Genomic DNA, 108,991 nt, shown 5'->3' with positions numbered 1-108,991 from the left:
AACTCAGCTTCCAGAAGGGCTGGTTCGAAGTGCAGGACGAGGGCTCCCAGATCGTTGCCGATCTCGTCGATCCCCGCGAGGGAGATCAGGTGCTCGACTTCTGCGCCGGCGGCGGTGGCAAGACGCTCGCCATGGCGGCGGCCATGCACAACAAGGGTCAGGTTCACGCCTATGATGCCGACCGCAAGCGTCTCGCGCCGATCATCGAACGGCTGAAGCGCGCCGGCACCCATAACGTTCAGGTTCATGACAGCCTGAAGGCGCTCGGCGGCCTCACGGGCCGGTTCGACCGCGTTCTCGTCGATGCGCCCTGCACCGGCACCGGCACATGGCGCAGACGACCCGACACCAAATGGCGTCTGACGGCGCGCAATCTGCAGGAGCGCGTCAGCCAGCAGCAGGAGGCGCTGACCGAGGCGGCGGATTATGTCCGCCCCGGCGGCCAGCTTATCTATGTGACCTGCTCGCTGCTGCCGGAGGAAAACGACGCGCAGGTCACGGCCTTTTGCGAAAACAATCCGGAATTCGAGATCGCGCCCGCGCTCGAAACCTGGGACAAGCTGTTTGGCGACGCCGCGCCGCGCCCCCTGTCGTTTAACGGTCGCACCATCACGCTCAGTCCCGCCTCGACAGATACCGATGGTTTCTTCTTCTGCCGGATGACACGCAAGACCTGAGAAAACAACCGCTCCCGGGCCCATGGTTGACAAACGTCAGAAACAGCGCCACGCGCTGTTTCTAGACTATTTGACACCAGTTTATTTTTCCGCCAAGACAGGCTCGTTCGTTTCAAGGGATTGGCGCCGAAGCGTCAAAGGAGAGACCATGACCCGGAAAACTGTGATCGGCGCTTCGCTTGCGCTGCTGGTTGCCTCGGCAGCCTTCGTCGCCGGCCCGGCAGCCGCCGCGACCGACGAAGCCGCCGTTCTGAAGCATTATGCCGAACTGGCGCATGCGAAATACGAGGATTCGCTCACCACCGCGAAGGCGCTGGACACGGCCATCGACGCCCTTATCGCCACGCCGAGCGAAGACACGCTGAAGGCGGCCCGCGCCGCCTGGATCAAGGCCCGCGTTCCCTACCAGCAGTCGGAAGTCTACCGCTTCGGCAATCCAATTGTCGATGACTGGGAAGGCAAGGTCAACGCCTGGCCGCTGGACGAAGGCCTGATCGACTATGTCGACGCTGCCTATGGCACCGAAAGCGATGAAAACTCGCTCTACGTCGCCAACGTGATCGCCAACAAGCACATCAAGATCGGCGGCAAGGACGTCGACGCGACCAATATCACGCCCGAACTCCTCTCCGAGACGCTGCATGAAGCAGGCGAGATCGAAGCCAACGTCGCGACCGGCTATCACGCCATCGAATTCCTGCTCTGGGGCCAAGACCTGAACGGTACGGGTCCCGGCGCCGGCAACCGCCCCTACACGGACTACGACACCAAGAACTGCACCGGCGGCAATTGCGATCGCCGCGCCGCCTATCTCAAGGCCGCCTCCACCCTGCTCGTCTCCGACCTGCAGGAGATGGTGACCGCCTGGGCGCCGGACGGCGAGGCCACCAAGCATGTCGAAGCCGATCCGAAGGCTGGCATCACCGCCATCCTGACCGGCATGGGCTCCCTCTCCTACGGCGAGCTTGCCGGCGAGCGCATGAAGCTCGGCGTGCTGCTGCACGATCCGGAAGAGGAGCATGATTGCTTCTCGGACAACACGCACAACTCGCATCTCAACGATGCGATCGGCATCGCATCCGCCTATACCGGCGAATACACCCGCGCCGACGGCACCAAGATGACAGGTCCGTCGCTTTCGGAACTCGTCGCGGCGAAGGATCCGGCGCTCGATACGGAAATGAAGGCGAAGCTTACCAAGACGCTCGACGCCATGCATGCCATGGCCAAGCGCGCCGAGACCGTCGAAACCTATGACCAGATGATCGGGGAAGGCAATGCGGAAGGCAACGCCACCGTACAGGCCGCCATCGATGGCCTGATCGACCAGACGAAAACCATCGAGCGCGTCATTACGTCGCTGGATCTTGGCACAGTTGAGCTTGAAGGTTCCGACAGCCTCGATAATCCTAACGCCGTGTTCCAATAAGACAAAGGCGGGCCATCGGACAGCATCCGGTGGCCCGGTCACATTGCCGATGCCCGGTTCCTTGCTTCGCGCCATGACGCGCGCCCTGCTCACAGGCTTCTGCGCGATTGTGCTCACCGCCCCGGTGACCGGCGAGGAAGCGTCCCCGCAACGAACCGACCTTTCGGCCAAGGACCTGAAACGGGTTCTCAAGGTCACCGAACCGACCACCGACTTCTCCATGCCGGAACAGTTCGAGCCGATGCAGGGCGGGGCCGGCACCTCGACCCAGCCGATCAATGGCGACGCCTTCTCGCATTCTTCCGCAAACATCACCTTCGCCGAGGAAGAGACCTTCAAACTCGGCAATGCGCTGTTTCGCAAGTTCTGGGTTTCATCCCCCTCGTCCACGCAGGCTTCCGATGGGCTCGGCCCGCTGTTCAACGCCCGCGCCTGCCAGAACTGCCATCTGAAGGATGGGCGCGGCCGGCCGCCGGAAGGCAATGCCGACGCGACATCGATGTTCCTGCGACTTGCCCGCCCGGCCCGTACCGACGAGGAGCGTCAGGCGGTTGCCGATCTCAAGGTGGTCAATTTTCCCGACACGACCTACGGCGCGCAGTTACAGGACATGGCCGTGCCCGGCATTGCCGCCGAGGGCCGGATGGTCATCACATACACGGAAGCGCCGGTGACGCTTGCCGGCGGCGAGACCGTGATGCTGCGCAGGCCCGCCTACCGCATTGCGGACCTGAACTACGGGCCACTCGAAGCCGATACAACCCTTTCCCCCCGCATCGCCAACCAGATGCCGGGTCTCGGTCTGATCGAGGCCATCGCCGATGCCGACATCCTGGCGAAGGCCGATCCCGACGACAGCGATGGCGACGGCATTTCCGGCCGCGCCGCACGCGCCCGCGATCACCGGACCGGCGAGATGACGCTCGGCCGCTTCGGCTGGAAGGCGCAGAACGCCTCGGTTCGCGATCAGAGTTCGAGCGCCTTTGCCGGCGATATCGGCATTTCGACGCCCGATGCGCCCCGCCACTATGGGGACTGCACCGAAGCGCAGGAAAAATGCCGCTCCATGCCGAACGGCGTGCAGGCGCGGCTTGGCGATACGGAAGCGCCGGACCCGGTGCTCGACCTCGTGACCTTCTATTCGGAAAATCTCGCCGTGCCGGCGCGCCGCAATGTCGGCGATGCCGCCGTGCTCAAGGGCAAGTCGCTGTTTTACGGGGCTGGCTGCACCTCCTGCCACACGCCGAAATACGTGACCCGCCGGGACGCTGCGAACAAAGCGCAGTCGTTCCAGCTGATATGGCCCTATTCGGACTTTCTGCTTCATGATATGGGCGATGGTCTGGCGGATGGCCAGCAGGTCGGCGACGCCTCCGGCCGGGAATGGCGGACACCTCCTCTCTGGGGTATCGGCCTGACCGAGGCGGTGAACGGCCATACCTTCTTCCTGCATGACGGGCGGGCCCGCAACCTCACGGAAGCGATCCTCTGGCATGGGGGAGAGGCAGAGCCTGCCCGCGATCGTTTTGCCAGCCTGACACCCGAAGAACGCAAGGCGCTCGTCACCTTTCTGGAGTCCCTATGAAGCGGAATGTCCTTCTTCTCCTCGCTGCGATGTTCGTGACACCCGCCCTGGCGCAGGACGCGACGCTTGCCGCGCCGCGACTGCATGAGGAGGCCATTGCCACGGTGCTGGAAAAGGCCGTCGACGGCTTCATCCGCCCCGGATACCGCAACTTCCGTGACCATGCCGATGCGTTGGGCGCCAGCATGCAGACGCTCTGCTCCGCGCCTTCGCAGCAAAACCTCGAAGCCGCCAAGGCCACCTTTGGCGAAACGGTCTCGGCCTGGTCCCATATCGAGATCGTGCGCGTCGGCCCGGTGATCGAGGAAAACCGCTTCGAGCGCATCCTGTTTTATCCCGACCGCAAGAGCACCGGCCTGAAGCAGGTGCAGGCGGTTCTCGCGAAGCCTGACGAAACGGCAACCAGCGTCGACACGCTGAAGGACAAGAGCGTCGCCATGCAGGGGCTGGGGGCGCTGGAATTCGTGCTCTATGGCACCGGCTCGGAGATTCTTACGACCGAGAAGGACGGCTTCCGCTGCCGTTATGGCGCGGCAATCGCCGGCAATGTCGAACGGCTCGGTGGCGAACTCGTCGACATCTGGGACAAGCCGGACGGCATTCAGGATGCGTGGAAGCATCCGGGTCCCGATAATCCGGTCTTCCGCGACGGCAGGGAGGCGATCACCGCCCTTCTCGGCATTCTGGTGCATGGCGCCGAAACCGTGCGCGACCAGCGTCTCGAAACCTTCTACAAGGGTGAAGCGAACAATACCTTCCCGAAACAGGCGATCTACTGGCGCTCGCAAAACACCTTCAAATCGATTGCCGACAATGTCGACGGCATCCGGACGCTGCTCGACAGCTCCGATATGGTCGAGCTACTGAACGAGGACGTCCGCTCCACCGTTTCGTCGATCGATTTCGTCGCCAAGTCGCTGGAACGCGTGGCGATGAACATCAATCCCGACGTCGAGGTCGCGGTCACCGATCTTGCCGAGCGTGCGAAACTCGACTTCCTGCTGCTGAACGGCAAGGATCTCATTCTTCGCCTCAACAACGACTATGGCGGCGCGATTGGGCTCGGCGCGGGCTTTTCCTTCTCCGACGGGGACTGAAATGGCCCGGAGCGCGCTGATCGACCGACGTTTCTTCGTCAAGGCCGCCGGCATTGCCTTCCTGCAATCGCTGACGCCACGCGCGGCCTTTGCGCTGGAGCGAACGGATGCCGTCTTCGCTTCCGGATTTCGGGCTCCGGATGGCCACTACGGCATTGGCCTCGTCAGCGAAGACGGCACCTTCATCGACGAGATCCGGCTGCCGGATCGCATCCATGGTCTCGGCCACAATGCCGAAACGGGCCTGACCGTCGCGTTTGCGCGACGTCCCGGCACCTTCGCCGTCATCTTAGACAGCCTGAGGCGCTCCGAACCCGTCGTCATCTCCGCGCCGGAGAACCGACATTTCTTCGGGCATGGCAGCTTTTCGCCGGATGGCCGCCTGCTTTATGCCAGCGAGAACGATTTCGACGCCAATCGCGGCATGATCGGCGTCTACGATGCCCGCGCCGGTTTCCGCCGCATCGGAGAATTTCCCGCACACGGCATCGGCACCCATGACATGACGGTCAGCGACGACGGCCGGTTTCTCCTCATCGCCAATGGCGGCATCGAAACCCATCCCGATTTCGGCCGCACCAAACTCAATCTCGATCACATGGAGCCGTCGCTGGTCATCGCGGATGCGAAAACCGGCGAACTCATCGAGAAGCATGCAATGCCGGATAGGCTCCGCCAGCTCTCCACCCGCCATCTCGACATTGCGGCGGACGGGCGTATCTGGTTCGCCTGCCAATACGAAGGCCCGCGCAACGACCTGCCGCCGCTCGTCGGCCATTTCGCCCGTGGGGAGGATATCTCCTTCATCGATCTTCCCGAGGAGACGACGACGGGGCTTGGGAATTACGTCGGGGCCATCGCCGTCAACCGCGACAAGGGCCTGGTCGGCCTGACATCGCCCCAGGGCGGCTTTGCGGTAACGCTCGATGCAAAGACCGGCAAGGTGTTATCGCAGGCCAAAGTGGCGGATGCCGCAGGCATCGCCGCCGGCAGGGACGGTTTTGCCGTTTCTTCCTACGACGGCCGTTTCGAGAAAACCCGCAGCCCGGTCGCCTGGGACCAGCATATCGTGCGCATCGCCGGCTGATATCTTGGCGGTGGGAAACACCGCCCTATTTCTTCGACATGCGCAAATTTCTCATCCATTTGGTGTTCATCGTCGTCGTGGTCGGCTTCGGCGTCCTTTCCGGCCTCTTCAACCTGCCGGGCGGCTGGTATCAGTCGCTGGCAAAGCCCTTCTTCAATCCACCATCATGGATCTTCGCGCCGGTCTGGACCGTGCTTTACGTGATGATCGCAATCGCCGGCGCGCGGATCTGGGAACGAGCCCCGGCATCGGCCGCCATGCAGATCTGGTTCGCCCAGATGATCCTCAACTTCACCTGGTCCCCGATCTTCTTCGGCCTGCAGGCGCCGGGGCTGGCGCTGATCGTCATCATCGTGATGTTCCTCGCTATACTCGGCTTCATGAAACAGGCGGAACCGATCGATCGCCCGGCACGCCTTCTGTTCGTCCCCTATGCCCTGTGGGTTGCCTTCGCAACGCTGCTCAATGCGTCGATCTTCCTGATGAACTGATTTTGGATTTCGCCCGGTCTGCGGCTTGCCGAAGCGCATGCGCCATGCCAATTTCGCGGCTGCGAGAGGGGCTGACTCATGAGTGAAATCAACAGCGATGCGGTGAGCGAGCGGATAAGCCAGAGCTTTGCCCGCCAGGGGGCCATGCGCACGCTCGGTGCGGAACTCACCCGCATCAGCCAGGGTGTGGTCGAGATCGAGTTGCCCTTCGACGAGAAACTGACGCAACAGCACGGTATCTTGCATGCTGGCGTGATTTCGGCGGCGCTCGACAGCGCGTGCAACTATGCGGCCTATACGGTGATCGATGCCGAGGCCGCCATGCTGACCATCGAATTCAAGGTGAACCTGATGTCACCGGGACGCGGCGAACGTTTCCTGTTCCGCGGAGAGATCACCAAGCCCGGCTCGACGATCATCGTCGCGGACGGCCGCGGCTACGCGCTCAGCGACGGTCCCGCCAAACTGATAGCCTCGATGACCAGCACGATGATGGTCGTCAGGGGCCGAGAAGGTATTTCCGGATGACATTCGAACTCAAGTCGGTTTCAGGCAAGTCGATCCTCTTCGTCATGGCGGTGGATGCGGAATACGGGCCTTTCCTGCGTTCGCGCATCGATCCGCTGATGACCGGCGTCGGTCCGGTGGAGGCGGCGATCGCGCTGACCCGGACGCTGGCGAAACTGGAGGAGGAGGACGAACGCCCCGATCTTATCGTTTCGCTCGGCTCCGCCGGCTCCAACAAGCTGGAGCAGACCGAGGTCTATCAGGTCTCATCGGTTGCCTACCGCGACATGGACGCCTCCCCGCTCGGTTTCGAGAAAGGCCGCACGCCCTTTCTCGACCTGCCGGCGGAGGTCGAACTGCCGCTGCGTATCCCCGGCATTCCGACGGCGAGCCTATCCACCGGGGCGAACATCGTATCCGGTCCGGCCTACCAATCGATCGGGGCCGACATGGTCGACATGGAGACCTTTGCTGTGCTTCGCGCCTGCCATGCCTTCAACCTGCCGCTGATCGGGCTGAGAGGGATTTCCGACGGTCGCGAGGATCTTAGCCATATCGATGACTGGAAGCAGTATCTGCACGTCGTGGACCGCAAGCTGGCGCTTGCCGTCGACGGCCTGTTCGACGCGCTGGAGGATGGCGTCTTCTGGTTCTGACCCATGGAAAAGAGCGCCGATGCGCCCGAATTGCGGACAATCGGCACAATTCTCCGATTGAAAGAACCGTCGCTTTTCTTTAAAGGCTCGCCATGACCCAGACAGTACATCCCGACAGCGTTCTCATCATCGATTTCGGCAGCCAGGTGACGCAGCTCATCGCCCGGCGCGTCCGCGAAGCGGGCGTCTATTGCGAGATCGTTCCCTTCCAGTCCGCGGAGGAAGGCTTCGCCCGGCTGAAACCCAAGGCGATCATCCTGTCCGGCAGCCCGGCATCGACCCTCGACGAGGGAAGCCCGCGCGCACCGCAGGTGATCTTCGACAGCGGCCTGCCGATCTTCGGCATCTGCTACGGCCAGCAGACGATGTGCATGCAGCTCGGCGGCAAGGTCGAGGGTGGCCATCACCGCGAATTCGGCCGCGCCTTCCTCGAGATCGACAAGGAATGCGCGCTGTTCGAGGGGCTCTGGTCCTCCGGTTCGCGCCATCAGGTATGGATGTCCCACGGCGACCGTGTCACCGCGATCCCGCCGGGCTTCGAGGTGGTCGCCACTTCCTCCAACGCGCCCTTCGCCTTCATTGCCGACGAGAAGCGCAAGTATTATGCCGTGCAGTTCCATCCGGAAGTGGTGCACACGCCGGATGGCGCCAAGCTGATCGGCAATTTCGTGCACAACATCGCCGGAATCAAGGGCGACTGGACGATGTCGGCCTATCGCGCCAAGGCGGTCCAGCAGATCCGCGACCAGGTCGGCGACAAGCGCGTCATCTGCGCCTTGTCAGGTGGCGTCGACTCTTCCGTCGCCGCGCTTTTGATCCACGAGGCCGTCGGCGATCAGCTCACCTGTATTCTCGTCGACCACGGCCTGATGCGCAAGGACGAGGCGGCCAGTGTCGTCGCCATGTTCAAGGAACATTACAACCTGCACCTCATCCACGTCGATGCGGTCGACCGCTTCGTCGGCGAACTGGAAGGTGTCAGCGACCCCGAAACCAAGCGCAAGATCATCGGGCGCCTGTTCATCGAGACCTTCGAGGAGGAAGCCAAGAAGCTCGGCGGCGCGGAATTCCTTGGCCAGGGCACGCTCTATCCCGATGTGATCGAGAGCGTCTCCTTCACCGGCGGTCCGTCGGTGACGATCAAGTCGCACCACAATGTCGGGGGCCTGCCCGAGCGCATGAACATGAAGCTGGTCGAGCCGTTGCGCGAACTGTTCAAGGACGAGGTCCGCGTACTCGGCAAGGAGCTCGGCCTGCCCGATAGCTTCATCGGCCGCCATCCCTTTCCGGGACCGGGGCTTGCCATCCGCTGCCCGGGCGGCGTGACCCGCGAAAAGCTCGACATCCTGCGCGAAGCCGACGCCATCTATCTCGACGAGATCCGTAAGGCCGGCCTCTACGACGCGATCTGGCAGGCCTTCGCCGTGCTGCTGCCGGTCCAGACCGTCGGTGTCATGGGCGATGGCCGAACTTACGAATTCGTCTGCGCGCTGCGGGCCGTGACCTCCGTCGACGGCATGACGGCGGATTTCTATCACTACGACATGGAATTCCTCGGCCGTGCGGCAACCCGCATCATCAACGAGGTCCGCGGCATCAACCGCGTCGTCTACGACGTGACCTCGAAGCCGCCGGGCACCATCGAGTGGGAATGATTTTTGCCCCTCCGGGCGTATCCAGAACTACGCCAGGGCACGATCTAACCTGCCAATAAGGATAGATATTTTCTTCGGCGCCTAGCGATGCCTGTTGATGGGCAAGGGTCGCGACCGTCGGACGGTGACGGGCACCGCCCATATTGGTCGTAGCGAGGCTTGAAAATACCGTCAGGACAGATGAGGCTCCTGACGGTACTTTTTTACGCTAAGCTGCTGACAATATGCAGTCGAGGCTTCCGGCGGCAAGGCAAAAAGCTACCATGATCTGCGGCCGCTATAGCGTAGCGAAGATGGCGAAGTCGAACATGAAGCGGCAGCGGCCGAGATCTCCTTCCCGACATCTTTGGACCGGATGCTACGGTTAAGCAGCGCGAGATGGGCTCGTATGAGCTTCGTTGAGCGCTTCGATCACCGTCTCGGCCAGTTTCGAGGAGGATTGCGGATTCTGGCCGGTCATCAGGTTGCCGTCCGTGACCACGAAGACGCCCCAGTTCGGACCTTGCTCGAAGCGGCCTCCCTTCTTGCGCAGCGTGTCCGCGAGCAGCCAGGGCGCGTTGTCGGCGGTTCCGAACTCGATCTCTTCTTCGTCGCTGAGCGCGGTCATCCGGCGGCCGGCAAAGGGCCATTGCCCATCCGCGTCCGTCGCGGCGAGGAGCGCGGCCGGGCCGTGGCAGACCGCGGCGATGACCTTGGATTGTTTGTCGGCCTCGACGAGAACACGGCCCATATCAGGATCCTTGTAGAGATCCTCGACAGGACCATGTCCACCGGGCACCACGACCGCGTCGTAGATACCGGTGTCGATGTCGGCGAGGACCAGGGGGTGCTCGATCCGCTCCGAATTCTGGGCGAGATAGCTTCGCATCTGTCCCGCGATCTCCTTGCCCACGATCTTGGGGTCGAGGCTTTTCTTGTCCATGGTCGGAACGACACCACCAGGGCTCGCCAGATCGACCTGATAGCCGGCTTTTACAAACGCCTCGTCGAGATCGACGAATTCCTGGGCCCAGATACCCGACTCGTAGATGGAGCCGTCAGCGCGGGTCCATTTGTCCGCGGCGGAAAGAACAATCAGAACTTTGGTCATCACTCATCTCCTACTTGCTGGATGCTTCACGGGATGTGGGGCTCAGGCAAGGGCCACTCGGGGCCCTGCCTGTTCGCATGGCCGGATCAGGCCCGGCCGGCCCGAAGGTCGATCACGAAACGATAGCGGACCGACTTGTCCTTCACGCGGTCCATCGCCTCGTTGATCTGGTCGGGGCGGATCAGCTCGATCTCGGGCTTGATGTTTCGCGCAGCGCAATAGTCGATCGTCTGCTGGGTCTCGGCGAGGCCGCCAATCAGCGAAGAGCCAATGTTCTTGCGGCCGGACACGAGCATTGCGCCGTTGACGTCATCGAGGTTCATCATGTTGCCGATGTTGACGAGCGTGCCGGCGACCCTGAGCACCCCGAGATAGGGGTTGACCGAGTAGCTTTGCGGGATCGTTACCAGCAGAATGTCCAGTTGACCAGCCAGCCGCTGCATCGCCGCCGCGTCGGTCGACAGCACTGCATCGGCCGCGCCGAGGCGCTTGGCCTCCGAGATCTTCGCCGGGGTGGTCGTGAATACGGTCACTTCCGCACCGCGCGACACCGCGAGCTTGACGGCGATATGGCCGAGGCCCCCCAGGCCGACGACTCCAACCTTGGTGCCTGCCTCGATGTCCCAGCGCCGGATTGGCGAGAAGGTGGTAACACCGGCACACAGCAGCGGTGCGAACGCCGCCTGGTCGACCGTCCGGGGCACCTTGAGCACAAACCTCTCGGGGACCACGATCTGCTCAGACCAGCCGCCATAGGTATGGCCGCCGAGCACCGGGTCGGGCGAATTGTAGGTGAAGACCTGCTTCGACGGCGTGAGGCAGTGCTGCTCGAGACCAGCCTTGCAGTTTGCGCACTCGCCGCACGAATTCACCATGCAGCCGACGCCGCAGGTATCGCCCACCTGGAAGCGGGTGACGTTCGCGCCGACCGCACGCACGACGCCGGTCATCTCATGGCCGGGCACGCTCGGCCACTGCGTCGTCATGATGCCGTACCACTCGTCGCGAACCTGGTGGATGTCAGAGTGGCAGATGCCGCAATAATGGACGTCGATGAGCACGTCGTTCGGGCCGACCGCGCGGCGCTTGATCGAAAGCGGACGAACTGGAGACGTCTTGCTCGCCGCACCATAGGCGCGGGTCTCGAAGGGGGCCGTGGGCGTGGGCGCCGGGCTGGGCTGCTGCGCATCCGCAGCGGTCGCGGGAGCGGCGAGGAACGGCGCGACCGCGAGACCGGCTCCGGCCAAGATCAGGTTGCGCCGGCTCCAGTCCGCAACGTCGGGCACATGGGTGGGGTCATTGCAGTTCTGGCACATGGAAAAGCCTTTCTCTTTCCTGGTTGCAGATCGTCGAGCCCCGGCGTGGTGCCCAGGTTGGGGTTTTGTCGGGAAGCTTCTGTTTTCCCGGGCCGCCTCTGGTCCCGTCTGCCTTTGTCCGCAGACTAGACTTGGTGGCCGCTAAGGGAATTGAGGCCGCGCTTATATCGGCCGATACCGCAGGTATGAGCCTCGACCATGCGGGTCAGTCCGGTGGCATCCGGTCGCCGGTCCGCGAAGCCCAATAGGCAGGCGCGTAAGCGCAGTCGCGTGAGCCGAGGCCGGTCGCGGCGGCCTCATCGAACACGGAGAGCGCCCGGGAGGCGAGAGGCAGCGAGACGCCAAGGGCTACCGCCTCGCTGCGCATCATCCGAAGATCCTTGCGCATCGCGTCGATATCGAAGGTCGCGACCACATCGGGGTTTCCCCCCAGCGCAGCCGCCACTGCCGATGCCTTGACCTTCAGCACGTTCGCGCCGCCCGCGGTCTCGGTGAACAGCTGGACCATCCACTCTGGGTCCTTTTCCAGCGGCCTTGCGAGCGCAAAAGCCTCACCGAGGGCCTGCCAAAAAACGAGGAGCGGGAGATTGATCGCCAGCTTGGCGAGTGCGCCGCTACCGACCGGTCCCATATGCTCAATACGACGGCACAACTTTTCAAGTACCGGCCGGGCGCGCGCCAAATCCGCGATATCACCGCCCGCCAGCCCGATCAGTTGTCCCGCCCGCGCCGGACCCGTGGTGCCGCCAACCGGGCACTCGATGAAGGCGCCACCAGAATTTTCGACAGCGCTGGCAAGCGAGCGCTGTACCTCCGGGCGCAGCGTACTCATCTCGATGAACAGCTTGCCATCGGCTCCATGCAAGAGACCGTCGTCCCCATGATAGACGGTGTTCGCGGCAGCCTCGTCGAACAGGCAGGAGAGGACAATGTCGCTCTGTCTGGCGAGTTGTTCCGGACTATCGGCAACCGGCAGCCCGATAGCGGTCGCCTTCTCAGGGGAGCGATTCCAGACGACAACGTCGCTGCCCGTCTCTTGCAGCCGGGCCACGATGGCGGCGCCCATTTTGCCGATGCCGGCTACACCCACACGCATGGCTAAATCCTCCTATATTGGTGGCGAGCGGCCCCTTCCGGGCGCCGGACCAGTCAGATAGATGGTGCGTCGAGGGGTGTTGCCCTGAGCGCAGCGAGATCGGGGTTACTTCCGAAGATGCCCCAGTTCGCCTCGGCGATTTCCTGGATGACGATGTAGACCGGCACTCGCTCGGCGATGCCCAGGTGGCGGCCGATGATCTCGGTAACGCCTGGGATGAGCCGTTTCTTCGCGTCGGCGTCGAGGCCGCCTTCAATGACAAAGATCTGGATGCTGACAACAGGCATCGTCGCCGATGCAGCGCCCATGAAGACGGCGTCGTCGTTACAGGCATTGAAATAGGTCCAGACTGTGCTCTTCACGAAGGGCGACTTAGGCAGCTTTTCGCAATCGAGCGCAAAATCGGTCAGTTCCGCAGCAATCGCCTGGCGGGTGGTCGCGTCAAAGGCGGTGGCCGGGGCATGGACGATAATCTTCGGCATGGTCGCAACTCCCGTGGAAAAGAATGAGGCCGCCGCGTCTCGCGCGCGTGAGCGGCGGCCTCGCTCCGGCCCGGCTCGGTGGAATTTTCCGGGCTGCTCGTCAGGGATCAGATATTCTGACCACCCGACACTTCGATGCGCTGCGCGGTCACCCACCGGTTATCCGGGCCGAGCAGGCTGGCGACCGCCGGACCGATATCGTCGGGGACGCCGACGCGGCCGAGCGCGATCATCGCGGCGAACGCCTCGTTATAGGCCGGCGTGTCGCGGACGGCGCCGCCGAGGAAGTCGGTCTCAATCGCACCCGGCGCGATCGTGTTGGCGGTGATGCCACGAGCACCGAATTCCTTCGCCATGTAGAGGGTCAGGATCTCGACCGCGCCCTTGGCCGCCGAATAGGCCGAAAAGCCGGGGAACGACACGCGGGTCAGACCCGACGAGAAGTTCACGATGCGCCCGCCATCGGCCATCAGCGGAAGCAGCGCCTGAGTGAGGAAGAACACGCCCTTCACATGCACGTTGAACAGATGGTCGAACTGCGCCTCGGTGGTCTCGGTGAAGGCAGCCATCTCGCCGTGACCCGCATTGTTGACCAGATGGTCGAACGTTTCGCGGCCCCACGACTTGAGTGTCTCGCGGACCTTCTCCGCGAAGCCGGCGAATGCCGAAATGTCGGAAACGTCGAGTTGGATCGCGACCGCCCTGCGGCCGAGCGCCTCGATCTCGGAGACGACGGCCTGCGCCTGGTCGGCGCCGTTGCGATAGGTGAAGATCACGTCGCCGCCGTGGCGGGCAATGCTGACGGCGGTGTTGCGGCCAAGGCCGCGATTGGCGCCGGTAACGATCGAAATAGTGGTCATGGAAAGCTCCGTTGGTTGGTGGTGTTGGGGTATGCGCACTATGGTCGACCGATCCGGAGCGGTGTTGCCGGTTCCTCGGCCATTCTTGCCTATTTCTACGATGACGAGGCGTGGCCGGGGTTGAGGACGCGATCGACCATCTCCCCCGCCGAGCCCAGATAATTGGCAGGGTCCGTCAGCGATCGCAGCCGATCGGGCCCCAGCGGTCCGGCGACGTCGGGCATCTTGGCCAGCACCTCATAGAGCGACTTGCCGGTCTCGCTCGCCTCACGGCAGCCGGCGTATACGAGGTCATGCGCCGACTGCCGGCCCGTGATCGGCGCCAAGCCCATCATGACCGCTTCGGCAACGATGAGGCCGCGCGATGCGCCGAGATTGTCCCGCATCCGGTCGGAATGCACCTCAAGTCCCGAGAGAAGGAAACTGGCCTGGGCGAGTGCGCCTGAGGTCAGCGCGAAGCTTTCGGGGACTGCCGCCCATTCGATGTGCCACGGCCCGGTGGCGCGCTCGAAATCGTGCGCCATCGCGTCGAGCATGAGCCCTGCATGTTGGCGAACCATCTTCGCAGCGGCGATGATGAGTTCGCAGGAGATCGGATTGCGCTTCTGCGGCATCGTGCTCGACGCCCCGCGGTGCCGCACGAACGGCTCTGCAACCTCTCCGATCTCGGTGGTCATCATGATGGAGACATCGACGGCGATTTTGGCAAGGCTGCCGGTGATTAAGCCGAGAAGCTGGACGGCTTCCGCCAGCCCGTCGCGCGAGGAATGCCAAGTGATCGCTGGCACGCCGAGGCCAAGCACCTTGGCGAGCTCAGCCTGAACCGACAACCCCCTGTCGCCGAGAGAGGCCAGGGTGCCAGACGCACCTGAAAATTCGACGACGAGGACGCGGGGCTTCAGCTGCATAAGCCGTTCGCGATGGCGCTCGAGCGCCGAGAGCCAGACTGCGGCCTTGTAGCCAAAGGTGATGGGCAACGCATGCTGGAGATGGGTGCGTCCCGCCATCGGAGTGTCGCGATGCTGCGTTGCCAGCCGCCGAAGCGCATCGACCGCATCCTCAAGCACCGCCTCAATGCCCTCGATCCCACTGCGAACCTGCAGGATGGTCGCGGTGTCCATAATGTCCTGGGTCGTTGCGCCCCAATGGAGATATCGCCCGGCCTCGCCCGCGGCCTCGGCAAACTGCTCGACCAGCGGCAGGATCGGATAGCCGACGATCTCGGTATCGCGGCGCAGTCGATCCAGGTCGAAACTGAAGCGCTGCGCGGTCGCCGTGATCCCGTCGGCGGCTTCCCGCGGGATGACGCCGAGGCGAGACTGCGCCCGGGCCAGTGCGACTTCGCACTCGACACAGCGTTGCACGAAACTCCGGAAGTTGAAGACCTCGCGCATACCCGCATCGACCAGGCTCGCGCCGAACAGCGGAGAATCGATGAGCGTGAGTGGATGAATTGGTTCAGTCGGCATGGCCGGCGCTCCGTGCGATTTCTTCCGCGACGGGCTCGCCCAGGTCGCGATGCAGCACGAGCAGGGCTCGGCCGCATGCGCCTTCGCGGAAGAAGGTGATCGTCGCGGCGAGAAGAAGGAAAAGCGCTATACCGCTGGCGACCAGCATGACGACGTTCACCGGCATCGCGGACAGGATCAGCGCCTGGACGAGGAACGCCCCACTCACGCCCATTACTGTCGTCGCGGCAAACAAGGCGACCGCGGCGTTGAGCAGGCCAAGGCCGTGAAGCTGCAAACGCACCCGCGTTTCGGCGAACCCAAGCGCTGCCTGGGTGTCGATATATTGCTGCGAGAGGCGCTCGTCGCGCGCGACCAGCGAGGCCCGGAAGTCGCGCCACTGGGTGATGGCGAGATTGTACCGGACGGTCGCCCCGTTCTGCATGATGGCGCACGCGTTCGTCAGGATCGCGGAACCCGCAACGAACGAGAGCGGAGAGGAAGGATCGTCGAACATTGCCGGCCCCCTCGCGCTACGCGATGCTGACGTATTTGGTGCGCAGGTACGGATCGAGGATCTCGATACCGCCCTCGGTATCGATGCCGCTCTCCTTCCAGCCGCCGAGCGGCGCTTCGGGATAGTGCATGACCATGCCGTTGACGCCGACCACGCCATATTCGAGTGCCGCGGTAAGCCGCCGCTCTCGATGGACGTCATTGGTGACGATGTAGGAGGCGAGCCCGAACTCCAGGCCGTTGGCCCGGGCCAGCATGTCCGCCTCGTCGGTGAATGGCAGGATGGGCACTACCGGGCCGAACGGTTCCTCGTGCAGGATCGCCGCCTCGTCGGGTACGTCAACGAGTACCGTCGGTTCGTAAAAGAAGCCCCGGTCGCCGTGACGTTTGCCGCCGGTCAGCACCGTCGCACCGCCCATGCGGGCGTTCTCGACCAGGCCGCTGATCGCCTCGAGCCGCCGCGCATTTGCGAGGGGTCCCATCTGCGTCTCGGGGTCGGTGCCGTCGCCGAGGCGCAGCGCGCTTGCCAACTCCACGAAGCGCGCGGTGAAGCGCTCGACAATCGGTTCCTCAACGAAGAAGCGGGTGGGGCACAGGCAGATCTGGCCCGCATTCATGAACTTGGCGCGCACGAGCATCTCGGCGGCCCGGTCGGGGTCTGCGTCGGCACAGACGATCACCGGCGCGTGTCCGCCCAGTTCCATCGTGACGGGCTTGATGCGGGAGGCGGCGGCGGCCGCCAGGCGCTTCCCGATGGGGATCGACCCGGTGAAGGTGATCTTGGCAATCTCGGGAGCAGCGATGAGATAGTCGGAGATCTGGCCGGCATCGCCGAAGACGACCGCCAGCGCGCCGGGCGTGACGCCAGCCTCAAGCAGTGCCTTGGCCATCACCAGCACCGAGCCCGGCGTCTCCTGCGAAGGCTTGCAGATGATGCCGCAGCCGGCACCGAGCGCGCCTGCAAACTTCTTGGCGGCGAGCGCCATCGGGAAGTTCCACGGGGTGAAAGCGGCGACGACCCCAATCGGGTGGCTCTGGACCTCGATCCGGCTATCCGGGGTGCGACCCGCCAGGACCCGGTCGGCGATTCGGCGCGCCTGCTCACCACCCCATTCGAGGAAATCGGCCGAGCGTTCGACCTCGATCCGGGCCTCGGCAAGCGGTTTTCCCTGCTCGACAGTCATCGTGAGCGCCGCGGCTTCGCTGTCGCGGCGCAAGATCTCTGCCGCCCGCTTCAGGATGCGGCCGCGCTCCCAAGGCACGACGGCCTGCCAGTCGCGCATGCCGCGGACTGCAATCGCGACAACCTCCTCGAGATCTGTCTCAGAGGCATAGGCGACACGGCAGACCGTCTCACCTGTCGCCGGATTGACGACGGCTTCGCTTTGTCCGGTTGATCCTTCGCAATCCCTGCCGTCGATGAGAAGTTTGAAATCGGCCTTCATGGCGAAACTCCTGGATGGTGCCTGGCCACATGGCCGGACACGAGTTGGTCTAGGCTCGCCGGCAGGTTGGAACTTGCCGGAAGCTGGGAAATTATTGCCTGTTCCTGGGAAACGTGGCCGCCTCACGCAGCCTGCGTCGGGGCGCCTCAGTTCTCGATGAACCCTTGAAGATCGGCGTTGAAGCGCTCGGCATCGACCTGGGCGAGACCATGCGAGCCGCCCTGGTAGATCTTGAGGGTCGCACCCCGCACGAGCTTGGCGGATAATTCGCCGGACACCTTGATCGGCACGATCTGGTCGTCAGCGCCGTGGATAATCACGGTCGGCTTGTCGATCGCCTTGAGATCGGGGGGGGTGGTCAGCCTCCGAAAGCTCGTGGACGTAGTCATATTGGCCCTTCGTAATCGGGCGGCTGTTGCCGTCCTCTGGAATGGTATGTCGGGGTCATTGTCGGCCTCCGCATCGTTGATCTTGATGAAAAGTTACGCCGTGCGCGGGTGACACAGAACTGAGCTCGATCTTATATCCGACGATACCGATGGTATGAGCTTGACCCTTCAGTGGTGGCTGGAATGGCTTCCGCCGCGCGCCCTCAGTTGGCACGCGCGTAAGTGTCCCTGCCGATCCTGATAGCTGCAAGATCGACCGGTCGTTGATACCTAGGGTGTCTCAATCTGCGATGCGCATCTCGGGATCGGTCTGGAACGACCGGACGAGGAAATCGATCACCGCGCGGGTGCGATGCGGAAGACGCCGCCGCGATGCATAGGTGATGTAAATTGGGTGACGCCGAAGTGGCTGTTCCGGAATGAGCTGGCATAGTCGACCGGCGGCAATGTCTTCCAAAACGAGCACGGCAGGCAGGCAGGCAATACCCAGTCCACCGAGTGCGGCACGATAGGCCGCAGCGGCATTGTCGGCGCTAAACCTGCCGCGAGGAGCGACATTGCAGCCCATGCCATTCGGGCCGTCCAGGAATTGCCAGCTCCGTCCCGAGCCGGAGCGGGAATGGACGATGCAATCGTGGCCTTCGAGATCCGCTGGTCGGACCGGAGCAGGCTTGCGCCCGAGGTAGGCTGGCGAGGCGACGAGCATTTCGGCCATCGAGCCGACCCGCCGGCAGATGAGATAGGCGTCCTGCGGCTCGCCGATACAGACCTCGAGATCGAGGCCGTCTTCGATCAGGTTGCCACAGCGGTCGCGGAGCACGAGATCGACCGAGAGCTCGTCGAACTCGCTCAGCAACGCGGTAATCCGGTCGCTGAGGTAAAGGCCGAGCGAGACCGGCAGCGCGAGGCGCACCGATCCGACCGGCTGACGCGACCAGCGTCCGGTCAATTGACGGATGCCGTCCGCGGCGTCGATCAACTCCTGGGCCGGGAGCAAAAGGTTGCGCCCTTCCTCCGTCAGCGTGACCGCCTGGGTGCTACGTTGCACGAGCCGCGCGCACAGATAGTCCTCAAGCGCGGTCACTTGGCGCGAGATTGCGGGTTGGGTGACGCCGCGCTCGGCGGCAACAGCCGAGAAGGAGCCCGTCTCCGCGACCCGTACAAAAGATTGGAGGCTGCTGATGAGGTCCATTGCGATCAACCTCCTTTTCGCAATCAGTGCGTCAGCACTTCAATACACTCGACCAGGTCGGGGTCGAATGCGACATGATCCTCGATCTCGCAGACCGCCCAATGCGGCATGTCATAGATCCAGGCACCATCGGGTGTCTCGGCGTCATCGGCGGCAATACTGAAATAGGAAGCCTCACCCTTGTAAGGGCAGTAACGGGACGTCGGGGATCGCTTCAGAACAGCCATGTCAACATCGCGACGCGGGATATAGAGCACGGATGGCAGGTTCGCTTCGCGCAGGTTCAGCGCGCGAAGCGTATCGGCGACGACCTTGCCACCGGCAACGACGACCACATGGCCCCCGATTGGCTCGACGATGATCGGATGACTTCCATCCGGTACGCGCATGATGCCCTGCTGCATGTCTCGTCTCCAGTCTTCCTTATATCGCTCCGGCACTGTCGGCCGAGATACGTCCCTATCCTTGCGAAGAAACCAGTTCAGTCACGGTGCGTGCGATCTCGGAAGGCCGAGCCGCGCGAGCATCGCCCGCGGCGCACGGCGGTGTGCCACCGGGACACTCGCCCGCCACACGCGCCAGGTTTGCCGGGATCACCGAGTCGACCTGGATACCGCGCGACGCGAGCACCGGGGACAGCTGGCCGACCAGACCTTCGAGCCCACCCTGAACGGAGGAGGATGCAGGCGTCATCTCGGGCGGCAACGACGGTTCGAGTGTGACGACGAATCGCGAGCCCCTGTTCATCACCGGGAGCAGCTGCTGGATGAGAAAAAGCGGCGCCCGGACGTTGGCTGCGAACTCCGCGTCGAACGCCTTGATAGTCGCGTCCTGCAGTTTTCCCGATTTCGAGAGCCTGGCATTGAAGACCAGGATGTCCAGCCGATCCCCAACAATTGCGCGTGTCCGCGAGGCGAGTTCCTGCGGCCCATCAGGGCTCGCCAGATCGACAGCCAGCGCGATAGCCTTTCCTCCATTCGCGCGAATGCCGCTCACGATCTGCTCGGCCGCCGCGGGCGAACGGGAATGATGAACGACGACCTGCGCGCCTGCCTTGGCGAGAGCCATCGCCACTGCGCGGCCCGCGCCAGCGGATGCGCTCGTCACAAGGGCGGTCTTCCCGGTACACGGGTGCACGGCTATCCTCCACGATCTTGATGTGCCGCCGGCTAACGCTGGCCCCTACGGTCGCGCAAACACTCTCACTGAGCGGCTATGCTTCTGCGGTAAGCACTCTCAGCCGACATCTCTTTAATAACAGCTATTTTCATGGAGAGAATTACTTTGTATATGTTCTAGATATACCTTGGAGGCATATCGGCAAAATGGAACTGCGACATCTCAGATATTTTGTGGCAGTAGCTGAGGAAGGGAGCCTCAAGATGGCGGCCGAGAAGCGGCTTCACACCGCGCAGCCATCGCTAAGCCGCCAACTACGCGATCTGGAACTCGAGGTCGGCACAGATCTCCTAGCACGCAGTTCGCGAGGCGTAGAGCTTACGCCGGCAGGGCGTGCATTTCTCGATCATGCCCGGCTTGCTCTGAGCCAGGCTGCCGAGGCTGTTGCCGCTGCGCGGCGTGCCGTCCGGCCGCCCAAGACGAGCTTTTCAGTGGGCTTTCTGACGGGCCAAGAGGTAGAGTGGCTGCCGCATGTCACGAACGTGCTGAGCAGCCAGTTGAAGAATATCGACTTCAGGGTGTCGAGCGACTTCTCCCCGGATGTCGCGGAAGCGGTCCAGCGCGGCGAGCTCGACCTCGGCTTCTCGCGCATCGAGCCACAGCCCGATGTCAGTTACAAGATCATCGCGCATGAGCCGATCGTGGTGATCCTGCCGAGCGATCACCCCCTGGCAGCAAGGTCCGAAATCGACCCGCGGGATATCGATCCGGAATCGTTCATTGGATATTCCGAGACGCCGCACGTCCTGCGGGGGATCGTGGAGCGGTACCTGCGTGAGCGCGGCCTGTTCGTCTCGCCCAGTCACTTCCTCGACGGGTTTGCCACCGGTATCTCGCTTGTGGCGTCGACCCGGGGCGTTACGCTTCTTCCAGCCTATGTCGAACCTCTACTGCCTTGGTCCGTGGTGAGTAGACCACTCACCGGCAACCCTCCGGTCATCGAGATTGCAGCAGGCTATCGGACCGACAATCCATCGCCGGTGCTCCATAGCTTCCTGGAGAAAATCGACGAACTCATAGCCTCCCACGCCGCGACGCCAAGGCTGATGCGTCCACAACATTAGCCCGGCCAAGTCCCGCCAAAACAGATCGATACAGCGCTTGTCCGCATGCGCTGGCGGCAGACTCATCCGATCGAACGTAGAGCCCTTCTGCCCTGCTGGTCGGCCAGTTGCGCATCGAAGCTAAGGCGGGCGCGCTCCACTGCATCGAGATGATCGAGCGTCCACTTGTAAAGCGCCTTGAATGGCGGTTGCAACGAACGACCTAGCGGCGTGATCTCGTACTCAACAGCAACCGGAGAGAGCGGAAGAACCCGTCGAACGACAAGGCCGTTGCGCTCCAGGCGGCGCAGACATTGAGTGAGCGCCTTCTGCGTGACACCTTCGAGGTGTCGCTTGATCCCGTTGAAGCGCATGGGTCCGTCGTCCAGGACTGTAAGCACCATCATCGACCATTTGTCGGCGATCTGGTCGAACAGCAACCGGCTGGGGCAATTCACAGAGAAGCTGAAGCGGTCGGCAGGGGGCATGGTTTCCTCCAATATACCTGGGCGAAATAAAGTGCGTAATTGATCCTAGGTTTCCACTGTATACTTTGGTTGCTCTGCCTCAACAACGGAGCTACCATGTCTGCGCTTTCCCCTGATATTCTGTTCCAGCCCTTCTCGGTCGGCTCTCTGACCCTGCCCAACCGAATTGTCATGCCGGCGATGACCCGACTTTTCGCGCCCGACGGCGTGCCCGGGCCAACCAACGCGGCCTATTATCGCCGGCGGGCGGAGGGCGGTGCGGGTCTGATCCTGTCCGAGGGGACGGTGATCGACCGACCGGCCTCGCGCAATGAGCCCAGCATTCCCTTTTTTCACGGCGAGGCTGCCCTGGCGGGCTGGAAGCAGGTGATCGACGCCGTGCATGCTGCCGGCGGTCGCATGGGTCCGCAGATCTGGCACACCGGCTCGACCCCGGGAATGAGCGGATGGGAACCGGCGATCCCGGTCGAAAGCCCCTCGGGCCTTGCCGGTCCCGACACACCACGCGGCGTCGCCATGAGTGATGGCGACATTGCAGACACAATCGCCGCATTCGCGCGTGCAGCCGGCAATGCCAAGCGGCTCGGCTTCGATGTGGTCGAGATCCATGGCGCCCACGGTTATTTGATCGACCAGTTCTTCTGGTCGGCCACCAACCGCCGTGAAGATCGCTATGGCGGTGCGACAATCGCCGAACGGTCGCGGTTCGCAGCCGAGGTCGTCGCTGCCGTGCGTGCCGCCGTGGGGCCGGACTTCCCGATCATTCTCCGCCTCAGCCAGTGGAAACCGCAGGACTATGGCGCGCGCCTTGCCGCTTCACCTGACGAGATGGCCCAATGGCTCGAGCCTCTGGTCGGCGCGGGCGCCGACATCCTCCATTGCTCGCAGCGGCGCTTCTGGGAACCGGAATTCCCTGAAATCGATGGCCAGACGGGCCTCAACTTCGCCGGTTGGGCGAAGAAGCTGACCGGCGCAGCGACGATCAGCGTCGGTTCGGTCGGCCTGTCCGGCGAATTCCTTGGCGCTTTCGGCGGCGAGAATTCTAACGCCGTCGGCCTTGAACGGCTTATCGAGCGGATGGAACGGGACGAGTTCGATCTGATCGCCGTCGGCCGTGCACAGCTTGCCGATCCGCAATGGACAAGGAAAATCCGCTCAGGCGACACGGCCACCCTCCGCGGGTTCGAAGCTTCGGCGCTCGCCGCTCTGGATTGACATTGGCTGCCGAGAGCGTTGACGCTCTCGGCGAGGCCGTAACTATTCCGGGAATTCGGTTTCTTACCATCGACGGCCGTGGTAACATTTTGGCCGTTGTCCGAAGAGCGCTGCGGAGCCGATTAGAACCTGGGGCGCCCGTCGAATTTAGGATTGGCTGGAATGGCGGACGGGCACCCTTTGGAGAAATTGGCGCGTGAGCCGATGCATCCGCGCCAAATCGTGGCGATCGCCATCCTGACAGCCTGCACGGCCATCGAAGGGTTCGACGTATATGCGATTTCGTTTGCAGCTCCAGGGATCGCAGAAGCTTGGGGGATCGACCGTGCCACCTTGGGAATTGTCCTGGCAATGGACCTCGTCGGCATGGCCATCGGCTCCATCCTGCTCGGGCTCGTATCCGACCGCTTGGGCCGCAAGCCGATTATCGTTTCCTGCCTTGTCATTATGGCAACCGGCATGTGGCTCGCCTCCTGGGCGCCGACGATATTCGATCTTTCCGCCGCCCGTTTCTATACCGGGCTCGGCGTTGGCGGGCTGCTCGCGTCAAGCAGCGCAATTGCCGCCGAACTCGCCAATGACCGGAGGCGCAGCCTCGCCATCGCACTGATGATTGGCGGCTTCTCACTCGGAGCGATTGCCGGCGGAACCTTGATCTCGGAATTACTCGCCCGAACCGATCGATGGGAAGCCGTATTCGAAGTTGGCGCGTTGGCAACCACGATCCTCATTGTTCCAGCGCTGCTATTCGTTCCCGAGTCTCTCGTCTTTCTATGCCAGTATCAGCCGAGAAACGCCCTCGCCCGACTGAACCGCATATTGTTGCAGCAGGGACGGTCGCCGATTGACGCGCTGCCTTCCCGGCCGTTGCAAAACACACGGTGCTTGGGTCGCTCGGCGAGAGACGTTCGCCGGACCGCATTTTTCCTCACTCTTGCATTCTTCGCCTATATGGTCTCGCTATACTTCCTCATGAAGTGGATTCCGAAGTTGGTCGCGGACATGGGGTATTCGCCTTCATCAGCCGGCGGTGTCCTCGTTTGGGCTCATATCGGGGGTCTTTTGGGCACAATCACCATAAGTCTCCTCTCGCAAATCTGGAACGTACGACTGCTCGTCGTTAGTGCGCTGATATGCGGCGCGGCGGCGGTCGCCGCATTCGGACGATTTTCGCAGGAGCTTTCGGCACTTACCGTCATTGCTTCAGCGGCCGGTTTCTTCATCATCGGCGCCAATTCCGGCTTCTATTCGATCGTAGCCCAATCCTTCTCTTCCCAGTTCAGGGCAGCAGGCACCGGCTTCGTCATAGGCGTCGGTCGTGCTGGATCCGCTACGGGTCCGATCATCGCAGGTCTGCTGTTCCAGATAGGGTGGTCGCTGGACGCTGTTTCTATCGTGATGGCGCTTGGCTGCCTGATCGCGTCCCTCTCCGTCGCCCTCTTGGCATGGCCGACGGAACGATCTGCACTGGACGCCGACTCTTTGGGCCTCGCTGAGGGCTCCAATGTCCTTGAGCTCGAGACCAAATAAGAGGCTTGCTCATACCTGCGGTATGCTTGCCTATTCCTCCTCCGGCATTGCCTGCCCTGGCGGCGGGAATTATGCTAAGTTCATGATGCACACATTGCTCGAGACTGTCAGGCGCTATGCGGAGGCCCATGCGAACACCGACGGTGTCGCCGTTACGCCATTTTCAGGTGTAGCGGTTGTCCGACAAACCTCTCCCAGCGCACTGCAATACGCAATCTCAAAGCCGCTTGTCGCCCTGGTACTGCAGGGCGCCAAACGTGTGACGATGGGAAGTGACACGTTCGACTTTGGCGCGGGCGAGTCGCTCCTGATCACGGCCGATGTGCCCACCGTCAGCCAAATCACGCGGGCGAACGTCAGTTCGCCTTATCTCTCGCTGGTGTTCGATCTCGATCCCGCGGTGATCGAGAGCTTGGTGGTGGAGATGGGAGCGACCCCTTTCCTCGCCGGCAACCCTGTTCGCGTGGATCCGACCGAGGCGGAAGTCGCCGATGCTGCGTTGCGCCTGCTGCGTCTTCTCGACCGCCCTGCTTCCGTTCCGATCCTGGAGAAGCAAGTGATCCGCGAGTTGCATTTCTGGCTGCTATCGGGCCGTCACGGAGGGGCGATCCGCAACTTGGGCGTTCCGGAAAGTCATGTTCAGCGGGTGAGCCGGGCTGTCGCGCTCATTCGAGACAATTTGGCCAAACCGCTCAGAGTTGAGCAGCTCGCGGCCGCCGCCGGAATGAGCCAGTCGTCGTTCCACGAGCATTTCCGCGCTGTCACCTCGCTCTCGCCCCTGCAGTTCCAAAAGCAACTCAGGCTTATTGAGGCACGCCGGCTGATGCTTTCGGAGGGGCAGATTATCAGCAATGCGGCCTACGCGGTGGGATACGAGAGCGTCCCGCAATTCACCCGCGAATACGGCCGGATGTTCGGATTGCCTCCGGCGCGCGACATGAAGGCCGCCAAGACACGCCTTCAGACGGCGGCATGAGCCGACCCTTCCACACACAGCTTCTCGCCCTGCATCGCCAGTAACACGATGAGCGAGGCCTCGGTTCTTGCGGCCAACCAACCTGGTTTCCGCACCATCGCCGTCCGAGCGCCGGGCATCTGAGGGCTAAGGAGCGGCGTTCGGCCGCATGAACAGGTGCGGATTGATGCTGCCTCGCGGCCTTGCAGAAGGATAAAGTGGACCAATCCCAACAGATGCGGGAACCGGTTTTGAAGCCGGCATTGCAGGAAAACAAAGAGATAGGGCATTGAAAGCGGCTCCGTTTTCGCCGGCAATGTTCCAGGAAGTCCGGTTGCGTTCCGGCCACGGCAACCGGGTTGAGGCTGACGACACAGGCAAGGACCAGTCACGGTGACGACTATCGCATCCATCGGCACGCCACCGCTTTCCGTAAGCGACGACCTTTTCCGCAAGATCGTGACGAAGATGGAAGACGGGATCATCGCCCTCGATAGCCGGGGCATCATCCGATACTGCAATCCTTCGGTGGAAGGCCTGTTCCTGCGGCCCCCCGAAAGCCTCGTGGGCCAGCCGCTGGACGTCATTCTTCCTCCACGCTATCGCAGGAACCATCACCGTCATCTCTCGGATTTCGGCCGTGGTCCGGCGGATGCGCGTTACATGGGAAGCCGCAACTCCTTCATCGTCGGCTACCGGGCCGACGGGACGGAAGTCAATCTCGGCGCAACCATCCTTCGCATGCGAACCGAAAACGACATGGTCTTCGTCGCGGTACTGCGGGATCTCACCGAGCGTCACGGCTATCAGCGCGAACTGGAGCAGCTGGCAAACACCGACCCGCTCTCGGGCCTCAACAATCGTCGGGCCTTCACCAATCTCGCGACACGGCACATCGCCCATTGCCGGGAAACTCATGCGCCCGTTTCCATCGCGCTGTTCGACGTCGACCACTTCAAGTCGATCAACGACCGATATGGCCACGATGTCGGCGACACGGTGATCTGCGAATTCGCCAATCTCCTGAAATCGGTGACCCAGGCCGACGATCTGCTCGCCCGCTGGGGCGGAGAGGAATTCATCCTGCTGATGCCGGAAACCGGCCTCGTCCGCTCCGGGGCGATTGCGGAGATGGTCCGGCGCAATATTCAGGTTCTGGAATTCGGGCAGCCCAATGGCCTCAGCCTGCGCATTACGGTAAGCGCCGGCGTCGTATGTTCCACGGAAGCGGATGAAACGCTCGACAATATGATCCGCCGCTCGGATCACGCGCTCTATGCCGCCAAGGAGGGCGGCCGGAACCGCGTGACGCTGGCCGGTCCCCGGGAAGCTCTTGCGGCCCTCGCCTGATCCGACACTTGTCCGGAGAAACGGAGAGCCTACGTGTCAGTTCATGAAGCTGATCGGGCAACGATTGCGCAAGCAGACACTTTCATCGCAGACGCGGCAGACGACGTTCTGGTCGTCGCCGAGATCGGCAAGGGCCGGCAACACCTTTTCGGCAAGATGGCCGAGCTGGTGGATTTCCTCCTCGCTCAATGCGGCAAAGGCGCGGTCGGTCACGCTTCGGCGCGCCTGAACGCTGCGCTCGTAGAGTTCGCGGCCGCGCTCCGTGAGCGTTAGCGTCTTGGCGCGGCGGTCACCCTCCAGCGGCTCGCCCCGACGGACAAGACCATCGCCTTCCAGCTGGTCGATCAGCCTGACAGTCGCGGAATGGGAGAGGCCGATGATCCGGCGAAGAGCCTCCACCGTATGACCGGACCCAAGACCGATCTGTATGATCGCGGCGACAGCACTCGGCCCAAGCCCTGTCTCGACAGAAAAAGCCCGCTCCATCTTGTCGACGAGCGCAAGGCTCATCGCTCCAAAGATATTTTCAAACCTGAATTTTTCTTTCTCGTCGATCACTCGGCACCTCTATATGTATATTGCATATATTTGGCGCGAATGACAGTCATAAGCGCCGGAAAGGTTTGAACCGGCCTCATTTTCCTTCATCCTCCGCCATGCTATCTGGAGCCGACTGCAAATCAGGGATCACGCCGAACCATGCCCACCACGATCTACGGCATCAAGAATTGCGACACCATGAAGAAGGCCCGGCTCTTTCTCGACGGGCGCGGGGTGGACTATGCCTTCCACGACTACAAGGCATCCGGCATCGACCGGACGCATCTCGAGCGCTGGTGCCGCGAGGCGGGGTGGGAAACCGTTCTCAACCGCGCTGGCACGACCTTTCGCAAGCTGCCGGATGCGGCGCGCGAGAATCTGGACGAAGCCCGTGCCATCGACCTCATGCTGGAGCAGCCGTCGATGATAAAGCGGCCGGTTCTGGAACGGGATGGCCGGCTGCTGATCGGCTTCAACCCGGAAACTTACGAACGCTTCCTTGCAGAGTGAGGACTGGCATGTCGAAGACCACCCGCGCCACGCAGGCGCTTGCCAAGGAAGGCATCGCCTTCACCGTTCACACCTATGAATACGACCCCGACGCCGAGCGAATCGGCATGCAGGCGGCGGAGGCGATCGGCGAGGAACCCCGCCGCGTTTTGAAGACGCTGATGGCCGAACTCGACGGCAAGCCGGTCTGCGTCGTCGTTCCCTCCGACAAGGAGGTCAGCATGAAGAAGCTCGCCTCCGCCCTTGGCGGCAAATCGGCAGCGATGATGAAGCCCGCCATGGCGGAAAGGCTCACCGGCTATGTCGTGGGCGGCATCAGCCCCTTCGGCCAGAAGAAGAAGGTGCCGACCGCAATCGAGATCGCCGCGCTCGACGAACCGCATGTCTTCATCAACGGTGGCCAGCGCGGGCTGCAGGTGAAGCTCGATCCGAAAGACGTGCAACGCGCATTAGGGGCCGTTGCGGCTCCGGTCGTCGCCTGAGATTTCGTAAGGTGCGCCTTACTTCCAAGTCGCTGCCCAGTCCCTGAGAACAGCCTTAGCAATGGCGGGCCATTCCTTGACCTCCGGCCGGACGATGATCTTCTCGTCCTGCGGCTTCCATGCGAGATAAACCTGTTTCGTCCCGGGATCGGCCGCCACCAGCGCCTCAACACCGCCACAGTTATGCGGCTTGCAGGCGGTGCCGATATAGAAGCCGTTCTTCATCTCGCCGCTGCCGACGCCGGTGATGATCTGCTTGTAGTCTTCGGCATCCTTGCCGAGCAAGCCTTCCATCTGCGCGGCGATCTCGGCGTATCCGAAAAGATCACCGGGATGACCGGGAGCGGTGGCTGCAAGTTCACGCCACCCCTTGGCTGCATCCGGCACGAAGGCAACGGCATCCAGCGTCTTGAAACCAGCGGCCGGGTCCCAGCTCCAGCGCTCACCGTCCCGTCCCGGCAGCGGCTGGATCGCGAAGACCAGCCTGCCCTCCCCCTCCGTCGCAGTTACGGGCATGCAGGTGTCGAGCGGGGCGTCCAGGCTGGGCAAGCCGTCCTTCGGCAGCCGGAGGACAAAGGGCGAGCCGGCACAGGCATTGCCGCCAGCGGAGGAATCGCCGATCACCACCGGCATGCCGGCCACGAGTGCGACCTGGGTAACCGAGACATAAATGTTGGAGTGAAGCACGGCGCCATCGACCTTGAGCGTCTCGCCATCGTCGTTGCTGTCGATCGTCACCTCATGGCCGAAGATCGTCATGCGGAACTCGCTCGCCGAGGCCGCTCCCATGAAGGCGGGCGCCGCGGCCAGCAGCAGTGAAAAGGCTGCTCCGGCCAGCGACCGGACCGCTGCAACCGTTCCCGTTCCTGTGATCCTGTCTTCCGTCATTTTTCCGCCCCGCGCTTCAATTTCGCCTCAAAGCAATCTACGTTGAGATCTTCAATGCAAACAACCATCAGGCCTAATTCCATGACATTCCTGCCCGAATTTGAAACTGCCGTCGACCCGGCCCGCCTCGATAAACTTGCCGAAGTCGCGGTCAAGGTCGGCCTGCAGTTGCAGCGGGATCAGGATCTCGTCATCACCGCACCGCTTGCAGCCCTGCCGCTTGTGCGCCTCATCACCAGGCATGCCTACCAGGCCGGCGCCGGCCTCGTCTCCACCTTCTACGCCGATGAAGCGGCGACGCTCGCGCGCTACGAACACGCGCCCGATGCGAGCTTCGACCGCGCATCCGACTGGCTCTACGAGGGCATGGCCAGGGCCTATGAAAAAGGCGCTGCCCGGCTCGCGGTGGCCGGCGACAACCCGATGCTGCTGTCGGCTCAGGACCCGGCCAAGGTCGCGCGCGCCAACAAGGCAAACTCGATCGCCTACAAGCCGGCTTTGGAGCATATCTCCAATTTCGACATCAACTGGAACATCTGCTCCTATCCGAACCCGTCCTGGGCAAAGCTCGTCTTCCCCGACCTGCCGATCGCGGAAGCCGTCGCCAAGCTCGCTGAGGCAATTTTCGCCGCTTCGCGCGTAAACGAAGCCGATCCCATCGCCGCCTGGGCCACCCACAATGCGAACCTTCGCAAGCGTTCCAGCTGGCTGAACGGCGAGCGGTTCGCCGCGCTGCATTTCACCGGTCCCGGCACCGATCTGACGGTCGGCCTTGCGGACGGCCATGAATGGCATGGCGGCGCGTCGACCGCCAAGAACGGCGTGACCTGCAATCCGAACATCCCGACCGAAGAAGTCTTCACCACGCCGCACGCGCTGAAGGTCGAGGGAACGGTATCGAGCACCAAGCCGCTTTCCCACCAGGGTACGCTGATCGACAATATCCAGGTTCGCTTCGAGGGAGGCCGGATCGTCGAGGCGAAGGCTTCCAAGGGGGCCGAAGTGCTGAACAAGGTGCTCGATACCGACGAGGGCGCCCGCCGTCTCGGCGAGGTGGCACTGGTGCCGCATTCATCGCCGATCTCGGCATCCGGCATCCTGTTCTACAACACACTGTTCGACGAGAACGCCTCGTGCCACATCGCACTCGGCCAGTGCTATTCGAAATGCTTCCTCGACGGTGCTTCGCTCAGCCCCGAACAGATCAAGGCGCAGGGCGGCAATTCCAGCCTGATCCACATCGACTGGATGATCGGTTCCGACAAGGTGGATATCGACGGCATCAGCGCCGATGGTGCGCGCGTGCCTGTCATGCGCAGGGGCGAATGGGCCTGACATCACAAGCACGACCGAGGCAAAATCACACTCGGGCGGCGCCTGCGGGCGCCGTTTCCTTTCCTTGACTTCGTTTCGCGTCCGTCGAAGCATGAAGGGCATCGGGGCTCACGGGCCGTCATAGGCGGTCGCTTCCGGTATTTTCAGGAAAGGACATCGATCATGCAATCACTTTTCAAGACGCTCATCTTGACGACCGCTTTGGCGGTCGCTGGCCTTGCTGCTCCCGGACATGCAGAGGAACCCGGTCTCTGGAAGGCCTATAACCAGGTCTTCAAGGGCGCCAAATATGTAGACCTTACCCATACCATCAAACCCAACATCCCCGTCTGGGCCGGGTTCGGGCCATCGGCCTTCGCGCCCGCAAAGGCCGGTGTCGACATCGAAGGCTACGCCAAAAAGGGCGATACCTATACCTATGAGAAGCACGGCTTCGAGGCGACGACCTACAATCTCGCGACAGATCAGCTCGGCACGCAGCTCGATCCACCGGCCCATTGGGCGCCGGAATATGCTGCAATCGACGAGCTGCCGGCGACTTATGCGATCCGTCCGTTGGTGGTGATCTCGATCGAAGAGAAGGTAAAGACCGATCCGGGCTATCACCTGCAGGTTTCCGACATCGCCGACTTCGAGGCCAGACATGGAAGGATCCCCGAGGGATCGGTGGTCTTCGTCCGCTCCGGCTGGTCGAAGAAATGGCCGGACCCGGCGCTGTCGACGACCACACCCTTTCCCGGCGTCGGGCTCGATGCTCTGAAGTTCCTGCATCTGGAACGCAAGATCCTGTTCCACGGCCACGAGCCGCTCGACACGGACACGACGCCGACGCTGGAAGGCGAACACTGGCTGATGCACAACGGCTTTGCCCAGGCGGAAGGCGTGGCCAATCTCGATCAGGTGCCGGAAACCGGCGCGCTGGTCGCCATCGGCTATCCAAAATTCGGCGGCGGTCTCGGTGGATATGCCCGCTATATCGCGATTTGCCCGCCGGACTGGCCACATGGCGTGACCATTGGTTCTGTGCCGGAGGCACCGCTGACCAAGTATGACAAGCCGTTGCATTACGACGAGGCAGCCGGCATGCGCATCCGCTGAGAGCGGCAGGCCGCGGCCGGACGGTCGCGGCCATCCCCTGTTGTTACGTCTGCATGGACACCCGCTGGGCGAGCCACACACTGCCGATCACGAGTAGGAAGCCGACGATCTGCAAGGGTCCCAAGGCCTGCCCGAGCAGCAGCCAGCCGAGAACGGTAGCGACCAGCGGGCTTAGGAAACCGAGCGAGGCGACCGCCGATGGTTCGATCCGGGCAAGCCCCCGGAACCACAGGATATAGGTGAAAGCTCCGCCGATCAGGCCGAGATAGGCGAAACCCGCGATATTGGTGAGCGAAAGCGGCGGCAGCGGCGGTTCGAGCAGCAGCGCTAACGGTACAAGCAGAATACCGCCCGCCGTAAGCTGCCACGCCGTAAACGTCAGACTCGAGACCGGCGGACGCCAGTGGCGCGTCAGTACCGTTCCGGCCGCCATGGAGCAGGCGCCGGCAAGGCCGGCCATGATGCCGACCGGGTCCAGCGCCGCCTTCGGTGTTAACACCAGAAGCGCCACGCCGCAAAGGCCTGCGATCCCTGCCGCCACCGCCAGCGGGCGAATCCGGCTGTTCATCACGATACGGGCAAGCACGATGACGATCAGAGGCTGCACGGCACCGACCGTTGCTGCGACGCCGCCCGGCAGACGGTAAGCCGATACGAACAGCATGGCCCAGAAGAATGTGAAGTTGAGCGCACCCAGAAGCAGCACACGCATCCACCAGATCCCCTGCGGCAATTGCCTGACGATGGCAAGCAGGATCAACCCGGCGGGCAGCGCCCGCAATAGCGAGGCCGTCAACGGATAACCGGGAGGCAGCATGGCAGTGGTGACGATATAAGTGCTTCCCCAGACCATGGGGGCAAGCGCCGTCAGCAGAATGGCTCCGATGGGGATCGAATTTGTCTTCATATCGATATTCTTGATTTCAAGATAATTCAACATAACCTGGATTATCTTGACGTCAAGATTTTTCGACCTTAACCAGAAGACATGAGCGAAAAGACCGACAAGGTGGATGCCATTCTCGCCCAATGGGCAAGGGAAAGGCCGGATCTCGATACGCGCGCCATGGGCCTGTTCGGCCGGCTGGCTCGGCTCAGAACCCATGTTGGACGGGAGATCGAGGAGGTCCTCCGTCGGCATGGCTTGACATCGTCGAGCTTCGACGTTCTGGCGACGCTCCGCCGCTCAGGCGCGCCCTACCGGCTCTCCCCGGGGGAACTGCTGGATACGCTGATGGTCACGTCGGGCACGATGACCAACCGGATCGACCAGCTTGAGAAGCAGCAATTCGTGGAGCGTATCGTCAATCCGGACGACCGGCGCAGCGTGTTGATCGGCCTGACCCAAACAGGGCTTGCACTGGTCGACGAAGCTGTGACCGATCACGTCGCCAACCAGAACAAGCTGATCTCGACGCTCAGCGACGAGGAACGGACGACGTTCGACCGGCTGCTGCGGACCTATCTGGCGTCTTTTGAATAACCGACAGGTCCGCAGGTCGATCGTCAGGCGGGTGGGCTGAAACCCGCCTCGGATCTGCTTCTAATAATAATAGATGATCTTGCCGCCGTTCATGGCAGTCTGCACCCAGGCGACATTGTGAATGCCGATGTTGCGGCGGCTGAGCGCATCCAGAAGAGCCGGATCACGCGCGACCATGGCCTGGGCCTGTCGCATGCGGGCGGGCGTCGCATAGAGGACCGCCTGCGGCAGGCTGTCGCCGGCATGGCTCGGGCGATGCACGATCTGGACTGCGGTCACGCCGTCATTGTAGCTCCTGCCGAACAGGATGGAGGAAAGACCGTCGCCGGCAAAAGCGGGAAGCGCGCCTGAAGTCAGCAGCGCAAGGCCGGCAAAAAGGGCGATAGAGGTTTTCTTCATAATGTGTTTCTCCTTGGCGCATGGTCGGGGATCTGCGACACCCTGCGCCGCCTCATTAAACCTATCGTCATCCAAAATAGTGAACGAAACGACGAAATTAAACACCGGCCACCTCACGCCGCTGCAAATAGTCGTGTGCGATGAAATACGGTTACGGTGCATGCTCGCAGGGGCCGAAGTTCAAAGCCGCGAAAGCGCCTGCCGGACCTTCCCGATGAACCGCCCGCATCGTTCCTCGGTAACGCGATCCATATCATGCAGCGAGAACATGCGAAAATCGAGACCGCGCGAGCAGAACGCCGCCACGCCGCGCTTCAGGATACGCTTCATCGGGTTGCCCATGTAGAAATGCACGACCCACCAGGGCGAGCCCGTGGTAGTGACGATCCAGAACGAACGGATATTGCCGAGCTTCGGCACCAGCCGGCCCCCTTGCGGATCGTGATCGAAGGCCACGCCCGGCACGAAGACACGGTCGATGAAGCCCTTGAGGATTGCCGGCAGGTTGAACCACCATTGCGGAAAGACGAAGATCAGGCCATCGGCCGCGCGAAGCCGCTCGACCAGCGTCTCGACGGCGGACAAATCGTAGGGCGGCTGCATGTAGCTTGCCCGTTCGGCTGCGGTGAGCCGCGGATCGAAATCCTCGGCATAGAGGTCGAGCAAATCGACGCTGTGCCCCTTCGCCTCCAGCGTTTCCCGGATCTCGCCTGCCATCGCGGCGGCAAAGCTCTCCGCCAGGGGATGAGCGAGAACCACGAGAAAGCGTCGCCCGGTCATCAGAAGAGGCTTCCCTGCCCGCCCGACGGTTCGTTTTTCCTTGCCGCCCGGGCCGCAGGCACCGGCCTCGGCTGCGCGGGGCCGGATGGCATGGGAGCGGGCGGCGTTCCGTCACCCTCGCCTGTTACGGCTGCCATGCGCCCGTCGGCGAACTCGATCGAGATCGCCTCCCCCGCCGATAGTGCGGCGGTACGAGAAACGGGCCGGTCGTCGCTGTCGCGGATGACCGCATAACCACGCATCAGCACGTTCTTGTAGGAAAGCGATTGCAGCATGCGCTCGTGACCGGTCAGCGCCGCGCGCTGCACTTTCAGATCATTGCGGATGGCGCTATCCGCCCTGAGCATCAGGCTTGCGAGCCGGTCACGGCTGCGATCCGTATGTCCCTTGAGACGCGCCGGAACCGCCGTCAGAGCGGCATCGGCGCGGCCGATCCTGGTCCTCAGGCGGTCTATCGTCCGCTCGATGATGCGTTCGGCGAGAGCAGCCCGCTCCAGAACCTTCTGGCGACGTTCCTGGAGACGACGCGCCAACATGTCCGGCCGAAGCGCGCTTCCCACCCGCTCGAAGCTCCGGCGCTTGGCCATGATGTTGAGTTCGAGGCTCCGGCCGAGAGCCGTCGCCGCCTCGTCGAAACGCCGGCGCGGCAGGGCCAGCAACTGATCGAGCGAGGGCAGCGCGCGGGCAAGCGCACGCAGGCTCTGCCGCCGCTGCTCCATCTGCCGCGCGGAAGCGCCGGCGTGCCGGGCTGCGAGATTGGCCACCTGCGCCACCAGCTCCGCCTTGACCGGCACCGCCATTTCGGCGGCACCCGTCGGCGTCGGCGCGCGCACGTCGGCGGCATGGTCAATCAGCGTCCAGTCGGTTTCGTGACCGACGGCGGAAATCAGCGGAATGTCGCTTGCGGCGGCGGCCCTGACCACTATCTCGTCGTTGAAGCTCCAGAGGTCCTCGAGACTGCCGCCGCCGCGCGCGACGATCAGCACATCCGGCCGTGGAATTGCATCGCCGGGCTGAAGCGCGTTAAAGCCGTTGATGGCGTTAGCCACCTCCTCGCCCGAGCCTTCGCCCTGCACCTTTACCGGCCAGACGACGACATGCACCGGAAAGCGGTCCGAGATGCGGTGAAGGATATCCCTGATAACCGCGCCGGTCGGAGAGGTCACGACGCCGATTACGCTCGGCATGAAGGGCAATGGCTTCTTGCGCGCCACATCGAAGAGCCCCTCCGCGGCGAGCTTGCGCTTGCGCTCCTCGATCAGCGCCATCAGCGCACCGGCTCCAGCCGGCTCCATCTGCTCGATGACGATCTGGTATTTCGAGGAACCGGGGAACGTCGTGATGCGCCCGGTCGCAATGACCTCCATGCCCTCTTCCGGCCGATATTTCAGTTTGGAGAAGGCCCCCTTCCAGATCACGGCGTCGATGCGCGCCTTGTCGTCCTTCAGGCTGAAATAGGCATGGCCCGAGGAATGAGGGCCGCGGTAACCGGAGATTTCGCCGCGCACCCGCACGTGGTCGAAGGCCGTCTCGATCGTGCGCTTGATCGAGCCCGACAGTTCCGAGACCGTGAACTCGGCGAGGTTGCTGCGCGAATCGTCGTTGAAGAAACCGTTCATCACTCTTCCCTAGCGCAAATCGCGGGGAAGTTCAGCACCCCGCTTTTCCAGTCCCCCGTTTGCGACACATAGGAAAACTCTCTTCTTATCATGTCCTTGACCGAAAAACCGGTTGCTGCTCACCGTTCCGGCCGGTTGGAGGGGCGCGAGATCGTCCCCATAGGCCCGGAGGATGCGACAATGGTGCATCGACAATCCAAGAAGGAGCACCATATGACAGACCAATTCTCCAGCCTTCACCCCTCGCTTTCCGGCCCCGCCGCGACCGGCTTCGGCATCATTCCCGACGATGACGTCGATCTGCAGGAGGCTACCCGCGGCCTCTATGTCGGTTCCGGCGGCGATCTCGCTGTCGTGATACTCTCGGGCGCAAGCCTCGTTCTGACCAATGTGCCAGGCGGAGCGATCCTGCCGCTGCGTGTGACGCGGGTGCTTGAAACCGGCACCACGGCGGCGGATATCGTCGGCCTCGCCTGACCGTCCCGCAAACGGGAATCCGGGCAAGAGGCATAGAGGCTCTTCCCCGGATCATCCGGACTACCCCCGGGAAACCGGTTCTTAGCTTTTATCGGTTAAGACCAGTCGCGAAGATACCGGTGGAACTCGGAAAACATGGGCGTTTTCCGACTGGAATTCCGCTAAGGTTCTTTGATGTGGATCAGGGTGATTTCCGGCCGGTCGTGCTAGAGATCAGTCTGGTCAAGGGGTAGGGACAGCCGTGATATTTCTCTCGACAATGGCGATCGGGATCGCCGCTGGCATGACGCGTTCGGCCTTCGCCATCGCATTGGTCGCGCTTCTCATTCCGCTCGTCTTCGTGATGGCTCTCATCCTGCCGCCCGCGCCGGCCTCGCTGCTGCCGCTTGCCACCGCGGTGATCGGCTTCAACATCGGGCTCGTGGATCTGCTGCTCGTTCTTTTCGCCTGCCGAAAAGCGCATGTCCTGTGAAGCCATCGGGCTTTCCGCCCAAGGATCGGGCACCTGAGAATCAGGGGATCACTCGATAGAGGACGAAGCCGGAAGTCGGGTCCTTCGGCATGACCTGCAGATAGGCAGGTATCTCGCCTTTCGCCAGCAGGGCATAGAGCCCGTCAGGCTCCATCGAGGCGACCATCTTTGCCTGGGGATCTGTCCTGCAATAGGCGATCACCGTCGCACCCGCATTTCGCAGCAGCGGCAACGCCTCCGCGGGTTTCGCCATGCCGATATGCAATTCGGCAAGCATTCCGGCCTGATCGCGATGATAGGGTGCGGTCAGCACACGATGCGGCGTGTAGCGCAGGATCTTCACGCCGGCTTCTGATCCCGAAACGACGGTCGCCGGCTCCAGTCCGGCAAGCTGCGACAGGGCGCGCCTGCTGGAGCAATCCTCTCCCGGCTTGCCGCTTTCGGACGTCTGCTGACGAAGACGATTGACCACGCCCGCCGAGCCTTCGGTGAAGAATGTGCCACCCAGCATCCAGACGCTCGGCACGACGAGGAGGGTGGCGACGGCAAAGGTGAAGCCCATCCCCATATGCTCGGGATTACGGTTGGCGTTGCGCCGCAACTCGGCGACCAGCACCGAAAGAGGCAGGATCGACAGGAGATTGGCAAAGGCCGCCCCTCGCACCTGAACGAGGGCGATGGCCCAGCTGGCGAGAATGAGCGACAGCAGCACCGCATGCGCCTCGATACGGTCCCTGAGCAGAATGCGGGAGGCGCAGACGGCGGCGGCGAAAAAGCCGACGGCATAATAGCCTCCGAAGGTGCCTGGCTCGCGATACAATTGCGCCCATGCGGACTGCGCCTCAGTCACCCCGTCGAGCCACATCGTCACCAGGAGCGGGTCGAGGTCGTTCAGCGGATTCTGCAGACATTCCGGCGCAAGCAGCAGCGCCACAGCCAGAACCGCCACGCCATCGACTGCGAGCACGGCGAAGCGCTTTGTGCGCGCACCCTCGCCGAAGAAGGTCGAGAGGAAAAGCGCGACACCACCGACTGTGGCGATGCCGTAATAGCCCAGCGAAAGGCTGTCGCAGGTGACTTGCCCGTAAAGACGCGGCGGCACCGTCACAAAGAAGAAGGCGGAGATCGAAAGCGTCAGCGCAAGCGAAAAGGCGCGGGCGGCGAGTGCGTAGGCGCTGCCCTGCAAGGCCCAGACCACCGCAACCGAAAGGCAGGCGACGGCCACGAGCGGCGTGGTTTCCGCACCGATGGCAATCGCCAGCGCACAGGCAATACCGGCCAGCGCGAAATTCGCGGCCCGATGCCGCGTATCCGTCAGCGTGGCCGCAATGGTCGCAATCAGCACGAGCTGGACGTTGTGATGGTCGATTGCGCCGGGCAGGAAGCGGTTCGAGGCCACGACGAAAAGGCAGGCCAGCCCGAGCGCGACATGCATGGCCGGCGCACCGCCGAGACGCCACGCACCGATACCGATCGCCGCCAGCAGCGGAAGGATCAGGAAGAGCGGCCAGACGAGCAACGCCGCGGCCTCAGCCCGTTCCGGCGCCATGAGCTGGCCGAAGAGGAGGATCAGGGCGGCGATCGGCAGATCGACAAGCCGCGACCAGTGCATCAGCGTGCCGCCGTCGAGGCCGAGGCGATACTGGGTCAGGTCGAACCAGCCCTGCCCGCCCAGCAGATCCCGGACCTCGACGAGGCGCATCCAGTCGTCGTTGTCCGCGCCGACATAGTCGCGGGCGCCCGGCGAATGAACCAGAACGACGGCCAGGACCACAACCAGATAATAGATCGGTAGAACCAGCCTGAGGCGTGTCCAGAACGGCTCGGTCGTTCCGACGGAAATGGCATGATCGGCCATGGGCATTCATTCCCCGCGAACCGGCTTCCTGTGAGAAATGGCCGGCGAGATCACAGACAGCATCGATACGTGAAACCTAGCTTTAACGTTCTCAAGAAATAGTAAAGCGCCGGCGACGCCATGATGGCCGCCCCCTTTACACGAGAGCTTGCGATGCGCGGAATATGGCCTGACGATCTGGATGTGGCTGTTCTCCTGCCCTGCTACAATGAAGCCGCAACCATCGGCAACGTGGTGCGCAGCTTTCGCGAGGCGCTGCCTGCGGCACGCATCTATGTCTACGACAACAATTCGACCGACGGCACCGCGTTGACGGCTATGCTGGCAGGCGCGACCGTGGTGCGCGAGCGCCGGCAGGGCAAGGGCCATGTGGTGCGCCGCATGTTCTGCGACATCGAAGCGGACGTCTATGTCATGGCTGATGGCGACGGGACCTATGCGCCCGAAGACGCCGAGGAACTCATTCGCACGCTCATCACCGAACGGTCCGACATGGTGGTCGGCACGCGGCGCGGCGTGCATGCCGATGCCGGCCGCCAGGGCCATGCTTTCGGCAACCGCATGTTCAACGTGCTCTACCGCTTTCTCTTCGGCAATGATTTCACGGATATCCTCTCCGGCTACCGGGCATTTTCACGCCGGTTCGTGAAGAGCTTCCCCGCCGTTTCCGGCGGCTTCGAGATCGAGACGGAAATGTCGGTGCATGCGACCCGGCTGAAACTGCCGGTCTGCGAGCTGGAACTCGATTACGGAAGGCGTCCGGAGGGGTCCCATTCCAAGCTTTCGACCTTCCGCGACGGCGCGAAGATCCTCTGGATGTTCGCGATGCTGATGAAGGAAATCCGACCCTTTGCCTTCTTCGGCACAATCAGTGCGGCCCTGCTGGCGCTGAGCATCGGTTTCATGGCGCCGGTGCTCTTCGAATTCTTCGCCACCGGTTACGTCAGCCGCGTACCGAGCTGGATTCTCGCCACAGTCCTGTTGATGATGTCGTTCCTGTCGCTAACGGCCGCGCTGATCCTGGATTCGCTCGCCCGTTCACGCGCCGAACACTTGAGGATCCACTACATGAACCTGCCTGCCCTGCACCCCGCACTTTCGGAAAAGACGGCAAGCGGCAACCACGAAAACAATGCCGTCCGCAGCGGCAAGGCGGATGCCGCATGAAAAAGCTGCTGCGCTTCGGCATTGTCGGCACGGCGGGCTTCCTGATCGATGCGGCGGTGCTGACGCTGTTGCTCAAGGCGACGCCGCTCGGACCTTTTCTCGCGCGCCTCGTCGCAATAACCGTCGCCCTCGTCTGGACATGGTTTCTCAACCGCAGCTTCACCTTCGGGGCGTCGCGCCATTCGATTGCGGTCGAGGGCTTCCGCTACGGTTCGGTGGGTATCACGTCTGCCGTGGTAAACTACCTGCTCTATTCGGCACTGCTGATCTCGGCCCCGATGCTCACGCCGTTTGCGGCGCTTGTCTTCGCCTCCATCGCCGCCATGGCCTTCAGCTTCTTCGGCTATTCCCGCTTCGTCTTCCGGCGCTGAGGACAGTTTATACTGCCTCCCAGCCATCCTTTTCGCCGGCGCGATAGATCGCGTCGATGAAAAGCTGGTTGGCGCGGGAATTTTCGAGACTCACGACCTCGCTGTGGTCACCGGTCTCCACGGCATGGGCGAAGGCCTCGGCCTCGCGGCGATACTGACGGCTGTCCTGGAAACGGAAGATCTGCGACTCGCTATGCGCACGGTTGGTCAACTCCACCTCTTCCGCCCCCCAGCGGTCGGCATTGAAGGGCGAGCGGACCTCGATGAAACCGTCCGTGCCGTGGAACGCCATGGTCTGGCGATTTGCCATCTGGGTGGAGACGTAGAAACTCAGTTCGAAACCGCCGAAATCGGCCTTGACGCTCGCATAGATGTCGGTACCGAATTCCGGGTCGCGCTCGACCACGGCCTGCACGCGCTGCGGTTCGGCACCAGTCGCAAACCGGGTCGAGATCGCCGGATAGACGCCGATATCCGGCAGCCCACCGCCGCCGAGCTCGGGCTTGTTGCGCATGTTGGCAGGGTCACGGTTGAAATAGGTGAAGGCCCCCTGCACGTGCCGGAGCCGGCCGATTGCACCTTCCGACAACAGCGAACGCACCTTGCGCCACACGGGAGCGTAAGTCACCATGAACGCTTCCGAGACGAGAACGCCATTGCGGTCGCGGGCGGCAATAACGTCGTCGATCTCCGCGGCCTTGAGCGCCAGCGGCTTTTCGCAGAGCACATGCTTGCCGGCATCGGCCGCCTTGATGGCCCACTCGACATGCTGCGCCGTCGGCACGGGAATGTAGACAGCGTCGATCACATCGGACGCCAGCATCTCCTCATAGGAACCGAAGGCATGCGGCACAGAAAAACGGTCGGCCATGGCCCTCGCCTTGGCCAGATCGCGGCTCGCCACTGCCGTGACGACGCAGTTCTCGGCATCCTGCATGGCAGGCACCACAAGATCGCGTCCGATCTTCGCTGTCGACAGAATTCCAAAACGCAACATGGGCCTCTCCTTGCATTTAAATCGTTTCAGAGAGGCAACCTATTGGCCCCCGAAGCCCTTGGCAAGGTCATCCGACGGGTCAAGAGAGCAGCCGGATTCCCATGCCCGCGCCAGCATATAACACTGTTCCGGGTGAACCGGTCAGTCGCCCCCATCGCCGCCGCCATCGCCTCCGTCATTGCCGCTGTGGTTGTCCGCCGGCGACCTGTCCTTGTCGGTGGCAGATGTCTTCGCCCGGCTGCTGCGCTCGAAATTAAACAGCAGTTCGTAAGCCGCATAGGCGGATGCGCCGAAAAACAGAATGGCCCAGCCGGAGGCATTGTTCGACAGCTCGACCAGTCCCCAGGCGGCGGGGGCAACCACCGTCAGGATGCGGCGCCAGAGTGGCTTGAAAAACGGATGCTGCGGATCGAGGAATTTCACGCCGTCTCCTTCTCCAGCCCGGCCTCCCTGCCATGGCTTCCTGCTGTTCGCGTTCAATCCTAGTAGCAGTGCGAACCCTTCATCCGCAAGGCACGCCCTCATGGCCACCTCTCACAAGGTCGCGACAAACCGGGTTGCCGCCTCCCGCAACGCCTCGCCGCCGAACCCGGAGAAGCCGATGACAAGCCCTTGCCGGGGCGTTCCGGAAACACTCATGGCAGACAAGGCCCGCACGCCAAGCCCTGCGGCACGCGCCTTCTCCACCATCGCCGTGTCCTCCGCCCCCGTAGGCAGGCGGGCGATGAGGTGAAGCCCTTGATCGGGCGTCTCCACCTCGATGCCGGCACGCGGATTGGACAGGAGCCCCGCGACCAGTTCGTCCCGCGCGACCTTGCTGCGCCGACGGGTGCGGCGCAGATGGGCGGCGAAATGCCCTTCACGCAGGAGATCGGTGAGGGCTGCCTCCGCCAGCGTCGGCGGGAAACGGTCCGTACGGCTCTTCAGCGCCACGATCCTCTCTCGCAAGGAGGGCGGTGCGACCATGTAACCCATGCGAAGGCCGGGAAAGAGCGCCTTGGAAAAGGTGCCGATATAGATGACATGGCCAGTATCATCCATGCCCTGCAGCGAAGTAAGTGGCGGCCCGGCATAGCGGAACTCGCTGTCGTAATCGTCCTCGATGATCCAAGCGTCGTTGCGCCGTGCCCAGTCGATCAGCGCCAGCCTGCGCCGCATGGTCATGGTGACACCCAGCGGAAACTGGTGCGACGGCGTGACATAGACAGCGCGCGCCGACGGCATTAGGTTCTCGCCGGCGACCGGGTCCATCCCCTCAGCATCCACCGGAATGCCCGAGAGACGCATTCCCGCTTCCGCAAAGGCGGTTCGCGCCATCGGATAGCAGGGGTCCTCGATCCAGACGCCATCGCCCGGCTGCAAGGCGCTGCGGATGAAGAGGTCGAGCGCCTGCTGGGTGCCATGGGTGATGACGACGGAAGCGCCATCGCAGCGCACGCCGCGTGCCGTTCGCAGATAGGTGGCGACGGCTTCGCGCAGATCCGCCGAACCCCGCGGATCGCCGTAATGGAAATGCTCGAAGCCTGGCCTTGCCAGATGCCAGGACATAAGCGCCCGGAACGTCTTCAACGTCCGAGCGTCGGCAGTCGCTATCCCCAACGTGCCCGGAAGGGGAGGCGCGATGTCGCCTGCCGCCTCCACGACCGTATCGGGTGCGCGAAGGACGGGAACCTGCGCCGCCACGAAGGTTCCGGCACCTGTGCGCGCCTCGGCAAAGCCGTCGGCGATCAGCATTTCGAAGGCGGCGACCGCCGATCCGCGGGAAACCTTCAGACGGGCCGACAGATCCCGCGTCGGCGGAAGCTTGGTTCCCGGCGCAATGGTCCCCGTCTCGATCAGCCGCCGGATGACTCGGTAGAGTGCTGCCGTATGCGGCCCGTCATCCGGCAGGACCGGGATCAGGGCCGACCAGTCGGCCGAATTGGTCTTCACTTTTGACATGAAATTGGAGCTATTTCGAACCAATGCCTCTGGATAGATAGACCGACAACATTGAGGAAGGCAAGGTCATGTCCACCAGCAGCATCGAAACCGGAACCGGCTCCTACCCCATCACCGACCGCAACCGGATCAAGCGCCTGCACGAACGCGGCAGCTATGACCGCACCGCCGTGTATGCGATCCTCGATGCCGGCATGCTCTGTCATGTCGCCTATGTCATCGACGGCCAGCCCTTCTGCACGCCGACGATCCATTGGCGCGAAGGCGACATGCTCTACTGGCACGGTTCGTCAGCCAGCCGCATGCTGCGCCATCTCAAGACCGGAACGCGGGCCTGCCTGACGGTCTCGCATCTGGACGGGCTGGTGCTCGCCCGCTCCGGCTTCCACCATTCGGCCAATTACCGCTCGGCCATGTGCTTCGGCACCGCCCGGCTGGTGGAAGACCCGGTCGAGAAGGGAAAGGCGCTGCGCGCCGTCGTTGACCGCTTCTATCCGGACCGCAGCGCACTGCTGAGACCAACCACCGGGCAGGAGATCAAGGCGACGGCCGTCATCGGCATGCGGATCGAGGATGCTTCGGCCAAGATTCGCGCCAAGGGCGTCGGCGATGACGAGGAGGATTACGGCCTGCCGATATGGGCCGGTGTCATTCCGGTCCGCACGGTACTCGGAGAGACGGAAGTCTCGCCGCATCTTCCGGCCGGCGTATCGAAGCCGGAAACGCTCTCGCTCTATGGGGCCGGAACAAGGCTGGACGACGCACTGACCGAGGCCCAGCGACTTTATGAAGAGGCCGGCAACCAATAAGGCGCCAAGGTCTCACTTCCACTCGTGGGCGCGATCTCCCTTGCAGGGCCGCGCGCTCACGAACGTAGAGATGTCCTCGGCTTTTTCGGCATAGGCGAGCGCATCGGCATCGTCGTTGAAACCGATGAAGACCATGAGCATGGAAAGCGCCTTGGGGTGCCCCTTCTTCCGATAGGAGAAGTTGACGGCGCAATGCGGGTATCCGGCATCCATTGCGTGGTCCTGTGAAGCATCCCCCGCAAGAGCTATGAACTGGCCGAGAGCCAGGAAACGATCGATCGCGGCGAAGGCCGTGGCCTGCGAGATCTGCTGGTTGGCGCCGGTGCTGGCGGAGCGGCCGTAAAAAAGGCTGTCTGTCAGACCCTTCCGGCGCTTTGTTTCATAAACGATGAGCCCGCCTGCGACTGCCAGTTCCACTCGTACGTCGAATGTCTGGAACTGCTCCGACGAACGGTCAAGCTCGGCGAACAGGCTCCTCAGATCCGCGACGTAGTCAGCATAAAGTGCGATGGTCATGGAGCCCCGCCGGTGGTTCGATCAAAAGAAGCGCCGCTCCTAGCACGAGTCATCCGCCGGCGATACCGGGTCTTCACAGCGATGGTGCCCCACAAATGGAAACGGGAGCCCGGCGGATAGCCGACCTCCCGACGTTTACGCGCGCCGCTCACTCGGCAGGCGTGGAAGGAGAACGGTCAGCAGGCCGAGAAGCGGCATGTAGGAGCAGACATTGTAGACGAACTCGATGCCCTGCCTGTCGGCGAAGACGCCGAGGACGGCTGCGCCGATGCCGCCGAAACCGAAGGCAAAACCGAAGAACAGGCCGGCGATCAGCCCGACGCGACCGGGCACAAGTTCCTGCGCGAAAACGACGATGGCCGAGAAGGCGGAGGAAAAGATGAAGCCGATCACCACCACCAGCACCGAGGTCCAGAACAGGTCAGCATAGGGAAGCAGCAGCGCGAAGGGGATGACACCGAGGATCGAGAACCAGATTACCGCCCGCGAACCGAAACGGTCGCCGATCGGCCCGCCGAAGAAGACTCCGGCCGCCGATGCGCCGAGGAAGAGGAACAGCATGATCTGGGCGTCCTGCACGCCGACCCCGAACTTATGGATGGCGAAGAAGGTGAAGTAGCTGGAAAGGCTGGCCAGATAGGCATTCTTGGTCGCCGTCAGCACGATCAGGATGGCGAGCGTCCAGGCCACCTGGGAGCGCGGCAGCGGCAGCGTCCTGTTGGGCAAGGGTCGCCCGGCATTGCTGCGGCGGTGGCGCATGTACCAGACGCTGACGCCCGAGAGTACGCCGAAACCGAGAAGCGCGATCAGCGAGAACCAGCTCAGCACGCCCTGTCCGCGCGGAATGACGATGAAGGCCGCAAGCAGCGGACCGATGGCCGTGCCGGTATTGCCGCCGACCGGGAAGAAGGACTGCGCCAGACCATGTCGGCCGCCGGATGCAAGCCGGGCCACGCGCGATGCTTCGGGATGGAAGATCGCAGAACCGATACCGATCAGGCAGGCCCCGACCACCAGCACCGAGAAATGCCCGGCATAGGCAAGGGTAATCAGGCCGGCGCAGGTGGACAGCATCGCCGCCGGCAGGGAAAACGGCATGGGCCAGCGATCGGTGACGATGCCGACGGCCGGCTGCAGCAGCGATGCCGTAACCTGAAAGGCAAATGTCAGAAGACCGATCTGCACGAAATCGAGTGCGTAGTTATCCTTCAGAAGCGGGTAGAGCGACGTCAGAAGCGACTGCATGATGTCATTGAGCATGTGGCAGAAGCTTGCGGCGAAAATGATGGAGAAGGCAGTCCTTTCGACCCGGCCTTCGCTGGCTGCTATGCTGGCCATCTTTTTTGTCCCTCGTCCTTGATGATAAACCTGATCCGCATATACCCCTGCGCGGATTGACACTCGTCATATCCGGCTTGTCGCTGGCCCGCTTTTGTGTTGTGGTCGAATTCTTTCGAGAGTGGGCCAAATGCGCGTTATTGATCTTACCGGGGCTGCTCAGAGCGTCGACCGGGACTACCACAATCAGAGCCTCATCTGGATCGAGCAGGCAAACGAGCCGGTTCTGGCGCTTGGCCGCGTTTATCCCGCCGGTTTCAAAGTTGCCCTTCATTCGCACAGGCGCGCACAGCTCTGGTTCGCACGGCGTGGCATCGTGCTCGTCAGCACGGATGACAGGCGATGGATGATCCCGCCTGGCCATGCCCTCATCATTCCCGCCGGCATGGAACATTCCGCCGAGATGGTCAGCGCCGTTGAAATGCGCTCCATCTATGTGAATGTCGCAAGCGACGGCGCCAGCCGGCCGCGCGTGGTCGAAGTCACTCCGCTTACGCAAAACCTGATCGAGGAACTGATCGAAGTGGAGGAAAAACCGGTCAGACAGAACCGTCTGGCCATGGTCACCGACCTGCTGCTCGACGAATTCCGCCAATTACCGGAACGGCCGCTCGGCCTGCCCTTTCCCAATGACCAAAGACTGGCACGGCTTTGCCGGCAATTCCTGAAAGTTCCCTCGGCAAGCGTCAGCATCGACGACTGGGCGCGGGACATGGGCATCGGCCGTCGCTCCTTCACGCGGCTGTTTCGTGCGGAAACCGGAATGAGCTTCGTGACCTGGCGGCAGCAGGCATGTCTTTTCGCATCCCTGCCAAGACTGGCGGATGGCGAGACGATCACCAATGTCGCGCTTGACGCCGGCTACGAGAATATCGCGGCCTTTTCCACCATGTTCCGGCGCATGCTCGGCCGTTCGCCCCGCAGCTATCTGAAGGCGCAGACGTCCTGAGGCGAAAGCCGCCGCAGCGGCTTTGCGACCGGGGATGCAGGCTTCCCTATCACGGCAAAAAGCCCCAGATCTTTCGATCCGGGGCTTTCGAACTCGTCTTCTGAATTGTTTTGGCTCAGAGCGTGCCGGCGCGCTGCTGCAGCATCATATAGGTGTCGAAGCCGTATTCGGCGACCTGCGCCCAGAGATAGGCGTCCTTCTTGAAGGCCTGCTGGCTGTCGTAGAGCTTCTTGAAGTTCTCATTCTTGGCGCTGAGACCGGCATAGGTCTCAAGAGCTGCCTTGTGGCAGACGTCGAGGATATCCGAGGAGAAGGCGCGAAGCTGCGTGCCTTCGGCCACGAGCTGGCGCAGAGCCATGGCATTGGAGGCGTCGTAGCGGGCAAGCATCCGGGCGTTCGCCGCCGCGCAAGCGTCGGTCAGCATGCGCTTGTAGTTTTCCGGCAGCTCGTTGAACTTGTCGAGGTTGAACATCGCGTGCACGGTCGGGCCGCCTTCCCACCAGGCCGGATAGTAATAATACTTGGCGACCTTGTAGAAGCCGAGCTTGTAGTCGTCATAGGGACCGACGAACTCGGTGGCATCGATCGTGCCCTTTTCCAGCGCCGGATAAACGTCCGAACCGGCGATCTGCTGCGGCGTCACGCCGACCTTGCCCATGATCTCGCCGGCAAGGCCGGCAATGCGCATCTTCAGGCCCTTCAGGTCGTCGATGGTCTTGATTTCCTTGCGGTACCAGCCTCCCATCTGGGCGCCGGTATTGCCGGCCGGAAGCGCGTAAAGGTTATAGCCGGCGAGGAACTCGTTCAGCAGTTCATTGCCGCCGCCGGCGGTGAACCACGCGTTGGTCATGCGTGCATTGAGGCCGAAGGGAATGGCCGTGCCGAGCGCAAAGGCCGGGTCCTTGCCGATGTAATAATAGCAGCAGGTATGGGCCATCTCGATCGTGCCAGAGGCCACGGCGTCTGCGGCCTGCAGCGGAGGCACCACTTCGCCGGCAGCAAAGGTCTGGATGGTGAAATTGCCGCCAGAGGCTTCCGACACGCTTCTGGCGATATCGGTTGCGGCATCGAAGATGATGTCCAGGCTCTTCGGGAAGGACGACGTCAGGCGCCAGGTGATCTGGGGATTTTCCTGCGCGATGGCAGGCGCTGCAAGTCCGGCGGAGGCTGCAGCACCCAAGCCGACGGCGCTGGCCTGTTTGAAGAAATTACGGCGGTTCATGGTCATCTGCCCTGGTTGTTTCCTGTCGTCATCGTTTCCTCCCGGCCTCCTCCGCCGGCGCGGTCTTAAGCACGACCGTCGCCAGGTTGCAAGACCGGCGATGCGGGGAATTGCGCCGGGACGCCTCATGCTTTTCGCAAAATTGCGCGGATCGCAGGCCAGGAAATCAGAAAACTGCGCGAAGACTCATCCGGCGGATGCCTTGCGGCGGGGGTCGTCGAAGGCCGGATTGTAGAAAAGAGAGAGAACCAGACTGCGGGCGATACGTTCGGCGGTCGCCATGAACCAAGCCTGCGCCGCCTCGCTCGCCTCAAGATCGGCAAGCGTCGCGCGGAAAAGCACTAGCCATTCGATAAAAAGCCCCTCGGTGATGCCATTCACCCCTTGATGGGCCTGGACCGGCTTGCCGCCATAGGCGCCATTCTTGAAAGCCACCGAAGTCCAGAAAGCCTTCATGCGCTGAAGATGGGCGGGCCATCGCCCGGCAAGCCGCGTATCGAAAACGGGGCCGAGCGTCTCATGCGCCTGCACACGGCCGTAGAAGGTCTCGACGAGACGGTCGATGAAGGCCACGTCGACGCCCATCGCCGCCATCTCGGCGGCGGCTCTTTCCAGGATCTCGGCGCGGTTGGCCGCCCTCCCGGTCAGTTCGTTTTCCATGACCTTCTCCTTTGCGTTGCCGCGTAACCTTCTCATGCTCTTACGGCTGGCATTCGTCAAACGGGAGGGCCGGGGCCGATCGTCGCATCTATGTGCGCGGGCGTGGCGGAATGCGATCGATCTGCGTCGATTGGCCTTACGCCAGCCTCTTGACCAGTGGTAGGGCAGGCACTTATTTTAGAATAATTCTAAAAATTGGAGTCTTCCATTCATGTTCCGCAGCCTGTTTTCAACGGCAAAGCGCTCCTTCGACAGCCTCAGCGAGCAGGAAATCCTGGCGCTGGCGATTTCGTCCGAAGAGGACGATGCGCGCATCTATCTCGCCTATGCCGACCAGCTCCGGGCGCAATATCCCCAGTCGGCGAAAGTGTTCGAGGACATGGCAGAGGTGGAGCAGACCCATCGCAACATGCTGATCGACATGCATCGCCAGCGTTTCGGCGAGCGCATTCCCCTGATCCGACGCGATCACGTCGGCGGTTTCTACGAGCGCAAACCCGACTGGCTGCGCGCCAACCAGTCGCTGGAGCAGATCCGCGCGGAAGCCGGAAAGATGGAAGAAGGCGCCTACCGTTTCTATGTGGAGGCCGCCAAGCGTACGAGCGATGCCTCGACCCGCAAGCTGCTCGGCGATCTGGCACTGGCCGAGCAGGGCCATGAGGAAATCGCCGCCATGCTCGGCGAGAGACATGTGCCGGGCGAGGTGGCGGCGGAGGAAAACGAGACAGCGCGGCGGCAGTTCATCCTGACCTATGTGCAGCCCGGCCTTGCCGGCCTGATGGACGGCTCGGTCTCGACGCTGGCACCGATCTTCGCCGCAGCCTTTGCCACCGGCGACACCTGGCAGACCTTCCTCGTCGGCCTCTCGGCCTCCGTCGGCGCGGGCATTTCCATGGGCTTCACCGAAGCCGCCCATGACGACGGAAAGCTTTCCGGCCGCGGTTCGCCGATCAAGCGCGGGCTTGCTTCCGGCATCATGACCGCTCTCGGCGGCCTCGGCCACGCCCTGCCCTATCTCATCCCGCATTTCTGGACGGCGACGCTGACCGCCGCGGTGGTGGTGTTCTTCGAACTCTGGGCCATCGCCTTCATCCAGAACAAGTATATGGAAACACCGTTCTTCCGTGCGGTCATGCAGGTCGTATTCGGCGGATCGCTGGTGCTCGCCGCCGGCATCCTGATCGGGAATGGGTGAGATGCGACCGGGCACAAGCGCCCGCTGAAATCGATCCAGCGAATCGATTTCAGCGTCGAACGCCACGAGCCAAAAGCGAGTGGCCGGGCGTATCCGTCGGTCACAACCCGGCTCACGTCCCCCTCACCGCAACAGCTTCAACGACCCCGTCAGCGACTTCACCCATTTCGACGGCCCGGCAATCCCGAGGCCGTCGATCTTTTCCTCGCCGAGATCCCGACCCGGCAAGGATGCCTCGTAATCGGCATAGATGTGCAGGGCACGGGCGAAAGCCGGGAACGGAACAATGGCGCCCGCCGGATCGGCGCCCGCCAGCGCCTTCAGCATCAGCCTGCGCAAGGCCTCATCATCCGCCTGAAGGACCGGCACCGGCAGGCTGGAACTGATGTCGATCCGCCGCCCCCTGGCGTCCTCAAGCCGGCGCGCGGCCAGCACAGGCAGCTTCGCACCAATTCCGATGGAGATCGCTCCAACGGTATTGGCGAGAAAACCCTGAGGCAATTCGGGATTGACAACGATGGCGATACGAAGGTCTTCGCTCATTTCTGCTCCGGCTTTGTGTTTTCGAGCAAAAACTAGTGCTGTGCACCGGAAATTTCCTATCTTTTATTACTGCCTCCATCCATAATTAGGTAAGATCTACCAATTTATGAAATCACGGAGGTAGATCATGCCTGAAAATGCGCTGGAGCCGGTCGACGTCAGGATACTGGAGGCGCTGCAGGCCGATGGACGGATGACCAACCAGACACTATCGGAGGAGGTCGGGCTTTCAACCTCGCCATGCTGGCGGCGCATGCGACAACTGGAGGAAACCGGCGTCATAAGGGGCTATCGCGCCGCACTGGACCGCAAGAAAATCGGTCTCGGCGTGCTCGCCTTCATTCGCGTCAAGATCGACAGCCACAGCGAACAGGAGGCGGAGGAGTTTTCGGCCAGCGTCTCGAAGGTCAAGGAGGTCGTCGCCTGCTACAGCATTGCAGGCGATGCCGACTTCCTGTTGCAGGTGGTCTCGCCGGACCTCGACACCTATGCGGATTTCGCGATGACTGTCGTGCGCCGCCTGCCGCGCATCAAGGAAATGCAAACGACCTTCGTATTGAAGGAAATCAAGCCGTTCGAGGGTTTCCCGCTGTCCTTCGCCCGAAGGTAGCGCTCCCGTTCTTACTTGAGAGCGCCGACCATGACGTCGGTGGTGCCGTTCTCGATGGTGACCCAGCGGCCCGAATCGAAGCTCGCCTGCCGCTTGAGGTAGGTGTAGGGCGTATTGGTCCAGAGCTTGACGTCGTCCGTGAGGTTATCGAGAACGAAATCGCCCTCCGCGGTTCGCAGCGTCAGCACCGCATGGCCTTCTCCGTCGGGCTTGCGCAGGACGGTAATCAGCAGGTCGGACGGAGAGAAGCCCGCTTCCATCAGCTTCTTGCGCTTCAGGAGAACGTAATCCTCGCAATCGCCGGCATCGCTCGGATAGGCCCAGACTTCCTCGCGCCCGTATATCTCGGCATCGGTCATCGGCGTGATCGCGGCATTCACCGAACCGTTGACTTCCCGCACGATGCTCCAGCCATGGGCGGTGACCCGCGGCGCCGGACCGGGCCTTGTCCGGACGCTGCATTCATCGGGATAGCTGCGGCAGAACTCGTAATGGCCGATCGGCTGAGACGTGATGTTGCCCGTCTGCATGGACAACTGGGTCTTCGGCGCCGTCAAGGCAGTGCTGGCAGGCGCCATGACCGCCAGCGAAACCACCAGCGCAGCAAGCGCTTTCGAACCGTTCATCATGAACTCGTCCCCTTAATCGTTAACAAAACGTTAAGGTTCAAGCGGCGTGCGAGTCAATCACCGCGGTCCGCGGCGCGTTAGGGATTTGTCAACTATGGTTAAAATGCGACACGATCACTCCGGCAACATCGAAGCGATTGCCGCCTTCATGCGGGCGATGTCCTCCGGCCGGGACAGCCTGTGGTCTCCGTCGCGCACAAGCGTCAGCACTACGTCATCAGCCGGCAGGAATTCCATGAGTTTCAGCGCGTGCCTGTAGGGCACGTCGGGATCGGCCATGCCCTGCAGGATATGCACCGGGCAGCCCGTCTCGATGATGCCCTTCAGCACCTGGTTTTTCCGGCCGTCCTCGATGAGGGCGCGGGTGAAGATATTCGGCTCGGGACTGTATTCGGAGGGTTCCTCGAAATAGCCGCGCTCGGAAAGCGAGACACGCTCCGCCTCCGAAAGGCTCGGCTCGATGAGGTCGATGGTGAAATCCGGCGCCGGCGCGATCAGCACCAGTCCCGCAACCTTCGGCCCGCGGCCAAGCCTTGCCAGTTCCTGGATGACACGGATCGCGATCCAGCCACCCATGGAGGAGCCGACCAAAACAACGGTTTCCGGCGCGGCATGTTCAAGCACGGCCAGCGCCTCCTCCGTCCAGCGGCTGATCGTGCCCTTGTGGAACTCGCCGCCGGAAGCGCCGTGACCGGAATAGTCGAAACGAATTGCAGCGAGCCCCTTTTCGGCCGCAAGCGCGTCGAGTTCCATGGCCTTGGTGCCGGTCATGTCGGAACGGTAACCGCCGAGCCAGACGAGTGCCGGTATCGCCGGCGGGGTGTGCTCCTGGCGCCGGCGCAGCAGCATGGCGATCGGCCGCGCATCGCCACCCCCGCCCACAGTCAACTGCGTTCCGACGATCCCGTTTTCACCCTCGGCCATGCCCGTTCTCCTTCTTGCCCGCACCATGCGACGTTGCGGCCTGTAAAACACACTCGCGAAGGAACGGACAACAGGTGATTTTCTATGGAAGGCATGCTATTGACTTAGAACCCGCAATCGCCATCTTGCCTGCGCACGAGATTCCAGCGCAGCAAGAACGTTGCGGTTATCCGGAACATTTCGAGGAGAATACGACCATTCGCAGACCTTTCAAAGCCGACGCCCCCGTCAAGGATGGGCCGCGCTCCAACCGGGAAATCAGGGTTCCCAAAGTTCAGCTTATCAATGAAGAAGGCCAGAATCTCGGCATCGTGCCGACGGATCAGGCGCTCAAAATGGCGGAGGAAGCCGGTCTCGATCTGGTCGAGATTTCGCCCAATGCCGAGCCGCCGGTCTGCAAGATCCTCGACCTCGGCAAGCTGAAATACGCCAACCAGAAGAAGGCGGCCGAAGCGCGCAAGAAGCAGAAAATCGTTGAGGTCAAGGAAATCAAGATGCGACCCAACATCGACACCCATGACTATGAGGTGAAGATGAAGGCGATGGCGCGCTTCTTCGAGGACGGCGACAAGGTCAAGGTGACGCTGAAGTTCCGCGGCCGCGAAATGGCCCACCAGGAACTCGGCATGAAGCTGCTCCTGCAGGTCAAGGAAGATACCCTGGCGATCGCCAAAGTCGAAGCCGAGCCCAAGCTCGAGGGACGCCAGATGATGATGGTGCTCGCTCCGAAATAAGTGTGCTCCAAGGCCCCATGAAAAAAGCCGCCTCAGGGCGGCTTTTTTCATGACTTGCGCTGACAATCCGCTGACAGACGGACGGGCCGTCCTGTCAGGACGACGAGTGCAAGATGTTGTTCATCGAGATCATTCATGTTCAACATCGGAGGAAAAATGATGTTCGCCCTGCTGCGCAAACCCCTGCTCCTATCGAGCACCGCCCTGCTCTCCCTGACCCTGCTGCCCGCCATTGTCTCGGGCATTTCCCTTCCGCTGTCCTCCTCGATCATATCCGTCGCCTATGCCGACGATGATGGCGGAGACGATCATGGAGGCGATGACCATGGCGATGACAGCGGAAACGACAGTTCAGACGACAGCGGTGGTGACGACGATAGCAGAGATGATGCTTCCGACGACGACAGCGATAACGACGCCTCCGATGACGGCAAGACGGACGACAGCGATATCCATGACGACCAGACCAGCAATCGCCGCGATCGCAATGTCGAGACCAGTCTGGTCGTCAACGAAACCCAACTGCGTGGCCTGACGAACGGAACGATGATCGCGGTAGACCAGAACGGTCGTCGACTGCGGGTCCAAATCGAACAGGAACACGGCATGACCGAGGTCAAGTTCGAAGCTCCCAGAGGTACGGTCACGCAAGTTACAGTCGTCCCTGTAAACTGATTGCGCTTGAAATGGCCGCGGCGCGGCTGCCGGTGCTGCGCGCCATTTCTCCCCGCCCGGCCTCGGGCGGGGCTCCTTTCGCCCCGGTGGCGCGGCAATGAAACAAACGCTACTCTCCACCATGCACCAACTCCGAGGAAAAGCGTCATAGGCATGATGGCTATGGAAAGGCGACATTTCATCTTGTTGCTCGCAGCGGCGATGCCGCTTGCCATCACACTTGCGCATGCCGCATCGGCCAGAGCCGACGACGACGGCGGCGATGACAGCGGCGGTGATGGCGGTGATGATGGCAGTGACGATAGCGGCGGCGGGAGCAATTCCGGATCCGAAGACAACGAGAGCAACAACGGAAATAACGAGAGCAATGACAGCTCCGCTGGCGAAAGCGAAGCCGGCGAGGACGATCACGTCAAGGCGCGCGACGCCGTCCGCGAGGGGCGCATCCTGCCGCTTCGCGAGATCCTTCGCCGTGTGGACGCCATGGAGGCCGGGCGCGTGATCTCCGTCGATCTCTCGCTCGAAGGCAAATCGCCCTTCTATACGCTCAAGGTCGAGAACGATAACGGCAGCGTGCGCACTCTTCGCCTCAATGCGGTGACCGGCCGCAAGCTGTCCCTGTTCGGGTGGTAACGCGATGCGACTGCTGCTCGCCGAAGACGATCGCGACATAGCAGATCACACCAAGGCCAAACTTGAGGCCGAGGGGTATCTCGTCAACCATCTCGCTACGGGTCCGGAAGTATGGGCCGAGGGTGAAACAGGCGACTATGCGGCGATCATTCTTGACCTCGGCCTACCTGGCATGGATGGCCTCTCCATATTGAAGCGCTGGCGAGCAGCCGGCCTCGACACGCCGATCCTCGTGCTGACGGCCCGGGGTTCATGGATGGAGCGGGTTGACGGCTTCGAGGCCGGTGCGGACGACTACCTGCCCAAGCCGTTCCGCAGCGAGGAACTGCTCGCACGTCTCAAGGCGTTGCTGCGCCGCGCACGGGGCAAGCCTTCCCCTGTCAACTCCGCCGGCCGGTTTGTCATCGATGACCAAACTCGCCGCGTCACCTATGACGGCCGCCCGCTCGAACTCACAACGCTGGAATATCGCTTGTTGCAGCTTCTTGCCAGCGCCCCCGGTCGCGTCTTCGACCCTATCGAAATTGCCCGCCATGTCCAGGGCCGCGATGACGATGCCGCCAAGAACGCCGTCGAGGCAATGATCACAAGGCTCCGTCGCAAGACCGATCCGGAAGCGATCGAAACGCGACGCGGCTTCGGCTACCTGTTGCCGGACAACCAGACATGATCCAATCCCTCCGGATCCGGCTCGCCGCCGGCGCCATGGTTGCGATCGTCTTCATCCTGCTGCTGGTGGGCTTCGGTCTCAGCCGCGTCTTCTCGAACTACGTTGCAGAGCGATATCGGGTCGAATGCGCGACGATCATCGATCAGCTTGCAGCAGCTCTCGAGCTTCGCGACGGAAAAGCCGTTCTGGAAAAAACGCCGACCGATCCCCGCTTCAACCTTCCGGGAAGCGGCCGTTATTGGCAGATAACGCCCGCGACGGGCGCCGCGCTGCGTTCGCGGTCGCTCTGGGACGTTGAACTGCCCGCCGACCTGCCACGAGCCGATCATGGCTTCATGGCTGCGGAAGGACCGGATGGCGCCGGCCTTTTCGTCTACAGACGCCAGATTGCGCTCGACGATGAAGGCGGATCCCACGGCTTCATGCTTTCGGCTGCGTTCGATAGAAGCGAACTCGATGACGCCGTCGCACAGTTTCACAGCACGATGGCGCTGATGCTCGTTCTGACGGCAGCGGTTTTGGTCGCTGCCGCGATTTTCCAGGTTGGCGTCGGGCTTTCTCCCCTTGCGCGACTTCAGCAACGGGTCGGCCTTGTCCGCTCGGGGCAGGCCAACTCGGTCGAGGATGTCGGCGCCTCCGAACTCCGGCCACTCGTGTCCGAACTGAACCTGCTGCTGACTGAGCGGGAAACCGCGGTGGAAAGGGCAAGGGCACGCGCGAGCGATCTTGCCCACGGGCTGAAAACGCCGCTCACCGTGCTACTGCAACTGACCGATCATCTGCCTCCGGCCCAGAAGAAGCTCGCGCGCCAGCAAGTGGACCTGGTTCGCCAACGCGCCGACCGCCAGCTCCAGTCGGCAAGGCTCGGCGTAGAACAGATGGCGCGGACGGAACTGGCTCCCTTGGTCGGCAAGCTGGTGAGCGTGCTGAAACCCGTGACCCAGTCCCGCGATGTCGATTGGGAAATCCATATCGATGAGCGACTGACCGCCGACATGGATGCGGCCGATCTCGCGGAAGCGCTCGGCAATGTGCTCGACAACGCGGCGCGCTATGCCCGCGGTCGGATTCGTATAGCGGCCATTGTTGCGGATGGAGCAATCGTCATCACCGTCGAGGACGACGGACCCGGGATCGCTCCGCACGAACGCGCGACACTTCCTTCCAGGGGCCGGCACCTCGGGGCGGATGACGAGGGTTCCGGCCTCGGTCTATCGATCACGGCGGAGATTCTTGCTGCCTATGCGGGCGCAATGGAGCTCGAAGGCTCCCGACTCGGCGGTCTGGCGGTCAGACTGAGGGTTCCGCTGCGCACGTAGCGGATCACGAGGAGAGACAAAGCCCAAGAATCCGTCGAACCCCGTTGCGCTTTTGTCCCTTCGCGGTTATAAGCGCGCGTCCGAACGGTCCGGCAGGGCATGCCGTGGCCGTTTCTAATGCTTGAAAACCGGCTTTCGTCGGCTGGTTTCTCACAAAAACAATGGAGTAGCAAAATGCCCAAGATGAAGACGAAGTCCTCGGCCAAGAAGCGGTTCAAGATCACCGCCACTGGCAAGGTTGTCGCTGCGGCTGCCGGCAAGCGCCACGGCATGATCAAGCGGTCCAACAAGTTCATCCGCGATGCTCGCGGTACGATGATCCTCGCCGAAGCTGACGGCAAGAAGGTTATCAAGAACTACCTGCCGAACGGTCTCTGAGACCTTCCGCCCAACTGGACCAAGTTTAAGGAGATCATGACATGGCACGCGTAAAACGCGGCGTTACCGCCCACGCCAAGCACAAGAAGGTATTGAAGGCAGCCAAGGGCTTCTACGGCCGCCGCAAGAACACGATCCGCGCAGCAAAGGCTGCCGTCGATCGTTCCAAGCAGTTCGCCTACCGCGACCGCAAGGTCAACAAGCGCAACTTCCGCGCCCTGTGGATCCAGCGTATCAACGCTGCCGTCCGCGAATTCGGCCTGACCTATGGCCGCTTTATCGACGGCCTCAACAAGGCCGGCATCGAAGTCGACCGCAAGGTTCTGTCCGACATGGCCATCCATGAGCCGGCAGCTTTCGGCGCCCTCGTCGAAGCTTCCAAGAAGGCACTTGCCTACCTCAAGGAAAACGGCACGGCCAACGAGTTTGAAAGCGCGGTCAAGTAAGCCAGCGCTTCCCAAGCTCATTGCACAATCCGATTGGGAAACCCGCGCTGGCAGGGCTGGCGCGGGTTTTTTCATATCATCGTCACGCCGGGACGTCAGGCTCGGCAGAGGAACCAGGGCAGGAAAGACAAGATGTCCGATCTCGACAGTCTGAAAATAGCGCTTCTTTCGGATGTTACTGCAGCCGAAGACGAGGCCGCGATCGAGGCGGTGCGCGTCGCCGCGCTCGGCAAGAAGGGTTCGGTGTCCGAACTCCTGAAGACGCTGGGCAGCATGACGCCGGAAGAACGCCAGACGCGGGGTGCGGCGATCAACGCGCTGAAGAACGAGTTGACCGAAAAGATCACCGCCCGCAAGAGCGAGCTGCGCGACGCGGCGATCAACGCCCGCCTGAAGGCAGAGACCGTCGATGTCAGCCTGCCGGTGCGCTCCTCGCCCGCTGAGCGCGGCCGCATCCATCCGATCAGCCAGATCGTCGACGAGATCACCGCCATCTTCGCCGACATGGGCTTCTCCATCGCCGAAGGCCCGGATATCGAGACCGACTACTACAATTTCACGGCACTCAACTTCCCGGAAGGCCATCCCGCCCGCGAGATGCACGACACCTTCTTCCTGTCGCCCGACGAGAACGGCGAGCGCAAGGTTCTGCGCACCCATACCTCGCCGGTGCAGGTGCGCACCATGGAAGCGCAGAAGCCGCCGATCCGCATCGTCATTCCCGGCAAGACCTATCGTCAGGACAGTGACGCCACCCATTCGCCGATGTTCCATCAGGTCGAAGGCCTCGTCATCGACAAGACCGCCAATGTCGGCCACCTGCGCTGGGTGCTCGAGGAATTCTGCAAGGCCTTCTTCGAGGTCGACAAGGTGGTGATGCGCTTCCGCCCGTCCTTCTTCCCCTTCACGGAGCCGAGCTTCGAGGTCGACATCCAATGCGACCGTTCCTCCGGCCCGATCGTCAAGTTCGGCGAGGGCACCGACTGGATGGAAATCCTCGGCTGCGGCATGGTTCATCCGAACGTGCTGCGCGCCGGCGGTCTCGATCCGGACGAATACCAGGGCTTTGCCTGGGGCATGGGCCTCGACCGCATCGCCATGCTGAAATACGGCATGCCGGACCTGCGCGACTTCTTCAACGCCGACGTGCGCTGGATGAGCCATTACGGCTTCCGCCCGCTCGACGTGCCGACGCTTTTCGGCGGATTGAGCGCGTAATTACCGATAGTCCTGCGGAAGTCTTCTGCGATGAGCCAGACACCGACATACTATTTCGTGACCGACATCGAGACGAATGGGCCGGATCCCCTGCACCATTCGATGCTGAGCTTTGCCACCGTCGTCCTGCGTTCCGATGGCGCGCTGTGCGGCGAGTTCGAAGCCGTGCTCCAGCCTCGTTCCGATCGTCAGACGGATGATCGGACCATGGGCTGGTGGAAGACGCAGCCGGAGGCATGGATGGCAGCGACGACCGATCCGGAAGACCCGGCAATCGTCATGAAGCGTTTCGTCGACTGGATCGAAAACTTCGGCGGACAGCGGGCCTTTGCGGCAAGACCGGTGATGTTCGACGGCTTGTGGATCGACCACTACCTGAAAACATTCGCCGATCGCTTCCTGCTGGATGCCGCGATCTGGGGCCATTGCGTCTTCAATCGCGCGCCGCTCGACATCGGCACCTACCTGCTCGGCGTCTTCGGCAAGACGGAACCGTCGGCAGGCCCAACTGAATTCCCTGCCGAGTGGCTCGGACATCATCCGCACACTCACCGGGCTATCGACGATGCGCGCGGATACGCGTCGCTTCTTTCAAAACTATTCGAGGTGGCTCGGGAGCTGCCGGCAAACCCGCTCGATTTTACAAGGGTGCAAAAATGAAATTCACACTCTCCTGGCTCAAGGATCATCTGGAAACCGACGCCACGCTCGACGAGATCTGCGAGCGCCTGACTGCAATCGGCCTCGAAGTCGAGGATGTCGATGACAAGGCGGCCTACAAGCCCTTCGTCATCGCCAAGGTTCTCTCCGCCGAGAAGCATCCGGAAGCAGACCGGCTGAAGGTTCTGTCGGTCGATGCCGGGGACGGCAAGCCGGTGCAGATCGTCTGCGGCGCGCCGAATGCCCGCGCCGGTCTCGTCGGTGCTTTGGCGCGTCCCGGAACCTATGTTCCCGGCATCGACGTTACGCTTTCAGTCGGCAAGATCCGCGGCGTCGAAAGCCATGGCATGATGTGCTCCGAAAAGGAGCTCAACATTTCCGACAATCATGACGGCATCATCGACCTGCCCGAGGATGCCCCGGTCGGCACCTCGTTCGCGTCTTACGCCGGCCTTGACGATCCGGTCATCGAGATCAACCTGACGCCGAACCGCCCGGACTGCACCTCTGTCTTCGGTATTGCCCGCGACCTCGCCGCTTCCGGCCTCGGCACGCTGAAGCAGCCGAAGGTGCCCGACTTCAAGGTCGAGGGCGAGACGCCGCATGAGGTGAAGATCGTGCTGGACGACGAGCGCCTCTGCCCCGGCTTTGCCTATCGCCTCGTGCGCGGCGTGAAGAACGGCCCGAGCCCGAAGTGGATGCAGCAGCGGCTGCTTGCCATCGGCCTGCGCCCGATCTCCGCGCTGGTCGACGTCACCAACTATATGACCTTCGACCAGGGCCGTCCTATGCACGTCTTCGACGCCGACAAGGTCAAGGGCACACTCGTCGTGCGCCGCGCGCAGGAGGGCGAGGAAATCCTCGCTCTCGACACCCGCACCTACAAGCTCAATCCTTCGAACGTCATCATCTCCGACGACAACGGTCCGGAATCGATCGGCGGCATCATGGGCGGCGAACATTCCGGCTGCGATGAGAACACCGTCAACGTGCTGATCGAGTCGGCGCTCTGGGACCCGATCAACATCGCCAAGACCGGCCGCTCGCAGGGCATCATCACCGATGCGCGCTACCGCTTCGAGCGCGGCGTCGATCCGGAATACATGGTGCCCGGCCTCGAACGCACCACCGAACTGGTGCTGTCGATGTGCGGCGGTACCGCGGCGGCCTCCAAGGTCACCGGTTACAAGGGCCATGTCCGCAAGATCGTCGACTTCCCGTTCTCGGAGGTGAAGCGCCTCACCGGCCTCACCGTATCCAACCAGGAAGCCCGCAAGATTCTGACCGGTCTCGGCTTCGAGGTCATCGGCGAAGGCGAGCAGGTCAAGGTTTCGGTGCCGTCCTGGCGTCCGGATGTCGATGGCAAGGCCGATCTGGTGGAAGAAGTCATGCGCGTACATGGTGTCGACAACATCAAGCCCGAGCCGCTGGCACCGACCGGCTCCGTCAATGGCCGCATCCTGACGACGCTGCAGATCCGCACCCGCACCGCCAAGCGCACGCTTGCCGCACGCGGCATGCTGGAAGCCGTCACATGGTCCTTCATCTCCGAGGAACAGGCAAAGCTCTTCGGCGGCGGCAGCGCCGCGCTCAAGCTCGCCAACCCGATCGCCGCCGACATGTCGGACATGCGGCCTTCGCTGCTGCCCGGCCTGCTTGTCGCCGCCCAGCGTAATGCCGACCGCGGCTTCGGCGATGTGGCGATCTTCGAGGTGTCCGGCACCTATGAGAGCGATACGCCGGAAGGCCAGCGCCGCGTCGCCGGCGGCATCCGTCGCGGCACGGCCTCGCTTACCGGCGCCGGCCGCATGTGGTCGAACGCCTCCAAGGGCGGCGGCAAGCCGGTCGACGTCTTCGACGCCAAGGCCGATGCGCTCGCCGTGCTGGAGGCCTGCGGCCTGCCGATGGGCAATGTGCAGATCGAGGCCGGCGCTCCGGCATGGTACCATCCGGGCCGTTCGGGCACGATCAAGGCCGGCCCGAAGGTGATCCTCGGCTATTTCGGTGAGTTCCACCCGAAGACGCTTGAGGCACTCGATGTCTCCGGCGCTCTCTGCGGCTTCGAAGTCTTCGTCGACGCCCTCCCGGAACCGAAGAAGAAGGCGACCCGCACCAAGCCGGCGCTCGATCTCTCGCCCTTCCAGATGGTCAAGCGCGACTTCGCCTTCGTGGTCGACAAGACCGTCGAGGCCGGCGCGATCATCAAGGCCGCCGGCAGTGCCGACCGCAAGCTGATTACCGCCGTCAACGTCTTCGACGTGTTCGAGGGCGCTTCCGTCGGCGAGGGCAGGAAGTCGGTCGCCATCGAGGTTCTGATCCAGCCGGTCGACAAGACGCTTACCGACGATGATTTCGAAGCCCTGACGAAGAAGATTGTCGGCAACGTCGAAAAGACCACCGGCGGCAGCCTTCGGGCGTAATTTCTCGTTGACGTTCAAACGGAGCGTGGAGATTATTTCTCCACGCTCCGTTTCTCTAGGAAGTCAAATGGCAAAGATCGGTTCGATGAAGGCTCTGGAAGAGCTTGGGCGGATCCGTCTCTCAGCGAATTTCTTCTTTCGTGATTTCCTCTATTCGGAAATCTCCAATTTCTACGGCATTCCAAACGTTCCGGTAGATGCCAAGCTTGCCATCGAAACCGGCAGCAGGCTTTGCGAAGAACTGCTTGAACCACTTCAAGCGACATTCGGCCGTATTCATGTCCGATCGGCCTATCGCTCCCCCACGGTCAATGAATACGGCAACAAAAACAAGCTTAACTGCGGATCCAATGAAGCAAACGCCGCATCGCATATCTGGGACCTGCGGGACAGAAACGGCTTCTGCGGCGCCACCGCCTGCATAGCCATTCCATGGATCTGGGATCATCACAAGCAGGAAGGCGACTGGCAGAAGCTGGCTTGGTGGATCCGAGACCACCTTCCCTATGGCTCGCTGGAATTCTTCCCGAAGCTCTGGGCCTTCAATATCCAGTGGCACGAGAATCCAAGCAGGGTGATAAGCAGCTTTGCCGACCCGCGAGGTATTCTGACCCGCCCCGGAAAAAGCAATTTCGACGGCGATCATAGCCCGCTATATGCCGGCTTCCCCACACTCGCCTCTCCTCAGCGTGGAGTCGCTCAACTCACAAATTGAGCGCGTCCTTCAGCGTCAGCGCCTCGCCGACGCGGAGGTCGAGGTCGGCCTCGATATGGGCGATGTGGTGGAGCATGCATTCGGTGGCGCGGGCGACGTCCTTCTTCTCCAGAGCGTCGAGGATCTCGCCATGCTCGTCGTGGCCGCAGCTCGAAACGCCGGTGCGGCCATAAAGCGCGATTACCAGCGAGGAGCGGGCGACGAGTTCGTCCATGAACTTTTCGAGAATGGCATTGCCGGCAACCCTGGCCAGCATCAGATGAAAATCACCCGACGCCTTGATCTCGGCGCGCCGGGCGCTCGCCCCACGCTCGCTGCGGAAGCGTTCTTCTTCCTTCAACTGTTCGCGAAAGGCGGCGATATCGGCCACGGTGATCCGCTCGGCGGCGGCCGCGACGATACCGGGCTCGATCAGCCGGCGCGAGGCGAAGACCTGCATGGCCTCTTCCGGGGAAGGATTGGAAACGAAGGCGCCGCGATTGCGTTCGGTGCGCACCAGCCCCTCGAAAGCCAGCATCTGCAGCGCATAACGCACCACGGTGCGGCTGACATCGAACAGCGTGCCGACTTCTGCTTCTGAAAGCTTGGTGCCGGGCGCCAGACGCCGGTCGACGATGGCGTCACGCAACTGATCGCGGATGGCGCGTGCGCGATCCTCCTGGTTGGGATCGATCAGGCTCTGGGTTCCCGGGGCGGGCGACATGTCTTCTTTGCGCATCCTGCCTTTTTAGCGTCAATGCGATGCAATGGGAACAGAAAGCTGCATCTGATCTGCAAAATGATTGTCGACAATATAGCATAATGATCGAACGCAATCGCATCTTTTTTATGCATACAGCAACGGAATGCGCTCAAGGTTCCGGCATAGTTGCGCGACACACCTGAGAATCAGGGCGGAGGAGTGGCAAAACGCGAACTGGCACGGCTCATGCATCTGGATTTCCCATGCAGAGGGGTAAATCATGACGAGAGCCGCAGAGATCGATATTGCCGCCGTCTCCAAGGTATACGGAACGACCACCGCAGTGCATGCGATCAGCCTGAAGATACCGGCGGGCACCTATTGCTGCCTGCTCGGTCCCTCGGGCTGCGGCAAAACGTCGACGCTTAGGATGATCGCCGGGCATGAAAGCGTTTCGAGCGGCGATATCCTGCTCGGCAATAACAATGTCACCGACTTGCCGCCGGCAAAGCGCGGCACGGCGATGATGTTCCAGTCCTATGCGCTGTTCCCGCATCTCGACCTCGTCGACAACGTCGCCTTCAGCCTGAAGATGAAAGGTGTGGAGAAGGAAGCCCGCCGGCGCGAGGCGCTGGAAATGCTGAAGCTGATGCAGCTCGAACCCTACGCCAACCGCCGGCCGGCGCAGCTTTCAGGCGGCCAGCAGCAGCGCGTGGCGCTTGCCCGCGCGCTTATTACCAAGCCGGAGGCGCTGCTTCTCGATGAACCGCTTTCGGCGCTCGACCCTTTTCTCAAGATCCGCATGCGCGCGGAACTGAAAAAGCTGCAGACGACACTCGGCATCAGCTTCATCCACGTCACTCACAGCCAGGAGGAAGCCATGGCGCTTGCCGACCTGATCGTGGTGATGAACGAGGGCCGCATTGAACAGGCCGCCCATCCGCGCACTGTCTTCGAGCGCCCGGCCACGGCCTTCGTTGCCCGTTTCATGGGCGATCACAACGTCATTTCGGGCAAGATTGCCGCATCTGGCGAAGATGGCCCGGTGATCGAGGTCATCGGCGGCGGGCGCTTTGTCGCCCAGGGTCCTGCGCAGGAAACCGGCGCACCCGCCGACATCGCCGTGCGCACGGACCGGGTGCGCATCGGCCGGGAGTTTGCAGAAGGCCTCGGCTTCACCGGGATCGTCTCGAATATCGAATATCGCGGCTCGTCCGTGAAGCTTTCGCTTTCCGGCGCCGGGATCGAAGACTTCACGGCCATCGTCAGCGATGCGGATTTCTTCGCCAGCCCCGTCAAGGTCGGCGATGCGGTGCCGCTTTCCTGGCCGGCGGAAGACGCCATCGTGCTCGGCCGTCTGCAGCACTGACCGGATAAGCCAAACACAACCAACCAAAACCTCAGAGGAGAACTGGGCCATGACTGAGAAGACCAAGACCGAAACCGGCGGAATGACCCGCCGCAATCTCCTGAAGACCGGCGCGGCTGCCGCCGGTCTTGCCGCCGGCTCCGGCGCCATAACCGGCTTCCCAACCATCTGGGCGCAGTCGAACATCACGCTACGCCAGTTCGGCACCGGCGTTTCGAACATCAACGCCATCGCCGAGCAGTGCAAGAAGGACCTCGGCATCACGCTCGAAATGACGGCAACGGATTCGGACGCCGCTGCCCAGCGCGCCGTCACCCAGCCGAATTCCTACGACATCGCGGACATCGAATACTGGATTCTCAAGAAGGTCTATCCGACCGGCGTGATCCAGCCGATGGAAACCAAGAAGCTCAAGTACTATGACAAGGTTGTTCCGCTGTTCAAGAACGGCAAGCTGCTGCCTGACAGCGTGATCGCCCAGGGTACGGCGCCGCATACGGTCGGCTATGTCGAAAAGCCCGGCGACAAGACCTTCGCCAAGTCCGAAACCGAATACTTCACCATGATGCCGACGATCTATAACGCCGACACGCTGGGCATCCGCCCGGATCTCGTCGGCCGCGAGATCACCACCTGGGCCGACATCATGGACCCGGCCTTCAAGGGCAAGACCTCGATCCTCAACATCCCCTCCATCGGCATCATGGACGCCGCCATGATTATGGAAGCCATGGGCAACATCAAGTATGCCGACAAGGGCAACATGACCAAGGAAGAGATCGACAAGACGATCGACTTCCTCATCAAGGCGAAGCAGGACGGCCAGTTCCGCGCCTTCTGGAAGTCCTTCGACGAATCGGTCAACCTGATGGCCTCGGGCGAAGTCGTGATCCAGTCCATGTGGTCGCCGGCCGTTGCCGCCGTCCGCTCCAAGGGCATCGCCTGCAAGTACCAGCCACTCAAGGAAGGCTACCGTTCGTGGGGCGGCGGTCTGGGCCTTGCCTCGCACCTCAAGGGCGCACAACTCGACGCCGCCTATGAATACATCAACTGGTACACCTCCGGCTGGGTCGGCGGCTACCTCAACCGTCAAGGCTACTACTCGGCCTGCATGGAAACGGCCAAGAATTTCATGACCGCCGACGAATGGGGCTACTGGATCGAGGGCAAGGCCGCCCAGGGCGATATCCTCTCGCCGGAAGGCAAGGTCATGGAAAAGGCCGGCGCCATCCGCGACGGCGGCTCCTTCGAGGAACGCATGGGCAAGGTCGCCTGCTGGAACTCGGTCATGGACGAAGACCGCTACATGGTCCGCCGCTGGAACGAGTTCATCGCAGCGTAAGGGGTAATCCCTCCCCACCCCCCAACAGGGGGAGGGGTTTCCGGTGCATCCCGTCACCTGGAGTGGCGGATGCAAGGTCACAAAACGGTGTCTCCCCCCTTGTTGGGGGAGATGGCCGGCAGGCCAGAGGAGGGTCCAAAGCGGAACCTTCGTTGGGGCATGCAGACAATCGAGCCAACACGGAGAGACAGACGATGAACACAGTGCGCTTTATCGGCGTCGGCGAGGAGGAGCCGAAACGCGAGATCCGCCTGCCTGCCTGGCTCCCCGCCTATCTGCAGGCAGCACCCCTGGCGCTGATCCTCGGCTGTTTCCTGCTCCTGCCGATCCTGATGATCGGCATCGTCAGTTTCTGGGATTACGACTTCGCCCAGATGTATCCCGATTTCGTCACCTTCAACTATACCGAAACGCTCGGCTCGTGGGTGACATGGAAGACCTATCTCAACACGCTGAAATTCGCCCTCATCGTCTGGGCGATCACCGTCTTCATCGGCTTCTGGGTCGCCTATTTCCTCGCGTTCCACATCCGCACCACCACCATGCAGATGGTGCTGTTCCTCGTTTGCACCGTGCCGTTCCTGACGTCCAACATCATCCGCATGATCTCCTGGATCCCGGTGCTCGGCCGCAACGGGCTTGTCAACAGCGCCCTCCTGGGCACCGGCATCGTCTCCGAGCCCGTCGAGTGGCTGCTCTATTCCGATTTCGCGGTGGTGCTCGCCATGGTTCATCTCTATACGTTGTTCATGGTGACGCCGATCTTCAACACCATGATGCGCATCGACCGCGCGCTGGTGGAAGCCGCGCGCGACGCCGGTGCTTCCGGTCGGCAGATCCTCACCAATGTCATTATTCCCCTGTCCAAGCCCGGCATGGCGATCGGCACGATCTTCGTGGTGACGCTGGTCATGGCCGATTTCTCCACCGTTCAGGTGATGTCGGGCGGCCAGAGCGCTTCCGTTGCGCTGATGATGAAGAACCAGATGTCGCTGCTGCAATATCCGGCAGCCGCCGCCAATGCGGTGATCCTGCTGGTTCTGGTTCTCCTGATGGTCGCCGCCATCCTGCGCGTCGTCGATATCCGCAAGGAGCTCTGAGATGAATTCCGAAAAACGCTCCCGCGAATTCTATATCCTCGCCGCTTTCTTTGCGCTTTTCGTGCTGTTCCTCTACGGTCCTCTCTCGGCGATCCTGATCCTGTCCTTCCAGGGTGAGAATGGCGGCCTCACCTTTCCGCTGAACGGGATCTCGGTGCACTGGTTCGGCAACCTCTTCGAACAGCAGGCGGTCGGCGATTTCGGCGGCTCCTTCCGCCGCTCGCTGGCGCTCGGCCTCATGGTGATGGTCGTTACCGTCGTCGTCTCGCTGCTGGCGGGGCTCGCCTTCCGCCGCAAGTTCATCGGCGCCACCGCCCTGTTCTATCTCTCGGTCGCAAGCCTCGTCGTACCGTCCATCATCATCTCCCTCGGCATCGGCGTCGTCTTCAGCCAGGCGGGGCTTCAGCCCGCATGGTATTCGTCGGCATTTGGCGCGCACCTCACCTGGACACTACCCTTCGGCGTGCTAATCATGTTCGCCATCTTCAACCGCTTCTCGCCGTCCTATGAGGAGGCCGCCCGCGACCTCGGCGCCACCGCATGGCAGACCTTCCGCCATGTGGTCCTGCCGATGATCGCGCCGAGCCTGATCGGCGTTGGCCTGTTCGGCTTCACGCTTTCCTATGACGAGTTCGCCCGCACGCTGATGACATCAGGCACCTACAATACCCTGCCGCTCGAGATCTACGGCATGACCACCAACGTCACGACGCCGGTGCTCTACGCGCTCGGCACAGTCACCACCGTCTTCTCCTTCCTGGTGATTGCCGGCACGCTCGGCCTGATCGTCGCCATGAACCGCAGAAGGGCACGCGGCTGATGCGCATCCTGGTCATCAATCCCAATACCACCCGCAGCATGACGGCGACGATTGCCGACGCCGCCCACCGCGTGGCCAATCCCGGCACGGAGATCGTCGCGGTCACCTCCTCCATGGGACCGGTTTCCATCGAAGGCTATTATGACGAGGCCTTCGCCGTTCCCGGCCTGCTGGTCGAGATCGCCCGAGCGGAAAAGGCCGGGGCATCGGCTGCGATCATCGCCTGCTTCGACGATACCGGCCTCGACGCCGCCCGGGCGCTTGCCCATATGCCCGTCATCGGCATCTGCGAGGCAGCCCTTGCCGCCACCTCCTTCATCGCCCAGCGCTTCTCCATCGTCACCACCATGGAGCGTTCGCGCCTGCCGCTCGAACATCTGATCCATCGCTATGGCATGAGCGGCCGCGCCAAGGTGCGGGCCGCCGATATCCCTGTGTTGTCGCTCGAAGACCCCCAATCGAATGCGCGCGATCGGCTGCGCAACGAGATCGCGGTCGCGCTGCGCGAGGACAAAGCGGAGGCGATCGTGCTGGGCTGCGCCGGCATGGCGGATCTCACAGCCGAACTCAGGCGCGAATTCGGCGTTCCGGTGATCGACGGCGTTGCCGCCGCCGTGAAGCAGGCCGAAGCGCTGGTGGCGCTCGGACTTTCGACAGCCAAGCGCGGCGCCTATGCCTCACCGATCCATAAAACCTATACCGGTGCCCTCGAAGCCTTCGCCCCGACGGCCATGGCCAGGATATGAGCGCGCCGGGAACGGAGATCCGGCCTCTTTCGCCGGCAGATGTCGAAACGCTGGTCGGCTGGGCCGGGGACGAAGGCTGGAACCCCGGACTTGCCGATGCGAACGCCTTCCATGCCGCCGATCCGCAGGGCTTCCTGGGCTGCTTCGTGGATGGCGTGCTTGCCGCGGGCATTTCGGCGGTCGCCTACGGCACGGATTTCGGTTTCATCGGCCTCTACATCTGCCATCCGAATTATCGCGGCAAGGGCTATGGCCGGCAGGTCTGGGATGCCGGAATGGCCCATCTCGACGGGCGGACCATCGGTCTCGACGGCGTTCCCGAGCAACAGGCCAATTATGCCAGCATGGGCTTTATGCCGATCTACCAGACCTTCCGCTGGAGCGGCCGCGTCACAACGCCATCGCCATCTCCAACGGCACCTTCCGCATCAACCATCAAGGTTCGGACAGCAACGCCCGATCTGCTGCCGGCCATCGGAGCCTTCGACAGCCGGTTCTTTCCGGCCGAGCGCGGCAGCTTCCTCACTGAGTGGCTTTCCGCCCCACGCCAAACCTTGGTTGCAACCACCGCCGCCGGCATAGCCGGCTATGCGGTTTTGCGGCGCTGCCTTGTCGGCTACAAGCTCGGCCCGCTCTTCGCCGTCGACGACGATGCGGCCAACGCCTTGTTCGATGCGTGCCTGCAATGCATCGGCGGCGAAGAGCTGCAGATCGATGTGCCGGAGGCGCAGGAGGCGTTTTCCAACCGGCTCGTCCGGCTCGGTTTTACTCGCGGCTTTGCCACGCGACGCATGTATCGCGGGCCGGCGCCGACAGTGGACCAGTCCGGCGTCTACGGCATCACGACGCTGGAACTTGGCTAGAGCCACCCCAACTTCAGGGAGCAATCCCGGCAAGGACGCGAGCTGTCTTGGATTCCGAAGCTATTAGCTTGTGGTTCACCTNTCTACGGCATCACGACGCTGGAACTTGGCTAGAGCCACCCCAACTTCAGGGAGCAATCCCGGCAAGGACGCGAGCTGTCTTGGATTCCGAAGCTATTAGCTTGTGGTTCACCTCCCTCTGCCCTGCCGGGCATCTCCCCCTCAAGGGGGGAGATCGGATAGTCGCCGTCTCTCGCTCCCTCTCTAGCGAAAACACTTTCGACATGTGGGGGAGAAAATTGGGGAGGTAGAAAGGTCAGCCGTTCTGCCGATCTCCCCCGTTGAGGGGGAGATGCCCGGCAGGGCAGAGGGGTGTAACCCAAGAACGTCGCCGCTTCGGCTCTCAGAGGTTCGTCATCGCCAGCGAGGCGTCGCTATAGCGCTTGCCGGCCACCTTGTCGGGCGAGAGCGCCGATGACAGGCGGGTAAGCTCCTTGGCCGAAAGCGCGATGTCGGCAGCCGCCGCGTTCTGTTCCAGATGCGGGATCTTGCGCGCACCGGGGATCGGCACGATGTCCTTGCCCTGATGCAGCACCCAGGCGAGCGCAAGCTGCGCGGCGGTCACACCCTTTTCCGCCGCCATCGCGGTCAGGAGATCGATCAGCGCCTCGTTGGCGGCAAGGTTTTCCGCTTGGAACCGGGGGAGCTGCGAGCGGAAATCATCGGCTCCGATGTCCTCCGGCTTGCGGATCGCTCCCGTCAGCATGCCGCGTCCGAGCGGGCTGTAGGGCACGAAGCCGATGCCGAGTTCGCGGCAGGTGGCAAGCACGCCGTTCTCCTCCGGATCGCGGCTGAACAGCGAGTATTCGCTCTGCACGGCGGCGATCGGATGAACGGCATGGGCGCGGCGGATGGTGGCGGCACTCGCTTCGGAAAGCCCGAGCGCCCGGACCTTGCCCTCCGTCACCAGTTCGGCCATTGCGCCTACGGTGTCCTCGATCGGCACGGAGGGGTCGACGCGGTGCTGGTAATAGAGATCGATGACATCGGTGCCGAGCCGCCTCAGCGAAGCCTCGGCCACGGCCTTCACATGTTCGGGGCGGCTGTCGACGCCGACGATGTTCTGTCCATGCGGCTTGCTGTCGTCGATCTTGAAGCCGAATTTGGTGGCGATCACCACCTTGCCGCGCACAGCCTTGAGTTCCCGGCCCACGAGGATTTCGTTGACATAGGGGCCGTACATCTCGGCGGTATCGAACAAGGTAACGCCGAGTTCGACGGCGCGATGCAAAGTGGCGACGGCCTGTTTCTCGTCGGTCGCGCCATAAGCGTAGCTCATGCCCATGCAGCCGAGGCCGATGGCGGAAACGGAAAGACTACCGAGCTTGCGGGTTTCCATGAAAGGCTCCTTTGATCGAGCTTTGTTTATCTTGATATCCGTAAATTACGGCCGGGAGGCGGCCTCAAGCGGACAAAGGCAAGGTAAGCCCTGATCGCCGCTCTGATAATTGCTGCAAAGGCGCTCAGTTTGTTCTATCAGATAGAACAATGAACCGGATCCAACTTTCCCAGCTCGCAGTTTTCGCCTCCGTCGCCGAGCATCGCAGCTTCCGTAAGGCGGCCGACGAGCTGGCAATTGCGCCTTCGGCCGTCAGCCATGCCGTCGCCTCGCTGGAGGCAAGCCTCAGCATCCGGCTTCTGGCACGCACCACCCGCAGCGTCGCGCCAACCGAGGAGGGCCGCAGACTGCTCGACAGCCTAACACCGGCGCTTCGCGATATCGACGGCGCGGTGGCGGCGCTGGCAGACAGCCGCGCCGCGCCGGCTGGCCTGCTGAAGGTCACCATGCCGCGTCCGGCGGCAGAACACCTGATCGCGCCACGCCTTGGAGACTTCCTGGCGCGCTATCCCGATATCACCGTCGAGCTGGTGACAGCGGATACCTTCGAGGACATCGTCGAACAGGGCTACGACGCGGGCATCCGGCTTGGCGAAAGCCTCGAGGCCGACATGATCGCGGTGCGCGCCTGCGGCCCCTTGCGCGGCGCGGTGGTGGCGGCGCCGGGCTATTTCGCCAATCATCCGAAGCCCGCCCATCCGCGCGATCTGGCCGATCATCGCTGCATCCGACGGCGCTTCTCCAGTGGCCGCATCTATCGCTGGGAATTCGAGAAGGACGCACGGACGCTCACGGTTTCCGTCGACGGACCGCTGATCCTGCCGGATGACAAGCTGATCCTGTCCGCCTGCCTCGACGGAGCGGGGCTTGCCTATCTGTTCGATGCCCGCGTGCTGGAAGCGCTGGAGACGGGACAACTGGTCAGGGTGCTGGAAGACTGGTGTCCGCCCTTCGAAGGCTTCTACATCTACTATCCCTCGCGCCGGCAGATGCGGCCGGCGCTGAGAGCCTTCATCGATTTCTTCCGACACACGGAGTGAAGACAGGCATCAGCCAAGCTTCATCCGGTAGCGCACATGCCCGTCTTCCTGCGCGTAAGTATCGTAGAGCTTCCGCGCCTGCGCATTGTCGCGATTGGTGTGCCAATAGAGGCGCGACCAGCCCTTTTGCCGCGCGATCCCGATGAGGTCGTCGATCAGCGCCCGGCCGATGCCATGGCCGCGGAAACGTTCGTCGAGATAGAGGTCTTCCAGATAGCAGTCCGGGGTCTTCACCCAGGTGGAATCATGGAAATGGTGGATGGCGAAGCCGGCTAGTTCCCCATCCACGACCGCTACCCGCATGGCTACGCGGGACTGCGGATCGAGGATACGGGACCAGGTCAGGTCGGTCACGTCATCGGCAAGCGCGACGTCGTAGAAGCTGAGATAGCCGTCCCACAGGCGGCGCCACGCCGCCTCGTCACCGGGCCCCGCGTCACGGATTTCGAGGACCATGGCATCAGGCTCCGGCAGCATCGAGCAAAGCCATCTGCGCTTCCGTAAGCTGAAGCTTGCCGGCCGCGATCATGCTTTCGAGCTGACGCAGGCTGGTGGCGCTGGCGATCGGCGCGGTGATGCCCGAGCGCGCGGCAACCCATGCGATCGCAATCGCCGCCTGCGTCGCACCCGTTTCCATCGCCACCTGATCGAGGGCCGCGAGAGTGCGGAAACCCCTGTCGTTCAGGTAATCGCCGACCCGGTAGCCGCGGGCTGCGCCTTCGGTGTGCCTGGCTTCGCGATACTTGCCGGTCAAAAAACCGGCGGCCAGCGCGTAATAGCTGATGACCCCGATTTCTTCCCGGACGCAGAGGTCGGCGAGCGCGCCCTCGAACTTGTTGCGGGTATAGAGATTGTATTCCGGCTGGATCACGTCGTAGCGCGGCAGGTTGTGCGCGCTCGCCGCCTCGAAGGATGCGGCAAGCTGATCGGCATCGAAATTGGAGCAGCCGATAGCCCGAACCTTGCCCTGTTCCTTCAGCGTTTGAAAAGCCGCAAGCGTCTCCTCGTGAGGCACATCCGGGTCCGGCTTGTGGGAGAGATAGAGGTCGATGTAATCGGTCTGCAGCCGGCGGAGCGAAGCCTCCACGGCCTCCGCGATCCATCTGGCGCTGAGGCCCGTCTTGCGGCCATTGTTGTCGAAGCCGACCTTGGTAACGATCACCGCCTTGTCGCGGGCAACATGGCCGCGCTTCAGCCACCTGCCGATGACCGTCTCGCTCTCACCCCCCTCATGGCCATTCACCCAGGCGGAATAGACGTCGGCCGTGTCGATGGCGTTGTAACCGGCATCGAAAAAGGCGTCGAGCAGGTCGAATGAGGTCTTCTCGTCCGCCGTCCAGCCGAACACATTGCCGCCAAAGACGACCGGGGAGATCGAGAGGCCGGTACGGCCGAGTGCGCGCATCTGCATGAAATAACTCCGGAATCCTGAAAACGACCCTGAGGGCCGGACGTGCGTTGCCAAAGGTTAGCAACCGGAAAGCCGGCCGACCATTCAATTTCTGTGATCCGACAATCTCGCCGGAGAATGAAGCAACCCCTCGCCGGGGACGTCGCCCTTATGCGTCCCCGTCCCTCTCCCTGCGATACCGACTGGGCGGCAAGGGCTGATGTTCCGCCCAGACGCGGCGCAAATGGCGGGTCGAGGAGAAGCCTGCCCGTTCCGCCACGCTTTCCATGTCAAGGCGGGTCTGGGAAAGGAGGTCGCGGGCAAGTGCGACCCGCATGGTGTTGACATATTCCGTCACCGACAGGCCGGTATGCTCGCGGAAGAGCCGCGTCAGATGGCGCTCGCTGAGCGCCCCGAGACGCGCCAGATCGCTAAGGCTCCAATCCCGCGCCGGCTCCTGCATTACCGCATCCTGAATGCGATGGATGGCCGGATGGATGTGATTGCGGCCGGAGAGCCAGGGCGATAATTGCGGATCGGACCCACTCCGCCTCAGATAGATGACCATGCGGCGGGCGGCGGCGAGTGCAACTCGCGCCGAAGTGAGCTGCGCGACCACGTGCAGCATGAGGTCGATGCCGGTGGAAATGCCGGCGCTGGAAAAGCGGTTGCCGTCCTCGACATAGAGCCGGTTTTCCAGCACGGCCGCGGTCGGCGCGATCGACCGGAGCTCTTCGATGCAATCCGCATGGGTGGTGCATTGCCGGCTATCCATCAGCCCGGCCGCAGCCGCGAGCAAGGCGCCGGAGCACACCGTCACCAACCGCGTATCGTCCGTGACGACCGCGCGCAGCCAGTCTCTCAGCCGACGAAGCTCGGGATCGCCGCGCAATTCGGCAAGCCCGACCGAAAGACTCCCGGAGATGACGAGCATCGCCCCTTGCGGCAATCGCTCCGGCAGGGGTTCGAGGCCGTCGATCCTCAACCCGATTGAGGTCGTCTGACTGGCGCGGTCGGAAATATAGCGGCAATCGAAATGCAGGTCGTTCTGCTCGATATTGGCATAGCGCAGCACTTCGAGCGGTCCGGCGATATCGATCAGCAGCGCCTCCGGCGGCACCAGCGTGAACACCGGAACGGTCTGCCTTTCTCCTTCCGGACCGCTCCTTGTCATGCGGCAAGCGCCTTTTTCCCCAGCACTTCCTCGACGGTCGCGATGCGGGCGAAGCGGCCTGAAAGCACCAGTTCGGTCCGTTTGCGGATGGCGTCGGCATCGAAGGTCTCGCCCGAGGCATGGGTCATCGGGAAGGTCAGCGTCGCCTCGGAAACGAAATCGACGTCCCAGCCGAGATCGGAGGCATGCCGCGTCGTCGTTTCGCAGCATTGCTCCGTGCGGATACCGGATATAATCAGCCGACGTATGCCGTTTTCCACCAGCCAGACATCAAGGCCGGACCCGACGAGCGCTGAATGCCGGCTCTTGTGGAAGGTAACGTCGGGCTCAAACCGCAGTTCGGCAAGCGTGCGCACGAAGCCGCTTTCGAGCGTGAAAGGTTCATCGGCATCGACATGGAAAATACGCACGATCGGAATGCCCGCGGCGCGGGCGCCGTCGATCAAAGCCTGCTGGCGCTCGATATATACCTCAGCCCTTTCCTGATCCCAGTAGGGCCGCTGGCGAAAGGACTCCTGGGCGTCGATGACAATCAATGCGGTGTTGATATCGGACATTTCTCGCTCTCCATGAATTTTGAGATAGCCGAGAATAGCCCTTTCAACATAGGGAAAAAGCATCGGACTGGACGAATGGCGGACATATCCGGCCAAAGGCGGATTTGGATGCGCGACTATCTCCGTTACGGCAATGTCATCCGCGCCGCGCCGACACCCCGCTCTCTCCATGCTGCAGTTGCCGTTCAGTCCTCCAACCCCTTCAGCACGTTGGCGACGTTGAGGCCAATTTCCGGCACGCCGTAGCCGCCTTCCATCACGGTGAGCACCGGCAGGCCGGTTGCGGCCACCATCCGGCCCATGCGGATATAGTCCGGTGTGGTGAGCTTGAAGAAACTGATCGGGTCCTTCTCGAAGGTGTCGACACCAAGCGACAGCACGATGGCCTCGGCGCCATAGGCCTCGATCCGCTTCAGCGCATCCGCAAGGGCTTCCGACCAGACGTCGAAGGGCGTGCCGGCCGGCATCGGATAGTTGGCGTTCAGGCCCACGCCCGCGCCTTCGCCGGTTTCGTCGGCATAGCCGAGGAAATAGGGGAAAGCGTCGGCCGGATCGCCATGCAGGGAAGCGAAGAAGATGTCGTCGCGATGATAAGTGATGTCCTGCGTGCCGTTGCCATGGTGGAAATCGACGTCGAGGATCGCCACCTTCTTCGCGCCATGGTCCAAGAGGCACTGGGCGGCGACAGCGGCATTGTTGATGAAGCAGTAGCCGCCGAAAAGATCGATGCCGGCGTGATGGCCCGGCGGACGGCAGAGCGAGAAGGCGAAGCGGTTGCCCTCCTTCAGCCAGTCGGCGCCGGAAAGCGCGACATTCATCGACGATAGCGCCGCCTCATAGGTGCCGCCCGAGATCGAAGTCTCGACGGAATTGGCATAATAGCCGACGGCGCCGTCGATATTGCGCGGCACGCGGTTACGGCTGCGGCGATAAGCGTAAGCCGTCGGGATCGCTTCGCCCGGATAACCGGCCGCCGTCCAGCGATCCCAGCAGGTGCGCAGGAATTCGAGGAAGTTCTCGTCATGCACCTTTTTCGCAGTGTCGAGGCCATATTCCGCCGGGGCCACCACGTCGGTAAAACCCGCTTCCTTCACCGCCGCCAATATCCATTCGGCCCGGAAAGGCCCCTCGAAGGGCTTCACCAGCAGGCCGCCGTGCAGCTCCGTCTTGGCATCCCTAAGCTTATGTTTTTCGGAATAGAAAACCCGCATCTCGTTCCCTCTGTTCTAACGCTGGGCGGAGGCTAGCGCTGCCTGTCGCGGCAGGCAAGCGAAGAGAAGAACACCGTTGCGGCCTGTCGGCCGGCCTTGACGCCCGGCAATTTTGCCTCTATTTGGAAACGATCATTTCCAAATTAACCGCCAATACAGTTCGATCATGTCCGCCACCAGTCACCGCACCGCAGGCCGTCCCCGGGAATTCGACATTGATGACGCGCTCGACGCGGCCATCGTCGTCTTCACCGAGCGCGGTTATCACGGCACGTCCATCACCGATCTCAAGGCGGCGATGGGCCTGACGGCCGGCAGCATCTACAAAGCATTCCAGGACAAGAAGGCGATCTTCCTTGCGGCCTTCGATCGCTACAAGCAGGTGCGCAACGCCCTGCTCGAAGCCGAGCTTGCACCGTTTTCGACCGGCCGCGACAAGGTGCGCGGCATGCTGCATTTCTATGCAGACGCAGCCTGCGGCGAGACCGGACGCCGCGGCTGCCTTGCCATCGGCGCCGCCGTCGAACTCGCCCTTTTCGACGCCGAAGTGGATGCACGGGTCGCCCTCTCGCAAGCCCGTACACTGGAGCAGATCCGCGGCTTCATTCGCGACGGGCAGGCGGACGGGTCGATCTCGCGCGATGTCGATGTGGATACGGCCGCGCTTGCCGTCATGGCCTTTCTCCAGGGCATCCGCATCGTTGGCAAGACCGGCCCGAAGCCGGCGGCCACCCATGCCGCCGCCGATGCGCTTCTCAGAATTCTCGATTGACCCTGCTCTCCCGAAGGATTTTTCCATGACCTCCCTTTCCGCCAGCCCGACCGCAGCACCCGGCATATCCGCAGGAATGACCTTCGTCATGGCTGCGGCCTGCGGCCTGATCGCCGCCAACCTCTATTACGCCCAGCCGCTTGCCGGCCCGATTGCCGAAGCCATCGGCTTGCCGGTGCACGCCACCGGCCTGATCGTGACGCTGACGCAGATCGGCTACGGTCTCGGCCTGCTTTTCCTCGTACCGCTCGGCGACCTCGTCGAGAACCGGCGGCTGATCCTCACCATGATCGGCGTTGTCACGCTTTCGCTGATCGCCGCCGGCCTTTCCTTAAGCCCCGTCCCCTTCCTCGCGGCATCGCTCGCCATCGGCCTCGGCTCGGTCGCCGTGCAGATGATCGTACCTTTCGCCGCCAATCTGGCGCCGGATTACGCCCGTGGGCGGGTGATCGGCAATGTCATGAGCGGCCTGATGATCGGCATCATGATGGCCCGGCCGGTTGCGAGCTTTCTCGCCCGCCTTACCTCCTGGCACACCGTATTCTTCGTTTCGGCCGGCGTCATGGTGGCGCTCGCCGTCCTGCTGGCCGCAAGATTGCCCGCCCGCCGCCCGACAACGCATCTTGGCTATCTCGGTCTTCTCCGCTCGATGGGCATTCAGCTCGCCACGCAGAAGGTGCTGCAGCGACGCGCCGCCTATCAGGCCTGCCAGTTCGCGGCCTTCAGCCTGTTCTGGACGGTGACGCCACTCTATCTCGCCGGCCCCGCCTTCCATCTCAGCCAGGCCGGCATCGCGCTCTTCGCGCTCGCCGGCGTTGCCGGCGCCATCGCCTCGCCGATTGCCGGAAGGCTGGCCGACAGGGGCCTCGGCAAGCCGGCGACCGCACTCGGCATCGCCAGCGTCGCGGCAGGCTATCTTGTCACCCATGTCGCACCGGAAGGCAGCACCCTTGCGCTTGCCCTGTTGACGCTCGCCGCCATCCTCGTCGATTTCGGTGTGAGCATGACGCTCGTGACCGGCCAGCGCGCCATCTACAGCCTCGGCGCGGAGTTGCGCAGCCGCCTCAACGGCCTGTTCATGGCCATCTTCTTTCTCGGCGGCGCAATCGGTTCGGCCGTCGGCGCATGGGCTTTTGCCGAGGGCGGATGGCCGCTTGCCTCGATGATCGGCCTTGCGCTTCCGGCTCTCGCCTTCCTGTACTTCCTGACGGAGAAGCGCGCGACAGCCTGACAGGATACTCTGACGCAGCCGGACAGGATCGCGTTCGGGGACGTCCTCGAACGCGATCAAGGTCGCGAAAGACCCGTCGCGGCATGAAGAGGGAGCCTTCTCCAGCAAAACAGGATAAGGCTCCCATGCGATTGAAACTCACACTCCTTGCCTTCCTTCTGGCCGCCTGCCCGGCATTCTCCGCCGAGACAGTCGGTATCCGGAAGATCAGCATCGTTTCCCCGGAACGGGACCGGTCGCTAGCGGTCACCGTCTGGTATCCTTCCGCCGGTGACGGCGAAGAGATGATCGCCGGCGAAAACCGCATCTTCGAGGGATCTCCCGCCTTGAGGAACGCCTCCATCGAGCGGGGCCGCTTCCCGCTCGTACTCCTGTCCCATGGCTCCGGTTCCCGTGTCGAGGGCATGGCATGGATCGCCGCAAGGATCGCAGCGGCTGGCTTTATCGTCGCCGGTCCCAACCATCCTGGCACCACGAGCGGCGATTCCACGCCTGCCGCCACGCCGAAGATCTGGGAGCGGACCAAGGATCTTTCAGAGATCGTCACCGCGCTGACCGCCGACAGCCGCTTCAGGGACAGTATCGACAGGGATCGCATCGGCGTCCTCGGCTTTTCCCTCGGGGGCAGCACGGCGATGGAACTTGCCGGCGCGCGCGCCGATCTTGATGCCTTTGCCCGCTATTGCGAGACCTATCCCGCGATGATGGATTGCCGGTGGTTCCGCGGTGGAAGGGGTTTTGCCGACAACGAAGAGGTCATGGTCGAGAGTCTGGATCTTCGCAGCATCGACCGGACCCGCTTCGAGCAATCGAACCGCGATCCGCGCATCGTCTCGGCCGTGCTGGTCGATCCGGGCCTTGCCACCGTGTTCAAACCGGAAAGCGTGGAGGCCATAGACATTCCGCTAACCTTCATCAATCTCGGCAGCGCGGGCGAAATCCCGGTCGCAGTGCTATCGGATAACCTGGCGAAGCAGGTGCGGAAGGCCAGCTATGCGCAGGTGGACAATTCCGATCATTTCAGCTTCCTGCCCATCTGCAAGCCGGGGTCGGCTAACTTCCTGGCATCCATCGGCGAACCCGACCCGATCTGCAACGAGAACCCGAAGAGGTCGCGCGCCAGCATCCACGAGGAGCTGACGGGCCTGATCGTCTCCGCCTTCGAGCGCACGTTGCAAGCGGGAAAATGAACCGTCAGCCGACGCGCTTCCAGAAGAAGGTGGTGTCGCAGTAGCGACCATCGGGGAAAAGCGCGTAGTCCGGAATGACACCGCCTCTGGTCCAGCCGAGCTTTTCGTAGATCTGCTCGGCGAGTTCTCCAGTGGCCGTATCAAGCACCAGCAGGCTGCGGCCATGCTTCGCGGCCTCGGCTTCGGCCGCCTGCATCAAGAGCTTCGACAGGCCAAGGCCGCGCGCACGGCGGTGCACGAGCAGCTTCATCAGGTCGGCGCGGTGCGGCTGGTTCGGCTTCAAGGCGAAACCGATCTGCACCGTGCCACTGACACGGCCATCCACCTCGGCGACAAAGAGCAGAACCTCACGCCGGCCGACGGCTGCGGCCACACCCCGCCAGTAGAGTTCGCCATCTTTCGGCGTAAATGGCGACATGAAGCCCACGGAAGCGCCGCCCTCCACGCAATCGGCCAGCACCTCGCAAAGGTCCGGCAGGGCGGCAAGCGCCTGTTGTTCGTCAAGCATGCGGATCGTGACCATGAGAGCGTCTCCGGGAAGCGGGAATTATCGGTGGCCGAGGTCGATGACGACGGCATAGCGGGCAGGTTTCGAGGTGGCGTTGCGGAAGCCGTGGACATCGCCGACATTCATGAAGACGCAGTCTCCCGGCCGAAGCGTGTAGACCGTGTCGCCGACCGTCAGCTCCATCTCGCCTTCGAACAGCCAGACATGCTGCCATTGGGCGCGGCTCGCCTGTTGCCCATCGAAACGCACTTCGGCACCGGGTGGAAACTCCACCTCGACCACATCCACCCGCGAACCGGTGCCGCCGGGCGAGACGGCGCGGCGGAGGTAACCACTTTCCGGATCGCGCCAGACCGGTTGGTCCTCTCGTCGGGCAATGGGCGAAACCTCGGGCCCCGCACTCGCAAAAAACACCGAAAGTGAAACACCGAGCGCCGAGCAGAGCCGCGCCAGCAGAGCCGCCGTCGGACTTGCCTCGGCACGCTCGATACGCGAGATCATCGCCCGGCTGACGCCGGAAAGCTCCGCCAGCTGGTCAAGCGTCAGGTTGCGCTCGCCACGAAGGCGCTTCACCCGCTCACCGACCGTCTTTTCGAAACATGCATCCATTGATTCCATTATCAAAGAATGCATTTCTCTTATAGTGGAGTCAAGCGACAAGCAAAAGGCGGGGGTCACGATGACCGCCCGCCCTGTGATAAGTGCCGATGGTACCCCGCGCCCGTCTGTTCAGCCCTGAACCTGACGGATCCAGTCCGGGAGGCTGTAGTAGTTGGAGATGCGGGCAACCTTGCCGTCCTTCAGCTCGAAGAAGGCGCCGGCCGGCAGCTTGTAGGTCTGGCCCTTGGCTTCCGGCAGGCCCTCGTCGGTCGCGAGATAGGTGCCGTTGACGATAAATTCGGCAGCGCCCCGAGTGCCGTCCTCGCTTGTCATGATGACCATGTCGGTCAGCGTTTCCTTGTAGCAACGGTTCATGTGGTCCATGAACTTTGCGAAGGTTTCCTTGCCGATCTGCCGGTCGCCCTGGTTGATGTCGTGGGCAACATCGTCGGTCAGGAGCGACAGGAAGCGCTCCATGTCTTGGGCGTTGAAGGCATCGTAATAGGCGCGGATGGTGTCGGCGGCGGTCATGCAAAACTCCCTGGCGCATGCAAACTTGGATTGGATGATTCGAGACGGTATAACCGGCATTGAAACGCTAGAAGACAATCTATGACTCTGGAAATCAAATCCTTTTCAGGCAGCGACGCGAGCCCCTTCTTCGACGACCTGGCGCGACTGCGGATCGCGGTGTTCCGCGATTTTCCCTATCTCTATCATGGCGACAGCGACTACGAGCGCCAGTACATGGAAATCTATGCACGCTCGCAGGGCTCGATCTTCGTGCTGGCGATCGAAGACGATGTCGTTGTCGGGGCCTCGACGGGGACGCCAATGACCGCCGAAACCGACGAGGTGAAGGCGCCGTTCATCGCCGCCGGCCGCGATCCCGCCCAGTATTTTTATTTCGGCGAAAGCGTGCTGCTTCCCCAGTATCGCGGCCGGGGCATCGGCGTGAAATTCTTCGAGAACCGCGAGGCCCAGGCGCGGAAACTCGGCCTGCGTTACGCCACTTTCTGCGCGGTCGAGCGCCCCACAGACCATCCGCGGCGCCCCGAAAACTATCAGCCACTCGATGCGTTCTGGGCAAAACGCGGCTACGCCCATCACCCCGAGCTTCGGACCACCTTCTCCTGGCGCGACCTCGACGAAACCCGCGAAAGCCCAAAACCCCTCTCCTTCTGGATCCGGAAACTCTGAGATGACCGTTACGCTCGCTGCCTGCCAGTACAAGATCGAACTGATCGAGACCTGGGAGGAATACGTCCTCCACCTGACGAAGCTGGTGGAGGAAGCCGCTGGCAGGGGTGCGGAACTGCTGCTCCTGCCGGAATATGCCGGCCTCGTGCTCGCCGGCCAACTGGACGAGGCCGTTCGCTCCGACCTGCACGGCTCCATCGCGGGCATCCAACCGCTGCTGCCGGACTGGCTGAGGCTTTGCGAGGAACTGGCCCGCAAGCATTCCGTCGTGCTGCAGCCTGGCTCGGCGCCCGTTCGGGACCCCGACGGGCAATATCGCAACCGCGCCTGGCTCTTCGGCCCGGACGGGCTGATCGGCCATCAGGACAAGATCGTCATGACACGCTTCGAGCGTGAGCAATGGGGCATAGCCGCGGGTGCGGAGGGGTTGCGGGTCTTCGAAACGCCGGTCGGCACACTCGGTATCCTGATCTGCTACGACAACGAATTTCCGATGCTCAGCCGAAAGCTCGCCGAGATGGGCGCCGAATTGGTGCTGGCCCCAAGCTGCACCGACACGCTGGCGGGAGCCTACCGCGTGCGGATCGGCGCGCAGGCGCGCGCGCTCGAAAACCAGTTCGCCGTGCTTGCCTCGCCAACGGCGGGCACCGCCCCTTGGTCGCCGGCGCTCGACGAAAACCGGGGCCGCGCCGCGCTTTACGTGCCCTCGGACTACGGCATGCCACCGAGCGGGGTCTTTGCCGAGAGCGAGAGCGCGGAGGTGGAGGCGACCAGCTGGCTCGTTACCTCCATCGACCTTGCCGCTGTCGCAAAGCTGCGTACCGAAGGACAGGTCGCCACCCGCCGCGACTGGCCGGAACAGTTTTCGGTCTGACCGGAAAACCGGCGCGAATGCGCCCGCCGGGCCGGTTGCCTTTTGCGCGGCGCCGGCTAGTGTGCGGACCGGCCGGACCATTTCGCTCCGGCCGGCAAGCCCGTGAAAAATCATGCAGAACCGCAGGAATTCCCCCCTTTCCATTGCCAGCATTATCGTCTCGATGACGGCGGTGGCGCTCGGCAACGGCGTGATGTCGGCCTATGTTCCCTTCGTGCTCACCCGGTCCGGAGCGCCCTCCTGGGCCGCCGGCGCGGCCATCACCGCGGTCGCCTTCGGCGGGCTCATCGGCTGCGTGGTCGCCGGGCCGCTCATCCGCCGTGTCGGCCATGCACGGCTTTTTGCCGCCTCGATGGCGCTGGTCACCCTTGGCGCCCTGCTGATTGCCATTGGCGTCAATCCGATCTTCTGGGTGTTGGGACGCGGCCTCTACGGAGCGGCGGGCAATACCAATTTCATCATTGCCCAGAGCTGGCTCAACCATGCCGCATCCAACGAATGGCGCGGCAAGGCGATGTCGTTCTTCTACATGACCTATGTCATCGGGCTCGGCGCCGGGGCCTGGATCTTCGGGCAGATCCCGGCCGACGGCAATCTCGCGCCGCTCGCCACCATCTTCTTCACGGCGCTCGCCATCCTGCCGATCAGCCTCACCCGCCTGCCGAACCCACCGCCGCCAGCCCATGTCAGCGTCAATATTCCCATGGTCTGGCGCAACTCGCCGGTCGGCCTCGTCGGCGTTCTGGCCGCCGGCGGACTGTCAATGGTGGTGCAGGGCTTCACGCCGATCTATGCCGCCGACAACGCCGTGTCACAGGGCGACGTGGCCATGCTGATGTTCATCATGCAGCTCGGCATGCTCTTCGTGCAATATCCGCTGGGAGCGTTGTCTGACCGCATCGACCGTCGTGTCGTGCTCATCATCACCTGCGGTCTCATCACCGTGATGGCGGTCAGCGCCTTCTTCGTGTCCTTCAACAACCTCTTGCTTCTGATGCTGGTATTCGCAATCTGGTCCGGTGCGGTGGAGACGATCTATTCGGTCGCGAACGCCCATGCCAACGACCGCACGGCGCCAGAGGATTTCGTGCCGCTGTCGTCGACGCTACTGGTTGCCTGGTCCACCTCGGCGACGCTCGTGCCGCTCGCGGTCACGCTCGCAACGCCGGTATTCGGTCAGCAGACCTTCATCTTCGCAGCCATCGGCGTGGCGCTGCTCTATCTCGCCTTCGTGGTCTGGCGCATGCAGCGGCGGAAGCCTGCGGAAGCCACCGGCCGCGACGGCTTCGAGATCCGCAGCGCCCAGGTGCCGAACGCCAGCGTCATCACCGAACCGGATGGCGAGAACGTCCGGCAACCGCACTGATGCGAAAAGGCCGGCAATCCACCCCTCAAGGTGAACAAATCCCTGCTTTTCCGCTTTGCGGGCTTCATTGCCGCTGCTATATGCGCAGGCCATGAGCACACAGAACCGCACGCCCCTCGACCATATTCGCAATTTCTCGATCGTCGCGCATATCGACCACGGAAAATCGACGCTCGCCGACCGCCTGATCCAGCTGACCGGCGGCCTGGCCGAACGCGAAATGTCGGAACAGGTGCTCGACTCGATGGACATCGAGCGCGAACGCGGCATCACCATCAAGGCCCAGACGGTGCGTCTGCACTACAAGGCCAAGGATGGCGAGACCTATATCCTCAATCTCATCGACACGCCCGGCCACGTCGACTTCGCCTATGAAGTGTCGCGCTCGCTCTCGGCCTGCGAGGGGTCGCTGCTCGTCGTCGACGCCTCCCAGGGCGTGGAAGCGCAGACGCTCGCCAATGTCTATCAGGCGATCGACAACAACCACGAACTGGTCACCGTTCTCAACAAGATCGACCTGCCGGCCGCCGAACCCGACCGCATCAAGGAACAGATCGAGGAAGTGATCGGCATCGACGCATCCGAGGCGGTCCTGATCTCCGCCAAGACCGGCCTCGGCATTCCGGACGTGCTGGAAGCCATCGTGCACAAGCTACCGGCTCCGAAGAGCACGGGTGGCGAGAGCGCGCCGCTCAAGGCGCTGCTGGTCGACAGCTGGTACGACACCTATCTCGGCGTCATGGTTCTGGTGCGCATCATCGACGGCGTGCTGACCAAGGGCCAGCAGATCCGCATGATGGGCACGGGCGCGAAATACACGGTCGAGCGCGTCGGCGTGCTGACCCCCAAGATGGTGAATGTCGACAGCCTCGGCCCCGGCGAGATCGGTTTCATCACCGCCTCGATCAAGGAAGTGGCCGATACCCGCGTCGGCGACACGATCACGGACGACAAGCGCCCGACGGCGGAGGCCCTTCCGGGCTTCAAGCCGGCGCAACCGGTGGTCTTCTGCGGCCTTTTCCCGGTCGACGCTGCCGATTTCGAGGAACTGCGCGCTGCCATGGGCAAGCTGCGGCTCAACGACGCCTCCTTCTCCTTCGAAATGGAATCCTCCGCCGCCCTCGGCTTCGGTTTCCGCTGCGGTTTCCTCGGCCTGCTGCACCTCGAAATCATCCAGGAGCGCCTTTCCCGCGAATTCGACCTCGATCTCATCGCGACCGCGCCCTCGGTCGTCTATCAGCTGACGCTGACCGACGGCACAGAGAAGGAGCTGCACAATCCGGCCGACATGCCTGACGTGGTCAAGATTCGCGAATTCCGCGAGCCGTGGATCAAGGCGACGATCCTGACGCCGGACGACTATCTCGGCGGCATCCTGAAACTCTGCCAGGACCGCCGCGGCATCCAGACCGAGCTCACCTATGTCGGCAATCGCGCCATGCTGACCTACGAACTGCCGCTCAACGAAGTGGTGTTCGACTTCTACGACCGCCTCAAGTCGATCTCCAAGGGCTATGCCTCCTTCGACTACAATCTCGCGGACTATCGCGAGAGCGATCTGGTCAAGCTGCAGATCCTCGTCAACGGCGAGCCGGTCGATGCGCTGTCGATGCTCGTCCACCGCTCCGCCGCCGAGCGGCGCGGCCGCACCATGTGCGAAAAGCTGAAGGAACTCATCCCGCCGCACATGTTCCAGATCCCGATTCAGGCTGCGATCGGCGGCAAGGTCATCGCCCGCGAAACGGTGCGGGCGCTGCGCAAGGACGTGACCGCGAAATGCTACGGCGGCGACGCCACCCGCAAGCGCAAGCTTCTGGAAAAGCAGAAGGAAGGCAAAAAGCGCATGCGCCAGTTCGGCAAGGTCGAGATCCCGCAGGAAGCGTTTATTGCAGCGCTGAAGATGGGGGATGAGTGAGGACACAGGTTCTCACTCCTCTTCATTCCGCTTCCGAACAAGCCCGGGCTATTCGGCCGGTTTTCACCATAGGTACAACGGAAGCGCCTTCCGCGTCGATCGTTTAGACAGACGATAGAGGCGTAGGGGCCCAACGACGTCACCGCCGCCACCGAATTCCTCTTTCAGGGCTTCTGAAGGGCGTTTTTCAACGCCCGCCGCTCCTCAATCCCAGGCGATATCGAACTTCAGCTTGGCATTGCCGCTGGTCATGGAGTGGCCGGTGATATCGCAATTGGCCTTGGAGCGCACCGGGGCCGCCCCTTCGAGCATGAACTGCGACATGCCGTACATGACGTGGTAGCGGCCACGCACGGGATATTCGGTCGCGTCGCATCCCTTCTTGAAGGTATGGGCGACGCCGTCGATCAGGGCGCCGTCAGGATTGTTCATGTCCCACGGCTTGCCCCGGAAGAGCACGGTGCCGCGCTTGACGGTGCCGGCAATCGAGCTTTTGGGCCGGTCATAGACGATAACCCCCTTCGCGCCGTCGACGATCATGATGGAGCCGTTGTGGTCGTAGGGAATGCCGTCGAGGGAGGCAATGTCGATCACCTCGACGGGGGAGAGCGTGCCGATGCCGTTGCTGCCCGGATGGCTCACCGGCTTCGCCTTTGTCACACCGCTCGGCACGGCGCTGTCGCGCAGGCCCTCGGCATAGACGAGTTTTCCGTCCTCGCAGGTACGCCAGATGCCGTAGCTGCCCTCATGGTGGCGCCAGACGGGAAAGCAGAAGCCGGGACCGAGGATCTCGACATCCGGCCAGTCGCTGTCGGTGCGCGGATGGAAGGCGAGATCGGAACCCGGAAAGCCAAAGGCGTCGGTCCAGCCACCCTTTCCGTCCGCGATCAGGAGGCCGATTTCCGAGCCGGCATGGCCGAAACAGCTCGCCGCACCGCTGGCCCGCCGGTGAACGACGATCTCATCGACGGCATCGCCGTTGATGTCCTTGATCTCGTAAGGAAGCTCGAGCTTCGAACCGTTCGATTCGGGGCAAAGCCGGGCCTCGGGCGTGTCAAGCGTGGCAATCGCGGCATCGATCTCGACCTGGGTCCAGGCGAGAGCCGGCGCGGCTGGAAAGACGGTCAGAACGCCCGCGAGGCCGATCAGCATTTTCGGCAGGAATTTCCCGCATTCCCGATCCCGCTTCGCCATCCGCCGTCCTTCCTTCCCTTCTGTTTCGCGGCGAGACTGGCCGGCAAAACTGAGCGAGCCGTTAACGGGAAAGGGAACCTTGGCTGCAGGCTTTCCATGCCACTAATCACATCGGTCGCATTCGATCCAACGACCCGGCCGACGTCCGTCTTGTGCTTCCTGCAATTGCATTCTAAGTATTCCTGGTAGTTGCCGGCTGAGAACAGCAACTACTTGAGTGTTCGGAGGAAACATGCACAAGTTCAAGATCCTGAAGAATGAAAAAGGCGAGTTCCGCGTTCAGTTCGTCTACAATTCGGAAGTCATGGTCTGGTCGGAAAACTACGCGGCCAAGGCAAGCGCCAAGAACTGCGTCGAATCCATCAAGAAGAACGCCCCCGGCGCGGCCATCGTCGACCTGACGAAGGAAGAAACCGGCAGCGGCTATCGCTTCGAAATCGACGCGGCGAAGAGCGGAGAGACCTTTGTCCGTTTCCGCGCGGCAAACGGCGAGATCTTGGTCCGGTCCGAAACCTATTCTTCGAAATCGAGCGCCAGGAACTGCGCCGAGTCCATCAAGAAGAATGCCCCCGAGGCGCCGGTCGAGGACGAGACGGCCGCGACAGCCTGAGCGGACGGGTCCGCCCGCCGCGCGATCCCCGCGACCGGTGGCAGGACCGGCACGGGCGCCTGGTCAATCGTTGCCTTCCTTGACCTCCCGGAAACGCGTCTCGAATTCGTGACGCAGCGTGCGCCGTTCGACGGCCTGTCGGGCGCGCCGCCGCTTGGCCTCCGTATCGAGCACGAGCTCCGGCACCGCCGTCGGCTTGCCTTCGGCATCGACGGCCACCATGGTGAAATAACAGGAATTGGTGTGGCGCCGCTCGCCGGTCCGGATATTCTCGGCCTCCACCCGGATGCCGATTTCCATCGAGGTGCGGCCGGCGAAATTGACCGAGGCGCGGAAGGTCACGAGCTCGCCCACATGGATCGGCTGGCGGAACACCACCTGATCGACCGAGAGCGTCACGGCATATTGCTGGGAAAAGCGCGAGGCGCAGGAATAGGCCACCCGGTCGAGCAGGTTCAGCAGCGCGCCGCCATGCACCTTGCCGGAAAAATTCGCCATGTCCGGTGTCATCAGCACCACCATTTCCAACTGGCTCGGATCATGGGCACGGTCCATCGAATGTCCTTTCGCAATACGCTGTGGCGAGCAATGTTCCCCGAAGCTGTAACCGCTCCTCGAAGCCTCGAAAAGGGGCCGCGTGTTTTGGCGCTGGGTCTCGAAAGACTGCTTCCCCGATGGCGTGCCTGCTATGAACGGGGTGAAACGGTCACACCCAGCCGACCGCCTGACCGGTCAGGGCAACGGCGAAGAAGACAAGAAACCCGGCGGCCATGCGTCCGACAAGCGCCGGATGCCGCCGGGCGATCAGCCGCAGGATCGCCGCGCCGAAGCCAAGCCAGAAGCTTGCGACCAGGAGGATCAGCCCCGCTAGCACGCCGAGATAGGCGATGGTTGCGAGGAAGCCCGCCGGCGGGACCAGCACGAGGCCGATGATGAGGCCCTTGGGATTCATGACCGTGGTCCAGTAGACGGCGCGCGCATCGATATGCGTTTCATTCGCCGACGCCACCGGCATGATCCAGAGCCTGGCGGCGAGCATCAGCACCCAGGCGGCGGCGCAGAGACGCACGATATCGGCGAGAAGCGGCTGACCTTCCAGCCAGGGGCCCGCGAAGGTGGCGAGCGGAGTGACCGTGGTCATGTAGCCGGCAAGCTCTCCGCCCATCAGCGGCATGGAACGCCGCACGCCTTTCGCCGCGCCGGACAGCGCCAGCAGGGTATTGGTCGGTCCGGGCGTCAACAGAAGAAGAAGCACGGCGGCGGCAAAGGCGAAAAGGCTCATGGATATCTTCCAGGGAACAGAACGGATGCCACCATAGCGCAAACGATGCGCCGCGAATTGACACGGGTCAATGTGTCGGGCGCCCGTGCCTTCTCACGGGCGCGGCAAAGGCTTCGCCGGATTGCCGACAACGGTTACGCCCGCCGGAACGTCGCGGGTCACCACGGCACCGGCACCGACGATCGCACCGTCGCCGATGGTGACGCCGGCAAGAATGACCGCCGCTCCGCCGATCCAGACGTCCTTGCCGATGGTCACGGGCCTGGCGATCTCGATGCCCGCGGCGCGCTGGGCGGTGTCCTTGTGGTGCTCGGCGCAATAGATCTGCACGGCGGGTCCCAGCATGCACCCATCGCCGATCACAACGGGCGCGCTGTCGAGGATCACGCAGCCGGCATTGATATAGACCCGTTCGCCGAGCATGATGTTGAACCCGTATCCGCAATGAAAGGGCGCTTCGACAAAGGCGCCGTCGCCGAAGCCGGCGAAGAGCTGCACGAGGTCCGGCGCCGCGCAACCACGCTGCGCAGGTGGCATGGTATTGTGGCCATGAACGGCCTCGCGTGCCCGAAGGCGCAGGCGGTCGAGTTCCGGATCGATGCAGTTGTACCAGAGGCCGGCGGCCATCTTTTCCCGTTCGCTCGCCGTCATCTCCTTCCTCCCGCTCGCCTTGCCGTCAGATGCGCGAGACCCAGGCGCGGGCGATCGCAAGACCCGCCGCTTCGGCGGCCGGGCCATGGGCCGCGGCATATTGCGAGTGGCGCACAAGCCAGCCCGGTTCCTTGCGTTCGACATGCTCCGGGAAAAGCCGGCTCCATTCCGCAACCACCGCGCGGTTCGCCTCGAAATGAAACTGCATGCCATAGGCGGCGCGTCCGACGCGGAAGGCCTGGTTGACGGCTGCGGCATTGCCGGCGAGGTGCACGCCGCCCGGAGGCAGGGTGAACGTGTCGTCATGCCACTGGAAGGAAACAAAGCCTTCCCCCGGCGCTGCGGCGGCGGCCGAAATCACCGGATCGCTCCGTCCCTCCTCGGTGGGGGAAACCGTATGCCAGCCGAATTCAGGCGCCGCTCCGATTAGGTTCTCGGCGCCATAGGCCCGCGCCAGCACCTGACTGCCGAGGCAGATGCCGAGCACGGCCTTGCCGGCATCGCCGAAGTCGCGCATCAGCGTCGCCAGCGCCGGCAGATAGGGATGCTTCTCGTCGTCACGCGCATTCTGCTCGCCGCCGAAGACAACGAGGGCGTCGTGCCCATGAATGGTCGCCGGCAGCGGTTCGCCGGCATAGGCACGAATCGCCTCGATTGTCGCTCCGGCTTCGGCGAGCGCTATACCCACCTGGCCCGGATCCGAATATCGGGTGTTTTCGATGATCGCCACGCGCATTGTCCGTCTCCGCCGACTCGCCCACCACGGAGATGACCACGACCGGCGGCGCTCTTCAAGGGCATGCCACGATGCTTGCGGCCCGGCCTCAGAAGACTTTTCCGAGACACCCGTCAACCGACTGGCGATTGCCGCCACGGATCGAGAAGAACAGGAAGATCGCCGCCCAGAGGATCGATTTTTCAGCCCCACCCAGGCCTTCCGCCTTGACGATCCAGTGGAAATAGACCGTGACCAGCAGCACGATCATCGCCGCGAAGGCGGCGGGGCGTGTGAAGAGGCCGACGGCGACCAGAATGCCACCGAAGAATTCGGTCGCCGAGAGAAGGGGAGACCAGAAAACGCCGGGATAAAAACCGAGGCTCTCGACCATTCCCACGGCGCCGAACGGATTTATGATCTTGCCGTAGCCATGGGTCACCAGCAGGACGCCGGCGACGACGCGGAGCACGGTCTCCACCGTCTCGTAGCCGGCGGCGTAGACAGGGCGAAGCTGAGGGACAATCAGCCGATTGCGGTCAACAGGGTTGGACATGTCGGCACTCCTTGATTTTTGCGTTCCGGGTCTCAGTTTGTTGCGGTTATGCTAATGGCTGCAAAGACAGCCAGGCTCAAGCATGCCTCGATAAAAACATGACTTTAATAGTTGACTTTATCGTGAAGACGTAACGAGGAAAAGGAACGATGAGTGACAAGCCGCGGGTGACCATACTCTACTGTACGCAGTGCAACTGGCTGCTGCGCGCCGGCTGGATGGCGCAGGAACTGCTGCAGACCTTTCCGGAGAGTGTTGGTGAAGTGGCGCTCATTCCCGGAACAGGCGGCAATTTCGAGATCCGCGTCGATGGCGAACTCATCTGGGAACGCAAGCGCGACGGCGGTTTTCCCGGACCGAAGGAACTGAAGCAACGGCTGCGCGACATCATCGAACCCGAACGCGACCTCGGTCATACGGACCGGGTGACGGCGGCTTCGAGCAATGCCGGTGAAAACTGAAAAAGGGCAGGCTTTCGCCCACCCCTTTCCGGATTGCTGCAGGGCCGGTCAATAATAGGGCGACCGGCAGACCCTGAAGTAACCACTGGAGGACAGGAACCTGTTCGTCTGTGGATTGTAGGACCGGTAGCGGTCGAGGCACCAGCGGACGTGACGGTTCCAGTTGCGTCCCGGCGGCATGCCATAGGCAGGCGGTGGAGGGGGGCGACGATAATAGCCGTCATCCCAGCGCGGCGGGGGCCGACGGCGATAGTCATCGTCCCACCGCGGCGGTGGCGGGCGGCGGTAGCCATCGTCCCAGCCGGGAGGCGGCGGTGGCCGCCTATAGCCCGGCGGACGGCGGGTTTCGTAGCAGCCATACGCATCGCAGTAAACCTGCACCTTTTCGACGCCGGACCGCTCTGCAGCGGGCGGCGCGACCTGCGTCATCGGCATCGCTGCCTGCGTTACGGCAGGCAACAATCCGACAAGGCCCAGGAAGGACCCCAGCAGGATTTTTCCAAACAATCTGATCATGTTACCTCCAGCCAGAAGATTCGTCCGTCCATGACGGACATCGGGAGCGCCCTTCCCCGCATCGGCAATCTCCGGCAGATGCGGCCTTCTGTCCAGCCGCTTTTCTGCCTGCCTTCCGGAAGACGATGCCTGGCGCCACCGTCCCCGAACATGCCTAATCCTCCGCGATATCATGGCTTTTCCAAGACTGCCGGTCCCGTCGTTCCAAGGCTCTTCGGCCTGCTTTGCGATATCCGACACGAAAACTTCAAAAAGCCAGTTGACAGTCCGAGTCGCTGCCTTTACACGGCTCCTCGTCGCCCAGATGGCGGAATTGGTAGACGCGCAGGTTTCAGGTACCTGTGCCGCGAGGCGTGGAGGTTCGAGTCCTCTTCTGGGCACCATTCCATTTTGAGAAACGTAGATTTCTCAATAGTTTCAAGACTTAGGCAGTCCTTCCGGTACACAACGAGGTACACGGAAGGTCCACATGGGTCTCAGACTGAAACACATAGTCCCCACCAAAGCAGGAACATTCCACTACCGTCGACGCATCCCGAAAGATGCTGCGGAAGTGATCGGCAAGCGAGAGTTCAAGCGGCTCCTTGGTCAGACCGAACGGGAAGCCCTGCGGAATTACCCGAAGGTCAATGCCGAATTTGAGAGAGTGGTGGAGGAGGCCCGGAGGGAAGCAGTCCGCTCCGTTGCTGATCTGACACCCCTTGAGGTTCACCGTCTGGCACAACGTAGGGCTTCCGAACTGGAGGCCATGAAGGTCTATGTCGGTGGCCGGGAGTTGACTGGGGCTGACTCGGAGGCCGCTGACGTGATCCGGGATAGCGCCCTGTCTTCCGGTCTCTCCGATCCTGTGGAGCGTCAGGCGGTCAATCTGGTGGCAAACAAGGGCCGTATTCCCCGCCCCTCTCCGACATTGGCAGACGCGAAGCGGCTCTATCTTCAAGAGAGGATCAACGGCGACATAAACGAGAACCAGAAGACCCTCCGGCTGGAGCGTGTCATGGGTTATCTCGCCCATGCTATCGAGGAAGACAGGCCCCTTGACAGGCTGACACGCGAAGATGCCCGCGAAGTCCGCGACCATATGCTTCGTGATCTCGACATGAACCCGTCAACCGTGCGCCGATACGTGAACGACATTCGGGCCATGATCGGCTTCGGTATAACGGAGTTCGGCTTGCGTGACGCCCTGAACCCGTTCCAGAGGCTGGAAATACGGGTCCAGACGGTGGCAAGAGAGGAGCGATCTCCAATCCCGGCCAAGACCCTGAAAGCCATCTGTGCCCGCCTAGAGGCCCATGCGGGGGCCGATCTGTGGCAGATATGGCGGATGCTGGAGGGAACCGGATGCCGTCTCGGTGAGGTAACTGGGCTTCTGGTCAGCGACGTGAAGCTTGACGCCACGGTGCCGTATATCGATCTTGTTCACCACGCCCATAGACGCCTCAAGACGGCGGGATCGGTGCGGCGGGTGCCATTGATCGGGGAAGCCTTGGACGCTGCCAGAGAGGCCGTGAAGGCCGCTGGTGACAGCGCCGTATTGTTCCCCCGATATGGCAAGGTCCGGGGTGCGGATGTCGCCTCTGCCAGCCTCATGAAGCATGTCAGGACCGTGACGGACGATCCGAAGATTGTTGTCCATTCTCTCCGCCATACGATGGAAGACCGGCTAATCCGGGCAAGGGTCGAGGAGTTCGACCGCAATCTTGTCCTAGGCCACTCCAGCGGCGGCATGAGTGAGCGGTATGGTGGCCCGGATGCGCGGCTAGAGGTGGCTGCGGGGGCCGTGAAGGCGGCTCTAGGGGCGAAAACTGACTGACACGGGCGTGGTTCCGCCTTACATAGTTCTACCTACGGTCACTAGAGGCCCACGTTAGGCGACACTACCGGGGGATTGTTTGACCCGATTGTCGCTCGTCGCGGGACGACAGACACCATAATAAGGAGCGCGCTATGAGCAAAACCCTTACAATCGAGCAAATCGACCAATCAACTAATCGACTACCTTTCAGCGAAAAGGAGATATTCACGCTGATCGAGTTTGTGAAACTAAGTCGGAAGAAGGGACGAGATCTACAAACAGGTGCGAGGAACCTAGCAGCGACAGCAGAACACGTTCTACAGCTTGCGCAAGAGGAAGGAATTATTGCAATCAACTCCGCAATATTGGGCATGGAGGTTCTGTTTGCTAAGGTCGATGCGGGGCGCAGTTTTTTTGGTGGGCAAAAAGCAGCTTACATATCCTATGTGAATACGGGAGATGACGAGTGGGCTGTTGGCACCACATTCAACAGTTGGCCAATAGCAGTAACATCAATCGGCAACATTTATCGAGGAATGGGGTACCGCTAGCCAACTCCATCCCCAAGATGTGACCAAGAGCGAGAAACTTCGTTTGGACTACCTCATGAGCTATCTTGAGATGATCTCGGCAGCTTTCTGCCGTGCGATTTCTTTCTGCTGACCGGCCAGCCTGTCCACCTCCTCGTTCATCGGATCACCGGCATGGCCCCGGACCCATTCCCATGTGATCGTCTTGCCCTCGGCAGCGGCAATGATCCGCTCCCATAGGCCCCGGTTCAGGACAGGTTTTCCGGTGCCTTTGCGCCATCCGTTGGCGATCCATCCGGGGAGTCGTTTGGTCATGCTGTCCGGTATCATGTTGTTGTCGCTGCGGATGACGATGGGTTGCGGCTCATCCGGCTTCAAGTGTTCGAGCGCCGCCGCCACGGCGGTCATTTCCATTCGGACATTGGTGGTTTCAGCCGGATCAAATCCCCGGACCTTGTGGCATTTCAGTTCGTTGCCCTCGGCGTCAATGCGGCGGAGAGTGGCGGCATAACCGCCGGGACCGGGGTTTCCGTGGCAAGAGCCATCGGTGTAAATCAGGATATACGGTCGGTTCTGTGGAGTTTTCATGGAAGCCTTTCGGTTGGAGTGAAACGGCATTGGACGGTGCCAATGGCCGGAAGACAATGAAGGAAGACACGCGGACGGAACGCCGGGTCTCGTGGAACCTTCGTGGATGATGCGGAGCATGGGGAGGAAGGCGTTTCGAGACCATCCCGCGGATGCGACACGAAAGAGAAGACGACGTAGGGCGGCGCTCCGCCCGAAGACAACAAGGTATCACGGACGTGGGGGAGAACACCTTGGCGAAGCCAATAGAGGATGTCTTGGCCGTTCGGCTTCTCGCCGTCCGTCCTCGGTCGATCAAGTAGAGCGATTAGCCCACGTGTCGGCCCCTTCTGTCGAACCTCGTTCCGAGGGGGAGCAGAACAGCGGACAGGTCAGCAAATAAAGCCACCCGTAGCGCCCTGTTTCTCATCCCCCACACGGTTCAACCATTCGTCTTAGATACGGGATTTTTCCAAAAGTGGCACTAATCCCTTCAAGCCGCCCGCCGCAGCGTGGCCAAGTCTCGAAAGACGGTCCTGCGGGGGATGCCCGTCAACTGGATAATTTCGGAAGCGGTTCTCCCTGCCCTGTGAAGGCGGTCGATACGCTCCCGGCGCTGGTGGTGCATCGGTATTGTCGGGGGCGATGCTGTCGGCGTGATGAGCGCCTGTCGTAGAACCTGTTGCCCCTTCGGCGTAATGAGGATCATGGCGCGAACCATACCCCTCCCGCCCTCGCCCCAACGGCCCTTGATCTGAACAACCAGTCCGGCCCGGATGGCAGCCGGAGCGGCTTCCGGGGTCCGGTAGTAGACGGGCTTGCGAAGGACCGGATTGCAGAGCATTGGCACGTCTTTCCAAGCCAGAACCCGGTGAACGATACCGCATTGCTCCATGAGGTCCGTCAGGCGCGCCGCCGTGATGCCGAAGGTTTCCGCAAGTGTGCCGATGGTGACGCAATCGGTGACAATTTCACCGGTTTCCGGGTTCACGATTTCTCCGGGCGTTCTGTCGGCCACGAAGAACCCGTTTCTCCGGGCATTCGCCTCCTGCTTCGCCTTCGCCAGCATTGCGGGCGTCCATGGTCCGCCGCCCCGCTCTTGTGCCTCGGTCTGCCGGGCTGCGATCCACTCGGCGTAATTCACCGTCATCGATCATCCCCGGCGATGGCCTCGGCAATTCGGCCATCCAGCGCCCGAAGGTTTCTTCGTCTGGTTGCCCATGCCCGTTTCCCCCGCTTCCGGTTCTCCGACTTGATGGCCGCTTCCGCCGCTTCTGCCTCCTCCCTGCTCGCGAGTGGGCGTCCCGCAAGCGACACGTTGTTTCGATAGGTCTTGCTGTCGTAAAAATCGCTGCTCATTTCAGTTCCTTTATCGCGTTGATAATGGTTTGTTTCGCCTCCTCGGCGGATTGGCGGTCCCGCTTCTCCAGTTCCGCCAGTTGAATGCCGGTGAAGCCAAAGGCCAGCGCCAGCTTCTCGCCAAGGATCGCCCCCGCTTTCGGCGTCATTTCCCTGTAGATCGCCTGTTGCCGCCCGCTGGAAGGGTCGAAGCGGCTCCCACGGTGACGCGTGGAAAGCGCCCTCACGCGGCGGGCAAGCTGCATCCTGAACGCCCGATCATCGGCAAAACGCCCCGGCCGTTCCCGCCACATGAGGAACATGGCGAGTGCGGTGACGACGATCTCCCGAACCGGGGCGTCTGCGTCGATGTTGAGGATTTCATGCGCTGCGGACCGCTCATAGCGATTGCCGACACGCTTCTCCGCGACACGGTTCGCATCGGAGACGATAGCGGCCCATGAGGTTTCCAGCGCGGGCCATAAGGGGCTGTCCGCGTTTCTATCAACCCTTGCCCGAACACGGTCGAGATAGGGATTGAGTTCACCTTTTCCGATGCCTGTCTGCCCCACCGCCCCTTGTCGGCGGAGCATGGACTTGTGGCGGCGGCAATGTGGAGAGAATTCGGAGGAAGCTGGATTGCCGCAATGCGGAACGGCGCAGATGCGGCTCATGCGCTTTCCTTTCGTGCCTTCTTCTCCCTCCCGATAAACGGCCTCACCGTCTCCAACTTCTCGACTGCTTCCGAGAAGATCGAGATAAATTCCGCGTCGGCAAGATTGTCCGTTTCGGTAAGCTGACGTGCTGCCCTGTGCATCAAGCCGCCAGCTTCGATCAGGAATACAGCGACAGCATCCTCCGGTTGGAATGCGGTCCCTTGAAGGAGCTTCTTTGCGTCGAGGATGGTTTTCAGGTCGGAGAGGCTGTCTAGGATGGAGACTTCCAACCCGTTCAACACAGTTTCGTCATGGGTAGCTAAGGTCATGTTTGTTTTCCTTCTCGTATCCACCCCCAAGGACACAGGGATGGGAAGATTAAAATTTTGGCATTGCTGCCTGTGGTGCATTTCTTCACTGTTTCGGCCCTGCCGTGGGCCATCGTCAGCGGTCGAGGCGTCACGACCGAACAGGAAAGCCGTTACTGCGGCACTAGGTCAGCTTCTCGCGTATCCCGCCCCCTTTGGTTTATGCCGTGGCGGTGGGAAACCGCCGTGCCAAGCTTTCCAGCCGTGGGCTGTGAAGGCGCTCAGAAACCTGTCCGAGACACGTCTTCCCCGCATCGGAACCTGTCAGGGACCGACTGGAAAACATGCGTCTCCGGCCCGTGAACAAGTCACGGAAACCGTCCAGCTTACTGCTGGTGTTTTGGGAAAATGCTGGTTGGTGCTGGTAGCGCCCGAGAACCCCGTCGCGACTACCGCCAGCGGCTTTATGTCGGCGGAGAGTGCCGCCGCACCGGAGAGGCTGAACGCCTCATGGGTCGGAATATGGACGCAGATACGAAATACGTCAATGCGGAATCGTCATCAAGTTATTGTTTTTGCATCACAAAGTTTTATTTATGTCTTCTGCGTCGTGTTGATTTTCAAACGGTTACGCCCGAACAAGGCATGAATTTGTGACCAAATCTGTGACCGAAAATCGTGAACGGTGCCGCCGGTCATCCCCCGGCTTCCTTCACCTTCGCCATGGCCCATTCAACCGGCTTCCGCACCTCGTCGCTCTTGGGGTCGGCTCCCAGTGCCACCGCTCGAACGGCGCAAAGCAGAAACTCGGCGGCAACGGAAAGGGCTTCAATGGCGATGTGGGCGCGAATCTGCGGTTCGTGAGAATGCTGTTCGCAAGAAAGCTGGTCCATGCTGGTCTCCTAGGTGATGTCGGGGTTGACGGAGACACCTTGGCGGAACTGAATATCAATGGTCAATCAATAACTTAGTTCCGGTAATGGGACTATCTGGAACCCTGTCGAGACCCTCCCGGAATGGGATTGGGGAAGCATTGCGGGGCCACGGCACGGGCCACGAACGGGGAACGGATGGTGCCGATAGTGGGAAGGAGTGGACAGAATGTCGCACCTATGCCGCCCTTGCCAGCAACCGCGAAACTTGGACCGCACTCCACTCGGCTCCTCTTCCGCTCGGCGTCTTCACACCCCGTTCCGTCAATGCCTTGGCAATCGCCCCAAGCGAGGCGTCAGAGCCGATCTCCGTGCGGATGGCGGCGACTATCGGCAACACGTCAGAGGCGCGTCTGTGGGCCTTCTGTGACCGAACGTGGGCCGCTTCCTTCCTCATGTCGTCTGTCAGGGTCATGACCACTTCTCCGGTCTCTTTCCGGTGACGGGTTCCCCCCAGTTTCTTCCCTCTGGCTTTGGCCGCTGCAAGAGCGTCCTTGGTTCGCTTGGAGATAGCCCGCGCTTCCTCTTCCGCGACCGCTGCTAGGACATGGATCGTCAGCCGGTTCACGCTCGGCATGTCCGCTGCAACAAAGTCCACGCCGCTCTCCATGAGGCCGGAGACGAAATGCACGTTGCGGGCAAGGCGGTCGATCTTAGCGACCACGAGACGGGCACCGAGAGCGCGGCACATGGTCAATGCTTCGGCCAGTTTGGGGCGGTCGGTGCGCTTCCCACTCTCCACCTCGATAAACTCACATGCCAGCTTGGCACCCTGTCCGGTCAAGTAGGTGGCAACGGCTTCCCTCTGTGCCTCAAGACCTAGCCCGGAGCGGCCTTGTTCCTTGGTCGAGACGCGGAGATAAGAGACGTATTGCGTGGTCATCGGCTATCCGTTTCATTACTGTCATCGAGCGTTGACAGAAACGTAACGGATAAAAGCGAGAGAAGTCAAGCCGGTCGGCGATGACGGGCATGGCCAGCCGGTGGCACCGTCCGGGCAACGGACTGGAAGACGGAAGGGGCACGGGGGGTAGCGCGCTTCCGCACCTGTCGAGGTTGACGCCTCGGATTTTTGGGGTGTTTTATGATCGTGCGCCCCGCAGTACCGATTGCGTCTCTTCAACCCCCACCCATCTCCGATTGCTAGAAATGAGCCGATGAATAAGCCGGTGGCAACAGGCGCACAAAAGGGCCATATCACCGACGCGGGTTGCCCTGGTTCCTTCGGCATCACCAAGAGGAATAGTGTGATGGGCCTCGAAAAAGCTCTCCTGTAGTTGGCGCTCCAAACGCGGAGGAGAGAAATCGCAAATTTCGCATTTGAGGGAGGCATTGGCCAATTTTGCCAACAGTTTCTTCCGAAGCCTAGCGTCTCGCTGTCGATGCCGAGCGGTAAGCCATGCGCCCTCTACGAACTCCTCATCCTCCGGAACAGGGGGTGGAGCATCTCCACCGATTGACCTACGGAGCGCATTTGCGATTCCTGCGAGTACGAGAGCCTTCTCTTTGGGAAAATCAGTGACCACCGCCATATCTGTATGGGAATATGAAAGTCCGCGACCGGGCTCCACAGCGGAAAGAAGGTTTTGCAACTTCAACGCTACACCATCCGGGTTTCGGAACCTGTCATTTCGTTTCTCTGGTGGATGAATTGCAGCACCCCTGAGAAAGGCTGAAAGTTCATGCACATCGGCGTGGTGCCGATCTATGGGCTTTCCGTGTCGATACAGAAGATCAAGCGCAAGGATTGTTTCGTCTCTCGTCCAATCCGGATTACCGTGGCCTTGTGTTACTGGCATGAGCCCCCGCTCCCGTTGCAAACAAATCAGTTAAATGAACAGGTCATTGTAGCATAAGACTTGGCAAGCTCGCCCCGCCTACGTAAAAGGAACAAGGTCCACATTCGGGCCGCTTGAGGTACACAAGAGCGCAACCATTCACGAGACCGGAAGCACTCTAAGATACTGAAACTATGAATGAATTTCTGGATATTCCAGTGGTTCGATTTGGTGCCGCAACACCTCTTCTGGGCACCATTCCAATCTTGATCACTGCCAGATCAAGGACCTAGCTTTAAAAAATCGAAACAGGGAAATCGGCTTCCGCCGGAGCGTTTTGGCTTGGGCGGGTTTCGTCCCGTCAGCGCGGGGATTTTCGCGTCTCCGACAGCTCCTCGAAGAGTTCGAGCTGCATTGCCTGGATTTTCGACAGTCTTTCCCACTGTCCCACGAGAATATGATCCAGCTTCTCGTGCAGATGCCGGATCTCGAGTTCGGCCTTGAGATTGATCTGGTAGTCGTTCTGCGAACGCAGCCTGTCCTTTTCCTCCTGCCGGCGCTGGCTCATCATGATGAGCGGGGCCTGAAAGGCGGCGATCATCGACAGGAAGAGATTGAGCAGGATGAAGGGATAGGGATCGAAGCTCGTGAAGATGGCCGGAATGGCGTTGACGAACATCCAGGCGACGAGAAAGAAGAGGAAGGACAGAATGAATGTCCAGGAACCGGCGAAGGAGGCGATCCGATCCGCAATGCGGTCGCCGAGGGTAACAGTCTCCTCGTAGCTCTCCTCGGTATTCTCCGTCACCGTCTCGTGCGCGGCGATACTTTCGATCACCTCCCGATCGAGTTCGCTCAACTGCCCGCGCTCCCGGCGGATCATGTCCTCCACGGAGCGACGGCGGCTCTCCTGCAGATCATCGCGGCAGATCCAGCCGGTGGAGCGCCAGTCGGGCGTGATCCGGTCCAGCTCTTCCGCAAGCGAGGGACGCACGACATCGCAGGCAGTCATGTCCCGTCTCGATTTCAGACGCTTGCAGACGCCGCAGGTTTCCTGGGGGCTCTGACGGGCGGGATGGTGCGGCATGCCGATGGCTCCGGATAAGGGTGACGAATCGCCGCCATGGTGGCGACCCTTGTGCAAGGAGGCAAGCGATCGGGAGCCGGCTCAGTCGATGTTGCGCGGATTGACGCCCGGATACCAGCCCCTGGAGGGCGGGTTGCGGCCTTCAAACACCATGCCATCCCTGGTGCAGCGGTAAACCACGACCGGCACGCCGCTGCTGCTTCGGAAAGGACTGTCCCGGCCCCGATCGACGAAACGCGTCACGGTGTGGCACTCGTAGTTCGAGTCGGAGGAAAATTCGCCGGGCGCCATGGGGCGGACACCCGGCAGATCGGAATAGGTAGCGTCGCCGGACCGCTCGAAGGTTTTCGGCAGGCGCAGTCCTTCGGCGGCCGATGCCGGGCCGGGAAAGGACGAGACGGAAACGGCGACAGCCAGCCCCGCCATCAGGACGCGCTTCAGGCCCGCTTCCCCCGGTCTCTGCTTCATCCCGCTGCTGTCCGACATCATATCCTCATTTCGTCTCGGCACGGTCGGCCGGGATCGTTTGCCGGCTGGCCATTTCGTTATCAGATATAATGACGGCACCATCCCGACGAAAAGAGGCATACGCGTTTGTGATCGGTGCGTGGCTTTCTGGCAACCGGGTTCAGGCAGTCGGGCGGTTTCAGGCAGTCGGGCGGCGATAGCCGGTCGGCATGTCGTAGAGCCAGCCGATGCGCCTGACGGCGGCCTCGAAATCCTCGCGCGCCACGGTCATGGTATGGCCGTTGGCATGAAGGAGCGTGTTTTCGTCCTCCATGATGCCGGCATGTCCCTTCCAGAAGACGAGATCGCCGCGACGAAGCTCCTCGCGCGAAATGATCGCTCCGAGACCCGATGCCTGCATGTCGGAATCGCGCGGCGCGCTTCGCCCGGTCATCTGCAGGGAAAGCTGCACGAGACCCGAACAATCAATGCCGAAACCCGAACGCCCGCCCCAGAGATAAGGCGTCTCCAGGAAGCGGGCAGCAATGGCGACGTAATCGTCGGACGGCAAGGAGCCGAGCGGTAAGCAATGGCCGGCGACGATGGCGCGGCCGTCTGGCAGAATATGGTAGTGCGTGCCCCGCGTTTCGGCCTCGCCGACGACAGTGACAAGGCTGCCCATGGAAAATGCCGATGAGGCGGGAAAACGCAGGTCCGGCCCCGGATAGACGAAGGTGCGCGGCACGACGACACGATGGGTCGGAGCGGCCTCGGCATCGGAGAGCGCCGCTTCCGGCAGGTAACCGACATAACCGTCCTGCCTGGCCTTCACCCAGGCGAAACCGCCGGCCCGGTCGAACACCGTAACCTCTTCGCCGAAGAGCAGTTCGGTATCGATGCCGACGGCGAGGTCGGGCCTCGGTCGCAGCGCCGCGACCGGCACAGCCAACCTTGCCGACGTTCCCTCGACGAAACGGGCCGCTTCCACCTGCCCTTTCAGAGCCGCCTCAGCCAGATCGGTGCGGTACGCATTGAGCCTGCGGTCGAGGATGGTTTCGGTGGTATTCATGGTGTTCTCAATAGCCCAGCTTGCGGCCCTGCTCGATGACCAGGTCGCCGAATTTTTCGAGGAAGAGCGCGCCGCCCACCGTGCGCCTGACGACGACGCTGCGGCGGTCGCGCTCATCACGAACGCGATCGACCAGCCCCATTTCGCCCATGGTATCGAGGGCACGGGTGATGACCGGCTTGGTGACGTTCAATCTCGCCGCAAGCCCGCGGACGGTATGCGGCGGCGGCACGAGGTAGATCTCCAGAAGGATCGCCATCTGGCGCAGCGTCAGGTCGCGCTTGTCCTGCTGCACCTGCTGCAGCGTCACCTTGTGCCAGAGGCCAAGCGCCTCCGTGGCGGTCAGTTCAACAGTCATGGGCGGGTCCGCGACGTCGTTTGCGCATTTCTTTTCCGGCAATCGACGCGGCATTGCAAGAGCGGCGACCGCCGGCCGCCGCCCGTGGGGCCATTACTTCAGCCCGGAGCGCAGGAAGCGGTAGAGCGCCCGGATGCCCTGGGCCTCTCCGCCAACAGGCGAATGGGGCCGTTCGCTCTGCGCCCAGCCGAAAATATCGAAATGCACCCAGCTCTTCGACTTGCCGACGAAGCGTTTGAGGAAGAGGGCAGCGGTGATCGAGCCCGCCATGCCGCCAGCCGGCGCATTGGTGAGATCGGCGATCGAAGTCCTCAGGTTTTTCTCGTAGCCCTTGTAGAGCGGCATGCGCCAGAGCGGATCGTCGGTCTCGAGGCTCGCATCGACGAGTTCATGGGCGAGATCCTCGTCGTCGGTGAAGAAGGGCGGCAGGTCCGGACCGAGCGCCACGCGGGCAGCACCCGTCAGCGTGGCCATGTCGACCAGCAGATCCGGCGCGTCCTCGTCGGCATAGGCGAGGGCATCGGCAAGGATCAGCCGCCCTTCGGCATCGGTATTGTCAATCTGGACGGTCAGGCCCTTGCGGCTTTTGTAGATATCGCCCGGGCGGAACGCATTGCCGGCTATGGAATTCTCGACGGCGGGAACGATGACGCGCAGGTCGATCTTGAGCTTGGCGTCCATAATCATCAACGCCAGGCCAAGGACGTTGGCCGCGCCACCCATGTCTTTCTTCATCAACAGCATGGACGAGGCCGGCTTGATGTCGAGGCCGCCGGTATCGAAACAGACGCCCTTGCCGACGAGTGTCACACGCGGATGCCCCTTCTTGCCCCAGCGCATTTCCAGAAGGCGCGGCGCAACCGCGCTGGCGCGGCCGACGGTATGGACCAGCGGAAAGTTCTTCTCCAGCAGTTCATCGCCGACGATGGATGTGACTTCGGCCTTGTAGTGTTCCGCCAGCGCCCGGAAGGCGTTTTCCAGGTCGGCAGGTCCCATGTCGTTGGTCGGGGTGTTGATGAGGTCGCGGGCAAGGAAGACCCCGGCAAGCTGGCGCTTGATGTCGGCGGCGTCGGCATCCTGCGGGATCAGAAGCTTGGGCTCGGCCGGGCGCTCGGACCGATAGCGGTCGAAGCTGTAGGAGCCGAGACCGTAGCCGAGCAGCAGCCGGTTGGCGGTCAGTGGCGCAGTCTCGATGTGCCAGTCGCCCGCCGGCAGGCTGCGGGCCAGCTTGCCGGTGAGGAACGGATTTTCCGAGGGATTGGAACCAAGGCCGAAGAGAGCGCCGCCGAGATGGCCATCCGCTGTCGGGATGAGCAGCACCGATCCCGCTTCCGCCTTGAAGCCGGCCTTGCGGGCCCAGTCGAGCGCGATCGGATCGATCGTGCCGGTCTCGATATGGGCCGGAGTGACGGCGAAGACGGGCAGGGTCTTCCCCCCCTTGGAACTGAAGGGGTTGTGTCTCTCGATATACTGGTAGGGGGCCATAAGCTGTCTTTCGGAAAGGTACGGGCGGAATCAAAGGGCGTGAGCCCGATTAACACTCCGTTAGGGTTAACAGATTATTGCTGGAGCGGAGATTGCGTCGCTTTTCACCATGGCAGGGCGCGCAAACGCCATCGCAGCAGGAAGAAGAACATGGTTATTCGGCACAGGTCTTCGCATCATCGGGTCGGCACGGGTCGCCGGATGAGAATTTTCGGCGGCATCTGCCTGCTGATGGCGGCGAGCGTGCTGGCCGGCTGCTCCACATCCCGGCCCGACCGATCGGTTACCACCGGTTCGATCCCGCGGCTTTCCAAACCGGTCGAAAGCATGACCGCGCCGGAGCTCGCAAATGCTGCTGCAAGCATCGGCCAGGCCTATGAACGCAATCCGAAGGACCGCAATGTCGGCATGACCTATGCCAACGTCCTGATGATGACGGGCCGCAACACGCAGGCGCTGGCCGTCATGCAGCAGGTGGCGATCGCCAATCCATCGGACCGCGACGTGCTCGCAGCCCTCGGCAAGGCACAGGCGGCGGCGGGCCAGCTCGAGAAGGCGCTGGACACGATCGGCAGGGCGCAGACCCCCGACCGTCCCGACTGGCGCCTCTATTCCGCCGAAGGCGCCGTTCTCGACCAGCTCGGCCGCTCGAACGAGGCGCGCTCGCGTTATCGCATGGCGCTCGACCTCAAGCCGAACGAGCCGACGATCCTTTCCAATCTCGGCATGTCCTACGTGCTGAGCGGCGATCTGCGCACCGCCGAAACCTACCTGAAATCCGCTTCGCAGCAGCCCGGCGCAGACAGCCGCGTCCGGCAGAATCTTGCTCTGGTGATCGGCCTGCAGGGCCGTTTCCAGGAAGCCGAACAGGTCGCCCGGCAGGAACTCGATCCGCAGCAGGCCGATGCGAACGTCGCCTATCTGCGCTCCATGCTGTCCCAGCAGAATTCCTGGAAGCAGCTTGCCTCCAAGGACAAGGCGAGCCCCGACAACGGCACCAACTGAGATCCGCTTTCCGGCATCAGCAGCGCTCCGGTCAGTCGCCGGTGTCGATCAGAGCGCGGCCGCTCGTCAGATCCGTGACCATACGGATGACGGCTTCCACCTCCGCCACCGGAACGGCGACATCGAGCCATGCGCCCTCGGCGCCGAACTCCTCCTTCTCGATATGCAAGTCGCAAACGCCAAGCAGGCGTGACTTGACGAGCGCGAGATCGGAAAAGCCGCAGCCAAAGCGGACCAACGAACGTGGGATGATCTCGACCTTTTCCGCCGCCTTCAGACAGATGGCCGCCGTGCCGCCATAGGCGCGCACAAGACCGCCGCTGCCAAGCAGGATGCCGCCGAAAAACCGCGTCACCACCGCCGCCACGCCATCCAGCGCCTGGCCGTCAATGGCCTGAAGGATCGGTTTTCCGGCCGTGCCGCTCGGTTCGCCGTCATCGCTGAAACGATAGGCCTGACCGATCCGCCATGCCCAGCAATTGTGGTTGGCGGAGGCATCCGACACGGCCGCAATGAAGGCCTTCGCCTCGTCCTCGCTCGCGACCGGCGCGGCATGAGCGATGAAACGGCTCTTCCTGATATCCTGCGTGAAGGTTTCGCGCTGCTTGAGGGTAAACATCTCTTTCTCCAGACACCCTCATAGAGCGTTTCCAGCGAAAACGGAGTCGCCGTCAATGCTCCATCTCTCTGTCTTCACGCAATTTCCGACCAGTTGCTCGCCAGCAATCCCTTTCTGAAACGCCTGGCCGAGCTTTTGGACGACGGATTGCTTGCCGGTGCAGCCGATATTGCGGCGCTCGAGCAGGAGTTCGCCATCTCAGTTCACTCTAGGAATGGCTGGACGGCCCCGGAAAGCCGCTTTTTGCCCCCTTGGCGACAAAAACGCAGACGTCGCGCTTCGTTAAAACGATCCAGCAGAAGCCTGACGGCATCCGGCCACCGAGAGAGCGCCTTTAGGAGTTCGCTCACGCGCCTGCTTCGGCCTCATCGATCCGATCAATCGACAAGAATTTCCTGCAGCAGATTCATTGTGTTGGATATGGCGGACAGGGAGGCCGCCCAATTAGAGAGCACGAACGACCTGTACTGTCCACATTGTGCTTTAGTTACAATGGCATAATTCGACGCTTAGTCCAAGGTCGTCCACTTGATATCGGTTAAAGCCACGATAAAATGTGGGGTATATTGTGGGCTGTTGAGTTGGTATGTCATTTTGAAAAAGCAGGGTAAGCATCCAGAGAAGTCGCTGACGGCACTCAAGGTGAAGAACCTATCGGACCCAGGCAGGTATTCCGATGGCAACGGTCTCTATCTCGTCGTTGATCCGTCGGGCGCCAAGCGGTGGCTGCTGCGAACGGTCATCCAAGGCAAGCGAACGGACATTGGGTTAGGCGGCCTATCATTGGTGTCGCTGGCCGAGGCGCGAGAATCGGCCCTTTCCTATAGACGGGTGGCGCGGCAAGGCGGGGACCCCCTTGCCGAAAAGCGAGCCAAAACCCGAGTGGTTCCGACCTTCAAGGTCGCGGCGGAAACGGTGCACGCTGAACATAAGGCGACCTGGAAAAACGAAAAGCATGCGCAGCAGTGGATCAACACACTCACGCAATACGCATTTCCGCAAATCGGCAACCTTACGGTCGATCGCTTAGAAACACCGGATGTCCTGCGTGTTCTGGCGCCAATTTGGCTGACAAAGCCGGAGACGGCCAGGCGGGTACGGCAAAGGATCGGTAGCGTGCTCGATTGGGCGAAGGCAGCGGGATACCGTGCCGGCGACAATCCGGTGGAGGGGGTAACGCGGGGCTTGCCAAAGCAAGCCGCCAAGGAAGATCACCATGCGGCAATGCCGTACAAGGATGTTCCCACCTTCATAAGTGCCTTGAAGAAAAGCAATAGCAGCCTGCCGGCACGCTTGGCCTTTGAATTCCTGATTCTAACCGCATCGCGAACCAGTGAGGTCTTGCAGGCCCGCTGGAGCGAAATCAATACTGCAGAGGGTTTTTGGACGATCCCGGCAACCCGAATGAAAGCCAAGAGGGAGCATCGCGTACCGTTATCACCGCGCGCCAAGGATATCCTGGCGGAAGCACGGCAGGTGGCGGGTACATCAGAGTTCCTTTTTCCCGGCCGCACGATCGAGAAACCGATGTCGAACATGGTCTTCTTGAAGATCCTCGAGCGGATGGAAGTCAAGGTTACCGCGCATGGCTTTCGCTCGTCGTTCCGGGACTGGGCAGCGGAAACGACCAGCTATCCACGAGAGTTGGCGGAAATGGCTCTTGCACACACGATCGAGAATAAGGTTGAAGCGGCCTATAGAAGGGGCGACTTGCTTGAGCGCCGCCGCGAACTCATGATGGATTGGGCCAGCTATGTCGCAGGATAATTCCGACGAAAAGAACGACACGTCCATAGCGGACGATCACAAAAGCAACTGGCACTCCTACCGGAACAAAAAAGAATTCGCGAAGCAAGGCGTAGATCGTGCGATAGACGCCATCAACAAACTTATAGCGAAAGATAAGCACGGAAACTTCATAGTATATAATAATATTAAAGATTACTCTCAAATAGATAGGGCTTTATTGAAGCTTTCAAATCGATATTGGTCCGAAAAACTGGAGAGAAATGTTGTAAATAACCATTTTTCTAAGAAAAAAATCTCTGCAGTGACAAAAGATTATCGCAAACTGCACGACAGCCTGCGATCGCTTGGCGATGATGAACGCCAATATGTTCAGATAGAGCGTCAATATCAAAAGCCGAAATTTGACGCCCTTGATCGGCTTGAGGAATTGCGGGCGAAAGCCGATTTCTTCGAGAACTTAGCAGATTCACTGGACGGTCGGGCGCAGCCTCACATAGCGCGAGCAGTGAAAAGTGCCGCTGATATTTTCGAGATGTGCTCACACCACGCAAGAACTTCTAACTCACGCCACAACGAGGCCAAACGTCCCGAGATGCCCACCAAAGAGAGCGCGACGGAAGGCGAGACCTCATGTGGAGCCGAAGCCATATCCAAAACCGAGACAGAGACAGAGACAGAGACAGAGACAGAGACAGACGCTCAAAACGAGACCGTATTTGAAAGCGTCTCGACACGATTCATTTATGCCCTAATGCAAGGGATAGATCCGGAAATATCGACCGGGAACATTAAAACCTATATTCGCGGCTTATCCAGAAGACCCGTTACCGATGACAGTGATGAATAATTCATAAAAATTCTTTAATATCATATAGTTGATTTATTTCTGACTTGAAGAACTTTAGCGTATCTTCACAAAATTGCGTCCGCTAGGCCGGTGTTGCATCCTTTTGGTGTCAAGGAGGCACAAATGGACAAAATGCAACGCATACAACTTTTCCGAATAGGACAGGTTCTCTCCCCAGGTGGTCCGCTACCGCTCTCGAAAAGCGCATGGTGGCAGGGTGTTCGGGACGGCCGCTTTCCGCAGCCAATTAAGCTCGGCCCAAGACTGACATGTTGGCGTGCGGACGACATAGAAGCGCTTATCCAGTCTCTAACGGATGCCCGCGATAGCGCCGAGAAATAGTTCGGCGTCCAGATAATTCAAAAAAATCAACGAACCCAACGCTCGTCCTGCGGCCGAGCGAACGGTGAAGCCATGTTTACGATCTACTGAAAGGACTGAAGATGACAAAGAAAAACGCAACACAACGCGTCGAGAAGCGTCGCACGAAAAAGAGTAGCACCCGTCGAAAGTTGCGTAACGCAAGTTTGCAGCAGAAACCTCAAGCTTCTGAATTGCTCAATGTTGAACGGCTTATCGAACCAGTGACCTGCCACTGCGAATTTCCTCCAGAATTGATTAGAGTC

Annotated in this window: 121 protein-coding genes and 1 tRNA gene (1 of these 122 cut by a window edge); 62 read left to right on the top strand and 60 right to left on the bottom strand. The window is 62.0% G+C overall.

Annotated features, from left to right (window positions below):
* The 9 genes from J5N58_RS12770 to guaA form a co-directional block, all read left to right on the top strand.
* Nucleotides 1-677, top strand: the 3' portion of a protein-coding gene (locus tag J5N58_RS12770; RefSeq protein ID WP_113443826.1) for an RsmB/NOP family class I SAM-dependent RNA methyltransferase. 613 nt of this gene lie to the left of the window's left edge; only the last 677 of its 1,290 coding nucleotides appear in the window; the start codon falls outside the window, past its left edge; the stop codon is at nt 675-677.
* Between the two features lie 148 nt (nt 678-825).
* Complete coding sequence (locus tag J5N58_RS12765; protein WP_244711048.1) at nt 826-2,106, top strand: imelysin family protein; 1,281 nt, start codon at nt 826-828, stop codon at nt 2,104-2,106.
* Between the two features lie 49 nt (nt 2,107-2,155).
* Nucleotides 2,156-3,691, top strand: coding sequence for a di-heme oxidoreductase family protein (locus J5N58_RS12760; RefSeq protein WP_244711046.1), 1,536 nt, complete (start codon nt 2,156-2,158; stop codon nt 3,689-3,691).
* Nucleotides 3,688-4,788: an imelysin family protein gene (locus J5N58_RS12755; protein WP_113443828.1), complete on the top strand. Its 1,101-nt coding sequence runs from the start codon at nt 3,688-3,690 to the stop codon at nt 4,786-4,788. Before J5N58_RS12760 ends, J5N58_RS12755 begins: the two co-directional genes overlap by 4 nt.
* A 1-nt stretch (nt 4,789) precedes the next feature.
* Nucleotides 4,790-5,875, top strand: coding sequence for a DUF1513 domain-containing protein (locus J5N58_RS12750; protein WP_244711044.1), 1,086 nt, complete (start codon nt 4,790-4,792; stop codon nt 5,873-5,875).
* Nucleotides 5,876-5,913: 38 nt separating this feature from the next.
* Nucleotides 5,914-6,366 (top strand): TspO/MBR family protein, encoded by a 453-nt coding sequence (locus J5N58_RS12745; RefSeq protein ID WP_113443830.1) that lies wholly within the window; start codon nt 5,914-5,916, stop codon nt 6,364-6,366.
* A 78-nt stretch (nt 6,367-6,444) separates the two neighbouring features.
* Entirely contained in the window at nt 6,445-6,894 is a 450-nt protein-coding gene (locus J5N58_RS12740) for a PaaI family thioesterase (protein ID WP_112827625.1), read from the top strand.
* Complete coding sequence (locus tag J5N58_RS12735) at nt 6,891-7,529, top strand: 5'-methylthioadenosine/S-adenosylhomocysteine nucleosidase (protein WP_113447003.1); 639 nt, start codon at nt 6,891-6,893, stop codon at nt 7,527-7,529. The genes J5N58_RS12740 and J5N58_RS12735 overlap by 4 nt, the downstream gene beginning before the upstream one ends.
* 92 nt (nt 7,530-7,621) lie before the next feature.
* Nucleotides 7,622-9,184, top strand: a complete 1,563-nt coding sequence (gene guaA / locus J5N58_RS12730; RefSeq protein WP_244711042.1) for a glutamine-hydrolyzing GMP synthase — start codon at nt 7,622-7,624, stop codon at nt 9,182-9,184.
* A 364-nt stretch (nt 9,185-9,548) separates the two neighbouring features.
* Here the strand turns inward: guaA and J5N58_RS12725 are convergent, their stop codons facing one another.
* From J5N58_RS12725 to J5N58_RS12670, 12 genes are all read right to left on the bottom strand, one after another.
* Nucleotides 9,549-10,274 carry a type 1 glutamine amidotransferase domain-containing protein gene (locus J5N58_RS12725; RefSeq protein WP_244711040.1) on the bottom strand — a complete coding sequence of 242 codons (726 nt, stop codon included), beginning with the start codon at nt 10,272-10,274 and terminating at the stop codon, nt 9,549-9,551.
* Between the two features lie 86 nt (nt 10,275-10,360).
* Nucleotides 10,361-11,590, bottom strand: coding sequence for an NAD(P)-dependent alcohol dehydrogenase (locus tag J5N58_RS12720; RefSeq protein ID WP_244711038.1), 1,230 nt, complete (start codon nt 11,588-11,590; stop codon nt 10,361-10,363).
* 205 nt (nt 11,591-11,795) lie between these two features.
* Nucleotides 11,796-12,686, bottom strand: coding sequence for an NAD(P)-dependent oxidoreductase (locus J5N58_RS12715; RefSeq protein WP_113443834.1), 891 nt, complete (start codon nt 12,684-12,686; stop codon nt 11,796-11,798).
* 53 nt (nt 12,687-12,739) lie between these two features.
* Nucleotides 12,740-13,168, bottom strand: a complete 429-nt coding sequence (locus tag J5N58_RS12710; protein ID WP_113338449.1) for a tautomerase family protein — start codon at nt 13,166-13,168, stop codon at nt 12,740-12,742.
* Between the two features lie 107 nt (nt 13,169-13,275).
* A complete protein-coding gene (locus J5N58_RS12705) occupies nt 13,276-14,028 on the bottom strand; it encodes an SDR family NAD(P)-dependent oxidoreductase (protein ID WP_113444009.1) in 753 nt (250 codons plus the stop codon).
* A 95-nt stretch (nt 14,029-14,123) separates the two neighbouring features.
* Nucleotides 14,124-15,497, bottom strand: a complete 1,374-nt coding sequence (locus J5N58_RS12700; RefSeq protein WP_113444008.1) for a class-II fumarase/aspartase family protein — start codon at nt 15,495-15,497, stop codon at nt 14,124-14,126.
* Nucleotides 15,487-15,993 (bottom strand): hypothetical protein, encoded by a 507-nt coding sequence (locus J5N58_RS12695; protein ID WP_113444007.1) that lies wholly within the window; start codon nt 15,991-15,993, stop codon nt 15,487-15,489. The genes J5N58_RS12700 and J5N58_RS12695 overlap by 11 nt, the downstream gene beginning before the upstream one ends.
* A 16-nt stretch (nt 15,994-16,009) precedes the next feature.
* Nucleotides 16,010-17,437: an NAD-dependent succinate-semialdehyde dehydrogenase gene (locus tag J5N58_RS12690; RefSeq protein WP_113338452.1), complete on the bottom strand. Its 1,428-nt coding sequence runs from the start codon at nt 17,435-17,437 to the stop codon at nt 16,010-16,012.
* A 146-nt stretch (nt 17,438-17,583) separates the two neighbouring features.
* Nucleotides 17,584-17,826, bottom strand: coding sequence for an alpha/beta fold hydrolase (locus J5N58_RS12685; protein WP_342345995.1), 243 nt, complete (start codon nt 17,824-17,826; stop codon nt 17,584-17,586).
* A gap of 280 nt (nt 17,827-18,106) precedes the next feature.
* Entirely contained in the window at nt 18,107-19,018 is a 912-nt protein-coding gene (locus J5N58_RS12680) for a LysR family transcriptional regulator (protein ID WP_112827614.1), read from the bottom strand.
* A 23-nt stretch (nt 19,019-19,041) separates the two neighbouring features.
* Complete coding sequence (locus J5N58_RS12675) at nt 19,042-19,422, bottom strand: DUF427 domain-containing protein (RefSeq protein WP_112827613.1); 381 nt, start codon at nt 19,420-19,422, stop codon at nt 19,042-19,044.
* 55 nt (nt 19,423-19,477) lie between these two features.
* On the bottom strand, nt 19,478-20,125 hold the full coding sequence (locus J5N58_RS12670; RefSeq protein ID WP_342345993.1) for an SDR family NAD(P)-dependent oxidoreductase: 648 nt from the start codon (nt 20,123-20,125) through the stop codon (nt 19,478-19,480).
* Nucleotides 20,126-20,343: 218 nt separating this feature from the next.
* Between J5N58_RS12670 and J5N58_RS12665 the strand changes: the two genes are divergently transcribed.
* On the top strand, nt 20,344-21,261 hold the full coding sequence (locus J5N58_RS12665; protein WP_280519961.1) for a LysR family transcriptional regulator: 918 nt from the start codon (nt 20,344-20,346) through the stop codon (nt 21,259-21,261).
* A 62-nt stretch (nt 21,262-21,323) separates the two neighbouring features.
* Here J5N58_RS12665 and J5N58_RS12660 read toward each other — a convergent pair whose 3' ends face one another.
* Nucleotides 21,324-21,728, bottom strand: a complete 405-nt coding sequence (locus J5N58_RS12660) for a winged helix-turn-helix transcriptional regulator (RefSeq protein WP_112827610.1) — start codon at nt 21,726-21,728, stop codon at nt 21,324-21,326.
* 96 nt (nt 21,729-21,824) lie between these two features.
* Between J5N58_RS12660 and J5N58_RS12655 the strand changes: the two genes are divergently transcribed.
* The 4 genes from J5N58_RS12655 (at nt 21,825) to J5N58_RS26025 (ending at nt 26,778) form a co-directional block, all read left to right on the top strand.
* Nucleotides 21,825-22,943 carry an NADH:flavin oxidoreductase gene (locus J5N58_RS12655; RefSeq protein WP_112827609.1) on the top strand — a complete coding sequence of 373 codons (1,119 nt, stop codon included), beginning with the start codon at nt 21,825-21,827 and terminating at the stop codon, nt 22,941-22,943.
* A gap of 162 nt (nt 22,944-23,105) precedes the next feature.
* Complete coding sequence (locus tag J5N58_RS12650; RefSeq protein WP_113444000.1) at nt 23,106-24,473, top strand: MFS transporter; 1,368 nt, start codon at nt 23,106-23,108, stop codon at nt 24,471-24,473.
* Between the two features lie 82 nt (nt 24,474-24,555).
* A complete protein-coding gene (locus J5N58_RS12645; RefSeq protein WP_244711034.1) occupies nt 24,556-25,449 on the top strand; it encodes an AraC family transcriptional regulator in 894 nt (297 codons plus the stop codon).
* 372 nt (nt 25,450-25,821) lie between these two features.
* Complete coding sequence (locus tag J5N58_RS26025) at nt 25,822-26,778, top strand: sensor domain-containing diguanylate cyclase (protein WP_113443999.1); 957 nt, start codon at nt 25,822-25,824, stop codon at nt 26,776-26,778.
* A 36-nt stretch (nt 26,779-26,814) separates the two neighbouring features.
* On the opposite strand, the gene J5N58_RS12635 is transcribed toward J5N58_RS26025, so the two are convergent.
* Nucleotides 26,815-27,336, bottom strand: coding sequence for a MarR family transcriptional regulator (locus J5N58_RS12635; protein WP_113443998.1), 522 nt, complete (start codon nt 27,334-27,336; stop codon nt 26,815-26,817).
* A gap of 141 nt (nt 27,337-27,477) precedes the next feature.
* On the opposite strand from J5N58_RS12635, the gene J5N58_RS12630 reads away from it, so the two are divergent.
* Together J5N58_RS12630 and ybaK are read left to right on the top strand one after the other, a co-directional pair.
* Nucleotides 27,478-27,828, top strand: a complete 351-nt coding sequence (locus J5N58_RS12630; protein WP_112827605.1) for an ArsC family reductase — start codon at nt 27,478-27,480, stop codon at nt 27,826-27,828.
* 8 nt (nt 27,829-27,836) lie between these two features.
* Nucleotides 27,837-28,310 (top strand): Cys-tRNA(Pro) deacylase, encoded by a 474-nt coding sequence (ybaK, locus tag J5N58_RS12625; protein ID WP_112827604.1) that lies wholly within the window; start codon nt 27,837-27,839, stop codon nt 28,308-28,310.
* A gap of 18 nt (nt 28,311-28,328) precedes the next feature.
* Here ybaK and J5N58_RS12620 read toward each other — a convergent pair whose 3' ends face one another.
* Complete coding sequence (locus J5N58_RS12620) at nt 28,329-29,198, bottom strand: hypothetical protein (RefSeq protein WP_113438957.1); 870 nt, start codon at nt 29,196-29,198, stop codon at nt 28,329-28,331.
* A gap of 81 nt (nt 29,199-29,279) precedes the next feature.
* On the opposite strand from J5N58_RS12620, the gene J5N58_RS12615 reads away from it, so the two are divergent.
* Together J5N58_RS12615 and J5N58_RS12610 are read left to right on the top strand one after the other, a co-directional pair.
* Nucleotides 29,280-30,533: an aminopeptidase gene (locus J5N58_RS12615; RefSeq protein WP_244711031.1), complete on the top strand. Its 1,254-nt coding sequence runs from the start codon at nt 29,280-29,282 to the stop codon at nt 30,531-30,533.
* A gap of 162 nt (nt 30,534-30,695) precedes the next feature.
* The gene (locus J5N58_RS12610) at nt 30,696-31,631 is read left to right on the top strand and encodes a cyclase family protein (protein ID WP_112827601.1); all 936 of its coding nucleotides are present in this window, start codon (nt 30,696-30,698) and stop codon (nt 31,629-31,631) included.
* Nucleotides 31,632-31,674: 43 nt separating this feature from the next.
* Here the strand turns inward: J5N58_RS12610 and J5N58_RS12605 are convergent, their stop codons facing one another.
* Entirely contained in the window at nt 31,675-32,538 is an 864-nt protein-coding gene (locus tag J5N58_RS12605; RefSeq protein WP_112827829.1) for an EamA family transporter, read from the bottom strand.
* 81 nt (nt 32,539-32,619) lie between these two features.
* On the opposite strand from J5N58_RS12605, the gene J5N58_RS12600 reads away from it, so the two are divergent.
* The gene (locus J5N58_RS12600; protein ID WP_112827600.1) at nt 32,620-33,114 is read left to right on the top strand and encodes a MarR family winged helix-turn-helix transcriptional regulator; all 495 of its coding nucleotides are present in this window, start codon (nt 32,620-32,622) and stop codon (nt 33,112-33,114) included.
* A 60-nt stretch (nt 33,115-33,174) separates the two neighbouring features.
* On the opposite strand, the gene J5N58_RS12595 is transcribed toward J5N58_RS12600, so the two are convergent.
* The 3 genes from J5N58_RS12595 to xseA form a co-directional block, all read right to left on the bottom strand.
* Nucleotides 33,175-33,513, bottom strand: a complete 339-nt coding sequence (locus J5N58_RS12595; protein WP_112827599.1) for a hypothetical protein — start codon at nt 33,511-33,513, stop codon at nt 33,175-33,177.
* A gap of 180 nt (nt 33,514-33,693) precedes the next feature.
* Nucleotides 33,694-34,293 (bottom strand): NAD(P)H-dependent oxidoreductase, encoded by a 600-nt coding sequence (locus J5N58_RS12590; RefSeq protein ID WP_244711027.1) that lies wholly within the window; start codon nt 34,291-34,293, stop codon nt 33,694-33,696.
* A complete protein-coding gene (xseA, locus tag J5N58_RS12585; RefSeq protein WP_244711025.1) occupies nt 34,293-35,912 on the bottom strand; it encodes an exodeoxyribonuclease VII large subunit in 1,620 nt (539 codons plus the stop codon). The genes J5N58_RS12590 and xseA overlap by 1 nt, the downstream gene beginning before the upstream one ends.
* 213 nt (nt 35,913-36,125) lie before the next feature.
* Here xseA and J5N58_RS12580 point away from each other — a divergent pair, with 213 nt between their 5' ends.
* Together J5N58_RS12580 and J5N58_RS12575 are read left to right on the top strand one after the other, a co-directional pair.
* Nucleotides 36,126-36,389, top strand: a complete 264-nt coding sequence (locus J5N58_RS12580) for a spike base protein, RCAP_Rcc01079 family (protein WP_112827828.1) — start codon at nt 36,126-36,128, stop codon at nt 36,387-36,389.
* Nucleotides 36,390-36,672: 283 nt separating this feature from the next.
* A complete protein-coding gene (locus tag J5N58_RS12575; RefSeq protein ID WP_244711023.1) occupies nt 36,673-36,861 on the top strand; it encodes a hypothetical protein in 189 nt (62 codons plus the stop codon).
* A gap of 40 nt (nt 36,862-36,901) precedes the next feature.
* Here the strand turns inward: J5N58_RS12575 and J5N58_RS12570 are convergent, their stop codons facing one another.
* Nucleotides 36,902-38,719 (bottom strand): hypothetical protein, encoded by a 1,818-nt coding sequence (locus J5N58_RS12570; protein WP_112827595.1) that lies wholly within the window; start codon nt 38,717-38,719, stop codon nt 36,902-36,904.
* Nucleotides 38,720-38,872: 153 nt separating this feature from the next.
* Between J5N58_RS12570 and J5N58_RS12565 the strand changes: the two genes are divergently transcribed.
* Nucleotides 38,873-39,886, top strand: coding sequence for a glycosyltransferase (locus J5N58_RS12565; RefSeq protein WP_112827594.1), 1,014 nt, complete (start codon nt 38,873-38,875; stop codon nt 39,884-39,886).
* Nucleotides 39,883-40,257, top strand: a complete 375-nt coding sequence (locus J5N58_RS12560) for a GtrA family protein (RefSeq protein ID WP_112827593.1) — start codon at nt 39,883-39,885, stop codon at nt 40,255-40,257. Before J5N58_RS12565 ends, J5N58_RS12560 begins: the two co-directional genes overlap by 4 nt.
* A gap of 7 nt (nt 40,258-40,264) precedes the next feature.
* Here J5N58_RS12560 and J5N58_RS12555 read toward each other — a convergent pair whose 3' ends face one another.
* The 3 genes from J5N58_RS12555 to pdxR all read right to left on the bottom strand — a co-directional run bounded on the left by J5N58_RS12555 (nt 40,265) and on the right by pdxR (nt 43,195).
* The gene (locus J5N58_RS12555) at nt 40,265-41,254 is read right to left on the bottom strand and encodes a Gfo/Idh/MocA family protein (protein ID WP_112827592.1); all 990 of its coding nucleotides are present in this window, start codon (nt 41,252-41,254) and stop codon (nt 40,265-40,267) included.
* A gap of 141 nt (nt 41,255-41,395) precedes the next feature.
* Nucleotides 41,396-41,677 (bottom strand): hypothetical protein, encoded by a 282-nt coding sequence (locus J5N58_RS12550; protein WP_112827591.1) that lies wholly within the window; start codon nt 41,675-41,677, stop codon nt 41,396-41,398.
* Between the two features lie 111 nt (nt 41,678-41,788).
* Entirely contained in the window at nt 41,789-43,195 is a 1,407-nt protein-coding gene (pdxR, locus tag J5N58_RS12545; protein ID WP_113443986.1) for a MocR-like pyridoxine biosynthesis transcription factor PdxR, read from the bottom strand.
* A 68-nt stretch (nt 43,196-43,263) separates the two neighbouring features.
* Between pdxR and J5N58_RS12540 the strand changes: the two genes are divergently transcribed.
* Nucleotides 43,264-44,004 (top strand): pyridoxamine 5'-phosphate oxidase family protein, encoded by a 741-nt coding sequence (locus J5N58_RS12540; protein ID WP_112827589.1) that lies wholly within the window; start codon nt 43,264-43,266, stop codon nt 44,002-44,004.
* Between the two features lie 12 nt (nt 44,005-44,016).
* On the opposite strand, the gene J5N58_RS12535 is transcribed toward J5N58_RS12540, so the two are convergent.
* Together J5N58_RS12535 and J5N58_RS12530 are read right to left on the bottom strand one after the other, a co-directional pair.
* Nucleotides 44,017-44,520 (bottom strand): hypothetical protein, encoded by a 504-nt coding sequence (locus tag J5N58_RS12535; RefSeq protein WP_112827588.1) that lies wholly within the window; start codon nt 44,518-44,520, stop codon nt 44,017-44,019.
* 135 nt (nt 44,521-44,655) lie between these two features.
* A complete protein-coding gene (locus tag J5N58_RS12530) occupies nt 44,656-45,858 on the bottom strand; it encodes an MFS transporter (protein ID WP_244711021.1) in 1,203 nt (400 codons plus the stop codon).
* A gap of 130 nt (nt 45,859-45,988) precedes the next feature.
* Here J5N58_RS12530 and J5N58_RS12525 point away from each other — a divergent pair, with 130 nt between their 5' ends.
* Nucleotides 45,989-46,807, top strand: coding sequence for an AraC family transcriptional regulator (locus tag J5N58_RS12525; RefSeq protein WP_113443984.1), 819 nt, complete (start codon nt 45,989-45,991; stop codon nt 46,805-46,807).
* A gap of 115 nt (nt 46,808-46,922) precedes the next feature.
* On the opposite strand, the gene J5N58_RS12520 is transcribed toward J5N58_RS12525, so the two are convergent.
* Both J5N58_RS12520 and J5N58_RS12515 read right to left on the bottom strand, forming a co-directional pair.
* A complete protein-coding gene (locus J5N58_RS12520) occupies nt 46,923-48,029 on the bottom strand; it encodes a TRAP transporter substrate-binding protein (RefSeq protein ID WP_112827827.1) in 1,107 nt (368 codons plus the stop codon).
* Nucleotides 48,030-48,215: 186 nt separating this feature from the next.
* Entirely contained in the window at nt 48,216-48,689 is a 474-nt protein-coding gene (locus J5N58_RS12515) for a group III truncated hemoglobin (protein ID WP_244711019.1), read from the bottom strand.
* Nucleotides 48,690-48,900: 211 nt separating this feature from the next.
* Between J5N58_RS12515 and mbfA the strand changes: the two genes are divergently transcribed.
* The gene (mbfA, locus tag J5N58_RS12510) at nt 48,901-49,884 is read left to right on the top strand and encodes an iron exporter MbfA (RefSeq protein ID WP_112827584.1); all 984 of its coding nucleotides are present in this window, start codon (nt 48,901-48,903) and stop codon (nt 49,882-49,884) included.
* A gap of 123 nt (nt 49,885-50,007) precedes the next feature.
* Here mbfA and J5N58_RS12505 read toward each other — a convergent pair whose 3' ends face one another.
* On the bottom strand, nt 50,008-50,427 hold the full coding sequence (locus J5N58_RS12505; RefSeq protein WP_244711016.1) for a DUF2000 domain-containing protein: 420 nt from the start codon (nt 50,425-50,427) through the stop codon (nt 50,008-50,010).
* Between the two features lie 127 nt (nt 50,428-50,554).
* Between J5N58_RS12505 and J5N58_RS12500 the strand changes: the two genes are divergently transcribed.
* A complete protein-coding gene (locus J5N58_RS12500; RefSeq protein WP_244711014.1) occupies nt 50,555-51,037 on the top strand; it encodes an Lrp/AsnC family transcriptional regulator in 483 nt (160 codons plus the stop codon).
* A gap of 11 nt (nt 51,038-51,048) precedes the next feature.
* Here the strand turns inward: J5N58_RS12500 and J5N58_RS12495 are convergent, their stop codons facing one another.
* Together J5N58_RS12495 and J5N58_RS12490 are read right to left on the bottom strand one after the other, a co-directional pair.
* The gene (locus J5N58_RS12495; RefSeq protein ID WP_112827581.1) at nt 51,049-51,666 is read right to left on the bottom strand and encodes a transglutaminase-like cysteine peptidase; all 618 of its coding nucleotides are present in this window, start codon (nt 51,664-51,666) and stop codon (nt 51,049-51,051) included.
* A gap of 114 nt (nt 51,667-51,780) precedes the next feature.
* Nucleotides 51,781-52,590, bottom strand: coding sequence for an alpha/beta hydrolase (locus tag J5N58_RS12490; RefSeq protein WP_425314464.1), 810 nt, complete (start codon nt 52,588-52,590; stop codon nt 51,781-51,783).
* A 197-nt stretch (nt 52,591-52,787) separates the two neighbouring features.
* Here J5N58_RS12490 and infC point away from each other — a divergent pair, with 197 nt between their 5' ends.
* The 11 genes from infC (at nt 52,788) to J5N58_RS12435 (ending at nt 62,458) form a co-directional block, all read left to right on the top strand.
* Complete coding sequence (gene infC / locus J5N58_RS12485; protein WP_112827826.1) at nt 52,788-53,324, top strand: translation initiation factor IF-3; 537 nt, start codon at nt 52,788-52,790, stop codon at nt 53,322-53,324.
* Nucleotides 53,325-53,480: 156 nt separating this feature from the next.
* A complete protein-coding gene (locus J5N58_RS12480; RefSeq protein ID WP_244711011.1) occupies nt 53,481-53,999 on the top strand; it encodes a hypothetical protein in 519 nt (172 codons plus the stop codon).
* Between the two features lie 153 nt (nt 54,000-54,152).
* Complete coding sequence (locus J5N58_RS12475) at nt 54,153-54,632, top strand: PepSY domain-containing protein (RefSeq protein ID WP_244711009.1); 480 nt, start codon at nt 54,153-54,155, stop codon at nt 54,630-54,632.
* Between the two features lie 4 nt (nt 54,633-54,636).
* Nucleotides 54,637-55,302, top strand: coding sequence for a response regulator transcription factor (locus J5N58_RS12470; protein WP_112827578.1), 666 nt, complete (start codon nt 54,637-54,639; stop codon nt 55,300-55,302).
* Entirely contained in the window at nt 55,299-56,621 is a 1,323-nt protein-coding gene (locus J5N58_RS12465; RefSeq protein ID WP_244711007.1) for a sensor histidine kinase, read from the top strand. The genes J5N58_RS12470 and J5N58_RS12465 overlap by 4 nt, the downstream gene beginning before the upstream one ends.
* Nucleotides 56,622-56,795: 174 nt before the next feature.
* Nucleotides 56,796-56,999 (top strand): 50S ribosomal protein L35, encoded by a 204-nt coding sequence (gene rpmI, locus J5N58_RS12460; RefSeq protein ID WP_099056273.1) that lies wholly within the window; start codon nt 56,796-56,798, stop codon nt 56,997-56,999.
* Nucleotides 57,000-57,040: 41 nt separating this feature from the next.
* Nucleotides 57,041-57,445: a 50S ribosomal protein L20 gene (gene rplT, locus J5N58_RS12455; protein WP_112827576.1), complete on the top strand. Its 405-nt coding sequence runs from the start codon at nt 57,041-57,043 to the stop codon at nt 57,443-57,445.
* A gap of 132 nt (nt 57,446-57,577) precedes the next feature.
* Complete coding sequence (gene pheS, locus J5N58_RS12450; RefSeq protein WP_112827575.1) at nt 57,578-58,663, top strand: phenylalanine--tRNA ligase subunit alpha; 1,086 nt, start codon at nt 57,578-57,580, stop codon at nt 58,661-58,663.
* Nucleotides 58,664-58,693: 30 nt separating this feature from the next.
* A complete protein-coding gene (locus J5N58_RS12445; protein WP_113338477.1) occupies nt 58,694-59,323 on the top strand; it encodes a 3'-5' exoribonuclease domain-containing protein in 630 nt (209 codons plus the stop codon).
* The gene (gene pheT / locus J5N58_RS12440; protein WP_112827571.1) at nt 59,320-61,743 is read left to right on the top strand and encodes a phenylalanine--tRNA ligase subunit beta; all 2,424 of its coding nucleotides are present in this window, start codon (nt 59,320-59,322) and stop codon (nt 61,741-61,743) included. The genes J5N58_RS12445 and pheT overlap by 4 nt, the downstream gene beginning before the upstream one ends.
* A 67-nt stretch (nt 61,744-61,810) precedes the next feature.
* Nucleotides 61,811-62,458 carry a hypothetical protein gene (locus tag J5N58_RS12435; RefSeq protein ID WP_112827570.1) on the top strand — a complete coding sequence of 216 codons (648 nt, stop codon included), beginning with the start codon at nt 61,811-61,813 and terminating at the stop codon, nt 62,456-62,458.
* On the opposite strand, the gene J5N58_RS12430 is transcribed toward J5N58_RS12435, so the two are convergent.
* Nucleotides 62,448-63,161: a GntR family transcriptional regulator gene (locus J5N58_RS12430; protein ID WP_112827824.1), complete on the bottom strand. Its 714-nt coding sequence runs from the start codon at nt 63,159-63,161 to the stop codon at nt 62,448-62,450. The genes J5N58_RS12435 and J5N58_RS12430 overlap by 11 nt on opposite strands.
* Before the next feature lie 259 nt (nt 63,162-63,420).
* On the opposite strand from J5N58_RS12430, the gene J5N58_RS12425 reads away from it, so the two are divergent.
* The 6 genes from J5N58_RS12425 to J5N58_RS12400 all read left to right on the top strand — a co-directional run bounded on the left by J5N58_RS12425 (nt 63,421) and on the right by J5N58_RS12400 (nt 69,380).
* Nucleotides 63,421-64,509: an ABC transporter ATP-binding protein gene (locus tag J5N58_RS12425; RefSeq protein WP_113338479.1), complete on the top strand. Its 1,089-nt coding sequence runs from the start codon at nt 63,421-63,423 to the stop codon at nt 64,507-64,509.
* A 49-nt stretch (nt 64,510-64,558) separates the two neighbouring features.
* On the top strand, nt 64,559-65,851 hold the full coding sequence (locus J5N58_RS12420) for an ABC transporter substrate-binding protein (protein ID WP_244711005.1): 1,293 nt from the start codon (nt 64,559-64,561) through the stop codon (nt 65,849-65,851).
* A 194-nt stretch (nt 65,852-66,045) separates the two neighbouring features.
* Nucleotides 66,046-66,951, top strand: a complete 906-nt coding sequence (locus J5N58_RS12415; RefSeq protein ID WP_244711003.1) for an ABC transporter permease — start codon at nt 66,046-66,048, stop codon at nt 66,949-66,951.
* 1 nt (nt 66,952) lies between these two features.
* On the top strand, nt 66,953-67,771 hold the full coding sequence (locus J5N58_RS12410) for an ABC transporter permease (protein WP_112827566.1): 819 nt from the start codon (nt 66,953-66,955) through the stop codon (nt 67,769-67,771).
* Entirely contained in the window at nt 67,771-68,517 is a 747-nt protein-coding gene (locus J5N58_RS12405; RefSeq protein ID WP_244711001.1) for an aspartate/glutamate racemase family protein, read from the top strand. Before J5N58_RS12410 ends, J5N58_RS12405 begins: the two co-directional genes overlap by 1 nt.
* Entirely contained in the window at nt 68,514-69,380 is an 867-nt protein-coding gene (locus J5N58_RS12400) for a GNAT family N-acetyltransferase (protein WP_113467092.1), read from the top strand. The genes J5N58_RS12405 and J5N58_RS12400 overlap by 4 nt, the downstream gene beginning before the upstream one ends.
* Before the next feature lie 403 nt (nt 69,381-69,783).
* Here the strand turns inward: J5N58_RS12400 and J5N58_RS12395 are convergent, their stop codons facing one another.
* Nucleotides 69,784-70,779 (bottom strand): aldo/keto reductase, encoded by a 996-nt coding sequence (locus tag J5N58_RS12395; RefSeq protein WP_244710999.1) that lies wholly within the window; start codon nt 70,777-70,779, stop codon nt 69,784-69,786.
* A 149-nt stretch (nt 70,780-70,928) separates the two neighbouring features.
* Here J5N58_RS12395 and J5N58_RS12390 point away from each other — a divergent pair, with 149 nt between their 5' ends.
* Nucleotides 70,929-71,819 carry a LysR family transcriptional regulator gene (locus J5N58_RS12390; RefSeq protein WP_113443973.1) on the top strand — a complete coding sequence of 297 codons (891 nt, stop codon included), beginning with the start codon at nt 70,929-70,931 and terminating at the stop codon, nt 71,817-71,819.
* A 9-nt stretch (nt 71,820-71,828) separates the two neighbouring features.
* On the opposite strand, the gene J5N58_RS12385 is transcribed toward J5N58_RS12390, so the two are convergent.
* The 5 genes from J5N58_RS12385 to J5N58_RS12365 all read right to left on the bottom strand — a co-directional run bounded on the left by J5N58_RS12385 (nt 71,829) and on the right by J5N58_RS12365 (nt 76,151).
* A complete protein-coding gene (locus J5N58_RS12385; protein WP_113444017.1) occupies nt 71,829-72,275 on the bottom strand; it encodes a GNAT family N-acetyltransferase in 447 nt (148 codons plus the stop codon).
* Between the two features lie 4 nt (nt 72,276-72,279).
* Nucleotides 72,280-73,230, bottom strand: a complete 951-nt coding sequence (locus J5N58_RS12380; protein ID WP_113443972.1) for an aldo/keto reductase — start codon at nt 73,228-73,230, stop codon at nt 72,280-72,282.
* Between the two features lie 148 nt (nt 73,231-73,378).
* Nucleotides 73,379-74,383 carry a GlxA family transcriptional regulator gene (locus J5N58_RS12375; protein WP_112827560.1) on the bottom strand — a complete coding sequence of 335 codons (1,005 nt, stop codon included), beginning with the start codon at nt 74,381-74,383 and terminating at the stop codon, nt 73,379-73,381.
* Complete coding sequence (locus J5N58_RS12370; RefSeq protein ID WP_112827559.1) at nt 74,380-74,940, bottom strand: isochorismatase family protein; 561 nt, start codon at nt 74,938-74,940, stop codon at nt 74,380-74,382. Before J5N58_RS12370 ends, J5N58_RS12375 begins: the two co-directional genes overlap by 4 nt.
* A 185-nt stretch (nt 74,941-75,125) precedes the next feature.
* Nucleotides 75,126-76,151, bottom strand: a complete 1,026-nt coding sequence (locus J5N58_RS12365) for a histone deacetylase family protein (protein ID WP_113338488.1) — start codon at nt 76,149-76,151, stop codon at nt 75,126-75,128.
* A 166-nt stretch (nt 76,152-76,317) separates the two neighbouring features.
* On the opposite strand from J5N58_RS12365, the gene J5N58_RS12360 reads away from it, so the two are divergent.
* From J5N58_RS12360 to J5N58_RS12350, 3 genes are all read left to right on the top strand, one after another.
* A complete protein-coding gene (locus J5N58_RS12360; protein ID WP_112827557.1) occupies nt 76,318-76,923 on the top strand; it encodes a TetR/AcrR family transcriptional regulator in 606 nt (201 codons plus the stop codon).
* 25 nt (nt 76,924-76,948) lie between these two features.
* Nucleotides 76,949-78,154, top strand: a complete 1,206-nt coding sequence (locus tag J5N58_RS12355) for an MFS transporter (protein ID WP_113338610.1) — start codon at nt 76,949-76,951, stop codon at nt 78,152-78,154.
* A gap of 125 nt (nt 78,155-78,279) precedes the next feature.
* Nucleotides 78,280-79,344: an alpha/beta hydrolase family protein gene (locus tag J5N58_RS12350; protein ID WP_113338489.1), complete on the top strand. Its 1,065-nt coding sequence runs from the start codon at nt 78,280-78,282 to the stop codon at nt 79,342-79,344.
* A gap of 4 nt (nt 79,345-79,348) precedes the next feature.
* Here the strand turns inward: J5N58_RS12350 and J5N58_RS12345 are convergent, their stop codons facing one another.
* The 3 genes from J5N58_RS12345 to J5N58_RS12335 form a co-directional block, all read right to left on the bottom strand.
* Complete coding sequence (locus tag J5N58_RS12345; RefSeq protein ID WP_113338490.1) at nt 79,349-79,867, bottom strand: GNAT family N-acetyltransferase; 519 nt, start codon at nt 79,865-79,867, stop codon at nt 79,349-79,351.
* A gap of 24 nt (nt 79,868-79,891) precedes the next feature.
* On the bottom strand, nt 79,892-80,461 hold the full coding sequence (locus tag J5N58_RS12340; RefSeq protein ID WP_113338491.1) for a helix-turn-helix domain-containing protein: 570 nt from the start codon (nt 80,459-80,461) through the stop codon (nt 79,892-79,894).
* 120 nt (nt 80,462-80,581) lie between these two features.
* Complete coding sequence (locus J5N58_RS12335; RefSeq protein WP_113338492.1) at nt 80,582-80,983, bottom strand: ketosteroid isomerase-related protein; 402 nt, start codon at nt 80,981-80,983, stop codon at nt 80,582-80,584.
* A gap of 81 nt (nt 80,984-81,064) precedes the next feature.
* Between J5N58_RS12335 and J5N58_RS12330 the strand changes: the two genes are divergently transcribed.
* The 4 genes from J5N58_RS12330 to lepA all read left to right on the top strand — a co-directional run bounded on the left by J5N58_RS12330 (nt 81,065) and on the right by lepA (nt 85,807).
* Entirely contained in the window at nt 81,065-81,652 is a 588-nt protein-coding gene (locus J5N58_RS12330) for a GNAT family N-acetyltransferase (protein WP_113338493.1), read from the top strand.
* Between the two features lies 1 nt (nt 81,653).
* On the top strand, nt 81,654-82,526 hold the full coding sequence (locus J5N58_RS12325; RefSeq protein ID WP_113425114.1) for a carbon-nitrogen hydrolase family protein: 873 nt from the start codon (nt 81,654-81,656) through the stop codon (nt 82,524-82,526).
* Between the two features lie 112 nt (nt 82,527-82,638).
* Nucleotides 82,639-83,892 (top strand): MFS transporter, encoded by a 1,254-nt coding sequence (locus tag J5N58_RS12320; protein WP_244710997.1) that lies wholly within the window; start codon nt 82,639-82,641, stop codon nt 83,890-83,892.
* A gap of 91 nt (nt 83,893-83,983) precedes the next feature.
* A complete protein-coding gene (gene lepA / locus J5N58_RS12315) occupies nt 83,984-85,807 on the top strand; it encodes a translation elongation factor 4 (RefSeq protein ID WP_112827548.1) in 1,824 nt (607 codons plus the stop codon).
* 204 nt (nt 85,808-86,011) lie between these two features.
* Here the strand turns inward: lepA and J5N58_RS12310 are convergent, their stop codons facing one another.
* Nucleotides 86,012-87,001, bottom strand: coding sequence for a hypothetical protein (locus J5N58_RS12310; protein ID WP_244710995.1), 990 nt, complete (start codon nt 86,999-87,001; stop codon nt 86,012-86,014).
* 232 nt (nt 87,002-87,233) lie between these two features.
* Here J5N58_RS12310 and J5N58_RS26055 point away from each other — a divergent pair, with 232 nt between their 5' ends.
* Nucleotides 87,234-87,611, top strand: a complete 378-nt coding sequence (locus tag J5N58_RS26055) for a YegP family protein (protein ID WP_425314463.1) — start codon at nt 87,234-87,236, stop codon at nt 87,609-87,611.
* A gap of 63 nt (nt 87,612-87,674) precedes the next feature.
* Here J5N58_RS26055 and J5N58_RS12295 read toward each other — a convergent pair whose 3' ends face one another.
* The 5 genes from J5N58_RS12295 to J5N58_RS12275 form a co-directional block, all read right to left on the bottom strand.
* Nucleotides 87,675-88,166, bottom strand: coding sequence for an acyl-CoA thioesterase (locus J5N58_RS12295; protein ID WP_244710992.1), 492 nt, complete (start codon nt 88,164-88,166; stop codon nt 87,675-87,677).
* Nucleotides 88,167-88,317: 151 nt separating this feature from the next.
* On the bottom strand, nt 88,318-88,893 hold the full coding sequence (locus J5N58_RS12290; protein ID WP_244710990.1) for a hypothetical protein: 576 nt from the start codon (nt 88,891-88,893) through the stop codon (nt 88,318-88,320).
* A 93-nt stretch (nt 88,894-88,986) separates the two neighbouring features.
* On the bottom strand, nt 88,987-89,544 hold the full coding sequence (locus tag J5N58_RS12285; RefSeq protein ID WP_113467106.1) for a sugar O-acetyltransferase: 558 nt from the start codon (nt 89,542-89,544) through the stop codon (nt 88,987-88,989).
* A gap of 25 nt (nt 89,545-89,569) precedes the next feature.
* Nucleotides 89,570-90,280 carry a type 1 glutamine amidotransferase gene (locus J5N58_RS12280; RefSeq protein WP_112827541.1) on the bottom strand — a complete coding sequence of 237 codons (711 nt, stop codon included), beginning with the start codon at nt 90,278-90,280 and terminating at the stop codon, nt 89,570-89,572.
* An 88-nt stretch (nt 90,281-90,368) separates the two neighbouring features.
* Complete coding sequence (locus J5N58_RS12275) at nt 90,369-90,815, bottom strand: DoxX family protein (RefSeq protein WP_113467107.1); 447 nt, start codon at nt 90,813-90,815, stop codon at nt 90,369-90,371.
* A gap of 149 nt (nt 90,816-90,964) precedes the next feature.
* On the opposite strand from J5N58_RS12275, the gene J5N58_RS12270 reads away from it, so the two are divergent.
* The gene (locus tag J5N58_RS12270) at nt 90,965-91,276 is read left to right on the top strand and encodes an Rdx family protein (RefSeq protein ID WP_112827539.1); all 312 of its coding nucleotides are present in this window, start codon (nt 90,965-90,967) and stop codon (nt 91,274-91,276) included.
* 48 nt (nt 91,277-91,324) lie between these two features.
* Here the strand turns inward: J5N58_RS12270 and J5N58_RS12265 are convergent, their stop codons facing one another.
* The gene (locus tag J5N58_RS12265; RefSeq protein WP_113338504.1) at nt 91,325-91,792 is read right to left on the bottom strand and encodes a BA14K family protein; all 468 of its coding nucleotides are present in this window, start codon (nt 91,790-91,792) and stop codon (nt 91,325-91,327) included.
* A 298-nt stretch (nt 91,793-92,090) separates the two neighbouring features.
* Here J5N58_RS12265 and J5N58_RS12260 point away from each other — a divergent pair.
* From J5N58_RS12260 to J5N58_RS12250, 3 genes are all read left to right on the top strand, one after another.
* Nucleotides 92,091-92,175 (top strand) — tRNA-Leu (locus tag J5N58_RS12260).
* 86 nt (nt 92,176-92,261) lie between these two features.
* Complete coding sequence (locus tag J5N58_RS12255; RefSeq protein ID WP_244710988.1) at nt 92,262-93,608, top strand: tyrosine-type recombinase/integrase; 1,347 nt, start codon at nt 92,262-92,264, stop codon at nt 93,606-93,608.
* Between the two features lie 134 nt (nt 93,609-93,742).
* Complete coding sequence (locus J5N58_RS12250) at nt 93,743-94,141, top strand: hypothetical protein (RefSeq protein ID WP_113438963.1); 399 nt, start codon at nt 93,743-93,745, stop codon at nt 94,139-94,141.
* A 60-nt stretch (nt 94,142-94,201) separates the two neighbouring features.
* Here the strand turns inward: J5N58_RS12250 and J5N58_RS12245 are convergent, their stop codons facing one another.
* From J5N58_RS12245 to J5N58_RS12190, 12 genes are all read right to left on the bottom strand, one after another.
* Complete coding sequence (locus J5N58_RS12245) at nt 94,202-94,708, bottom strand: ribonuclease H family protein (protein ID WP_113438964.1); 507 nt, start codon at nt 94,706-94,708, stop codon at nt 94,202-94,204.
* Nucleotides 94,709-95,180: 472 nt separating this feature from the next.
* A complete protein-coding gene (locus J5N58_RS12240; protein ID WP_244710986.1) occupies nt 95,181-95,837 on the bottom strand; it encodes a hypothetical protein in 657 nt (218 codons plus the stop codon).
* A complete protein-coding gene (locus J5N58_RS12235; RefSeq protein WP_113438966.1) occupies nt 95,834-96,046 on the bottom strand; it encodes a hypothetical protein in 213 nt (70 codons plus the stop codon). Before J5N58_RS12235 ends, J5N58_RS12240 begins: the two co-directional genes overlap by 4 nt.
* Entirely contained in the window at nt 96,043-96,699 is a 657-nt protein-coding gene (locus J5N58_RS12230; RefSeq protein WP_113438967.1) for a hypothetical protein, read from the bottom strand. The genes J5N58_RS12235 and J5N58_RS12230 overlap by 4 nt, the downstream gene beginning before the upstream one ends.
* Nucleotides 96,696-97,010, bottom strand: coding sequence for a hypothetical protein (locus J5N58_RS12225; RefSeq protein ID WP_113438968.1), 315 nt, complete (start codon nt 97,008-97,010; stop codon nt 96,696-96,698). The genes J5N58_RS12230 and J5N58_RS12225 overlap by 4 nt, the downstream gene beginning before the upstream one ends.
* Nucleotides 97,011-97,684: 674 nt before the next feature.
* A complete protein-coding gene (locus J5N58_RS12220; protein WP_113439598.1) occupies nt 97,685-97,882 on the bottom strand; it encodes a hypothetical protein in 198 nt (65 codons plus the stop codon).
* A 217-nt stretch (nt 97,883-98,099) separates the two neighbouring features.
* Complete coding sequence (locus J5N58_RS12215) at nt 98,100-98,804, bottom strand: recombinase family protein (protein ID WP_113439597.1); 705 nt, start codon at nt 98,802-98,804, stop codon at nt 98,100-98,102.
* 1,256 nt (nt 98,805-100,060) lie between these two features.
* Nucleotides 100,061-100,786 (bottom strand): DUF1003 domain-containing protein, encoded by a 726-nt coding sequence (locus tag J5N58_RS12210; RefSeq protein ID WP_112827537.1) that lies wholly within the window; start codon nt 100,784-100,786, stop codon nt 100,061-100,063.
* 81 nt (nt 100,787-100,867) lie between these two features.
* Nucleotides 100,868-101,254, bottom strand: a complete 387-nt coding sequence (locus tag J5N58_RS12205; protein ID WP_113338520.1) for a hypothetical protein — start codon at nt 101,252-101,254, stop codon at nt 100,868-100,870.
* A gap of 178 nt (nt 101,255-101,432) precedes the next feature.
* Nucleotides 101,433-102,302 (bottom strand): C40 family peptidase, encoded by an 870-nt coding sequence (locus J5N58_RS12200; RefSeq protein ID WP_113443959.1) that lies wholly within the window; start codon nt 102,300-102,302, stop codon nt 101,433-101,435.
* Nucleotides 102,303-102,309: 7 nt separating this feature from the next.
* Nucleotides 102,310-102,660 (bottom strand): MarR family transcriptional regulator, encoded by a 351-nt coding sequence (locus tag J5N58_RS12195; RefSeq protein ID WP_113443958.1) that lies wholly within the window; start codon nt 102,658-102,660, stop codon nt 102,310-102,312.
* Between the two features lie 93 nt (nt 102,661-102,753).
* On the bottom strand, nt 102,754-104,145 hold the full coding sequence (locus J5N58_RS12190) for a leucyl aminopeptidase family protein (RefSeq protein ID WP_113443957.1): 1,392 nt from the start codon (nt 104,143-104,145) through the stop codon (nt 102,754-102,756).
* Nucleotides 104,146-104,346: 201 nt separating this feature from the next.
* Here J5N58_RS12190 and J5N58_RS12185 point away from each other — a divergent pair, with 201 nt between their 5' ends.
* Nucleotides 104,347-105,150 carry a tetratricopeptide repeat protein gene (locus tag J5N58_RS12185; protein WP_112827822.1) on the top strand — a complete coding sequence of 268 codons (804 nt, stop codon included), beginning with the start codon at nt 104,347-104,349 and terminating at the stop codon, nt 105,148-105,150.
* A 31-nt stretch (nt 105,151-105,181) separates the two neighbouring features.
* Here J5N58_RS12185 and J5N58_RS12180 read toward each other — a convergent pair whose 3' ends face one another.
* A complete protein-coding gene (locus J5N58_RS12180; protein WP_113443956.1) occupies nt 105,182-105,769 on the bottom strand; it encodes an IMPACT family protein in 588 nt (195 codons plus the stop codon).
* Between the two features lie 576 nt (nt 105,770-106,345).
* Between J5N58_RS12180 and J5N58_RS12175 the strand changes: the two genes are divergently transcribed.
* From J5N58_RS12175 to J5N58_RS12160, 4 genes are all read left to right on the top strand, one after another.
* Nucleotides 106,346-107,536 carry a tyrosine-type recombinase/integrase gene (locus J5N58_RS12175; protein ID WP_244710984.1) on the top strand — a complete coding sequence of 397 codons (1,191 nt, stop codon included), beginning with the start codon at nt 106,346-106,348 and terminating at the stop codon, nt 107,534-107,536.
* Nucleotides 107,523-108,365, top strand: coding sequence for a hypothetical protein (locus J5N58_RS12170; protein WP_244710981.1), 843 nt, complete (start codon nt 107,523-107,525; stop codon nt 108,363-108,365). Before J5N58_RS12175 ends, J5N58_RS12170 begins: the two co-directional genes overlap by 14 nt.
* 123 nt (nt 108,366-108,488) lie before the next feature.
* Nucleotides 108,489-108,707 (top strand): helix-turn-helix transcriptional regulator, encoded by a 219-nt coding sequence (locus J5N58_RS12165; protein WP_342345989.1) that lies wholly within the window; start codon nt 108,489-108,491, stop codon nt 108,705-108,707.
* A 101-nt stretch (nt 108,708-108,808) separates the two neighbouring features.
* On the top strand, nt 108,809-108,991 hold a 183-nt coding region (locus tag J5N58_RS12160; protein WP_244710979.1), incomplete at its 3' end, for a hypothetical protein.

The organism is Paenirhizobium cremeum, assembly GCF_022884085.1.
In the GTDB taxonomy this organism is placed as follows: Bacteria; Pseudomonadota; Alphaproteobacteria; order Rhizobiales; family Rhizobiaceae; genus Allorhizobium; species Allorhizobium cremeum.
The sequence above is the reverse complement of the archived record's forward strand: the minus strand, read 5'-3'. Positions and strand labels throughout refer to the sequence as shown.

What these genes read in the sequence shown, in the direction of transcription:
- J5N58_RS12765 (WP_244711048.1), top strand. Translation starts at nt 826, where the DNA reads ATGACCCGGAAAACTGTGATCGGCGCTTCGCTTGCGCTGCTGGTTGCC.
- J5N58_RS12760 (WP_244711046.1), top strand. Translation starts at nt 2,156, where the DNA reads ATGCCCGGTTCCTTGCTTCGCGCCATGACGCGCGCCCTGCTCACAGGC.
- J5N58_RS12755 (WP_113443828.1), top strand. Translation starts at nt 3,688, where the DNA reads ATGAAGCGGAATGTCCTTCTTCTCCTCGCTGCGATGTTCGTGACACCC.
- J5N58_RS12750 (WP_244711044.1), top strand. Translation starts at nt 4,790, where the DNA reads ATGGCCCGGAGCGCGCTGATCGACCGACGTTTCTTCGTCAAGGCCGCC.
- J5N58_RS12745 (WP_113443830.1), top strand. Translation starts at nt 5,914, where the DNA reads ATGCGCAAATTTCTCATCCATTTGGTGTTCATCGTCGTCGTGGTCGGC.
- J5N58_RS12740 (WP_112827625.1), top strand. Translation starts at nt 6,445, where the DNA reads ATGAGTGAAATCAACAGCGATGCGGTGAGCGAGCGGATAAGCCAGAGC.
- J5N58_RS12735 (WP_113447003.1), top strand. Translation starts at nt 6,891, where the DNA reads ATGACATTCGAACTCAAGTCGGTTTCAGGCAAGTCGATCCTCTTCGTC.
- guaA (WP_244711042.1), top strand. Translation starts at nt 7,622, where the DNA reads ATGACCCAGACAGTACATCCCGACAGCGTTCTCATCATCGATTTCGGC.
- J5N58_RS12725 (WP_244711040.1), bottom strand. Translation starts at nt 10,274, where the DNA reads ATGACCAAAGTTCTGATTGTTCTTTCCGCCGCGGACAAATGGACCCGC.
- J5N58_RS12720 (WP_244711038.1), bottom strand. Translation starts at nt 11,590, where the DNA reads ATGTGCCAGAACTGCAATGACCCCACCCATGTGCCCGACGTTGCGGAC.
- J5N58_RS12715 (WP_113443834.1), bottom strand. Translation starts at nt 12,686, where the DNA reads ATGCGTGTGGGTGTAGCCGGCATCGGCAAAATGGGCGCCGCCATCGTG.
- J5N58_RS12710 (WP_113338449.1), bottom strand. Translation starts at nt 13,168, where the DNA reads ATGCCGAAGATTATCGTCCATGCCCCGGCCACCGCCTTTGACGCGACC.
- J5N58_RS12705 (WP_113444009.1), bottom strand. Translation starts at nt 14,028, where the DNA reads ATGACCACTATTTCGATCGTTACCGGCGCCAATCGCGGCCTTGGCCGC.
- J5N58_RS12700 (WP_113444008.1), bottom strand. Translation starts at nt 15,497, where the DNA reads ATGCCGACTGAACCAATTCATCCACTCACGCTCATCGATTCTCCGCTG.
- J5N58_RS12695 (WP_113444007.1), bottom strand. Translation starts at nt 15,993, where the DNA reads ATGTTCGACGATCCTTCCTCTCCGCTCTCGTTCGTTGCGGGTTCCGCG.
- J5N58_RS12690 (WP_113338452.1), bottom strand. Translation starts at nt 17,437, where the DNA reads ATGAAGGCCGATTTCAAACTTCTCATCGACGGCAGGGATTGCGAAGGA.
- J5N58_RS12685 (WP_342345995.1), bottom strand. Translation starts at nt 17,826, where the DNA reads ATGACTACGTCCACGAGCTTTCGGAGGCTGACCACCCCCCCCGATCTC.
- J5N58_RS12680 (WP_112827614.1), bottom strand. Translation starts at nt 19,018, where the DNA reads ATGGACCTCATCAGCAGCCTCCAATCTTTTGTACGGGTCGCGGAGACG.
- J5N58_RS12675 (WP_112827613.1), bottom strand. Translation starts at nt 19,422, where the DNA reads ATGCAGCAGGGCATCATGCGCGTACCGGATGGAAGTCATCCGATCATC.
- J5N58_RS12665 (WP_280519961.1), top strand. Translation starts at nt 20,344, where the DNA reads ATGGAACTGCGACATCTCAGATATTTTGTGGCAGTAGCTGAGGAAGGG.
- J5N58_RS12660 (WP_112827610.1), bottom strand. Translation starts at nt 21,728, where the DNA reads ATGCCCCCTGCCGACCGCTTCAGCTTCTCTGTGAATTGCCCCAGCCGG.
- J5N58_RS12655 (WP_112827609.1), top strand. Translation starts at nt 21,825, where the DNA reads ATGTCTGCGCTTTCCCCTGATATTCTGTTCCAGCCCTTCTCGGTCGGC.
- J5N58_RS12650 (WP_113444000.1), top strand. Translation starts at nt 23,106, where the DNA reads ATGGCGGACGGGCACCCTTTGGAGAAATTGGCGCGTGAGCCGATGCAT.
- J5N58_RS12645 (WP_244711034.1), top strand. Translation starts at nt 24,556, where the DNA reads ATGATGCACACATTGCTCGAGACTGTCAGGCGCTATGCGGAGGCCCAT.
- J5N58_RS12630 (WP_112827605.1), top strand. Translation starts at nt 27,478, where the DNA reads ATGCCCACCACGATCTACGGCATCAAGAATTGCGACACCATGAAGAAG.
- ybaK (WP_112827604.1), top strand. Translation starts at nt 27,837, where the DNA reads ATGTCGAAGACCACCCGCGCCACGCAGGCGCTTGCCAAGGAAGGCATC.
- J5N58_RS12620 (WP_113438957.1), bottom strand. Translation starts at nt 29,198, where the DNA reads ATGACGGAAGACAGGATCACAGGAACGGGAACGGTTGCAGCGGTCCGG.
- J5N58_RS12615 (WP_244711031.1), top strand. Translation starts at nt 29,280, where the DNA reads ATGACATTCCTGCCCGAATTTGAAACTGCCGTCGACCCGGCCCGCCTC.
- J5N58_RS12610 (WP_112827601.1), top strand. Translation starts at nt 30,696, where the DNA reads ATGCAATCACTTTTCAAGACGCTCATCTTGACGACCGCTTTGGCGGTC.
- J5N58_RS12605 (WP_112827829.1), bottom strand. Translation starts at nt 32,538, where the DNA reads ATGAAGACAAATTCGATCCCCATCGGAGCCATTCTGCTGACGGCGCTT.
- J5N58_RS12600 (WP_112827600.1), top strand. Translation starts at nt 32,620, where the DNA reads ATGAGCGAAAAGACCGACAAGGTGGATGCCATTCTCGCCCAATGGGCA.
- J5N58_RS12595 (WP_112827599.1), bottom strand. Translation starts at nt 33,513, where the DNA reads ATGAAGAAAACCTCTATCGCCCTTTTTGCCGGCCTTGCGCTGCTGACT.
- J5N58_RS12590 (WP_244711027.1), bottom strand. Translation starts at nt 34,293, where the DNA reads ATGACCGGGCGACGCTTTCTCGTGGTTCTCGCTCATCCCCTGGCGGAG.
- xseA (WP_244711025.1), bottom strand. Translation starts at nt 35,912, where the DNA reads ATGAACGGTTTCTTCAACGACGATTCGCGCAGCAACCTCGCCGAGTTC.
- J5N58_RS12580 (WP_112827828.1), top strand. Translation starts at nt 36,126, where the DNA reads ATGACAGACCAATTCTCCAGCCTTCACCCCTCGCTTTCCGGCCCCGCC.
- J5N58_RS12575 (WP_244711023.1), top strand. Translation starts at nt 36,673, where the DNA reads ATGACGCGTTCGGCCTTCGCCATCGCATTGGTCGCGCTTCTCATTCCG.
- J5N58_RS12570 (WP_112827595.1), bottom strand. Translation starts at nt 38,719, where the DNA reads ATGGCCGATCATGCCATTTCCGTCGGAACGACCGAGCCGTTCTGGACA.
- J5N58_RS12565 (WP_112827594.1), top strand. Translation starts at nt 38,873, where the DNA reads ATGCGCGGAATATGGCCTGACGATCTGGATGTGGCTGTTCTCCTGCCC.
- J5N58_RS12560 (WP_112827593.1), top strand. Translation starts at nt 39,883, where the DNA reads ATGAAAAAGCTGCTGCGCTTCGGCATTGTCGGCACGGCGGGCTTCCTG.
- J5N58_RS12555 (WP_112827592.1), bottom strand. Translation starts at nt 41,254, where the DNA reads ATGTTGCGTTTTGGAATTCTGTCGACAGCGAAGATCGGACGCGATCTT.
- pdxR (WP_113443986.1), bottom strand. Translation starts at nt 43,195, where the DNA reads ATGTCAAAAGTGAAGACCAATTCGGCCGACTGGTCGGCCCTGATCCCG.
- J5N58_RS12540 (WP_112827589.1), top strand. Translation starts at nt 43,264, where the DNA reads ATGTCCACCAGCAGCATCGAAACCGGAACCGGCTCCTACCCCATCACC.
- J5N58_RS12535 (WP_112827588.1), bottom strand. Translation starts at nt 44,520, where the DNA reads ATGACCATCGCACTTTATGCTGACTACGTCGCGGATCTGAGGAGCCTG.
- J5N58_RS12530 (WP_244711021.1), bottom strand. Translation starts at nt 45,858, where the DNA reads ATGGCCAGCATAGCAGCCAGCGAAGGCCGGGTCGAAAGGACTGCCTTC.
- J5N58_RS12525 (WP_113443984.1), top strand. Translation starts at nt 45,989, where the DNA reads ATGCGCGTTATTGATCTTACCGGGGCTGCTCAGAGCGTCGACCGGGAC.
- J5N58_RS12520 (WP_112827827.1), bottom strand. Translation starts at nt 48,029, where the DNA reads ATGAACCGCCGTAATTTCTTCAAACAGGCCAGCGCCGTCGGCTTGGGT.
- J5N58_RS12515 (WP_244711019.1), bottom strand. Translation starts at nt 48,689, where the DNA reads ATGGAAAACGAACTGACCGGGAGGGCGGCCAACCGCGCCGAGATCCTG.
- mbfA (WP_112827584.1), top strand. Translation starts at nt 48,901, where the DNA reads ATGTTCCGCAGCCTGTTTTCAACGGCAAAGCGCTCCTTCGACAGCCTC.
- J5N58_RS12505 (WP_244711016.1), bottom strand. Translation starts at nt 50,427, where the DNA reads ATGAGCGAAGACCTTCGTATCGCCATCGTTGTCAATCCCGAATTGCCT.
- J5N58_RS12500 (WP_244711014.1), top strand. Translation starts at nt 50,555, where the DNA reads ATGCCTGAAAATGCGCTGGAGCCGGTCGACGTCAGGATACTGGAGGCG.
- J5N58_RS12495 (WP_112827581.1), bottom strand. Translation starts at nt 51,666, where the DNA reads ATGATGAACGGTTCGAAAGCGCTTGCTGCGCTGGTGGTTTCGCTGGCG.
- J5N58_RS12490 (WP_425314464.1), bottom strand. Translation starts at nt 52,590, where the DNA reads ATGGCCGAGGGTGAAAACGGGATCGTCGGAACGCAGTTGACTGTGGGC.
- J5N58_RS12480 (WP_244711011.1), top strand. Translation starts at nt 53,481, where the DNA reads ATGATGTTCGCCCTGCTGCGCAAACCCCTGCTCCTATCGAGCACCGCC.
- J5N58_RS12475 (WP_244711009.1), top strand. Translation starts at nt 54,153, where the DNA reads ATGATGGCTATGGAAAGGCGACATTTCATCTTGTTGCTCGCAGCGGCG.
- J5N58_RS12470 (WP_112827578.1), top strand. Translation starts at nt 54,637, where the DNA reads ATGCGACTGCTGCTCGCCGAAGACGATCGCGACATAGCAGATCACACC.
- J5N58_RS12465 (WP_244711007.1), top strand. Translation starts at nt 55,299, where the DNA reads ATGATCCAATCCCTCCGGATCCGGCTCGCCGCCGGCGCCATGGTTGCG.
- rpmI (WP_099056273.1), top strand. Translation starts at nt 56,796, where the DNA reads ATGCCCAAGATGAAGACGAAGTCCTCGGCCAAGAAGCGGTTCAAGATC.
- rplT (WP_112827576.1), top strand. Translation starts at nt 57,041, where the DNA reads ATGGCACGCGTAAAACGCGGCGTTACCGCCCACGCCAAGCACAAGAAG.
- pheS (WP_112827575.1), top strand. Translation starts at nt 57,578, where the DNA reads ATGTCCGATCTCGACAGTCTGAAAATAGCGCTTCTTTCGGATGTTACT.
- J5N58_RS12445 (WP_113338477.1), top strand. Translation starts at nt 58,694, where the DNA reads ATGAGCCAGACACCGACATACTATTTCGTGACCGACATCGAGACGAAT.
- pheT (WP_112827571.1), top strand. Translation starts at nt 59,320, where the DNA reads ATGAAATTCACACTCTCCTGGCTCAAGGATCATCTGGAAACCGACGCC.
- J5N58_RS12435 (WP_112827570.1), top strand. Translation starts at nt 61,811, where the DNA reads ATGGCAAAGATCGGTTCGATGAAGGCTCTGGAAGAGCTTGGGCGGATC.
- J5N58_RS12430 (WP_112827824.1), bottom strand. Translation starts at nt 63,161, where the DNA reads ATGTCGCCCGCCCCGGGAACCCAGAGCCTGATCGATCCCAACCAGGAG.
- J5N58_RS12425 (WP_113338479.1), top strand. Translation starts at nt 63,421, where the DNA reads ATGACGAGAGCCGCAGAGATCGATATTGCCGCCGTCTCCAAGGTATAC.
- J5N58_RS12420 (WP_244711005.1), top strand. Translation starts at nt 64,559, where the DNA reads ATGACTGAGAAGACCAAGACCGAAACCGGCGGAATGACCCGCCGCAAT.
- J5N58_RS12415 (WP_244711003.1), top strand. Translation starts at nt 66,046, where the DNA reads ATGAACACAGTGCGCTTTATCGGCGTCGGCGAGGAGGAGCCGAAACGC.
- J5N58_RS12410 (WP_112827566.1), top strand. Translation starts at nt 66,953, where the DNA reads ATGAATTCCGAAAAACGCTCCCGCGAATTCTATATCCTCGCCGCTTTC.
- J5N58_RS12405 (WP_244711001.1), top strand. Translation starts at nt 67,771, where the DNA reads ATGCGCATCCTGGTCATCAATCCCAATACCACCCGCAGCATGACGGCG.
- J5N58_RS12400 (WP_113467092.1), top strand. Translation starts at nt 68,514, where the DNA reads ATGAGCGCGCCGGGAACGGAGATCCGGCCTCTTTCGCCGGCAGATGTC.
- J5N58_RS12395 (WP_244710999.1), bottom strand. Translation starts at nt 70,779, where the DNA reads ATGGAAACCCGCAAGCTCGGTAGTCTTTCCGTTTCCGCCATCGGCCTC.
- J5N58_RS12390 (WP_113443973.1), top strand. Translation starts at nt 70,929, where the DNA reads ATGAACCGGATCCAACTTTCCCAGCTCGCAGTTTTCGCCTCCGTCGCC.
- J5N58_RS12385 (WP_113444017.1), bottom strand. Translation starts at nt 72,275, where the DNA reads ATGGTCCTCGAAATCCGTGACGCGGGGCCCGGTGACGAGGCGGCGTGG.
- J5N58_RS12380 (WP_113443972.1), bottom strand. Translation starts at nt 73,230, where the DNA reads ATGCAGATGCGCGCACTCGGCCGTACCGGCCTCTCGATCTCCCCGGTC.
- J5N58_RS12375 (WP_112827560.1), bottom strand. Translation starts at nt 74,383, where the DNA reads ATGACAAGGAGCGGTCCGGAAGGAGAAAGGCAGACCGTTCCGGTGTTC.
- J5N58_RS12370 (WP_112827559.1), bottom strand. Translation starts at nt 74,940, where the DNA reads ATGTCCGATATCAACACCGCATTGATTGTCATCGACGCCCAGGAGTCC.
- J5N58_RS12365 (WP_113338488.1), bottom strand. Translation starts at nt 76,151, where the DNA reads ATGCGGGTTTTCTATTCCGAAAAACATAAGCTTAGGGATGCCAAGACG.
- J5N58_RS12360 (WP_112827557.1), top strand. Translation starts at nt 76,318, where the DNA reads ATGTCCGCCACCAGTCACCGCACCGCAGGCCGTCCCCGGGAATTCGAC.
- J5N58_RS12355 (WP_113338610.1), top strand. Translation starts at nt 76,949, where the DNA reads ATGACCTCCCTTTCCGCCAGCCCGACCGCAGCACCCGGCATATCCGCA.
- J5N58_RS12350 (WP_113338489.1), top strand. Translation starts at nt 78,280, where the DNA reads ATGCGATTGAAACTCACACTCCTTGCCTTCCTTCTGGCCGCCTGCCCG.
- J5N58_RS12345 (WP_113338490.1), bottom strand. Translation starts at nt 79,867, where the DNA reads ATGGTCACGATCCGCATGCTTGACGAACAACAGGCGCTTGCCGCCCTG.
- J5N58_RS12340 (WP_113338491.1), bottom strand. Translation starts at nt 80,461, where the DNA reads ATGGATGCATGTTTCGAAAAGACGGTCGGTGAGCGGGTGAAGCGCCTT.
- J5N58_RS12335 (WP_113338492.1), bottom strand. Translation starts at nt 80,983, where the DNA reads ATGACCGCCGCCGACACCATCCGCGCCTATTACGATGCCTTCAACGCC.
- J5N58_RS12330 (WP_113338493.1), top strand. Translation starts at nt 81,065, where the DNA reads ATGACTCTGGAAATCAAATCCTTTTCAGGCAGCGACGCGAGCCCCTTC.
- J5N58_RS12325 (WP_113425114.1), top strand. Translation starts at nt 81,654, where the DNA reads ATGACCGTTACGCTCGCTGCCTGCCAGTACAAGATCGAACTGATCGAG.
- J5N58_RS12320 (WP_244710997.1), top strand. Translation starts at nt 82,639, where the DNA reads ATGCAGAACCGCAGGAATTCCCCCCTTTCCATTGCCAGCATTATCGTC.
- lepA (WP_112827548.1), top strand. Translation starts at nt 83,984, where the DNA reads ATGAGCACACAGAACCGCACGCCCCTCGACCATATTCGCAATTTCTCG.
- J5N58_RS12310 (WP_244710995.1), bottom strand. Translation starts at nt 87,001, where the DNA reads ATGGCGAAGCGGGATCGGGAATGCGGGAAATTCCTGCCGAAAATGCTG.
- J5N58_RS26055 (WP_425314463.1), top strand. Translation starts at nt 87,234, where the DNA reads ATGCACAAGTTCAAGATCCTGAAGAATGAAAAAGGCGAGTTCCGCGTT.
- J5N58_RS12295 (WP_244710992.1), bottom strand. Translation starts at nt 88,166, where the DNA reads ATGGACCGTGCCCATGATCCGAGCCAGTTGGAAATGGTGGTGCTGATG.
- J5N58_RS12290 (WP_244710990.1), bottom strand. Translation starts at nt 88,893, where the DNA reads ATGAGCCTTTTCGCCTTTGCCGCCGCCGTGCTTCTTCTTCTGTTGACG.
- J5N58_RS12285 (WP_113467106.1), bottom strand. Translation starts at nt 89,544, where the DNA reads ATGACGGCGAGCGAACGGGAAAAGATGGCCGCCGGCCTCTGGTACAAC.
- J5N58_RS12280 (WP_112827541.1), bottom strand. Translation starts at nt 90,280, where the DNA reads ATGCGCGTGGCGATCATCGAAAACACCCGATATTCGGATCCGGGCCAG.
- J5N58_RS12275 (WP_113467107.1), bottom strand. Translation starts at nt 90,815, where the DNA reads ATGTCCAACCCTGTTGACCGCAATCGGCTGATTGTCCCTCAGCTTCGC.
- J5N58_RS12270 (WP_112827539.1), top strand. Translation starts at nt 90,965, where the DNA reads ATGAGTGACAAGCCGCGGGTGACCATACTCTACTGTACGCAGTGCAAC.
- J5N58_RS12265 (WP_113338504.1), bottom strand. Translation starts at nt 91,792, where the DNA reads ATGATCAGATTGTTTGGAAAAATCCTGCTGGGGTCCTTCCTGGGCCTT.
- J5N58_RS12255 (WP_244710988.1), top strand. Translation starts at nt 92,262, where the DNA reads ATGGGTCTCAGACTGAAACACATAGTCCCCACCAAAGCAGGAACATTC.
- J5N58_RS12250 (WP_113438963.1), top strand. Translation starts at nt 93,743, where the DNA reads ATGAGCAAAACCCTTACAATCGAGCAAATCGACCAATCAACTAATCGA.
- J5N58_RS12245 (WP_113438964.1), bottom strand. Translation starts at nt 94,708, where the DNA reads ATGAAAACTCCACAGAACCGACCGTATATCCTGATTTACACCGATGGC.
- J5N58_RS12240 (WP_244710986.1), bottom strand. Translation starts at nt 95,837, where the DNA reads ATGACGGTGAATTACGCCGAGTGGATCGCAGCCCGGCAGACCGAGGCA.
- J5N58_RS12235 (WP_113438966.1), bottom strand. Translation starts at nt 96,046, where the DNA reads ATGAGCAGCGATTTTTACGACAGCAAGACCTATCGAAACAACGTGTCG.
- J5N58_RS12230 (WP_113438967.1), bottom strand. Translation starts at nt 96,699, where the DNA reads ATGAGCCGCATCTGCGCCGTTCCGCATTGCGGCAATCCAGCTTCCTCC.
- J5N58_RS12225 (WP_113438968.1), bottom strand. Translation starts at nt 97,010, where the DNA reads ATGACCTTAGCTACCCATGACGAAACTGTGTTGAACGGGTTGGAAGTC.
- J5N58_RS12220 (WP_113439598.1), bottom strand. Translation starts at nt 97,882, where the DNA reads ATGGACCAGCTTTCTTGCGAACAGCATTCTCACGAACCGCAGATTCGC.
- J5N58_RS12215 (WP_113439597.1), bottom strand. Translation starts at nt 98,804, where the DNA reads ATGACCACGCAATACGTCTCTTATCTCCGCGTCTCGACCAAGGAACAA.
- J5N58_RS12210 (WP_112827537.1), bottom strand. Translation starts at nt 100,786, where the DNA reads ATGCCGCACCATCCCGCCCGTCAGAGCCCCCAGGAAACCTGCGGCGTC.
- J5N58_RS12205 (WP_113338520.1), bottom strand. Translation starts at nt 101,254, where the DNA reads ATGAAGCAGAGACCGGGGGAAGCGGGCCTGAAGCGCGTCCTGATGGCG.
- J5N58_RS12200 (WP_113443959.1), bottom strand. Translation starts at nt 102,302, where the DNA reads ATGAATACCACCGAAACCATCCTCGACCGCAGGCTCAATGCGTACCGC.
- J5N58_RS12195 (WP_113443958.1), bottom strand. Translation starts at nt 102,660, where the DNA reads ATGACTGTTGAACTGACCGCCACGGAGGCGCTTGGCCTCTGGCACAAG.
- J5N58_RS12190 (WP_113443957.1), bottom strand. Translation starts at nt 104,145, where the DNA reads ATGGCCCCCTACCAGTATATCGAGAGACACAACCCCTTCAGTTCCAAG.
- J5N58_RS12185 (WP_112827822.1), top strand. Translation starts at nt 104,347, where the DNA reads ATGAGAATTTTCGGCGGCATCTGCCTGCTGATGGCGGCGAGCGTGCTG.
- J5N58_RS12180 (WP_113443956.1), bottom strand. Translation starts at nt 105,769, where the DNA reads ATGTTTACCCTCAAGCAGCGCGAAACCTTCACGCAGGATATCAGGAAG.
- J5N58_RS12170 (WP_244710981.1), top strand. Translation starts at nt 107,523, where the DNA reads ATGTCGCAGGATAATTCCGACGAAAAGAACGACACGTCCATAGCGGAC.
- J5N58_RS12165 (WP_342345989.1), top strand. Translation starts at nt 108,489, where the DNA reads ATGGACAAAATGCAACGCATACAACTTTTCCGAATAGGACAGGTTCTC.